The sequence below is a fragment of the Paenibacillus thalictri genome (assembly GCF_004307995.1).
GTDB classification, from domain to species: domain Bacteria; phylum Bacillota; class Bacilli; order Paenibacillales; family NBRC-103111; genus Paenibacillus_AF; species Paenibacillus_AF thalictri.
Genome location: NZ_SIRE01000002.1, coordinates 1 through 115,343, shown reverse-complemented (window position 1 = coordinate 115,343; position 115,343 = coordinate 1). Strand labels below are relative to the sequence as shown.

General features: G+C 50.3%; 93 protein-coding genes (1 of these 93 running past the window's edge). 75 read left to right on the top strand and 18 right to left on the bottom strand.

What is annotated here, in order from left to right:
- The 4 genes from mltG to EYB31_RS00775 all read left to right on the top strand — a co-directional run.
- Positions 1-856 carry the 3' portion of an endolytic transglycosylase MltG gene (mltG, locus tag EYB31_RS00790; protein WP_131011642.1) on the top strand. It extends 209 nt beyond the left edge of the window, so only the last 856 of its 1,065 coding nucleotides appear in the window; its start codon lies beyond the left edge, outside the window; the stop codon is at positions 854-856.
- An 11-nt stretch (positions 857-867) separates the two neighbouring features.
- Positions 868-1,797, top strand: a complete 930-nt coding sequence (locus tag EYB31_RS00785) for a peptidase U32 family protein (protein ID WP_240761984.1) — start codon at positions 868-870, stop codon at positions 1,795-1,797.
- 22 nt (positions 1,798-1,819) lie between these two features.
- Positions 1,820-3,100 (top strand): peptidase U32 family protein, encoded by a 1,281-nt coding sequence (locus EYB31_RS00780; RefSeq protein ID WP_131011363.1) that lies wholly within the window; start codon positions 1,820-1,822, stop codon positions 3,098-3,100.
- Positions 3,101-3,475: 375 nt separating this feature from the next.
- Complete coding sequence (locus EYB31_RS00775; protein WP_131011641.1) at positions 3,476-5,542, top strand: methyl-accepting chemotaxis protein; 2,067 nt, start codon at positions 3,476-3,478, stop codon at positions 5,540-5,542.
- 117 nt (positions 5,543-5,659) lie between these two features.
- On the opposite strand, the gene EYB31_RS00770 is transcribed toward EYB31_RS00775, so the two are convergent.
- Both EYB31_RS00770 and EYB31_RS00765 read right to left on the bottom strand, forming a co-directional pair.
- A complete protein-coding gene (locus EYB31_RS00770) occupies positions 5,660-6,043 on the bottom strand; it encodes a GIY-YIG nuclease family protein (protein ID WP_131011362.1) in 384 nt (127 codons plus the stop codon).
- Between the two features lie 42 nt (positions 6,044-6,085).
- Positions 6,086-6,565, bottom strand: coding sequence for a DUF6530 family protein (locus EYB31_RS00765; protein ID WP_131011361.1), 480 nt, complete (start codon positions 6,563-6,565; stop codon positions 6,086-6,088).
- Positions 6,566-6,735: 170 nt separating this feature from the next.
- Between EYB31_RS00765 and EYB31_RS00760 the strand changes: the two genes are divergently transcribed.
- Positions 6,736-8,601, top strand: coding sequence for a peptidoglycan D,D-transpeptidase FtsI family protein (locus tag EYB31_RS00760; protein WP_240761982.1), 1,866 nt, complete (start codon positions 6,736-6,738; stop codon positions 8,599-8,601).
- Here the strand turns inward: EYB31_RS00760 and EYB31_RS00755 are convergent.
- The 3 genes from EYB31_RS00755 to EYB31_RS00745 form a co-directional block, all read right to left on the bottom strand.
- Complete coding sequence (locus tag EYB31_RS00755) at positions 8,595-9,878, bottom strand: ATP-binding protein (RefSeq protein ID WP_165452133.1); 1,284 nt, start codon at positions 9,876-9,878, stop codon at positions 8,595-8,597. The two genes, EYB31_RS00760 and EYB31_RS00755, sit on opposite strands and share 7 nt — an antisense overlap.
- A 386-nt stretch (positions 9,879-10,264) precedes the next feature.
- A complete protein-coding gene (locus EYB31_RS00750) occupies positions 10,265-11,185 on the bottom strand; it encodes an NAD-dependent epimerase/dehydratase family protein (protein WP_131011359.1) in 921 nt (306 codons plus the stop codon).
- 111 nt (positions 11,186-11,296) lie between these two features.
- A complete protein-coding gene (locus tag EYB31_RS00745; RefSeq protein WP_131011358.1) occupies positions 11,297-12,346 on the bottom strand; it encodes a metallophosphoesterase family protein in 1,050 nt (349 codons plus the stop codon).
- 231 nt (positions 12,347-12,577) lie between these two features.
- On the opposite strand from EYB31_RS00745, the gene EYB31_RS00740 reads away from it, so the two are divergent.
- The 6 genes from EYB31_RS00740 to EYB31_RS00715 all read left to right on the top strand — a co-directional run bounded on the left by EYB31_RS00740 (position 12,578) and on the right by EYB31_RS00715 (position 19,730).
- A complete protein-coding gene (locus tag EYB31_RS00740; RefSeq protein WP_131011639.1) occupies positions 12,578-13,906 on the top strand; it encodes an extracellular solute-binding protein in 1,329 nt (442 codons plus the stop codon).
- Positions 13,907-13,975: 69 nt separating this feature from the next.
- Complete coding sequence (locus EYB31_RS00735) at positions 13,976-14,866, top strand: carbohydrate ABC transporter permease (protein ID WP_131011638.1); 891 nt, start codon at positions 13,976-13,978, stop codon at positions 14,864-14,866.
- 135 nt (positions 14,867-15,001) lie between these two features.
- Positions 15,002-15,766 carry a carbohydrate ABC transporter permease gene (locus tag EYB31_RS00730; protein WP_420819412.1) on the top strand — a complete coding sequence of 255 codons (765 nt, stop codon included), beginning with the start codon at positions 15,002-15,004 and terminating at the stop codon, positions 15,764-15,766.
- 253 nt (positions 15,767-16,019) lie between these two features.
- Positions 16,020-17,885, top strand: coding sequence for a cache domain-containing sensor histidine kinase (locus EYB31_RS00725; protein WP_131011356.1), 1,866 nt, complete (start codon positions 16,020-16,022; stop codon positions 17,883-17,885).
- Complete coding sequence (locus tag EYB31_RS00720) at positions 17,886-19,058, top strand: response regulator (RefSeq protein WP_131011355.1); 1,173 nt, start codon at positions 17,886-17,888, stop codon at positions 19,056-19,058.
- Between the two features lie 165 nt (positions 19,059-19,223).
- Positions 19,224-19,730 (top strand): hypothetical protein, encoded by a 507-nt coding sequence (locus EYB31_RS00715; protein ID WP_131011354.1) that lies wholly within the window; start codon positions 19,224-19,226, stop codon positions 19,728-19,730.
- 167 nt (positions 19,731-19,897) lie between these two features.
- On the opposite strand, the gene EYB31_RS00710 is transcribed toward EYB31_RS00715, so the two are convergent.
- Both EYB31_RS00710 and EYB31_RS00705 read right to left on the bottom strand, forming a co-directional pair.
- Positions 19,898-20,803 carry a cyclic di-GMP-binding domain-containing protein, MshE-related gene (locus EYB31_RS00710; protein WP_131011353.1) on the bottom strand — a complete coding sequence of 302 codons (906 nt, stop codon included), beginning with the start codon at positions 20,801-20,803 and terminating at the stop codon, positions 19,898-19,900.
- Complete coding sequence (locus EYB31_RS00705) at positions 20,803-21,183, bottom strand: response regulator transcription factor (RefSeq protein ID WP_131011352.1); 381 nt, start codon at positions 21,181-21,183, stop codon at positions 20,803-20,805. The genes EYB31_RS00710 and EYB31_RS00705 overlap by 1 nt, the downstream gene beginning before the upstream one ends.
- A gap of 273 nt (positions 21,184-21,456) precedes the next feature.
- Here EYB31_RS00705 and EYB31_RS00700 point away from each other — a divergent pair, with 273 nt between their 5' ends.
- The 3 genes from EYB31_RS00700 (at position 21,457) to EYB31_RS00690 (ending at position 24,404) form a co-directional block, all read left to right on the top strand.
- Positions 21,457-22,683: a DUF2157 domain-containing protein gene (locus EYB31_RS00700; RefSeq protein ID WP_420819411.1), complete on the top strand. Its 1,227-nt coding sequence runs from the start codon at positions 21,457-21,459 to the stop codon at positions 22,681-22,683.
- On the top strand, positions 22,683-23,204 hold the full coding sequence (locus EYB31_RS00695; RefSeq protein ID WP_131011350.1) for a GDYXXLXY domain-containing protein: 522 nt from the start codon (positions 22,683-22,685) through the stop codon (positions 23,202-23,204). Before EYB31_RS00700 ends, EYB31_RS00695 begins: the two co-directional genes overlap by 1 nt.
- Before the next feature lie 363 nt (positions 23,205-23,567).
- Positions 23,568-24,404, top strand: coding sequence for a lipoate--protein ligase family protein (locus tag EYB31_RS00690; RefSeq protein ID WP_240761981.1), 837 nt, complete (start codon positions 23,568-23,570; stop codon positions 24,402-24,404).
- Here EYB31_RS00690 and EYB31_RS00685 read toward each other — a convergent pair.
- On the bottom strand, positions 24,401-25,135 hold the full coding sequence (locus tag EYB31_RS00685; protein WP_131011349.1) for an alpha/beta hydrolase: 735 nt from the start codon (positions 25,133-25,135) through the stop codon (positions 24,401-24,403). The genes EYB31_RS00690 and EYB31_RS00685 overlap by 4 nt on opposite strands.
- A 207-nt stretch (positions 25,136-25,342) precedes the next feature.
- On the opposite strand from EYB31_RS00685, the gene pdhA reads away from it, so the two are divergent.
- Genes pdhA through lpdA form a run of 4 tightly spaced genes read left to right on the top strand, consistent with a single transcriptional unit; the run spans position 25,343 to position 30,232 of the window.
- Positions 25,343-26,425: a pyruvate dehydrogenase (acetyl-transferring) E1 component subunit alpha gene (pdhA, locus tag EYB31_RS00680; RefSeq protein ID WP_131011348.1), complete on the top strand. Its 1,083-nt coding sequence runs from the start codon at positions 25,343-25,345 to the stop codon at positions 26,423-26,425.
- A 3-nt stretch (positions 26,426-26,428) separates the two neighbouring features.
- The gene (locus tag EYB31_RS00675; protein WP_131011347.1) at positions 26,429-27,409 is read left to right on the top strand and encodes an alpha-ketoacid dehydrogenase subunit beta; all 981 of its coding nucleotides are present in this window, start codon (positions 26,429-26,431) and stop codon (positions 27,407-27,409) included.
- Positions 27,410-27,459: 50 nt separating this feature from the next.
- The gene (locus EYB31_RS00670; RefSeq protein ID WP_131011346.1) at positions 27,460-28,815 is read left to right on the top strand and encodes a dihydrolipoamide acetyltransferase family protein; all 1,356 of its coding nucleotides are present in this window, start codon (positions 27,460-27,462) and stop codon (positions 28,813-28,815) included.
- 4 nt (positions 28,816-28,819) lie between these two features.
- The gene (gene lpdA / locus EYB31_RS00665) at positions 28,820-30,232 is read left to right on the top strand and encodes a dihydrolipoyl dehydrogenase (RefSeq protein WP_131011345.1); all 1,413 of its coding nucleotides are present in this window, start codon (positions 28,820-28,822) and stop codon (positions 30,230-30,232) included.
- Positions 30,233-30,433: 201 nt separating this feature from the next.
- On the opposite strand, the gene EYB31_RS00660 is transcribed toward lpdA, so the two are convergent.
- Positions 30,434-30,817: a hypothetical protein gene (locus EYB31_RS00660; RefSeq protein ID WP_131011344.1), complete on the bottom strand. Its 384-nt coding sequence runs from the start codon at positions 30,815-30,817 to the stop codon at positions 30,434-30,436.
- Between the two features lie 117 nt (positions 30,818-30,934).
- Between EYB31_RS00660 and EYB31_RS00655 the strand changes: the two genes are divergently transcribed.
- The 10 genes from EYB31_RS00655 (at position 30,935) to EYB31_RS00610 (ending at position 40,573) form a co-directional block, all read left to right on the top strand.
- Complete coding sequence (locus EYB31_RS00655) at positions 30,935-31,900, top strand: D-2-hydroxyacid dehydrogenase (RefSeq protein WP_131011343.1); 966 nt, start codon at positions 30,935-30,937, stop codon at positions 31,898-31,900.
- Positions 31,901-32,062: 162 nt separating this feature from the next.
- Positions 32,063-32,164, top strand: a complete 102-nt coding sequence (locus EYB31_RS40770) for a sporulation protein YjcZ (protein WP_131011342.1) — start codon at positions 32,063-32,065, stop codon at positions 32,162-32,164.
- Between the two features lie 242 nt (positions 32,165-32,406).
- Positions 32,407-33,120, top strand: a complete 714-nt coding sequence (locus EYB31_RS00645; protein WP_131011341.1) for a class I SAM-dependent methyltransferase — start codon at positions 32,407-32,409, stop codon at positions 33,118-33,120.
- Positions 33,121-33,529: 409 nt separating this feature from the next.
- Complete coding sequence (locus tag EYB31_RS00640; RefSeq protein ID WP_131011340.1) at positions 33,530-33,730, top strand: 2-hydroxymuconate tautomerase family protein; 201 nt, start codon at positions 33,530-33,532, stop codon at positions 33,728-33,730.
- Positions 33,731-33,885: 155 nt separating this feature from the next.
- Positions 33,886-35,991 (top strand): sensor histidine kinase, encoded by a 2,106-nt coding sequence (locus EYB31_RS00635; RefSeq protein WP_131011339.1) that lies wholly within the window; start codon positions 33,886-33,888, stop codon positions 35,989-35,991.
- Positions 35,992-36,723 (top strand): response regulator transcription factor, encoded by a 732-nt coding sequence (locus EYB31_RS00630; RefSeq protein ID WP_131011338.1) that lies wholly within the window; start codon positions 35,992-35,994, stop codon positions 36,721-36,723. It begins immediately after the preceding gene.
- 104 nt (positions 36,724-36,827) lie between these two features.
- The gene (locus tag EYB31_RS00625) at positions 36,828-37,373 is read left to right on the top strand and encodes a SiaB family protein kinase (RefSeq protein ID WP_131011337.1); all 546 of its coding nucleotides are present in this window, start codon (positions 36,828-36,830) and stop codon (positions 37,371-37,373) included.
- 19 nt (positions 37,374-37,392) lie between these two features.
- Entirely contained in the window at positions 37,393-37,779 is a 387-nt protein-coding gene (locus EYB31_RS00620; protein WP_131011336.1) for a DUF1987 domain-containing protein, read from the top strand.
- Between the two features lie 5 nt (positions 37,780-37,784).
- Positions 37,785-38,771, top strand: coding sequence for a sensor histidine kinase (locus EYB31_RS00615; protein ID WP_131011335.1), 987 nt, complete (start codon positions 37,785-37,787; stop codon positions 38,769-38,771).
- A 23-nt stretch (positions 38,772-38,794) separates the two neighbouring features.
- Entirely contained in the window at positions 38,795-40,573 is a 1,779-nt protein-coding gene (locus EYB31_RS00610) for a SpoIIE family protein phosphatase (protein WP_206105415.1), read from the top strand.
- A gap of 123 nt (positions 40,574-40,696) precedes the next feature.
- Here EYB31_RS00610 and hrpB read toward each other — a convergent pair whose 3' ends face one another.
- Entirely contained in the window at positions 40,697-43,267 is a 2,571-nt protein-coding gene (gene hrpB / locus EYB31_RS00605; protein ID WP_131011333.1) for an ATP-dependent helicase HrpB, read from the bottom strand.
- Positions 43,268-43,692: 425 nt separating this feature from the next.
- Between hrpB and EYB31_RS00600 the strand changes: the two genes are divergently transcribed.
- Positions 43,693-44,838, top strand: coding sequence for a response regulator (locus EYB31_RS00600; protein WP_131011332.1), 1,146 nt, complete (start codon positions 43,693-43,695; stop codon positions 44,836-44,838).
- Positions 44,839-44,914: 76 nt separating this feature from the next.
- Here EYB31_RS00600 and EYB31_RS00595 read toward each other — a convergent pair whose 3' ends face one another.
- The gene (locus EYB31_RS00595) at positions 44,915-45,178 is read right to left on the bottom strand and encodes a hypothetical protein (RefSeq protein WP_131011331.1); all 264 of its coding nucleotides are present in this window, start codon (positions 45,176-45,178) and stop codon (positions 44,915-44,917) included.
- 374 nt (positions 45,179-45,552) lie between these two features.
- Here EYB31_RS00595 and EYB31_RS00590 point away from each other — a divergent pair, with 374 nt between their 5' ends.
- The 7 genes from EYB31_RS00590 (at position 45,553) to EYB31_RS00560 (ending at position 58,307) form a co-directional block, all read left to right on the top strand.
- Complete coding sequence (locus EYB31_RS00590; RefSeq protein ID WP_131011330.1) at positions 45,553-50,490, top strand: S-layer homology domain-containing protein; 4,938 nt, start codon at positions 45,553-45,555, stop codon at positions 50,488-50,490.
- Between the two features lie 916 nt (positions 50,491-51,406).
- Positions 51,407-52,135, top strand: coding sequence for a response regulator transcription factor (locus EYB31_RS00585; RefSeq protein WP_206105414.1), 729 nt, complete (start codon positions 51,407-51,409; stop codon positions 52,133-52,135).
- A 46-nt stretch (positions 52,136-52,181) separates the two neighbouring features.
- Complete coding sequence (locus tag EYB31_RS00580) at positions 52,182-53,885, top strand: sensor histidine kinase (protein ID WP_165452132.1); 1,704 nt, start codon at positions 52,182-52,184, stop codon at positions 53,883-53,885.
- A gap of 121 nt (positions 53,886-54,006) precedes the next feature.
- Positions 54,007-55,350, top strand: a complete 1,344-nt coding sequence (locus tag EYB31_RS00575; RefSeq protein WP_165452131.1) for an ABC transporter substrate-binding protein — start codon at positions 54,007-54,009, stop codon at positions 55,348-55,350.
- 25 nt (positions 55,351-55,375) lie between these two features.
- A complete protein-coding gene (locus EYB31_RS00570; RefSeq protein WP_131011327.1) occupies positions 55,376-56,272 on the top strand; it encodes a carbohydrate ABC transporter permease in 897 nt (298 codons plus the stop codon).
- On the top strand, positions 56,272-57,117 hold the full coding sequence (locus EYB31_RS00565; RefSeq protein ID WP_131011326.1) for a carbohydrate ABC transporter permease: 846 nt from the start codon (positions 56,272-56,274) through the stop codon (positions 57,115-57,117). Before EYB31_RS00570 ends, EYB31_RS00565 begins: the two co-directional genes overlap by 1 nt.
- Before the next feature lie 47 nt (positions 57,118-57,164).
- Positions 57,165-58,307, top strand: coding sequence for an enolase C-terminal domain-like protein (locus EYB31_RS00560; protein WP_131011325.1), 1,143 nt, complete (start codon positions 57,165-57,167; stop codon positions 58,305-58,307).
- An 81-nt stretch (positions 58,308-58,388) separates the two neighbouring features.
- Here EYB31_RS00560 and EYB31_RS00555 read toward each other — a convergent pair whose 3' ends face one another.
- Positions 58,389-60,638, bottom strand: coding sequence for a helix-turn-helix domain-containing protein (locus EYB31_RS00555; protein WP_165452130.1), 2,250 nt, complete (start codon positions 60,636-60,638; stop codon positions 58,389-58,391).
- A gap of 276 nt (positions 60,639-60,914) precedes the next feature.
- Between EYB31_RS00555 and EYB31_RS00550 the strand changes: the two genes are divergently transcribed.
- From EYB31_RS00550 to EYB31_RS40005, 5 genes are all read left to right on the top strand, one after another.
- Complete coding sequence (locus tag EYB31_RS00550; protein WP_240761980.1) at positions 60,915-61,892, top strand: ABC transporter permease; 978 nt, start codon at positions 60,915-60,917, stop codon at positions 61,890-61,892.
- 35 nt (positions 61,893-61,927) lie between these two features.
- A complete protein-coding gene (locus tag EYB31_RS00545) occupies positions 61,928-62,794 on the top strand; it encodes a carbohydrate ABC transporter permease (protein ID WP_240761979.1) in 867 nt (288 codons plus the stop codon).
- Positions 62,795-62,893: 99 nt separating this feature from the next.
- Positions 62,894-64,528: an extracellular solute-binding protein gene (locus tag EYB31_RS00540; protein WP_131011322.1), complete on the top strand. Its 1,635-nt coding sequence runs from the start codon at positions 62,894-62,896 to the stop codon at positions 64,526-64,528.
- 239 nt (positions 64,529-64,767) lie between these two features.
- Complete coding sequence (locus tag EYB31_RS00535; protein ID WP_131011321.1) at positions 64,768-66,462, top strand: hypothetical protein; 1,695 nt, start codon at positions 64,768-64,770, stop codon at positions 66,460-66,462.
- 16 nt (positions 66,463-66,478) lie between these two features.
- The gene (locus tag EYB31_RS40005) at positions 66,479-66,655 is read left to right on the top strand and encodes a hypothetical protein (protein ID WP_165452129.1); all 177 of its coding nucleotides are present in this window, start codon (positions 66,479-66,481) and stop codon (positions 66,653-66,655) included.
- A gap of 73 nt (positions 66,656-66,728) precedes the next feature.
- On the opposite strand, the gene EYB31_RS00530 is transcribed toward EYB31_RS40005, so the two are convergent.
- The gene (locus EYB31_RS00530) at positions 66,729-67,670 is read right to left on the bottom strand and encodes an aldo/keto reductase family protein (RefSeq protein WP_131011320.1); all 942 of its coding nucleotides are present in this window, start codon (positions 67,668-67,670) and stop codon (positions 66,729-66,731) included.
- 286 nt (positions 67,671-67,956) lie between these two features.
- Here EYB31_RS00530 and EYB31_RS40000 point away from each other — a divergent pair, with 286 nt between their 5' ends.
- From EYB31_RS40000 to EYB31_RS00500, 7 genes are all read left to right on the top strand, one after another.
- Positions 67,957-68,133 carry a hypothetical protein gene (locus EYB31_RS40000; RefSeq protein ID WP_165452128.1) on the top strand — a complete coding sequence of 59 codons (177 nt, stop codon included), beginning with the start codon at positions 67,957-67,959 and terminating at the stop codon, positions 68,131-68,133.
- Complete coding sequence (locus EYB31_RS00525) at positions 68,126-68,719, top strand: ATPase (RefSeq protein WP_131011319.1); 594 nt, start codon at positions 68,126-68,128, stop codon at positions 68,717-68,719. The genes EYB31_RS40000 and EYB31_RS00525 overlap by 8 nt, the downstream gene beginning before the upstream one ends.
- Positions 68,720-68,879: 160 nt before the next feature.
- Positions 68,880-69,581: an RNA polymerase sporulation sigma factor SigK gene (gene sigK / locus EYB31_RS00520; protein ID WP_131011635.1), complete on the top strand. Its 702-nt coding sequence runs from the start codon at positions 68,880-68,882 to the stop codon at positions 69,579-69,581.
- Positions 69,582-69,804: 223 nt separating this feature from the next.
- Entirely contained in the window at positions 69,805-70,392 is a 588-nt protein-coding gene (locus tag EYB31_RS00515) for a TetR/AcrR family transcriptional regulator (protein WP_131011634.1), read from the top strand.
- Between the two features lie 537 nt (positions 70,393-70,929).
- Positions 70,930-71,445, top strand: a complete 516-nt coding sequence (locus tag EYB31_RS00510; protein ID WP_131011318.1) for a hypothetical protein — start codon at positions 70,930-70,932, stop codon at positions 71,443-71,445.
- Between the two features lie 101 nt (positions 71,446-71,546).
- Positions 71,547-72,188, top strand: coding sequence for a peroxiredoxin-like family protein (locus tag EYB31_RS00505; RefSeq protein ID WP_131011317.1), 642 nt, complete (start codon positions 71,547-71,549; stop codon positions 72,186-72,188).
- 149 nt (positions 72,189-72,337) lie between these two features.
- Positions 72,338-73,306 carry an aldo/keto reductase gene (locus EYB31_RS00500; RefSeq protein WP_131011316.1) on the top strand — a complete coding sequence of 323 codons (969 nt, stop codon included), beginning with the start codon at positions 72,338-72,340 and terminating at the stop codon, positions 73,304-73,306.
- Here EYB31_RS00500 and EYB31_RS00495 read toward each other — a convergent pair.
- Together EYB31_RS00495 and EYB31_RS00490 are read right to left on the bottom strand one after the other, a co-directional pair.
- Entirely contained in the window at positions 73,285-75,216 is a 1,932-nt protein-coding gene (locus tag EYB31_RS00495) for a GAF domain-containing protein (RefSeq protein ID WP_131011315.1), read from the bottom strand. The genes EYB31_RS00500 and EYB31_RS00495 overlap by 22 nt on opposite strands.
- A 16-nt stretch (positions 75,217-75,232) precedes the next feature.
- Entirely contained in the window at positions 75,233-76,810 is a 1,578-nt protein-coding gene (locus tag EYB31_RS00490) for a DUF342 domain-containing protein (RefSeq protein WP_131011314.1), read from the bottom strand.
- A gap of 206 nt (positions 76,811-77,016) precedes the next feature.
- Here EYB31_RS00490 and EYB31_RS00485 point away from each other — a divergent pair, with 206 nt between their 5' ends.
- Entirely contained in the window at positions 77,017-77,409 is a 393-nt protein-coding gene (locus tag EYB31_RS00485) for a response regulator transcription factor (protein ID WP_131011313.1), read from the top strand.
- On the top strand, positions 77,402-78,331 hold the full coding sequence (locus tag EYB31_RS00480; protein WP_206105413.1) for a cyclic di-GMP-binding domain-containing protein, MshE-related: 930 nt from the start codon (positions 77,402-77,404) through the stop codon (positions 78,329-78,331). The genes EYB31_RS00485 and EYB31_RS00480 overlap by 8 nt, the downstream gene beginning before the upstream one ends.
- Positions 78,332-78,662: 331 nt before the next feature.
- Here the strand turns inward: EYB31_RS00480 and EYB31_RS00475 are convergent, their stop codons facing one another.
- On the bottom strand, positions 78,663-79,544 hold the full coding sequence (locus EYB31_RS00475; protein ID WP_165452127.1) for an AraC family transcriptional regulator: 882 nt from the start codon (positions 79,542-79,544) through the stop codon (positions 78,663-78,665).
- Between the two features lie 153 nt (positions 79,545-79,697).
- Here EYB31_RS00475 and EYB31_RS00470 point away from each other — a divergent pair, with 153 nt between their 5' ends.
- The 3 genes from EYB31_RS00470 (at position 79,698) to EYB31_RS00460 (ending at position 82,816) form a co-directional block, all read left to right on the top strand.
- On the top strand, positions 79,698-80,507 hold the full coding sequence (locus tag EYB31_RS00470; protein ID WP_131011311.1) for a sugar phosphate isomerase/epimerase family protein: 810 nt from the start codon (positions 79,698-79,700) through the stop codon (positions 80,505-80,507).
- Between the two features lie 10 nt (positions 80,508-80,517).
- Positions 80,518-81,690 carry a Gfo/Idh/MocA family protein gene (locus EYB31_RS00465; protein WP_131011310.1) on the top strand — a complete coding sequence of 391 codons (1,173 nt, stop codon included), beginning with the start codon at positions 80,518-80,520 and terminating at the stop codon, positions 81,688-81,690.
- 121 nt (positions 81,691-81,811) lie between these two features.
- Positions 81,812-82,816 (top strand): hydroxyacid dehydrogenase, encoded by a 1,005-nt coding sequence (locus tag EYB31_RS00460; RefSeq protein ID WP_131011309.1) that lies wholly within the window; start codon positions 81,812-81,814, stop codon positions 82,814-82,816.
- Positions 82,817-82,888: 72 nt separating this feature from the next.
- Here the strand turns inward: EYB31_RS00460 and EYB31_RS00455 are convergent, their stop codons facing one another.
- Positions 82,889-83,791, bottom strand: coding sequence for a LysR family transcriptional regulator (locus tag EYB31_RS00455; RefSeq protein ID WP_131011308.1), 903 nt, complete (start codon positions 83,789-83,791; stop codon positions 82,889-82,891).
- 258 nt (positions 83,792-84,049) lie between these two features.
- Between EYB31_RS00455 and EYB31_RS00450 the strand changes: the two genes are divergently transcribed.
- The 21 genes from EYB31_RS00450 (at position 84,050) to EYB31_RS00355 (ending at position 111,870) form a co-directional block, all read left to right on the top strand.
- Complete coding sequence (locus tag EYB31_RS00450; protein WP_165452126.1) at positions 84,050-84,754, top strand: isochorismatase family protein; 705 nt, start codon at positions 84,050-84,052, stop codon at positions 84,752-84,754.
- Positions 84,755-84,783: 29 nt separating this feature from the next.
- The gene (locus EYB31_RS00445; RefSeq protein WP_165452125.1) at positions 84,784-85,500 is read left to right on the top strand and encodes an isochorismatase family protein; all 717 of its coding nucleotides are present in this window, start codon (positions 84,784-84,786) and stop codon (positions 85,498-85,500) included.
- Between the two features lie 38 nt (positions 85,501-85,538).
- Positions 85,539-87,128, top strand: a complete 1,590-nt coding sequence (locus tag EYB31_RS00440; RefSeq protein ID WP_131011305.1) for an ABC transporter substrate-binding protein — start codon at positions 85,539-85,541, stop codon at positions 87,126-87,128.
- Positions 87,129-87,171: 43 nt separating this feature from the next.
- Entirely contained in the window at positions 87,172-88,119 is a 948-nt protein-coding gene (locus EYB31_RS00435) for an ABC transporter permease (protein ID WP_131011304.1), read from the top strand.
- Positions 88,120-88,158: 39 nt separating this feature from the next.
- The gene (locus tag EYB31_RS00430) at positions 88,159-89,049 is read left to right on the top strand and encodes an ABC transporter permease (RefSeq protein ID WP_131011303.1); all 891 of its coding nucleotides are present in this window, start codon (positions 88,159-88,161) and stop codon (positions 89,047-89,049) included.
- Between the two features lie 41 nt (positions 89,050-89,090).
- A complete protein-coding gene (locus tag EYB31_RS00425) occupies positions 89,091-91,223 on the top strand; it encodes an ABC transporter ATP-binding protein (protein ID WP_131011302.1) in 2,133 nt (710 codons plus the stop codon).
- On the top strand, positions 91,210-92,775 hold the full coding sequence (locus EYB31_RS00420) for an MFS transporter (RefSeq protein ID WP_131011301.1): 1,566 nt from the start codon (positions 91,210-91,212) through the stop codon (positions 92,773-92,775). The genes EYB31_RS00425 and EYB31_RS00420 overlap by 14 nt, the downstream gene beginning before the upstream one ends.
- 40 nt (positions 92,776-92,815) lie before the next feature.
- A complete protein-coding gene (locus EYB31_RS00415) occupies positions 92,816-93,502 on the top strand; it encodes an isochorismatase family protein (RefSeq protein WP_131011300.1) in 687 nt (228 codons plus the stop codon).
- Positions 93,503-93,707: 205 nt separating this feature from the next.
- On the top strand, positions 93,708-93,851 hold the full coding sequence (locus EYB31_RS39995; protein ID WP_165452124.1) for a hypothetical protein: 144 nt from the start codon (positions 93,708-93,710) through the stop codon (positions 93,849-93,851).
- 163 nt (positions 93,852-94,014) lie between these two features.
- A complete protein-coding gene (locus EYB31_RS00410) occupies positions 94,015-95,607 on the top strand; it encodes a response regulator transcription factor (protein WP_131011299.1) in 1,593 nt (530 codons plus the stop codon).
- Positions 95,591-97,339 (top strand): sensor histidine kinase, encoded by a 1,749-nt coding sequence (locus tag EYB31_RS00405; protein ID WP_131011298.1) that lies wholly within the window; start codon positions 95,591-95,593, stop codon positions 97,337-97,339. Before EYB31_RS00410 ends, EYB31_RS00405 begins: the two co-directional genes overlap by 17 nt.
- 121 nt (positions 97,340-97,460) lie before the next feature.
- Positions 97,461-98,810 carry an extracellular solute-binding protein gene (locus EYB31_RS00400; protein ID WP_131011297.1) on the top strand — a complete coding sequence of 450 codons (1,350 nt, stop codon included), beginning with the start codon at positions 97,461-97,463 and terminating at the stop codon, positions 98,808-98,810.
- A 79-nt stretch (positions 98,811-98,889) separates the two neighbouring features.
- Complete coding sequence (locus EYB31_RS00395; protein WP_131011296.1) at positions 98,890-99,786, top strand: carbohydrate ABC transporter permease; 897 nt, start codon at positions 98,890-98,892, stop codon at positions 99,784-99,786.
- Entirely contained in the window at positions 99,786-100,610 is an 825-nt protein-coding gene (locus EYB31_RS00390; protein ID WP_131011295.1) for a carbohydrate ABC transporter permease, read from the top strand. The genes EYB31_RS00395 and EYB31_RS00390 overlap by 1 nt, the downstream gene beginning before the upstream one ends.
- A gap of 48 nt (positions 100,611-100,658) precedes the next feature.
- Positions 100,659-101,846, top strand: a complete 1,188-nt coding sequence (locus EYB31_RS00385) for an amidohydrolase family protein (protein WP_165452123.1) — start codon at positions 100,659-100,661, stop codon at positions 101,844-101,846.
- 100 nt (positions 101,847-101,946) lie between these two features.
- Positions 101,947-102,903, top strand: a complete 957-nt coding sequence (locus tag EYB31_RS00380; RefSeq protein ID WP_420819406.1) for an ABC transporter permease — start codon at positions 101,947-101,949, stop codon at positions 102,901-102,903.
- 15 nt (positions 102,904-102,918) lie between these two features.
- Positions 102,919-103,806 (top strand): carbohydrate ABC transporter permease, encoded by an 888-nt coding sequence (locus EYB31_RS00375; protein ID WP_131011292.1) that lies wholly within the window; start codon positions 102,919-102,921, stop codon positions 103,804-103,806.
- A 64-nt stretch (positions 103,807-103,870) separates the two neighbouring features.
- Positions 103,871-105,451, top strand: a complete 1,581-nt coding sequence (locus tag EYB31_RS00370; protein ID WP_165452122.1) for a type 2 periplasmic-binding domain-containing protein — start codon at positions 103,871-103,873, stop codon at positions 105,449-105,451.
- A 17-nt stretch (positions 105,452-105,468) separates the two neighbouring features.
- Positions 105,469-108,138 carry a beta-galactosidase GalA gene (gene galA / locus EYB31_RS00365; RefSeq protein ID WP_131011290.1) on the top strand — a complete coding sequence of 890 codons (2,670 nt, stop codon included), beginning with the start codon at positions 105,469-105,471 and terminating at the stop codon, positions 108,136-108,138.
- 84 nt (positions 108,139-108,222) lie between these two features.
- Complete coding sequence (locus EYB31_RS00360; RefSeq protein WP_131011289.1) at positions 108,223-109,851, top strand: carboxylesterase/lipase family protein; 1,629 nt, start codon at positions 108,223-108,225, stop codon at positions 109,849-109,851.
- A 180-nt stretch (positions 109,852-110,031) separates the two neighbouring features.
- Complete coding sequence (locus EYB31_RS00355; RefSeq protein WP_131011288.1) at positions 110,032-111,870, top strand: UbiD family decarboxylase; 1,839 nt, start codon at positions 110,032-110,034, stop codon at positions 111,868-111,870.
- Positions 111,871-112,118: 248 nt separating this feature from the next.
- On the opposite strand, the gene EYB31_RS00350 is transcribed toward EYB31_RS00355, so the two are convergent.
- The gene (locus EYB31_RS00350) at positions 112,119-112,973 is read right to left on the bottom strand and encodes a helix-turn-helix transcriptional regulator (protein WP_131011287.1); all 855 of its coding nucleotides are present in this window, start codon (positions 112,971-112,973) and stop codon (positions 112,119-112,121) included.
- Between the two features lie 189 nt (positions 112,974-113,162).
- On the opposite strand from EYB31_RS00350, the gene EYB31_RS00345 reads away from it, so the two are divergent.
- The gene (locus EYB31_RS00345) at positions 113,163-115,121 is read left to right on the top strand and encodes a beta-L-arabinofuranosidase domain-containing protein (RefSeq protein ID WP_131011286.1); all 1,959 of its coding nucleotides are present in this window, start codon (positions 113,163-113,165) and stop codon (positions 115,119-115,121) included.
- Positions 115,122-115,343: the final 222 nt, after the last annotated feature.

The window sequence follows — 115,343 nt, the reverse complement described above, 5'->3', positions numbered from 1 at the left end:
CCGCAATGCCGCCGTTTTTACGTATTACTTGAAATATGTCGGAGAAGGCGCCAAGTTTCAGGCCGGCAAGTATGAGATGGCTTCCGGCATCACCGCCGCTCAAATTATCGATAAGCTGAATAAAGGGCAGACCGTAAAAGAAGAGACGTTCCGCTTAACCGTTCCCGAAGGGTTTACTTTGCAGCAAATTGCCGACAAGGTAAGCGCGCAAACCGGCATCGAAGCGAAGACGATTATGCAAGCAGCCGATCAACCTGACGCGTATGCCGCCAAATCGCTGCAGGGGATCCCCAATAACCCGGGAATCAAGCACCGGCTGGAAGGTTATCTGTTTCCCGACACCTACGAATGGAAGAAAGACGCCAGCGTGCAGGAAATGATAGATCGCATGACCGGTGAGCTCGATTCGAAGCTGGAGCAGCTTCCGCCGGATTGGCCGCAGGTTATGAAAGCGAAAGATTTGGACTTTCACCAATTGCTGACGGTCGCTTCCTTGATTGAAAAGGAAGTGGTTCTGGATGAAGAGCGGCCGCTGGTGGCCAGCGTCATCTATAACCGGCTCGGCAAAAAGATGAATTTGCAAATCGATGCGACGATTCAGTATATGCTCGATAAACCGAAGGAACGGCTGCTCGAGAAGGATCTGCAGCTCGAAAGCCCGTACAATACGTATTTGCATGCCGGTTTGCCGCCTGGGCCGATCGCTAGCCCAAGCCTGAATTCCATTCGCGCCGCGCTGTATCCGGACAACACGCCGTTTTTATTTTATGTGACCAAAAAAGACGGCAGCAAAGGCCATCTGTTCGCCAAAACGTTTGATGAGCATTTGAAAAATAACGCTGCAAGCAAAAAATAGGAGTGACCGTTTTGAAAAAATCCGAACTGCTAATACCCGCAGGATCTCCCGAGGAGATGCTGCGTTATATCGAAGCCGGAGCCGATGCGGTTCAAGTGGGAGAACATCGTTTTGGCATGCGTCTGCCGGGAGAAATCAAGCTGGACGAATTGGCCGTGGCGATTCCTGAAGCACATGCCAAAGGCGCCAAAGTGTACGTGGTCGTCAACAATATTATAGACAACGATACGGTGAGTTTGCTGCCGGAATATTTGCAGAAGCTGAAGGAACTGCAAGCCGACGCAATCGTGTTTGGCGATCCGGCCGTGCTGATGGCGGCAAGACAAGCTGCGCCCGGGATTGCCTTGCATTGGAATACGGAGATGACTTCTACCAACTATGCAACAGCCAACTATTGGGCCTCCAAAGGAGCGTCCCGGGTCATTTTGGCACGCGAGCTGAACATGGATCAGGTGCTGGAGATCAAACGTCATGCCAAGCTTGAAGTGCAGGTGCAAGTGCACGGAACGACCAATATATATCATTCCAAGCGTTCGCTGCTCGTTAATTATACGGAACACCAAGGCGCCGGCAAGAAAAAGTCGGAGCTGGGCGCAGATCAAGGGTTGTATCTTATCGAAGAAGAGCGCCGCGATGAGCGCTACCCGGTGTATGAAGACATCAATGGCACTCATATTATGAGCTCGGATGATATCTGCATGCTGGAAAGTGTGCATGAGCTGCTGGAAGGCGGCGTGGACAGCGTGAAGATCGAATCGTTGTTAAAATCGGTCCGTTATAACGAAACGGCGGTGCGCTGCTACCGTTCCGCCATCGATGCTTATTATGCGAATCCGCAGCAATATTCGTTTGACGAGGGGCTGCTGGAGGAAATTCAAGCGCTGCAGCCGAAAAACCGCGAGTTAAGTTTCGGCTTTTTCTATAAAGAGCAGGTTTATTAATCCAAGGGAGGAGTGAGAACAAGTGCAGACACTAACAAGGGATGAGCTGCTCGGCAAGCGAGTCAAGCTGGAGAAACCGGAGCTGCTTGCGCCGGCAGGGAGTTTGGAAAAACTGAAGTTCGCCGTTCATTACGGTGCGGACGCGGTATATATCGGCGGCCAACAATACGGACTACGCTCTAATGCGGACAACTTCTCATTTGAGGAAATGCGCGAAGGCGTAGAATTTGCCGCCAAATACGGAGCTAAAGTATTTGTCGCAACCAATATATACGCGCACAACGAAGATATCGAGGGGTTAGAGGACTACTTGCGCGGCATTCAGGATGCGGGAGTCGCCGCGATTATCGTGGCCGACCCGACGATTATTGAAACATGCAAAAGAGTCGCTCCCAAGCTTGAAATTCACCTCAGCACCCAACAGTCGACCATGAACTGGCAGGCCGTTCAATTCTGGAAAGAAGAGAACGTCGACCGTGTCGTTTTGGCGCGCGAAGCGACGATGCAGGAAATCGTCGATATCAAAAAACATGTGGATATCGAGATCGAAGTGTTTGTCCACGGCGCGATGTGCAGCTCTTATTCGGGACGCTGCGTGCTGTCGAACCATTTTACAGACCGCGATTCGAACCGCGGCGGATGCTGCCAATCGTGCCGCTGGAAATACGATTTGTTTACCGGGGAACCGGCAGGCGAAGATCAGACCGAAATTCAGGATATTCGTGTGTTTGATGAAGAAGAAGAAGCGTTTTCCATGAGCTCCAAAGATTTGAGCATGATCGAGCATGTGCCTGAATTGATCCGTTCCGGAGTAGACAGCTTCAAGATCGAAGGCCGGATGAAAAGCATTCATTATGTGGCTACGGTTGTGAATGCGTACCGGCAGGCCATTGACGCTTATTTTGCCGATCCGGAAGGTTATGAGCTGAAACGGGAATGGCTCGACGAAATTCATAAAGCGGCCAACCGTCCGTTGAACACCGGCTTTTTCTTCAAAGAACCGGGGCATGAGGAGCATATTTTCGGACCGGAAGACAAGCCGATCAATTACGATTTCACCGGTCTTGTCGTGGAATATGACGAACAGTCGGGTGAAGTGCTCGTCGAGCAGCGCAATCATTTCAAGCCGGGACAGGAAGTGGAGTTCTTCGGTCCGAACGGCACCTTCTTTAAGCAAAAGGTCGGAGAAATCCGCGATACCGAAGGCAATGTGCTTGACGCGGCCAGACATCCGCTGCAGCGGATTCGGATGAAGGTCGAGCAGCCGGTGAAACCTTACGACATGATGCGCAAGAAAAAATAGTTAATTTGAATTAGAAAGCTCTTTCCAAAGTCTTAGGAAGGAGCTTTTTTTACGCAAAAAAATGGGTCTAAAGATTGGAGGATATTTCGGTTGGTTGTCGAATCTATTGTATAATACATAATTTGCTAAAATATGTTGATTTCTGTTCTTCTTGCAAAAAAGATTTGGAGGAGTTTGCTACAATGTGTCGAATTTAGTAAATAAAGTGTTAATACTTTCGGCCTTGAGCGCATCCTTAAGTAAAAAACTGACATTAATACATACTGGGCGGTGACTTTTTTGAACGGAAAAGGCAATAACAAGTTGGATAAGTTGAAAGATGCTGTAAGCAAGGTGGGGTCTAAAACGAAGCTGAGCAAAAACGATTTGCAAACGATGGGACAGTCGATGAAGGGCATGCGCCTCGAAAATCCGATAAAGTCGGTTGGCATGAAGCTGTTTGTCACGTTTTTCGTCAGTATTTTGTTTTTCGTTTTGGCAGTCGGGATGATTTCCTACAACATTTCCAAAGGGGTTATCCAGAATAAAGTGGCGGAAGCATCGGAGCAGACGATCACGCAAGCCGGACAAAAGCTGGATTTGCTTTATGGCGTGTTCGAAGATCTGTCTTTGCAAATTATGCTGGACAATGATTTAAAAACGATGCTGTCACAGATGGATTCCGTAGACAGAACTTCGTATGACTTCTTGCAATTCAGACAAAAGCTTGGCGACAAGCTGAATGTGTTCATTTACTCCAATAAAGCGATCAAAGCCTTGCATTTATATAAGTCCAACGGGGAAACGATAACGATTTCGGGAGCCTCCGGATCTGCAACCGGCACAGTCGCTAATGAAGATTGGTTCAAGCGGACCGTTGAGGCGAACGGTAAAGCTACTTGGCTTGAAACCAGGGTAAAAGGCTTTAATGAAACCGCAGGCAACAGCGGCATGGTATTTGGTCTGGGCCGTGTGTTGAAATCGACAACTTCCAGCTCCGTTCAAGCCGTTATGCTGATGGAAATCGATCTGGACGCAATCGGCAAAGAGATCGAACAAATCAACATGGGCGACGGCGGTATGACGTCCATTGTCAACGGCAAAAATCAAGTCGTCTACCAGAAGGACAATACGCTGCTCGGAAAACCGTCTACAACGCCATTGCCCGAAAGCGTACTGACAAGCGACGACAATAAAAACAGTTATACGGACGATAAAAACGGGCTTCAGCTCGTGTATTATAAATCGGAGAAGACCGAATGGTATTTGCTGGGCGCGATGCGTGTAGAAGAACTGGTTAAAGACGCCAAGAAGATCAACTACATGACGTGGCTGCTTGCGTTTATCGCAGCGATCGTTGCGGTTATTATCGGCTTTTTCGTAGCGCGTATGATTGGGCGTCCGATCGTCACGATCCGGAACTTGATGAAAGAAGGCGAGCAGGGGAATTTGACCGTTCGCACGACAATTACGCGACAAGATGAGATTGGCCAGCTTGGAGCAAGCTTTAACGAGATGATGGAGAAAATTACGCAGTTGGTTAAACAAACCAACGATTCGGCGAAGGAAGTATTGACAACAGCGGTCGATTTGTCAGATGCTTCGAAGAAAACCGCTTCGTCCGCCAAGGAAATCGCTATCGCAACGGAAGAAATCGCTAACGGCGCATCCAGCTTGGCCGTCGAATCGGAACGCGGCAATGATCTGACCGCACAAATCGGTATGCAGATGCAAACGGTGGTGCAATCGAATGTGGATATGGGCAACGCTGCATCCGAAGTGCATAAATCAAGTGAGCAAGGTATTCAGTATATGTCCGAGCTCATCCAGAAAACAAACAAGACGGAACAGATGACACGCTCCATGGTGGAGAAGGTCGATAAGCTGAAAGAAAGCACACGGTCGATCCGCAAAATCCTGGAAGTGCTTAACAACATCACCAAACAAACGAACATTTTGTCGTTGAATGCTACCATCGAAGCAGCCCGCGCAGGCACCGCCGGCAAAGGATTTATGGTGGTTGCCGACGAGATTCGCAAGCTGGCTGACCAGTCCCGTCAATCGATTGCGGTTGTAGGCCAAATTACAGAGACGATTCAAACGGAAGTTGATGAGACGGTAAACGTATTGTCCGCGGCGTATCCGATCTTCAAAGAGCAAATTGATTCGGTGAAAGAAGCCGATGAAATATTCAAGCAAGTGCAGGGCCAAATGGGCGGATTTATTCACCAGTTGGAAGATGTAACGGAATCCATTCAAACGCTGGATAAATCGCAGCTCGTATTGTCCGAAGCCATGTCCAATGTCAGTGCAGTAGCGCAGCAATCTTCCGCTACATCGGAAGAAGTTGCTTCGCTCAGCAACGAGCAGACAAACATCAGTTCAGGGCTCGTCAGACTGTCGGAGAATCTGGAGTCGTTGTCCAATTCGCTGCAAGAGTCGTTATCGAAGTTTAAAGTGTAATAACCAAACGGCACGGTTCGAACATTGCAGCAGTGGGAAAACAAAAACGGGGTTGTCCGGAAAATCAGTTTTCACTGATTTCCGGAAGCCCCGTTTTTATGGAATTTTAAAAAGCTCCTATCGCTTAGGCCTGTTGTATCCATTGTCCCCATAAGGCTGGAGTTTATCCAGCCATAATTCCAGCAGCGTCTTGACCTCATCCCGGTATTGTTTTAACTCGGCTTTGTCGGTGATGATTTCCTCTTTGGGTTTGATCCGGTCCAATTCCTCAAATACGAAGCAATCGCCGCCGTACGTATTCCAATCGCGTTGCAGCTCAATGATCGTATTCAGTTTCGTTTGTTTCATGAATTCCAAACGGTTTCGTGCGCCATCCAGATCCATTGTGCCGTCTACGTATAGTTTTCCGTTTTCGGTATTGCGTATTTGATAGACGCCCATGGAGCGAAAGGTTTGGGCGTAAGCGGTGGAAAGCTCTTTCTTCTTCTGTTTGTCAAGCATTCTAAAAACCTCCTTGTTGCTTTACTTGGCTGGTTCGGTGAATTAATAACCAAGTTCTTTTAAGATTCCGGACAAGGTACGCAATCGTTCGCCGATCAACTCGTCGTCATCGCTGAGAGCTTGACTGAAGAGTTTGATATCTTCGTTAATTTTCTCATTATCCGTGCATACGGCAACGGTCATCGCGTCTCCCTGCAATCCGACACGGTCGATCACAGGGTTCTGAGGGTCGTATAAATGCTCGTATTGATAAGCTTCACGAAAATGCGCCAAACTCCGGGACACAAGAATGGCTAAATCAAGCACACGGTGAAGAGGAAGTTCTTCGGATTGCCGGGACCATTTCTCTCCGGTATATCTCCATACTTTGGCGGAAATATCGACCTTGCCCCTGTCATTCCATTGAGCGAGTCCTAGCGAAATGCCCTTGGCATCGGAGTGGCCGACGTATCTGCCGTCCACTTGGTCGTAATTTTCGGAAACAATAACAGGTTTATGTTTTAATGTAGTTGGTATTTTCATAAAAGCATCTCCCATTCGATTATTTATTACTAATTTACTAAATTACTAACGACACAAACAATCATACCTCGACGATGAAAGCAAGTCAATATGGATGAATGAGGGATTCGCTGACGATCACGTTTTGCCCATAGGCCAACAGGATATACTGACATGTAACAGGCGGTAGTGTGTCCATTATTGCTTATGGAAATGATAAAGGGGCGGCAACGGTGCGGATTGACCCTACAATACGGCAAAAACGAATATTTATCGGCCTGCTGTGCATTGCATTGCTGTTATTTGCCTTGGTTATTCGGCTTTTATATGTTCAGCTTGTGGCTTCCAGAAGTTTGACCGATCATAAAGTTGATTTGGTCGCAAACTCCGTGCTGCAGCGGGAGGGTGGAATGATTCTCGATAGCGGCAGAGGAGACTTCTACGACCGGAATGGCTATCCGCTGACAGGAAATCCATTAAAGGTGCTTGTTGTGTTTCCCGTTGAAAAAGATTTTCGAGGAAATCGTGAGCAGATCGCAAGTTTGTCCAACATTCTGCATATTCATTCCGAAGAATGGGAGCGTTTTGTCGCACAGCTGGACATTCCAAAAATATGGACAGGCCCCTCCGCCGATATCGGAGCATCGTCCCGTTCGCCACGCCTTCCCGTTCAGCTTACAGAGCCGCAAATGGCCCAGATCGAATCGCTCCACTTACCGAATTTGCGAATCGCCGAATATAAGCAGCGCTACACCGGCAATCAGCTGGCACGCCACGTCATCGGATTTATCGGGCAGAACCCCGATCGGATCACGCAACAATTTGTCGACCAATTCCATAAAGGAGAACTGCAGTTAACTAGCAAAATCGGCGGCGCGGGTTTGGAAAAAACGTTGGAGCCTTGGCTGCAAGGCATCGGGCCCACTTCGATTTCCTTATTTACGGACGCGCAGAAACGTCCCCTTGACGGGTTGGCTTCCCGCATGGTGTCCCCCAACAACGAGTATTATCCGGTTAAAGCATTCACGACGTTAAACGCCGATATTCAACAACGTATAGAAACAATGATGGACAAGCTGCATATAAAAGAAGGTTCGGTCGTCGTTCTGGATGCGGCTAATGCCGACGTTGTTGCGATGGCCAGCAGACCGCAATTCGATCCGCAGCAGATTGACCTGACTACAGGCGACTGGGCGAACAGAGCGTTAAAAGCGACGATTCCGGGATCTATTTTTAAAACGGTCGTTGCCGCGGCGGCGTTAGAGGAGAAAGCAGCTTCACCCGACGAAGTGTTTGACTGCGAAGGGGCGCTTGGCAAATACGGCTTTACTTGCTGGAAGAAAGATGGGCATGGGCTGATTACTTTCCGCGAGGCGTTTGCCGAGTCGTGCAATATCGTCTTTGGCAAGCTGATGGAACGTTTGAACGGCGAGCAGCTTGAGCAGTATGCCCGGAAGCTAGGGCTTGATGCGAGAGTGGGCTGGAGCGGGACCTTTGCCGGTCAAAGCGGAATTCAGCAGTGGGATGCGGAGGAGGGCGGGCAAATTTTTGCACAAAACACGCCGAAAAACGATCAGGGAGTGTTGATGCAATCTGCGATCGGACAACGGGATGTCCGCGTCACCCCGCTGCAAGCAGCTAATATGGTCGTTACGCTGTTGAACAAGGGGGAGGTCAAGTCGCCCCGGATCGTCGAAAGCTTGCGTTTTCAAAACGGCCGCTTGATGGATAACTTTGCTTTGCATACACTGGCATCCCGTTCCAACGGCATTTCAGCTGAAACGGCAGGCCGCCTCCTGGAGTGGATGAACGATGTGGTTGACCACGGGACGGCGACCGCTCTACAACAAGCGAAGTGGCATCTGGCCGGCAAATCGGGAACCGGGCAAGTGACGACCGGACCAGGCGAAACGGACAATCAATGGTTTATCGGTTACGGTCCGGTGGAACAGCCGAAATACGCGGTTGCCGTTGTTGCTGAAAATGTGCCGTTAGGAGCAGGCAACAAATCGCTTTCTTTGTTCAAAGAGGTGATGAACGTGCTTGCCGATCAGTGAAAGCTGGCCGAACCAGAGGCCGGAATGGAGATGGAGAAGCAGGTTCCTTTGCCGACCTCGCTGATTACTTCGATTTTCCCGCGCATCAAATGTATGATCCGGTATGCCATCATCATGCCAAGACCGGTGCCTTTTTGCGTTGTGGAATAATGGGGGGTGCCCAATCTGCCGATTTCCTCCTGGGTCATGCCGACACCATGATCGATCACGTCGATGCACACCCGCTGATTTTGAAGCGTTCCCACAATAATCAGCTTGCCGCCTTGCGGCATCGCTTCAATCCCGTTTTTGACGATGTGGCTGATGCTTTGGGCCAATTTCTCTCTGCTGGCAAAGACCGTCAGCTTTTCTTCGAGGAACATCTCTATAGCGACATGATGCAGCTGCGCATAACTTCGGAGCTGGGCTCCCGCCTCTTCCAGCAGCGTTTTGGCGTCGAAAGTCTCTTGAGTCTCGAATTGCGGTTTAGCGAAAGACAAGTAATCTTTCACGATGCTTTGCGCTTTATCCACTTCCTCTAAGGCAAGCCGATTAAACAGTTGTTTCTTTTCATCGGGAATGCCGGTTTGCTTCATCATTTGCAGAAAACCGCTTGTAACCGTAAGCGGGTTAAGAATTTCATGGGCAAACGAAGCGGCGAGTTCGCTGAGTACATTGATTTTTTCCGCTTGCAGCTGGGATTCGTGTTGTTTTACATTTTTTCGAATTTGCTCGATCACCCATACGGCGGTGCTTGCCGCTGCCATATGTAAAATCGAAAACAAACAAAAATAAGGAACGAAATAAGTATCGAAGGCTGCTCCGGTCCAAATGGTCCTGATTGTCGCCTGCAGCGGGACAAACAAACTTCCGACAAAACAGACAACCCCCGAATATAAAATGCGCCGGGACGGTTCCAGCCGCCTTAAGCCCCTGCTGAAGACAATGTACAACATAACGTTGATGCCCAGCGAAATCACCCAAGCGTAAGCGCCGGCGCCTCCAAGCAGGAGCCGGTATGCGACGAGAACGGCGGTCACAAGCAGCCCTGAACGGATACCTCCGAATAAAAAACTGATAAACAACGGGACAAATCTCAAGTCGTACATATACCCGGGTGTAAACGAAAAAGGACACAACATGCACAGGATAGCGGTTATTGTGCAGAGGATAGCGATTCCATAAGGACTCGACAGTTTGCCGGAAATCGTCTCTTTATCATTGCGCAATAAATGGTAAAGCATGATCGGGGTTATATTAATTAACAAATTGTAAACAAGCTGGTTTATAAAGGCCATAAGCGCTCCTGTCATTTCCGTTGTATACTTTTGTAATTAATAAATTCGACATAAATGCTAAAAATCCTACAATATACTCGTTTTTTAGGCAATAAGGCGCAGGCACCGTGTATTTTTGTGTCGTGACGGGGAGTTTAAGCTAATTAAAGCGCTAAAGCGCATGTGAAACTTTCTGTACGGATGAATGGCGGAAGAAAATAGGAGAAGGAGGGGACTGGCATTTCGGGAGAAAAAACGACCCTTTGATGTAGCAGAGGGTACGGGGGCGTACGCCCCGAGAGGGGCTGAATCACACAGTACGGTATGCCGCGCAAAGGCCGGCGGAAGTGCCGCTATCCTGTCGAAGAGGGCGTTGATTGCGCGCAGCTAATGTGGATGGATGGCTGCTATGGGGTGCCTCGCGTGATCTGATCGCATGTTTCTTTTAACCCTTCGCGTAAGCTGTAAACCGGCTTCCAACCGAGCTCTGCGACCGCTTTGCTGTTATCGAGTCTGCTGTGAATCACATCCCCCGGGCGTTCCGGCGCGTATTTGGGGGCAAAAGGCCGTTCCGTCAAATCGCAAAGCAAACGCAGCAGCGTGTTGATCGTCGTTTGCGTGTTGCTGCTGATGTTAAATGTCGCCCCGCCGCTGTGATGCAACGCGAGCAGATTGGCTTCCACAATGTCTTTCACGTACACGAAATCCCGCGTTTGTTCGCCGTCTCCGTAGATCAGCGGCGTTTCGCCTTGAAGCAGCTTGTCCACAAAGATGGAAATAACGCCGGCTTCGCCTTTGGAATCCTGCCGATAACCGTATACATTGGCATAACGAAGGATGGTGTAGTCTATTCCGTACAATCGGGCAAAAGCCTCCAAATAAAGCTCCGGGGTATGCTTCGAAATCCCATAGAAGGAAAGTGGATGAATCGGGTGCCGTTCATCGATTCCCGCATATTCGGGCGCGCCGTATACCGCGGCGGACGAGGCGTAAACGAATTTGCGCACTCCCTGGTCGCGGCATTGCTCCAGCAATCGGATCGTGCCGACAATATTGATCTCGGCATCCAGCGCCGGGGACTTCAGCGATGTTTGCACATCGATTTGCGCGGCATGATGAATAACGGCTTCGGCTCTTGCAGCGGCAAATACCCGGCTCAAATCGTCTTTTACAATATCGGCCTCAAGCATTGTCGCATGGGGATTGACGTACGCTTTCCGCCCTGTGCTGAGGTTGTCGATAACAAATACGGTATGCCCCAGGCCAATCAGCCTGTCTACGATATGCGAGGCGATAAAACCGGCACCTCCGGTTACAAGCACATTCATTTTTCTAAACGCCCCTTCCGTGGATAATACGATTCTTTCCTGATAGTATGCACAACAGGAAAGAGCCGCCCTGCTTGTAGAAGCTAGTCGCGGGCAGCCCTGCAGTTTGCGTTATGTCAGCGGAACCGTCCAGTTCGCATCGTTAATCCAAGTTTTATTGGAAAATTCACGGCCGCGGACGACAACGCGGTCTTCAAATACTTGAATATACATGCCTTGCGACATGCTAGTCGTGCCGCCTACGTCGTTAGAGCGGGCGCGGCCGACGGAAGAATTGATGAACCAATGGAACGAATTTTGCTCATTGTAATGCCTGCCAGGGTCGCCGACGAAGTTCAGATGGGTATGCCCGGAAATGACAAATACATTTTTGTAAGGTTTTAATATGCGGCGAAACTCGTTGGCCCGAATCAACTGATGCGTGCGGCCGTCCAATCCGGGATCGGGCAGCGGCTGATGGATGAATACGAGTACCGGTTTGCCGTCTTGGTGCGACTTCATTTTTTCCTCCAGCCAATTCAGCTGCTCATCGGAATACCAGGCGCCTTCGCCAACCTCCGGTTTTTCCTGGTAATAAAGCTCCTGCGACACGAGCAAAATATGAACGCCGTTGATATATGCCTCATTGTACGGCTTCGTATACCCGAAGAAGGTTTGAAACCTTGCCCGGGATTGGGCGTCGGTTTTTCCGTTGGGCACTGTTTCGGTGGAAAATGCGCCGTTTTTGTCCAGCCAAATATCATAATAATCATGATTGCCCATATTCCCGTACTGCTGGGGCAGCGTGTATTGGTCAAGCGTTCTGCGAAGCAGCGCATAATCGCTGGCGCGTCCGAAATCGGTCAAATCGCCGCCAAACACGATGCTGTCCACAGGCGATTCGAAATTCGTTACATCTTTGAGCGCCCAATGCAGCTTCTCGGTCATGGACGGCTCGCTGACGGAAATATGCATATCGCTGAACAAAAATATCGATGCGAGCGGCTCGGTGGATACCGCCTTGGGCTTCTGCTCAGCAGGCGTTTCCGCTTGCGGCGGAGCAGGTTCGGGTTTTGGTTTGGCCGGGGTACGGGAAAGCCAATCGAGAAATCCGGCTGCGCCAAGCGGGATAAACGAGAAGAAAACAGCCATCTTTTTAATGAAATTACGTCTTGTCATCATAATCAAGTAGCTCCTGTGTCAAATGTAAATTAAGAAGGATATTCATATATTATACAGTGAAACAAGTGCTGTACACCAGCGCTCAAGCCCTTGAAACACGGAAATACCTAAAAAAATCAAACATCACTCCTTAAGTTCGCACATTGTCCGCCACCTGCCTGTGTCTCATAATAAGGCTATACATCCGACAAGGGGGAAAACGAGTTGACGAAAAAACGCAGATTAGCCTATATGATGGTAACGGGAATGGTGGCGGCCAGCTTGACGGCCTGCGGAGCGGGGGCAGACAGCAAGACGCCGGCGGCAGGTTCCGGGAACGGCTCGGCAGCGGACGCATCCAAGGAAAAGGATAAGCAGGGAGCGGCAGTTACTATCACATTCCAGAACATTTACCCCGATCCGACAACGCCGACCTATAAAATATTAAGAAAAATTGTTTCGGACTACACGACAGCACACCCAAACATCAAAATTGAGCTGGATTCGCTCAATACCGACCAGCAAAAATTGAAGCTGAAAACGCAGGCGGCCTCCAAGGAAGTGCCGGACATTACGATCGTTAATCCCGCAGCGCAAATGAAGCCGTTTGTCGATGCGAACCTGTTGGCCCCGCTGAACGATATCCTGGATCAGAACGGGCTTAAGGCCACTTTCCAAAAAGGGCTTCTCGACGCGTATACGTTCAACAATAACGTGTATGCGCTTCCCGACGGCAACAACATTGCGGTGGTGTTCTACAACAAGGAGTTGTTCAGCCAAGCCGGCGTCGAAATTCCGAAGACATTCGACGAACTGCTTGATGTGACGAAAAAGCTGAAAGCGAAAAACATAACCCCGTTTGCGATCGGCGAAAAAGATACGTGGACCGGATCGTTCCTGTTCATGAATATGCTGCTTCGGACGAACGGCGGCCCCGGCTTCCTGAAAGATGTGCTCGACAAGAAAAAAACGTTCGGCGACCAGCCGTTTCTCGACGCCGTCGCGAAATTTCAAGATTTGGTGCAAGCGGGAGCGTTCCAGGAAGGCGCTACGTCGTTTGACTACAATGCCGGTGAAAGCTTGTTCAAATCCGGCAAAACGGCGATGTATTTCATGGGCACATGGGCGACCGGCGGCATCGACGATTCGTCGGTCAAAGATAAAGTTGGCGTATTCAAGTTCCCGACGATCGACGGCAAAGGCAATGTGGATCAATACATGCTTGCGCCGGGCAGCGCTTTTGCGGTGTCGGCAGGCAGCAAACATCTGAAGGAAACGAAGGAATTTCTGAGCTATTTTATGACCAATTTCCCGAAAGTCTCGTTTGAGATGAAAAACGCCGTTGGCTTGGGGCAAAATGTGGAAGGCGACTTCAAGGCGGCCGGATATTCGCAGCTGGCGATGGATGTGCTTGACTTGTTCAAAAATGTGCAAGGCGGAGATTTGGCCTTCGATAATACGATGAACCCGGGAACGGCGCAAGCGCATTTGACCAGCATTCAGAACTTGTTCATCCAGAAAAAAGATCCGAAAGACGTGGCGAAAGAACATCAAACCGCATTCGAATCAAACAACAAATAAGAGCGAACGTCCGGATTGCGACAGGGAACCCGCCGAGGTTCCCTTTTTTTAAGAAATGGAGGGCTGATGATGAACGGGATGAAAGTGACGGCGTGGACGATTGCTGTGTTTGTGCTTCCTTGTCTGCTGCTGTACGTCGCACTGGTATACGTGCCGATCGTCGTATCCTTTTATAGCGCCACGCTGGATTGGAACGGAATCGGCGAATCGAAGTTCGTCGGATTGGATAATTTTAAAGTTTTGTTTACGCAAGACCCTGTGTTTTGGCCGTCGGTTGGCCGGACGCTGATGTTTGCTTTGTTTTCTATGGCGGAAATTCCGTTTGCGTTGTTTATCGCCATATTGCTCAGCCGGTACGTGAGAAAGCCGAATTTTCTAGTATCAAGTTACTTTGTGCCGGTCATTTTGTCCGTTGTTGTCATCGGCCAGCTGTGGAAAACGATCTACAACCCCGCTTCACAAGGCGGGATGCTGAATCAATTGCTCATCTCCGCGGGCCTCGGGGAATTCGCCAAGACTTGGCTTTCCGATCCGCATATCGCCATATTTGCGCTTTATTTTGTCTCGTTGTGGCAGTATCTTGGCTACCATGTATTAATTCAATTCACCGGAGTTCAAAACATCCCTTCGGAAATATACGAGGCGGCGCGGATCGATGGTGCGGAAGGGTTGACGGCCGACCGGCACATTACGCTTCCGATGGTCGTGCCGATTTTTAAAATATCGATTGTGCTCTCCGTGATTGGGTCTCTGCAAGCTTTCGATATGATTATGGTGATGACCGGAGGCGGGCCAGCGCATGCCACCGACGTGATCTCCACGCATATGTACAACATGTCGTTTTTGTCGATGAAATACGGATATGGCAGCGCGATGGCGGCTTTTTTGGTTGTCGAATGTTTGGCGGCAACGCTGCTGCTTAACAAGGTATTCAACAAGTGGGAACAAAAATTCAGCTAACGAACAGGAGAAGCCCTCATGAGTCAACGTTCTAATGTGGCGCTGGAGAAGCCGGCGGGACGCTCCAGACGCGGCACATGGTCCGCCGCCAGGACGGCTGCGCTGGTTCTGCTGTCGGTGTTATATGTCACGCAAATGTATCCGCTGTTGTGGCTGTTGATCTACTCACTGAAGACCAATGAAGAAATTCTCAGTGGCAGCTTTTTCTCACTGCCGCATACGCCTCAGTGGGCCAATTATCAGTATGCTTATGAAGCGGGCAGCTACTTAAGATATTTGTTCAACAGTTTTTTTGTGACGGCGGTAACGCTGGTTGCGGTCATCATTCTCAGCTCGATGGTCGCTTACGCCATCTCCCGGTTCAGGTGGCGCTTCGGACAGGCAATTATGCTAGTTTTTCTGGTTGGCATCATGATTCCATTGCAAGCCACGCTGCTGCCGCTGATGATTATTTTTAAAAACCTTCATATTCTCAATACGCATTTGGCGCTCATTTTACCTTACATTACATTTTCCACGCCGATTGCTGTATTTATATTAAGCGGTTTTATGAAAAGTTTGCCGCATGAGCTTGAAGAGTCGGCGGTTATGGACGGGGCCGGCGTCTTCCGGACGTTCCTCAGCATCATTCTCCCGATTTCCAGGCCGCCGATCATGACGGTGTCGATATTGACCTGTATCTCGATTTGGAATGAGTATATTTTGGCCGCAACGTTTATCTCATCGGAGAAGCTGAAAACATTGCCCTTTGGCGTATACAGCTTCGTCAGCCAGTATTCGGCCAATTACGGCGCAATCGGCGCATTTCTAGTGCTTGGGGCGCTGCCGATCATTATCGTTTATTTTGCATTATCGGAGAAAATTTCTAAAGGCATGGTTGCCGGCGCGGTAAAAGGATAACTGCCGCCGGGGTCGGCATCACGCGTCGTAAAGGCTGATATGCGTGCCGCCAGAGCTGACATGTGTGCCGTCGTCTGGGCCGGCATGCGTGCTGCCAAAGCCATCGTAATGCGGCGTAAAGGCAAATTGTAGTGATTCAAGCGATTTCCGCTTTATGTTATGATGAAAGCACTTAAACAGCGGAAAAGCGGCCGGCCGAGCGTGTTGGGCGCTCCTTGGGATCAAGGCGCCGGCAAGAAAGGGGAGTTCTCGCGTGCGTCGGGGCATACACTCCATCCATAACCGGTTATTTGTGTTGTTCTTGGTCAGCATGCTCAGTCTGCTCCTGATTGTCAGCGCCTTATATTACAAACGGACTACCGATCAATTCCACGATAAAATCGGCGAAATTGCGCAAAAAAACTTTTCGCAAACGATGGTATTGTTCGATCTGTTATTGAAAGGTTATGACAGCTTGACGAAATCGCTGAACGGCAACCCGGACTTGCAGCGCCTGTTGGCCGAGCCGGCCAAAGATCCCGCTCTGAAAATGATCAACGAACGAACGATCACCAACATGATCGGCGCGATCTATTATTCCCGCGAGGATTTGATTGGCATACATGTTATCGCGTTGTCCGGGACGATCTACAGTTACGGCAATATGATGACGGTGATTGATCCGGGTTATGCGCAGTCGGATTGGTATGACCGGATTTCCCGCTCGACGGGAGAAATGATCTGGCTTGGGGCGCATCCGAAATCGCTGCTGGATCAGCAGGAGGCGCGGCCGGTGTTTGCATTCGGGAGATTGCTGTATGATCTTCATGAGCATAAGCCGATTGGTCTTGTACTGATCGAAACAGACCCGAAACCGATCTTGTCGGGGTTATCCAATTTGAGCCTCGGACCGCACAGCGAAGTGGCGGTTTTATCCAAGGAAGGGACTGTGGTCGCTTCCGCTTTGCCTTCTCCGGTCCATATTATGGCTCATAAAAGCGAATTTCCCGCCGCGGCGGACGGTCAGGTCGAGGTTGCTCCAAGATCCGGTCATCTGATGGTGTCTTCCAAACCTACCATGGCGGATTGGCAGGTAGTCAGCATGACGCCGGATAGCGATTTGAATGTAGAGCTGGATGCGATGAAGCATTTCCTGCTGGTTGTCGGGTCGGTGCTGGTTGTCGTATCCACCCTACTAGCGACATTCGTCTCGCGAACCATTTCCTCCCCGCTGAAACGGCTTATTCACCAAATGAGACAGGTCGAGAAGGGGAATTTTCACGGTGTGCTGAAAGTGAAATCGTACGAGGAGATCAACTTTTTGGTTGCCTCGTTTAATCATATGGTAAGCCGGATGGACGAATTGATCGAACGGGTCAAAGCGGTCTCGGCAAGCGAAAAGCACGCTCAGCTGCAAGCGCTGCAGTCGCAGGTCAATCCGCATTTTTTGTACAACACGCTGGATATGATCTATTGGATGCTCGACGAACGGGAAAATGAGCGGTTGTGCAAGGTGGTGCTGTCGCTTTCCCATATGTTTCACTACAGCAGCCGTTGGGACGGCAATTCGGAAGTGACGCTTGGCGAAGAGCTGGAGCAGATCGGCCATTACTTGACGATTATCGATACGCGGCTTGACGGGAGACTTGCAATTGAGCTTGACGTGCCACAGCAATGGCATCTGATCCGGCTGCCGAAAATGACGCTCCAGCCAATCATCGAAAATGCCGTGAAATACGGTCTGGAGCCGCTGAGCCGCCCCGGCCGGCTGCGCGTATATACAACACCCGTCCAAGGCCGGCTGCAGCTGTGCATTTCCGATGACGGAGCCGGCATCGAGCCGGTGACGCTTGAAGCGATAACCCGCGAGCTGGAGAAGGACGACACGGACTCGGGAGAAACGGGTGCGAAGCAAACGGAAACCCGCATAGACCGCATAGGGCCGCAAGAACGGCAGACATGGCTGGAGACGGCTGCCGCAGGCTCGAGTCAACGGGCAGGCATCGGGATTGGCAACGTTCACAGGAGGCTGCGCCTGATGTTCGGCGAAGAATACGGGTTGAAGGTCCGCAGCTCGGTCGGAAAAGGCACGATTGTTGTCATACCGCTGCCTATAACGGATTCGAAGGGGGAAGGGTAGATGCATATTTTGATTGCCGATGATGAGCGGGCCATTCGGGAAGGGGTTAGACGCACAATAAACAGCAGCTTTCCCGAGTACACAGTCCATCTGGCCGCTTCTCCCGAAGAAGCGGTGCAGGTGCTGAGCCAGCAGCCGGTCGACATCGTGCTGACCGATATTATTATGCCCGGCATGACGGGACTTGAGCTGATGCGCATTTCCAGACGCCGTCATCCGCATGTGAAATGGATCGTCATCTCCGCCCATTCCGAATTTGCTTATGCCCAGGAAGCGGTTCGGCTTGGCGCTAAGGATTATTTGCTCAAGCCGATCGGCAAGGAGAAGCTGATTGAGCTGATGAAGGCGGTGGCCGAAGAACGGCAGCACGAAAACGATTTGACACGGGAAAAAGCGCTGCTGAAATCAAATCTGAAATATTGGCGGGAGGCTGTCTTTCAGCGTTGGGCGGCGGGGCTTGACACCGGTCAGTTCGATATGGCTTCGCTGATGGACAATCGGCGCGAGTTTTATCTGGTGATGGTGAAGCTGGAGGGCGAAGCCAAGGCGCATTTGGAGCATTTTATTATCGAAAATGTGCTCTCCGAGCTGATCGATACGTATGGCAGCGGGTTTGTCGCCAGCTTTGACAGCCATAGTTTGCTGGGCATCCTTACCCTCGGACAAAATGGCTCCATCGAGCCTTTCATGAAGGAATTAAACGGCCATCTGCACCGTTATTTGAAGGTTCCCTTTCAAGCGGTCGCAAGCGGATTGCTGCGCGATCCGCAGGTTGTTCCGGCAGCCGTTCAGAGCATGCGCCAGCAAGACGGCAGGCAGCAGGGGGCGGACAACGAACGCCGCAGCGAAAGCGTCACCGATGTGGCGCTGCAGTATATTCACGCTCATTTTCAAGATGAGCTGTCGCTGGAGAAGGTGGCCTCCGTTGTCTTTTTGAACCCGGTTTATTTCAGCCAGTTGTTCAAGCAGAAGACGGGCCAAGGTTTTAAAGATTATGTGATCCGGCTGCGGCTGGAGCGGGCCAAGGTGCTGCTGCAGGATCCTACCCTCAAGCTGGCCGACGTAGCGGAAAAAATCGGCTACCAGGACATGCGCCATTTTACGCAGCTATTCCGCAAACGGTTCGAGCTGACTCCGACCGATTACCGGCAGCAATTGAAACAGCTAAAATAAATTTTCATCATTTTGACACCAAATGAAAAGTTACCCGTATTACAATTACATGACAGGGAGGCAAGCTGTTCCGCTGAAGGAGCAAGTGCCATAAGCTTCATGAAGCTAATCCGTGCCGTTGTCTATTTGTAGCAAAATAAACAGCAATGGGAGGAGAAATGTATCATGAAATATGCCGCTTTAATTGCTTTACTGTTGTTAGTTCTCTCGGGATGCAGCCAAAAGGACGCTGCCGCAGGAAATCCGGGCAACGCCGAATCGACGCCCCCAACGACCAATACGGAAACTCAGACTAATCCTGCTCCGGCAGGAACCGATTCGCAAAATCCGCCGAACGGATCGGCAAGCGCCACGCCGGCGCCACCGGCCGCGACGCCTCCCGTCACTGCTCCGCCGGCGAACACTCCGGCAGAGACACCGCTGCCGCCGAGACCCGAAGGTGCAAAGGAGACGCCGCAGGCATCGCCTCAGCAGTTCAATCAAGTCGATTTTGGCATGACATACGAGCAGGTGTCGAAATCGATGGGGCAAATGGGCAGGCTGATCAGTGAATCCCAAGATGACAATGGAATGAATCCTGTGCAAACATACGAATACAAAACCGGCGACGGTACTCTGAAGGTAACCTTCAGAAACGGCAAGGTTTCGAATAAGACCGAAAGCCATACTTAAGACGATATGACTGCACAGACAACGGCGAATACGGAAAAGACGCGTCCCTTAAACTGAAGGGGGCGCGTTTTTTTGTCGAATATAAACGGCATGCATCTAAAAGGAATTTAAACGATTGCAACTGCTGTTCGTTTTTCTAACTGCTGTTTCAGAGTGTTAGCACAATGTTATACAAGCGCGGCCAAATCCGAAACCATCAGTGTAACGCTCCAATGGTCGCCGATCACTCTAACCGCAGCCGTCGCCGGAAGCTCGCCGCTGAAACCTCCGCCGCGCGTAACGGATTGCGGCTCCATTTCCAGCTCCACATCGCGGACGGAAAGATTGACCAAATAAATTCCGTTATGAAGGTTAAGCAGTTCGCCGACCGAAGCTTCCATCATTTCTCCGGGTTGTTCGACAGGTTCTTGAGCGTACAAGGAAGCGAGTTTCAAAAAGGAAACCTCCGACCCTCCGATTGCAGTCATTCCCGCGGCCGGAAGAGCAGCATTCTTCAGCTTTTGTTCGGCTTTCCAGGCGAATTCCGCCGCATCGTCCGGGGACCCTAACTCCAAGCGGATGCCGCTGTCGACGAAACGAATGATATTTTTGGCGAACAAACGGATGTAATCGGAAATTGCTTGTCCATAGTCAGAGCTGTCTTTAAACAGTACAACTTCAAGCAGAGTTTCGATGCTCCCGTTAATGATGGATTCAAATTGCTCGTCGGAGAGGCTGTATTCCAGCTTGTATTGATGCAAAGCGTCGGCAAACGCCTCGTAACTGATCAGACCTTGATCGATTAACGCTTGGCCTAACGCCAGATGCGCATTTTGCTGCGTCGATAAAATCGCGTCGACAAGCTCGTTGTTCAAGTAGCCAAGCATCACGGCGATTTCCCCGAATTTCTTATCGATTTTCGTTTGTTGAAGATGAATTTCCTCCACTTGGGCGGCGGTGAGAAACCCGTGGTTAATCGCCATAACGCCAAGTCTGACCCGGGTTTGTTTCTGTACGGAAATGGCTTGCTCCAGCGCACTTGCGGAAATTAACCCGCGGTTCAGCAGAAACTGTCCAAAATATAACGCGAACATTAACGCTCACCCCGCTGTCCGGTAATTTTACCTATCATCTCGACAATGGCCTGAGCGGTGATCGGTTTCTGCAGAAAATTGTCCGCGCCAAGTTTAATTGCTTTAATCAGGTTGCTTTGGGTGCCAACGGAGGAAGCGATGACGACATGGATGTCCGGATGATTGTGCTTTATTTCTTGCAGCGCCTGGAGACCGTCTTTCTTGGGCATCACGATATCGAGAAGCACCAGGTCGGGCTGCTCGGTCTGGCATAACGCCACAGCTTCTTCGCCGTCAACCGCTTCAACGATTCGGGTAAAGCCTTGCTCCTCCAAAGCCCCTTTTAATTTTTTACGGACCAGCAGCGAATCGTCGCAAAGCAAGATTTTCATGTCGTACATGTTAGGCTCACTCCTTTGATTGGGATCAACCGGCATTTGTAATGTAAATAGTTATTTATGTTAGATAATATTACATATTTTCTCATTTAACAAGCGGATTTACAGAAAATTACGAATGTTTTACATGTTTACAGTCAGATTATACGGATTTACATTACGGAAACATAACTTAATATGAAAAGTTAATGTAATGTAAACAAGGAGTACTATAAAAAAATAGTACTTCTCGCTTTTTCCCATTTGGCTATACTTGAATTAATAACAAATGCAGAGGTGATTGCCTTGTCACGCAAATGGCTGGAACGCGAAGGGCTGCGTTGGGTGGAAGAACAAATCGTAAGCCGTGAGCAATACGATCAAATATTGGGCTTATATGACGAGAAGAAAAACGCAATAGGGCTGCTTCCGGTGCTTGGCAGCATATTGACCGGGCTTGGCATTATCAGTTTTATCGCCGCCAACTGGCAAGATATTCCTCAGTGGCTGCGGCTGCTGGCGATTATCATAGCCATGAGCGGATTTTACATCTCTGGAGATACACTTCTGCGCCGCGGACACGAGAAACTTGGGATCGGCCTTGTCGGTATCGGACTGATCACGTTCGGAGCGGGAATTGCACTGGTCGGCCAAATGTTTCATCTTGTCGCATACGATACGGCTTCGTTTATCGTGTGGGGTTCGGCAGGAGCGCTGCTTGCGTATTTGTACAGGAGCAGATATTTGTATCTCATCAGCATCGTCGTATTTGATGTGGCGCAAATATACGCCGTCGACAGTTTCCGGCATTTCAGCTATGCGGGATTTGCGCTCATGGCCGTGCTGCTGGGGGGATACGTATGGAAAAGACAACGCAGCAATCTGCTTGCCTGGATGTTTAATCTCAGCTTGTTTCTTCAAGTGTTGATGTTGTTCTCGCTGATGGATTGGAAGCTGAGCTGGATTATCCCTGCCGCGCTGCTGATGTACGCGGCAGGGGACTGGCTGCGGGACCGCAGCGAGCTTGGAGCCGTACAGGCGGTGCCGCTTCTGATCGTTTTTGCAATAGGGGTGGGCGTAGTGCTGTTTGGCGACAACCGTATTGCCGAAACGGAACAGTTTTTTGTCGGGGCGGCGTATTACCTGCCTGCACTGCTTGTGCCGCTGGCCTTGTCGGCATGGGGCAAGCTGCGCAACAAACGTGAAGTCAGCAGCGGAGACTGGCTGATGTTCCTGCCGGTCATGTACGTTCCCTCCGGAATCGACCTGTTGTATTTGGTTATGCTGTTTTTGTTTTCGCTGTTTGTGTTGTGGCGCGGTTACAGCGAAGAGTGGAGGATGAAGATTAATCTCGGCACGGTGCTGTTTATCTTTGTGACGATGGTTGCTTATGGGAAGCTGACATGGGACTTCATGGACAAATCGTTGTTTTTTGTACTCGGCGGCGGAATTTTACTTGTGCTCAGCTGGTTTCTGAATCGCCGCAAAAACAATTTTTTAGGCAGAGGGAAGGTGGATGAGTGATGGCTGCGAGCAGATGGTTCGGAAGCCGCTTTACCCGCCTGCTCTTGCTGACTGCCGCGCAAGCGTTGTTTTTGCTGGCGATTGCCGCTTCGTATATGGCGGTTGGCGCGTGGGGGCAGGAAATCCGGCTGAAAACGGAGCCGATTGACCCAAGGGATGCGATGTACGGCGACTATGTGATCTTAAATTACGAGATCAGCAGGCTTAAGATGCCGTTATGGAAAGAGGGAACCGCTAAGCCGGAGGACGGCCAAACCGTTTATGTCGTAGTCAAGCCGGAAGGCGATATCTATGAGCCGGTCGCCGTTTATGGGTCTAAACCAGCCGTAAGCGCAGATCAGGTTGCGCTTAAAGGCAGGGTGGATTATAGCGGATACGATCAATTTTCCGTAAAATACGGGCTGGAGCGGTATTATGTGCCCGAAGGCACGGGCGGTGAGCTGGAGAAGAAAGCGGGAAATACGGTCGTACGTGTAAAGGTGGCGTCTTGGGGACAGTCAAGGATCAGCGAGATCGAATAAGGGGTGGCTTAGGCGGAAGCGGGGATGATTGCTGTGGAAGCCGCCGTAGCTTGCTGTTCTGTGTAAGGCTGTGTTAGGCTGTGTAAGTCATCACAAGATGCATCATCACGCCGGAGTAGAGCACTGTGCGTAAAAGCCAAGCGCTAGCGACGGCAAGCGCACAAAGGTGCGGGCATGAGGCACAAAGCCGTGCCCCGCGTCATCGCGCCAAAAAGTAAAGCGCAGGTGTGCCGATACCAAGTTAAAGCGAAGGTAAGGCACACCAAGTGCGCGGGCCCGAGGTACAAAAGCCGCTCCACGGCTGGCGGGTCCAGGGCGCAGCGCCTGGGATCCCCCGGTGGGGGGACATAGGGGGGAGAAAGATTGGAGTCGCTAAAAAGTTTTATCGAAAACGGAACGCTGCCGAACCGGCTTGTATGTATAGATCGGATGAACGAGTGGAACCCGGACGCGCTGTATCCGTTCGCCTTGGACGAGCTTTTATGCGAGCGGGCTGCAGCTTGGCAAACGGGGTTTTTGCACATTTGGCGGCATCCGGGAGCGCTTATTATGGGGCTGCGCGACAGCCGGCTTCCCGGAGCGCGGCAGGCGATGGATATGCTGCGGGCCCGCGGGTTCTCCGCGGTCGTACGCAATTCAGGAGGGGCCGCGGTTCCGCTGGATCTCGGAGTCGTCAACATTTCGCTTGTTTTGCCGAAGCGGCAGGATGGCGCGCTTGATTTTCGCGGCGACTTTGAGCTGATGTACAGGCTGATTGCCGGCGCGCTTGCGCATTTTGACAGTGATGTGGATAAAGGGGAAATCGCTGGTTCTTATTGCCCAGGGGATTACGATGTCAGCATCGGCGGCCGCAAATTTTGCGGGCTTGCCCAGCGGCGGCGGCAGCATGCATATGCGGTACAAGCATTTGTCGTTGTGGAAGGCGGCGGCGCCGAACGGGCCGCGCTGGCCCGCGATTTTTACCGGATTGCGGCCGATGGGGCAAGCGCCGATCGTTTTCCGGCCGTGGAGCAAGGGCGGATGGCTTCGCTTTCGGAGCTGCTTGCGCCTATGACGGCGCTGCAATTTGCCGATTCGTTTGCGGCATTGCTGCAAAGAGGGGGCGTTTCTCTGGAACCGGCAGAAGCCGGTGCGCTTGCTGCGGAAGCGGAAGTATCGAGCATTATGGCGGCTTTGAAGGAGCGGTATCCGGTGCTTTAGTTTTTCATCATCAGCTTGATTGCTGCGGGAAGCTCGTTTTGCCAGAATCCCCACAGATGTTTTCCGGGTTTTTCCTCATATAGAAGACGGGAGCTTCTCTCCAAGAGGAGCTCTTTTGTTTTGCGGTTTTCTGCCAAAAAATCGAATGTTCCCCGCTCTGTTTTCACCTCTTGCTCATCAAGTCCGATCAGCATGTACATATACAGACGCGATAAGTCGCGTTCCCGCTGCAGCCTATCCCTTGTTGATTGCAGAAAAGCCCCGGACAAGGATAACACTTTATAAAATAGGTCAGGATAATCTAGAGCGAGATGCAAGGAAACGGTCCCGCCCAGCGAGTCTCCCGCAGCGATCCGTTCGGCAGCCTCCGGCCTGGCGGGATAATTTCGTTCAATAAAAGGAACCAATTCCTCGGCGAAAAAACGGCAGTATGCCGTAAATCGTTCGCCTTCCGGCGCGTATTCCGAGGTGCGGGTCGCTGTATCCACATCGACGCCGACGATAAGGGCGGGTTCGACGCCTTCGTCGTAGATCAGCCGGTTCATATGAGTGGCGATACGTCCAAAATTGAAAAACTGCTCGCCATCCTGGCAATAGATGACAGGGTAAGAAAGGAGCTCGTTGTAACCGGGAGGCAAATAGACACGCAACGGCCTGTTTTGCTGCAAAAAGGAAGAAAATAATTCGTTCTTGACGATCGTCCGTTTGTAATAAATCGAGTTGTCCGACAAGCAAAATCCCCCATTGTATTATAATAGTTTGTGAATTTTATTAATCTGTATTATATATTTTTGCAAACTGTTATATACATATGTATAAAAATGGTGCTGATAAAACAAGAGTTTATATGTACATTTCAATAAAACAGAGTTATTATAATACTATAACAGAGATCTGCCTGTTTATGGGCACTTAATTTTAATATGAGGTGAAAAAGAATGAGCAAGCCTTATGAGGTGCAAGTCAGCAAGATACAGCCATTATCGGTTCTTGCAGCCGACGGCACGATTGTCAATCAGGAAGAGATGCCGAATTTATCCGACGATCAGCTCCGCGAGCTGATGAGAAGAATGGTTTTTACACGTACATGGGACCAACGCGCCGTTAACTTGACTCGTCAAGGACGTCTGGGTTTCTTTGCTCCGGTTTCCGGACAAGAAGCAACGATGATTGGCAGCGAGTTCGTTTTAAATAAAAATGACTTTATTTGCCCGGGTTACCGCGATATGCCGCAAATCGTATGGCACGGCCTGCCGCTGTACCAAGCTTTCTTATATTCCCGCGGACACCAGCACGGCGGACAAATTCCGCAGGACGTGCATGTGCTTATGCCGCAAATCATCATCGGCGCGCAATATCTTCATGCGATGGGCGTAGCTATGGCGTTCAAGAAACGCGGCGAACAACGTGTGGCTATCACCTATACCGGTGACGGCGGCTCGTCCGAAGGCGACTTCTACGAAGCAATGAACTTTGCGGGCGCCTTTAAACTGCCGGCTATTTTCATGGTGCAAAACAACGGTTATGCAATTACGACTCCGTTCGCCAAGCAAACGGCTGCCGAATCGGTTGCGCACAAAGCGGTTGCCGCAGGTATCCGCGGCGTGCAAGTCGACGGTATGGACGTGTTGGCTGTGACAAAGGCAGTTCAAGACGCTGCTGAAAGAGCGCGTAATGGAGAAGGCGCTACGCTGATCGAAGCGCTGACTTACCGGTTCCTGCCGCACTCCATGTCGGGAGACGATCCTTCCAAATACCGTACGAAAGAAGAAACGGCAGAGTGGGAGCTTAAAGATCCGCTTCACCGCTTGCGTGTGCTGCTGACCTCCAAAGGTCTGTGGACGGAAGAAGAAGAGAACCAAGTGATCGAAGAAGCGAAAGCAACGGTTGCCGAGCATATCAAAAAAGCCGAGGAAATCGAAAAAATGACTGTCCCTGGTCTGATCGACAGCATGTTTGAAACGACACCTCAGCATTTGGAAGAGCAAAAAGCCGAGTTCTTGGGTAAAGGGGAGAAGTAAGTCATGGCTCAAATGACAATGATTCAAGCGATAAAGGATGCTATGCGCGTAGAGCTGCAGCGCGATCCAAACGTGCTTTTATTTGGGGAAGACGTAGGTAAAGTCGGCGGCGTATTCCGTGCGACGGAAGGACTGCAAGGCGAATTCGGGGAAGAGCGCGTATTCGATACGCCGCTGGCTGAATCGGCGATCGGCGGTATGGCGGTTGGTTTGGCTACTCAAGGTTTCAGACCGATTGCGGAAATTCAGTTTGTCGGTTTTATTTATGAAGCAATGGACCAAATTTGCGTGCAGGCTGCACGTTTGCGTTACCGTTCCGGCGGCCGCTATCAAGCTCCGATCGTATTCCGCACCCCGTTTGGCGGCGGAGTAAAAGCGGCAGAGCTGCATACCGACCCGCTTGAAGGATTGCTTGTGCAAACGCCGGGTATCAAGGTTGTTGTGCCTTCCAACCCGTACGATGCAAAAGGACTGCTCATTTCCGCGATCCGCGATAATGATCCGGTATTTTTCATGGAGCACCTGAACTTGTACCGTTCGTTCCGCGCCGAAGTGCCGGAAGGCGAATACACAGTGCCGATCGGCAAAGCAAACGTTGTCCGCGAAGGCAAAGACGCTACCATCATCACGTACGGCGCAATGGTGCACACTTCGCTGAAAGCGGCTGAAGAGATCGAAAAACAACGTGGCGTGAAGGTAGAAGTGATTGACCTGCGCACGCTGATGCCGCTGGATATCGATACAATTGTCGAATCGATTAAGAAAACAAACCGCGCGATCGTTGTGCAGGAAGCGCAAAAAACATCCGGCGTCGCTGCGGAAGTGATCGCCCAAATCAACGAAAAAGCGATTCTGCATCTGGAAGCGCCGGTGCTTCGTGTTGCTCCGCCGGATACGATATATCCGTTCTCGCAAATCGAAGATCAATGGCTGCCAAGCCCAACGTCGATTATCGCCGGTTTAAATAAAGTTCTTGATTTTTAATTTTCACATTCGGGCCGATCAGGCATTTCAGTAATAGGAGGTAATGAACCGTGGCGATCTTTGAATACCGGTTCCCCGAGCTCGGCGAGGGCATTCATGAAGGGGAAATCGTCAAGTGGCTGGTTAAACCGGGCGACAAGGTTGACGATGAAACGATCATAATGGAAGTACAAAACGACAAATCGGTAGTCGAGGTGCCATCCCCCGTCGCCGGCAAAATTGTCGACATCAAGGTAAGCGAAGGCACCGTCTGCACGATCGGCGACGTGATTGCCGTGATTGACGCCGAAGGCGAAATCCCTGTGCAAGCGCATGGCGGCGGACACGCCGAACCGGCGGCCGCTCCTGCGGCTCCGGCACCATCGGCCGTGGAGCCGGTGGGCAGCGCGGTGGCGGCAAATGTGGCCGCCAGCAAGATCGACACGCCGCTGGCGTCAAGCGCCCCGGCAGCAGATAGCGCGGGCACGGCGCAGCAAGTGCTCGCAACGCCAAGCGTGCGCAAGTTCGCACGCGAGCAAGGCGTGCCGCTGGCGCAAGTGCGCGCAACCGGCAAAAACGGCCGCGTGACACGCGAGGACGTGCTTGCGTTTGCGGCAGGCGGCGGCGCAGCGGCTGTGGCCGATGCAGCGGCGGAAACGCCGGCAGCAAGCACAGCAGCAGCGGGTGCAGCGACTGCACCGGCAGTGCAGGCCGCTCCGGGAGAGCGCATCGAAGAGCGCGTGCCGTTGAAGGGCATGCGCAAGGCGATTGCCAATGCGATGGTCAAATCGGCTTACACGGCTCCGCACGTAACATTGATGGACGAGGTCGACGTGACCTTGCTTGTCAAGCTGCGTGAAAAAGCGAAACCGACCGCCGAGAAAAAAGGCGTCAAGCTGACTTATTTGCCGTTTATCGTGAAGGCGCTCGTAGCCGCGGCACGCCAGTTCCCGGCGCTTAACGCTACGCTTGACGAGCAAGCAAACGAAATCGTTTATAAAAAATACTACAACATCGGTATTGCCACGGACACCGAGGCAGGTTTGATCGTTCCGGTTGTAGCCGACGCCGACCGCAAAAACATTTGGACCATCGCAGCGCAAATCAAAGATTTGGCAGCTCGCGGCCGCGAAGGCAAGCTGGCTCCAAACGAAATTAAAGGTTCGACGATCTCGATTACGAACATCGGCTCCGCCGGCGGCATGTTCTTTACGCCGATCATCAATTTCCCGGAAGTGGCGATTCTTGGCACAGGCCGTATCAGTGAAAAACCGGTTGTGAAAAACGGCGAAATCGTGATTGCACCTGTAATGGCGCTCAGCCTTAGCTTCGATCACCGCATTATCGACGGAGCAACGGCGCAAAACTTCTTGAACTATATTAAACAGCTGCTCGCAGATCCGGAGCTGCTTGTGATGGAGGTATAAAGCAATGGTTGTAGGCGACGCTTCTGTAGAAATCGACGTGCTGGTGATTGGCGGCGGACCTGGCGGCTATGTTGCTGCCATCAAGGCTGCACAGCTTGGCAAAAGCGTGCTGCTGGTAGAGAAGGATCGGCTCGGCGGCGTTTGTCTGAACCGCGGCTGCATTCCGTCCAAAGCACTGATCAGCGCAGCTCATAAATATGAAACAGCCCAGCATTCTTCGGATATCGGCATTACCGCCGAAGGCGTAAAGATTGATTTTACGAAGGTGCAGGAATGGAAAAACGGCATCATCGAACAAATGACCGGCAGCCGCGGCATCGGCGCTTTGATGAAAAAAAATAAAATCGAAGTGTTCTACGGCGAAGCGATGTTTATCAATGAAAACGAAGCGCGTGTATTTAACGACAACGTTACGGCGCGTTACAAGTTTAATCATTGCATCATCGCTACCGGCTCCAGACCGATCGAACTTAAGGCATTCCCTTACGGCGGACGGATCTTGTCCTCCACCGAAGCGCTTTCCTTAAACGAAATTCCGAAAAGCATGGTTGTCATCGGCGGCGGCTATATCGGCATCGAGCTGGGTCAAACGTATGCTAAATTCGGCACAAAGGTAACCGTGCTGGAAGGTTCCGCTACGATCCTGCCAGGCTTCGAAAAAGAGTTTTCCCAGCTGGTAGCGAAAAACCTGAAAAACGCCGGCGTCGAAGTATTCACCGAGGCGCTTGCGCAAGGTTGCGAGAAGACGGCTGACGACGTCACTGTCACGTTCACCGTGAAAGGCGAAGAGAAGAAAGTAACGGCCGATTACGTGCTGGTTACTGTCGGACGCCGCCCGAACACCGACGGCGACTTCGGACTCGACCTGATCAAGGTGGAGATGGCCGACCGCGGTTTGATCAAAATCAACGACAAATGCCAAACCAGCATCCCGCACATCTATGCGATCGGCGACATTGTTCCGGGTCCTGCGCTGGCGCATAAAGCGTCTTACGAAGGCAAGGTAGCGGCGGAAGTGATCGCCGGACTGACCAGCGTGATCGATTACAAGTGTATCCCGGCGGTTGTTTTCTCCGATCCGGAAATCGCCAGCGTTGGCTTAAGCGAAACTGAAGCGAAAGCTGCAGGCCACACGGTGGCGGTCGGCAAGTTCCCTTACGTGGCGAACGGCCGCGCCTTGTCCGTCGGATCGCCGGAAGGTTTCGTCAAGCTGGTCGGCGACAAAGAGACGGGCCTGCTGCTTGGCGCGCAAATCGTCGGCACCGAAAGCTCGAACCTGATTGCGGAAATGGCGCTGGCTATTGAAATGGGCGCAACGCTGGAAGATGTGGCGCTGACGATTCATGCGCATCCGACATTAGGCGAAATGGTGATGGAAGCGGCGGAAGTCGCTCTTGGCCACCCGATGCATATTTAAGCTGCGGCCTACGTTTCATAAATGACATAAAACCGGCTATTCTGCCCGAGCTGCATGACCCGGAAGGAGGACACCCTGGTGCCCCTTTTCCGGGAAGTAGCGGCCTCGGCAGGAAAGCCGGTTTTTTTCGTTAAGTTGCGGCTTGATGACGGGAGTTGGGGACTGGATATTTGCGAAGCGGCCGCGGCGCTTTTGCTGCTTTTACCGGTTAAGGTTTTGAAAAAAAGATTTCATATTGTCGGGGACCTTGATGACATCTTGAATTTGAAATGTATTGTCTGGGGTATGGTTTACCAGCAGCATCTCCCCGTTTTCCATCGTAACTAAGGTGTAAGACTTAAAGTCGGCTTTGGCGCCATTTGTGGCTTTTAGCTGTTCGAATAATTCCCGGGAAGCTTGCGATTTTCTTTGTTCCATAAAAAGCGCTTGAAACCGGTCATATTCGTTAAACGTCACGGCTTGTTTCATCCGGATGGCGGTTTCGGTCGGACTGCCGGGCGGCTTTTCTTTCGAGCAGGAGGAAATCGCCGCGGCGCAGGCTAGCAACATTGTGGCTTTGGCAAGCAGAGTTTTGGTTTTCAGCATATTCACCTCGAATTTATGATCGTCACCATTATACCAAAAAATGCTATGGAAGCCGCCGGCCTTGTGGCATAATAGAGTTGATTCCTTGTACCATCATGCCGGAGGGAGTAGCTAATCTTGAAAATTGTCGTGTTGGACGGTTATACGCTGAATCCGGGCGATCTCGACTGGAACGTGTTTGAGGGGTTCGGCGAGCTTGAAGTGTACGAGCGCACTTCTCCCGATCAGTTGCTTGACCGCGCAAGAGGCGCGGAGATTCTGCTAAGCAACAAAACAGTGATTGGAGAAAACGCGCTGGACCAATTGCCGGGATTACAATACATTGGCGTTCTGGCGACCGGCTATAACGTGATCGATGTGAATGCGGCCGCAAAGCGGGGTATCGTCGTGTCGAATATCCCCAGCTACGGCACGTCTTCGGTAGCCCAGTTTACCTTTGCGCTGCTGCTGGAGTTATGCCACAGGGCAGGGCTGCACAGCGACGCGGTCAGAGACGGCGAGTGGGGCCGCAGCGCCGATTGGTGTTTCACCAAGTCGTCGCTGATTGAGTTGTCTGGAAAAACGCTGGGCATTATCGGCTTTGGTTTGATCGGCCAGCAAACGGCGCGGATTGCGCAGGCGTTTGGCATGCGCATTGCCGTTCCCGACCGCGGCAAACCGCTGCCCGCCGAATTCGGCGACGCCCGGGCTTTAAGTATGGAGCGGTTATTTGCGGAATCCGACGTGCTCAGCTTGCATTGTCCGCTTACAGCGGATACAAAAGGAATTGTGAACCGCGATACGCTCCGGCTGATGAAGAAATCGGCGCTGTTGGTGAATACGGCGCGCGGACCGCTCATCAACGACCAGGATCTGGCCGACGCCTTAAACGAAGGGATCATCGCCGGCGCCGCTTTGGATGTGCTCAGCGAGGAGCCTCCGCGAACGGCAAATCCGTTGATCGGAGCCCGCAATTGCTTGATTACGCCGCATATCGCCTGGTCGACCCGCGAGGCGCGAACCCGCCTCATGGAGACGGCCGCGGATAATGTGAACTGCTTTTTGCAAGGCAAACCGCAAAATGTCGTCAGTCCGGCCTTATAGAATCGCACTTAAGCATCCGTTTGCGGGTGCTTTTTGTTTTGTCCGAAGCCGCCTTACAGGCGTTTATTTAATTTTGTGCGCATACCCTAGGGACATTAGCCCTACACAAACATAATGTCATGGCATATAGTGCAGTATCCTGAAATGAGGGAGGTTTTGAACATGGGAGCATGCGGATATGGCGGCGGATTTACAAGCACAGGGGTAATCTTGGTTCTTTTCATCCTGCTGGTTATCGTTCTTTCTGCTGGTTTCTTGATCTAATTCCGGATTTACTTCCACATGGCGTTCATTAAGCCATGGAACATAAGCCTCCGCGAAACGAGGAAGTCTCCATCTCCTCTGCTCCCGGGGGCTTTCTTCATATTTCGGCCGGTCCGGCGGGGAATTTCCCGTTTTGTCAAAAACAATTGCCCGGGACATCCTTCATAGGGGCTCTTACCCATATCGGAACCCATTTTTTTTCATATGATAATTTGTCACTATTCAGGAGAGGGGTAAGCAAGATGGAATATCTCGACATGCTGTCGGCGCTGGGCATTGGCAGCGCGCATCCCGGAGGTTTTGCGGCCACGTTGTCGCAGCTGGAGCAATTTCCTATTCCTGCAGGCGCCCGCGTGCTTGAAGTGGGCTGCGGTACAGGCAGGACTACATGTTATTTGGCAAAAATGGGCTGCCGGATGGTCGGTCTCGATATACGTCAGGATATGTTGAAAAAAGCGGCGCTGCGGGCGAATGCGGAAGGACTCGACGTTCAATTCGTTCATGGCGATGCGGCCGCGCTTCCTTTTGAGAACGAGACATTTGACGTCGTTTTTGCCGAATCGGTTACCAATTTTGTCAATGCGGAAAAAGCGCTGAGCGAATATTACCGCGTGCTCGCTCCGGGAGGGGTGCTCTACGACAGAGAAGTGATGATCACCAGGCCCCTTGATGAGGAAAGCCTTACCGCTGTGTACCGTTTCTTCGGCATGGAGTCCGCTTATTCGGAGGCGGAGTGGCTTCGTTTGCTTGGCTCCACAGGTTTTAAAAGCAGCGAGGTATCGGGATTAATCCGCTTTGCGGAAAACATGACCGATGAAATTCCGGATCATTTTCAATTTCCCGATGCCGGAACGATTACCGACTTTCGCATATGGCAAACTGTGCTGAAACACGACGATTTGATCGTGGAGCACCGCGAGAATCTCGGCAGCGGTATTCTGATCGCCCGCAAATAAGCTGGCGGGGACAGGCCGGTTCATGGAACAGGAAGAGATCGTTCACCCGCATGTTGAAGGGGCCTTTACGACGGCCCCTCCGGCCCCTTCCGCCGGCAGCGACAGCGAAATGTCTGGCCGGTTATACATAAGCCGAAGCAGGCTGCTTGGACATAAGCAGCACCGGTGTCAAAATTAACTGTGATTGATGGGAGAGAAACCGCGATTATCGGCAGATTGCCCGCTTCCGCAAGCTTTCATACGGGAAATGAGAGAGAACCATCCACTTATCCCGCGGCAAGGCCGGTTATGAGGATTACCGCCCCTGAATTGCATTATATTGGGATTGCTCTTTAGGTGAACGCTGCGTTACAATTAAGCCTTGAGCAAGACCTATGGTCCAACAACCGGATGGAGGTAGAGAAGAAACATGCCGTACGTCAACATTAAAATTACTAAAGAAGGTGCAACCGCCGACCAGAAAGAACAACTGATCCGCGGGGTAACGGAACTGCTTGCCAATGTGCTGGGCAAAAATCCACAGTCGACATTTGTCATTATCGATGAAGTGGATACGGACAACTGGGGAATTGGCGGCGAATCCGTAACAATAAGAAGAAGCCGGGTATAAAACCCGATAACGTATTGGAGCTTCCGTCTGTATAGGCGGGAGCTCTTTTTTAACGGCTGCAGCCGAATTGAGCGTTGTAAAATAATTGCTTCACGACTTTAGGCCGATTTGTTATTATTTAGAGTAAGCTATTAAAAATATAAGGATTTTTGTCGATGAAAAAGTGGATATGGCTGACAGTGGGATTATGTTTGCTAATGTTGTCTGCATGTTTGCCGGTTTTCGCCGCGGAAACAAGAACGATGCCTATGGCGGCGGAAGGCGTGCTGAATGCGTCATATTGGGACTTCAAAGAGCAAGGAACGATCCATTTAAACGGGGATTGGCAATTTTATTGGAATGCGTTTTTGGAACCGGCCGATTTTAAAGAAGATTCTTCCAAAGTGCTGCCCCAAGGAAGTATGATGAGCGTCCCCCGTGTATGGGGCGGCACGAACAATCCGGCCAGCAACCAGGAAGGTTACGCGACCTACCGCTTGCGCATCATGCTTGATGCCGCGGAGCAGGATACCATTAAAGCGCTGTATATTCCTGCCGCGGCCTCCGCATATAAGCTGTGGATCAACGGAAAACAGCTCGACGGAAACGGCGTTGTCGGAACCGACCGCGACAGCATGAAGCCGAAAAATTATGCCAAAGTCGTCTATTTCGAGGCGAATGGCGGGATGAATGAGATTGTTATTCAAGTATCCAACTTCGTTCAGCGCAAAGGCGGGCTGTGGTCGCCCTTGACCTTTGGCAACAGCGCCGATATCATGCTGCTGCGCGAGAAAAATATGGCCGTTCAAGGATTCGTGGCTATAGCTATGCTCACCTTGGGTTTCTATCACCTCAGTCTGGTCTCCTTTCGAAAATATAATACGCTGGATCTAGCTGTAGGCGTGACCTGTATATTGCTCGCCTTGCGCACGCTGCTGCTCGGCGACACGCTGCTCGTGCGGTTCTGGCCGGAATTTGACTGGGAATTAGCGGTCAAAATTGAATATTTGGCTCCTTATTTCGGTATTCCCTACTTTTCATGGTACGTTCTGAACCTTTACCCGCGCGATGTCAACCGTCGCCTCATTTATTGTTTCTTGGCGGTTGGAGGTCTGTTTTCACTTTCGGTTATTGTGCTGCCCGTACACTTTTTCACCCAAACCTTATTTGCTTTTCAATTGTTCACGATCTTCGAATTCGTGTACTTGTGTTACGTGTTCCTGAAAGCTACGGTGCTCGGGCGCGAGGGCGCATGGCTTAACGGCATCGGGGGCATTGTGATGAATATCGCAATCATGAATGATGTTTTGTATTACAATAACTACATCCAGTCGATCGATTTTTCGGCTTACGGCGTCATGGTGTTTTTATTTACACAAACGGTTGTTGTCGCTTTGAAATACTCCAATGCCTACTATAAGGTGGAAAGTGTTTCCAGGGAACTGGTGGAAGTGAACCTGACGCTGGAGGATAAAATCCGCGAACGGACGGAAGCGCTGGAGCAGATGAACAGGCAGCTGCGCGATGCCAACAGCCATATGAAACAAATTGAATCGTCCCGGAGGCAGATTATCGCCAATATTTCGCACGAGCTGGGCACTCCGATGACAGCCGTTCAAGGTTATTTAAAGGCGCTGCTCGACGGAATTATCAGGCCACAGGACGATAAATATATCGGCATGATTTATGATAAAGTTATTATGGTCAACAGGCTTATTCAGGATTTATTCGATTTGAGCAAGCTGGAGACAGGCAAAGCCAGTTTTCAGATGGCGGAGGTTGCCGCGGAGGAGTTGTTCGAGCGCTATTTTCGGGAATTTCAATACGATGTCGAGAAAAAGGACATCCAGTTCGAGATGACGCACATTTCCGGCCTGCCGGATAACCGTCTGGTGCTGCTGCTTATTGACCCATTGCGAATTCAGCAAGTTGTCGGCAACCTTGTATATAACGCCATTAAATTTACGATGGCCGGCGGTCTGATCCGCATTACCGGCGAATTTTCGATGGAAAATAGCGCGGAAAAAGGAGAACTGACGGTCAGCGTCTCCGATACGGGAGTTGGCATGGAACAAGATGAACTGCCGCATGTATTCGACCGTTTTTATAAAAATGCCAGCACATCGCATTACAACGCTGGCGGAAGCGGATTAGGGCTGGCCATTGCCAAGGAAATCATCGCTTACCACGGGGGACAACTGACCGTCGAAAGCGAGCCGCTCAAGGGAAGCACGTTTCGGTTTACGCTCCCTGCCGAGCTGTTAAAATTGGAGGTGGATTAAGTGGCAGATGAACGTATATTGTTGGTGGAAGACGATCAGGAAATCCGCGAGTTGATCAGATTGTATTTGCGAAGCGGCGGATTTCAGGTGATTTCGGCTGTAAGCGGAGAAGAAGGCTTGCGGCTGTTGGAAGAGGAAAAGCCGGAGCTGGTGCTGCTGGATATTTATTTGCCCGGGATCGACGGTTTTGAGGTGTGCAAGGCGATTCGGAAAATGTCGAATGTGCCGATTATTTTTATTAGCTGCCGCAAAGATTCCGACGATATCGTCCAAGGACTTGAGCTGGGCGGGGATGATTACATTGTCAAGCCGTTTGATCCGGTCGTTGTTGTTGCGCGGGTTCAGGCGAACCTGAGGCGGGCGCCGATTTTCCACCGTGCTTGGCAGGCGGAGAAAAAAGCCGAGCACAAAAGAAAGCTGATTTCTTTCGAAGGTCTCGAAATCGATCTGACGCAATTTTGCGTTTTTGTGAATAAAGATCAAGTGACTTTGTCCGCCAAGGAAATGCAGCTGCTTGTCTTTTTGGCGCAAAATCCGAATCAAGTGTTCACCGCAGAGGAGCTTTACCGCGCCATCTGGGGAGTGGAGAGCAATTCGGACACGCGGACCGTACTGGTTCATATTAGCAGCATACGCCGGAAAATCGAGGCCAATCCGCAGTTCCCGCGGTATATTCAAAACATCCGGGGGATCGGTTATAAGTTTAATTCATCCGGAGCCGCAGAAAACTAGTCTCTAAATTTATTTAATCTACTTGACGTTATTTTTACTATGATAAACTGTGAGAAATGATACAATTTACATCATATTAATTTATTTACCGGGAGGACGAGGCGATGCACAATCAATTGCTCGAGCTGCAGACCTTACTGGAGCGCCAGGGGCTGCTGATATGCTTTTCTGGGAAATTAACCCAAGGCATCATCGAAGAGCTTGGCGAGGCAGTTAAGCAATATATGGAAACGGAAAATCATCTGAAATCCAACGTTTATGATATATTTTCCATTTTTGTGGAGCAGACGCAAAATATTAAAAACTACTGCAATACCAAGCTTGGCGGCGAATTCTACGAACATGTCGTGCATTCGAGCATCGTGGCCATCGGCAAAACGGATATCGGCAATTATGTCTGTTCCGGCAACCGGGTATGCAACAGCGATGTAGAGCAGCTGCAGTCCCTGCTGCTGCAAATACAGCCTCTAAATAAAGCGGAGCTGAAGGCGCTGTATAAAAGCAAGATTAGACAGCCGCAGCCGGAGGATAGCTTGGGCGCGGGGATCGGATTGATCGAAATCGCCAGAAAGTCGACGCAGCCATTAAAGTACACAATTACCGGCATTGACGCTCAATATTCTTTTTTCACACTAGAAGCCGTCGTTTAATGGCAAGGAGGGTTCATCGATGGAATCGCTGTTTATTGAACAAACCAAAAGCACGCCGGAGGTGCGCTTTGATATAAGCAAGCATGTGCTTGCCCTTCAGGGACAATCTTATCCGGAGAATGCTTTTAAATTCTACGAGCCTATATTTGCCTGGGTGGACCGGTATTTATCCGTATCGGGAGCTGAAGAAACGGGTATTTTGCTGAATTTGCCTTACATCAACACAAGCAGCGCGAAATGCGTCATGATGCTGCTGGACCGTTTCAACGATGCGTTCCTGCAAGGGAAGCGCATTTACATCCAATGGTACTGCCGTGAAGACAACGAAAGCGAAATCGAATGCGCGGAAGAATTTAAGGAAGATCTCGAGCTTCCGTTTGATATTATTTTTCTTCCTGAGGATTGATTCAGATGACAAAATCGAACCGTGGGTTGTTCGAACTCGAAATCAATGCGCTAAGATCGGCTAAGCAGTCATTAGAGGATAACCGGCAAGAGGGCAATGAGCTGCAGGAGCCCTTTCAGGAGTTGATCGGGCATTACGAGCGGCTGCTGAAGTTATCCATGAAAATTTTTAATATCAGCGATATACAAGGCAAAAGCCTGAAGCGGCAAGAAAGCGAAATGTCGCGGATTAACGAGCAGCTCCGCCAGATGGAGAAGGCCCGCAGGCAGCTCATCACGGACATATCGCATGAGCTGGGCACGCCGATGACCTCCGTTCAAGGGTATGTCAAGGCGATGCTTGACGGCATCATCGAGCCAAGCTCGCATTATTTGCAGCTGGTCTACGATAAGTCTACTTATGTGAATCACTTGATCGACGATTTGTTTGAAATTTCCAAGCTGGAATCTAGCCAGACACGGCTGACGCTGATGGATTGCTCGCTTCATCAATTGCAGGATTTGCTGCAAAAAGCGGAGTCCGATGTGTCGGGTGAAGGGTTTCGTTTGACCTTAACCCGCCAGCCCGATCTGTCCGAATTTGAAGGATTGCGCCTGAGCTACGATCCTACAAGGCTGGGGCAGGCTGTCCATCACTTGATCGCTTACGCGATGAAACGGACTCCGGACCACGGAAACATCCATATTCAGGTGGATGTGAAGGAAGGCGCGTTGACCGATCAGGACGAGCGGGATGAGCCGGGACATACGGTGACGGTGTCCATTACGGATGGCGGTGGGGGGTTCGAGGAAACGCCTCTGCCGTCGATGCAGCTTGACCGTTTCAGGCGAACCGAGCTGGGTCTGGCGATTGCCAAAATTATCGTGCTCCGGCACGAAGGGAATATCGGGATAATTCCGGCACCGGATGGCATCGAGGGAAGCAGTACGGTTTATTTTACCCTTCCGGCCAAACGACTGCAAAACGGGAGATTCAAAGGGAGCGGAAAATGATGATTTCCCGTGATCGGGGCGTAATGCGAGTTGTTATGTTAGCCAGCATCATTATCGTCATGTCGATTCTGCTTGCAGGTTCGATTGTGTACGTGCTGACGGAAAATGAGGTCGTCAAAAAGCTGAAGCAGAAGGATTTGCTATATATAGCCGAATCGGTTGCTTCAAAGGTCGACGGGCGCATGCAGCGGGCTATGGAATCTTCTCTGCTGCTGGCTCAGGACCCCGAAATTATCGCCTGGCTGCAAAACGGGGAAACCGACGAGCAGATGGGCAAACATTCGATAGAGAAGCTGGCCAGATTGGCCAAAGGGTTCGATTACAGCAATGCTTTTATTGTCAGTACGCTGACGCGGCATTATTGGACAGAAGAAGGACGTATTGTCGATACGATGGATCCCGCAAATCCGCTGAACCGCTGGTTTTTTGATTTTCTGGGGAAGCAGCGTCAGCTGGAGATGTTTATTGATTATAATGATAAACGTGAAGATACGTTTGCCTTTATCAATGTGATGATGGGCGATCCGAAACATCCGTCCGGCGTTGCCGGCGTCGGGATGAACCTGAAGAGCTTGTCCGATGAATTTGCAAAGTACAAATACGGTCAGAGCAGCCACTTATGGCTAGTCGACAATACCGGAAAAATCAGCCTTTCCGACAATGTTGCGCATGACGGGAAAATGATCTCCGGGTTTATTCCGGATTCCGTGGTAAAAGGAATCGGGATTGGGACCGGCAGCATTGCAGCAGGTCCGCAGGTGCTGGAGTATACCAACGATCGCGGCGAGATTGTTGATCTGATCGGTTATCCGCTCAAATCGACTAATTGGGAGCTGCTGTTCCAAATCGACAGGAGCGAGACGGTATCGTTTCTGGAGAAGGTAAAGCTGCATACCTGGCTTGCGACAGGCATCTGTATTGTGGTGATGACGTTCCTGTTTTTTGTGATTTCGCGTTATTTGGCCAATCCGTACAAACGGGCGTTGGAGCTTAACGAACAGCTTGAGCGGCTTGTCAGCGAACGAACAAGGCAGCTGAAGGAGCAGACACTGAAGCTGACCGATAGCATCGATTACGCTCAGCGAATACAGGAAGCGATTCTGCCTTCCAAGCAGATTTTGGACGGATTCTTGAAGGAGCACTTCTTGTTGTGGAAGCCGCGTGACGTCGTCGGCGGGGATTTCTACTGGGCCAAGCAGGCCCGCAGCGGGTATTTTATTGCTGTCGGCGACTGTACCGGCCATGGAGTGCCCGGAGCGCTGATGACGATGCTGGCCGTATCGATCTTGAATCTGATTGTGGAATCGGAAAATGATGACGACCCGGCGCTAATTATCGGCAAGTTAAATGCCGTGATCAAACAGATGATGAAACGGGATCAGGGCGATCCGTTCTCGGACGACGGGCTGGATATCGGGATCTGCCTGGTACGCAATGACCATCTCGTGTTTGCGGGAGCCAAATGTTCGCTGTTTGCAAAATACGGAACTGAACTGAAGACGGTAAGCGGCGACCGGAAGAGTGTAGGCAGCCGCAAAACGACAAGTGCGTTCCAGTTCACGAATACAAGGCTGCAATTGGAGAACGGCACCTCGTTTTATATGACTACCGACGGATATTTGGACCAGAATGGCGGCGAGAAAAACTACTCCTTCGGAAAGCAGCGTTTTGCGGAGCTGATTCGGTCGTGCGGGGAAAAACCGCTCACCGAACAAGAGGTAGAGTTCCGGTCGCAGCTTAAGCATTATATGGGCGATGAGCCGCAGCGCGACGATATTACGCTGCTTGGTTTCAAGGCGTAAGACCGCGGGAGACGTATTTACATTCAAGGTACAAAATCAAAGCAAAAAAAGCTTCCGGCCCCGCATGCAGCGGCGGTTCGGGAAGCTTTTTTGCATATAACGGCAGCCCGCAGGCAAGCGGGTTTACTGAGGTTTCGGACGAACCCGGTTTGTCGGTTGGGCGGCAGTCGGGTCATCCGGCCAATAATGCTTCGGATAACGGCCCTTGAGATCTTTTTTAATCTCAAAATATGTATTTTTCCAAAAATTGGATAAATCTTGCGTCACTTGTACGGGCCGCATCGCCGGAGAAAGCAAATGCAGCGTAAGCGGAACATGGCCGCGGCCGATTCTGGGCGTTTGGGCGAGACCAAACATTTCCTGCAGTCGAACGGCCAGCACCGGCGAGCACGGATCGGTATAATCGATGGCGACCCGCGAGCCGCTGGGGACGGCCATATGCGTTGGCGCGTATTCGTCAAGTTCTCTGCGCTGCTTCCAATCCAGCATGTCCGCGAGCGCATCGGAAAGGTGGAGCCGCGTCAGGTCGGCGAAGCTTTTCATGCCGGATAGATGAGGGGCAAGCCAATCAGCTAAACCGGCTATCAGCGCTTCGTCGGATGCGTTGGGCCACTCGCGGTCCACTTCGTGCATGAATTGGAGCCGCTGCTGCAACTGCCTCGCCGCTTTGGACCAAGGCAGCACACGCAGCCCTTCTTCCGCGATACCTTGCAGCAAGGCGCCGGCGACCGCTTCCGGATCCGGCTTGGCCAACGGTGTTTCCTTCAACAGCAGCGCGCCGAACCGCAGCCGTTTGCGGGCGCGCACCGCTTGCGCGGCGCGGTCCCAAACGACAAGCTCCTCTTGCTCGATGTGCGAGGAGAAGTGCTGCTCCAGCTCGGCCAGCGTGACAGGGGCGGCCAGATGGATGCGGCTTTCCGCGCCTTGATCGTCGAGCTCGGCGGCGACCAGATACGGCTCGGCGGCCAGCGGCTGCAGCGTAGCGAACATCGCCCCGCGTCCGCTGCTGAGCAGGAACCGGCCGGTGGACCGGCTCTGGGCGATGCGGTCGGGATACGCAAACGCAAGCAGCAGCCCGCAGGCGTCCACGCCGGAGGCATCGGCGCGAAGCGGCAGCTGGAGCGCCTGCTTCCAGCGGTCGGCTTCCTGCCGCACGCGGCGGCAAGCGGCTGTGTCGACGCTGAAGCCGCCGGCGAAGTGCGCGGCGGCCGCCGCTTCCGCAGGCGCTGGCGCCGAGCCGGCCCCTTGCCGGGGCGGACGGCCGCTGCCGGCGGCTTTGCGCAGCGCCTCCAGCCGCAGGCGCACATCGGCGTCCGGCGTTGCGCCGGCGCCCTTGAGCACGTCGCGCTCGCCGAGCAGCGCGGCGATCTCGCAGGCCATTCCGCCGAGTCCGAGCGGAATGGCCTGCACCATCATGTGGGCGAGGCGGGGATGCAGCCCCAGCCCGGCCATGCGGCGGCCGTGCGCGGTGAGCGCGCCGCGGCCGTCCAAGGCGCCGAGCCGGCGCAGCAGCTCGCGCGCTTGCCCGCAGGCGGCTGCGGGAGGCGGATCCAGCCAGCGCAGCTCGGTCGGATCCGCCGTGCCCCAAGCCGCCAGCTCAAGCATCAGCGGCGCGAGGTCGGCCTCCAGCATTTCCGGGCTGCTCCGCTCGGCGAGGCGGCGGTCCTCCTGTTCGCTCCACAGCCGCCAGCAGACGCCGGGGCCGAGACGTCCCGCCCGGCCGCGCCGCTGGTCGGCCGAAGCTCTGGAGACCGGTACGGTCTCCAGCCGCGTCATTCCGGTTCTCGGCGAGAACCGGGGGATACGGCTGAGCCCGCAGTCGACCACGATACGCACGCCTTCCACGGTCAAGCTGGTCTCCGCAATGGAGGTGGCCAGCACGATTTTACGGTGTCCCGCCGGCGCGGGCGATATCGCTTCATCTTGTTCCTCCGAGGTCAAGCTGCCGTGCAGCGGATGCACCTGAACGGATGCGTCGAGCCGCAGCTCGGAGAGCCGTTCCTGTACGCGGCGGATTTCTCCCGTGCCGGGCAAAAACACAAGCATATCGCCGGACGGTTCTTGGCGCATCGCTTCAGCGATGGTGCGAACCGCGGCGGATTCGAGGCGCTCGTCGGGGCGCCTGCTTATATAATGTGTCTCAACGGGGTAAGCGCGCCCTTCGCTTCGGATGATGGGCGCATCGTTCATCAGCGCGGCAACCGGCTCGGCTTCCAAGGTCGCCGACATGACAAGCAGCTTCAAATCCCCGGACAGCAGCTCTTGCGATTGCAGGCACAACGCCAAGCCCAAGTCGGCGTGAAGGCTGCGCTCATGGAATTCGTCAAAAATGACGATGCCCGCCTGCTCCAGCGCCGGATCCTCCTGCAGCATTCGGGTCAACACCCCTTCGGTAATTACCTCGATGCGTGTGTTCGGCCCGGTTTTGCTGTCTTGACGAACGCGGTACCCTACGGTTTCGCCGACTTGCTCTCCCAATAGCGATGCCATATAACGCGCCGCCGTTCTGGCGGCCAATCTGCGCGGCTCCAGCATCAAGATGCGGCGCCCGGCGAGCCACGGCTCGTTCAGCAGCGCCAGCGGGACACGTGTTGTTTTGCCTGCCCCGGGAGCCGCTACGAGCACGGCGTTAGCGTTTTTTGCGAGATGATGCTGCAGCTCGGGCAGCACCTGTTCGATCGGAAGGTTATTCATTTGGCAATGCCACTCCATAGCAAGTTGATGTTATTCAATCATCATACTGCAAACGCGGAGTGGTTGTCATCTTAGGCCGGCATGCATCATACGAAGACGCGTAGATCGCTGATCCATGCAGAAGCCGGTGCGATGCGCTGGCTTTTACATATTTTAGAAGCCGTTGGTTAATAACGTAATACAATGCAAGCGAAATTCCGATATAAGATTAAGAAGGTTTGTTTACGTCCCAATCGAAGCCGGTGGGGAGATCGGACAGCGGCAATTTGCCATCGTCAGCGAATACGATGGAACTGAAGGTGCCGGCGAAAGAGCGCGATCGATAGAGGCTGTTCCATTTTGCGTATGCCTATCCAATATCAGCTGCTATAATGAACCATATTGGGATGAATCGGTGAATCAAGGAAATTAAAGGATGTGCGTACATGAGAATTGTGTTGGTGGATGACGAACGTTTGGCTTTGATCAAACTGGAGAAGCAGCTTCTGGAACTGGATGATTGTGAAGTGATCGGCCGGTTTATGAATGCCGAAGAGGCCGTCAGCCAAATTGCAATACAACGGCCGGATGTAGTTTTTATCGATATACATATGCCTGAAATGAACGGGTTGCAAGCAACGGAGCGAATACGCATGTGTTCTCCATTGACGGAAATCGTCTTTGTGACGGCGCATAATGAATATGCGCTGAAGGCGTTTGGCTTGGAAGCATTGGACTACGTTATGAAGCCCGTCAGCCGTGAACGGTTGAACAAGACGATTGACCGCCTTCAGAGGCGCCTCGGTTCTACACCTAAGCCCAAACCGCCGGCACACATGCTTATTCGCTGCATGGGTATGCTGCATATCCAGAAGCATAACGGCGAACGCGAACGGTTAAAATGGAGAACCGCGAAAATTAAGGAATTGTTCGCTTATTTATTCCATTACCGCCAGCGGATGGTCAGTAAAGAATCGCTGCTGGAGCTGTTATGGCCCGATCTGGATGAGCAGAAGGGAAGCGCCAATCTGCATACCAGCATTCACCGGATACGCAGTATGTTTAAAGAGGCGAATCTGGAAGGAATCATTACCATCAACTATTCAAGTTATGGTTATATTATGGAAACCCATCAGGTTCGCATCGATACCGTGGAATGGGAGGAGCAGCTTCGCCAATTGCCGCGTGTTTCGTTTGAACACGTTTCCGAACACCAAAAAGTGCTTGACCTGTATGAAGGAGCCTATTACGAAGAAGAGAATTATGTATGGGCCGAGGTGGAACGCCAGCGTCTGAAGGCGCTTTGGATGCAGCATGCCCGCCAGCTAGGGCGGTTTTATTATGAGCATGGCATGGACTCGGAAGCGCTGGCGGTATATCACCGCATCCAAAAGCTGGACCCGCTGGAGGAGGACAACGCTTTGGCACTGATGAATATTTATGCGCGGATGAAAGATACGGAATCGGTAGAGACGCAATACCAATATTTGGTAAATATTTTACAGCAAGAAGCGGGAGTCAGTCCCGGCCCGGAAATCGCAAACTGGTATATGCAGTGGAAACGAAGCGAGAAAAAAACTTTGGCACAATAAGAAGAAACGACGGGCAGCCTCGCTAGTATGGGCTGCCTTTTCACATTATCACCAAGGAGCTTCGCTTAGAAGGTTCTTATTTTTTGGCAAGGGGTTCGCGGATCCAGAAGACAACGGTGTCTTCTTCTTGATCGCCGAAATTCAAGACAGTCTCCCATCCATAAGGCTGGTTGCTTATCGTGATGTGTTTTAAACACTCGCGAATGCGGCCGTCCTTTTTTTGTATGTAGCCGACCTTCTCCTTTACTGTTTGGATCAACTCTTCAGAAAACCCGCCTGTCTGGACAACTTCCGGCAGAATGACCGGTACGGATTTATCGCCTAACTGAATGCGTATCAAGATTCTCAACCTCCCCGTAATGTAACGCTGCTTATTGTAGTATATACCGCTTGACTGACCAAACGATAACCAGCCTCGTGCAGTCGAACAGCTTGGTCAGAGTTTGGTCAGCCCGGTTGTATATACTGACATGTGTGCAAGTCCCACGATATGTATGAATATGCAGTTGCTGTGTCCGCCTTACGAAAATTGCAGAAGCAGATGTGTTCTGAGGAACTGGAGGAGGGCATGGAATCATGTTGAGGTGAAGGAGGAGATTTGTGCAGGAGCATACGGGGAATAGTGCTTCGCCATATGCGGCTTGCGTGCGGAGTTGGCTAGGCAGCTAGCGGTGATAGGAAGGTTTGTTTTGCTGATGAAGGGAGAGAAAGTAAGTGAGGATTTTTAAAAAAAGCAAGTGGTTATCCGCGTTTATGGCATCGGTCATTGCTGTTTCTTCAGTGATTGGCGCAGGTTCTGCTCCTGTTCCGGCTGCAGCCGCAGCAGCGGGTGCTTCTTACCTTACGGATCGTGATAATGTGGGAACTAATGGCACAGGCTCCGCGGACGGCGATATGGATATTGCCGTAGGAAATCCGCTGGGAGGCGCCCAAAATAACGCGAAATGGCCCATTGAGTTTAATATCAATGTCCCGGATGACAGCCCGCCTCTCGACAGTGTTGCGCTGTTGATCCGTGCCAATGACGTGGACGAAGAGCAAGGCGAGTGGGACCGCGTCTTTTTCGGGCAAAAGCTTCCGGGCAGCACACTGCCAACAATAAGGGAAATCGGCAACCTGTCAGGCAATAACGACACTTGGAATACGACCATCCTTTATTTGGATCCCGATATGGTCAAACACGGCGATAATTACGTGGAGATCCGGGTAGACGACAAGCAGAATCCCAAAAAATACAATTGGGTGGTCACCGTGGATTGGGGGCAGTTTGTACTGAACAACGGCCCAAGAGATATGGCTACGATCAAACCGGCGACTGTGCTGAACGGCAACGGCGGCGGCACAACAACAAGGACGGTTAATACCGGAGTGATCGCCACCCCTGGCGGAGCCGGAAAGTCTTATCTTGTCGAGGTCAATTTGCTTGATTCCACAGGCAATAACGTGGGGACGATCACTCAAGTCGTCAGCACGCCAACGGCAGGTATTGAAGTTCCGGTAACGGCAACGTTTAACACCGGCAATACGGAACCTGACATTAAAGCTGCTGAAAATTATACGGCGAATGTCATTTTATACGAATATGTTGTGGAAAGCGGTAAAAATTCGCCTAAAAAAGCTCAGGATATTTGGGCATCCAACAAGCCGGCTATCGTGAAGGATATCGAAATCTCCACAAACAGAACCGATACGGTGGCTTTGAATCAAAGCATGTTTGCAGGTAAATTTTTCGATTTGGATACCACTCCTGACCCGCTTGCTAAGGTGAAGCTGACTTCACTGCCGACCGGGGGCACGTTGAAACTGAACGGAACTCCTGTCACACTGTCAAACGGCGAAAGGGAGCTGACGCTTGCGCAGCTTGATCAGCTAACATTCACCCCGGCACCCGGCTGGAACGGGGATGAGATCTCGTTTGATTGGAACGGCTTTGACGGCACGATCTATGCATTGGCTTCGGCGAAGGTTAAGTTTACCGCCAAGTCACCGGTGATTAAGTCGGCTAAGGTGGAATCCGATCCGGTGGAAGATCCGTTCAAATTGAGAGTCGCTTATGATAAACCGATCACACTAACGGATAGCTTAACACCGCAAGGCTACAGCGTAACGTTCAGCACCTATGGTCCAGTGACGGTAACGGGTGTGACTTACGACAAAGGCGAGGCTGTTCTGACGATCGACAGACCCGTCGCAGGCGAAGATGTGTACATTTCTTACACACCTGCGGGAGGCACGACCACCGACTTGCTCGGAAATCCGGCTGCACCATTCTCCAATTACTTGATCGACCGGGTGAAGCCGGAAATTGTTAGCGGAGTTGTCAAGGACGGCGCACCAAAGACGGTTGAGCTTACTTATAACGAACCCGTCGAATTGCTTAACATAAGCGGACTTACCGTCAATGTGCAGGGTGTCCCGGCAACGGTAACCGGCATCACCTACAACGGCCCGGTTGTTGTTCTGACTTTGGCCGATCCGGTCAGCATCGGTGACGTCGTAACCGTATCGTATGATCCGGGTACCGGCAATCTGCACGATATCGCAGGCAATTCAGGCAAATCTCAAGTCAACGTACCTGTTGACAATCAATTACGGGCACCACTCGACGGGTGGGTCGGAAGCCGCAATTATACGGACACGGATCCTGTGATTGTAGCCCCGGGTGATCCGCTCAAATTGTCTGCGCTCAGCACACCGGATGCAGACAAAGTCATCGCCATCTTGTTTTATGGACAAGAAGGTATGGAAAAGCAGGTTGAATTAACTTTAAAAGAAACAAACGCCGGTTATAAGCGGTGGGAATACGTCACTTACCGGCTGCCTGACCAAGTTACGACAGGTCAATATACACCTGAGTTCAAGGCGTTCAAAGGTGCCACAGAGCTGCTTGCAGAAGCCGACTCCCGTCTCGCCAACAACGTATTTAATGTGGTTTCCTCGGTAAACTTAAAAGGAACCGTGACGGATCAAGCCGGCAGCAATCCTCCAATTGAGGGAGCTACCGTAACGTTGTACGATCCGACAGGCACTAAAGTCATTACAATCAAAGACGGCGGCGGCATCGAGCAGCCTGTGAAGGCGGTAACCGGCGCTGACGGTGCGTATCTGTTCCCTAACGTTCCGGCTAAAAATTATTTGATGGTTGTTGAAAAATCGGGATACGGCACGCAAAAGAAAATCATCCGTGCGCTGCCCGCTGCCGTCGGGCAGACCGACATCGTGGAAAATTTTGTTCTTGCTCCATTCAGCATCAAGCTGACAGCCAATCCGACATCGATTGTCGGCGATGGGACGTCGCAATCCGAGCTGACCGCCGTTGTGCTGGATCAGCAGGGCAACCCTGTTGCGGACACCGAAGTTGTATTTAGTGCAGCGGTAGGAACTTTCGCTAACGGCTACACCGAAGGCGGCTTGAATAAAGGCAAAGCCAGAACCGATGCGCAAGGCAAAGCAACGATTTTGTACAAATCGGAAGCGATTGAAGGCATCATATCGCGTGAAATTCCTGTAAAAGCGACAGTGAACGACCCGACAAAAGGACTTCAAGGCGAAGAACAAATTATGATTTCGTTCCAGCCGGCAAAAATTTACGGTGTCATTACGAATACGGTCAACGGACAAACGATTCCGGCTCCAGGCTCCGTTGTGAAGGTGACGAATGATTTTGACGGGGACGGAGTTATCGATTTCGCCGGCGAAGCCATTACCGATGCCAACGGGAATTATTCTATCGCCGTACCACGTGGCGGAGCGGGAGTCGTTTATAACCTGGAGATTACGAAGCCGGTTCAAACGAAAGATGGCGAAACTCTTGTAACGTATACGCAAAAAGCACCCGTAACCCAAGAAGTGACAGGCGGCGGGCAATCATTTGATTCCTCGAAAACGATTACCGGTATCGTCGGCCTGCAAACGCCTGACCAGAAAATCGAACTGCTGGGCGCGGATTTGCTCGGCAAAATGAAAGTATACTTGAAGGCTAAAGGCGGCGGCTATATTGAGGATGGAGCCGGCCACCCGAAAGCTTTCACACTGGGAGCTAACGGTGTATTTAGTGCAGACATTGCGGATAACATTGCTGCTAATACCGAATACGAAATAGAAATCAAGTATGTTATGTCCGAAGCCGGGAAGCAGGATAAGGAAGTTGTGATGAACCGCAAAGCGGACGGCTCGCTCCCTGTCGTTAAAGTTTCGAGCAACGGCGAAATGAACATCACGGAAGCGTTGATCGACCCATACGGAACGATTACCAACGCTTATACCGGAGCGGTAATTGAGGGTGCCAACGTGGAACTGCGTTATGCCAATACGCAAAGAAATATTGACAATGGGCGTACGCCGGGGACTTTGGTTAATCTGACTGTACTGCCTGAATTCGAGCCCAATAAGAACGCGAACCCGCAAACAAGCAGCGCGCTTGGCAAATATGCGTACATGGTCTATCCGGAAGCGGATTATACGGTTGTAGTTACTAAGCCGGGTTATTACCCGTATACAAGCCCAACCATTCCGGTGGAGTGGGACATTGTCAAACACGACGTGAAGATGAACCCGATACTCAGCAGCAGTTCATCCGGCGGCGGTGGCGGCGGATATATTGCGCCAACGGAGTCTACCCCGGTAGATAACGGCAATACGGCACCCAAGCTGGCGCTGAACTTGTCGGTCAAAAATAATATGTACGAAGAAGGTACCGAAGCGCTTGTTACAGCCACTTTTGCGAATAATGGCAACGCCGTATTAAAATCCGGAGAAGTCTCCATTGCGATTCCGGACAATGCAATTGTCGTTGACGCTGACGGAGGCGTTGTAACCGGCAATGCAATCACATGGACAGTTGCCGATTTGGCTCCAGGCCAAACGGGCAGCCATACCGTGAAGCTGCGTTTCCCGCAAATCAATGCTGCCGAAAGCGTTGTTGAGCTCAAAGGTCAATTCGCAGGCAGCGATGCAGCAGCCGTGGAATCCGACTCTTCGAAATCGTCGCTGAAAGTGCTGTTATTCTCCAAGCGTTTCGAGAATATCCAGCATCAACGCTACATTCTGGGTTATCCAGACGGCGAATTTAAGCCGCAAAGAACGCTGACCCGCGCTGAGCTGTCGGCGATCATCGCCAGATTGCTGAACGGCGGAGCGGCCACGGAAGGTGCAAGCGTATATACCGATGTGCCTACCACACATTGGGCTGCCGGTTATATCGGCACGGTGACGGATAGCGGTATTTTCAACGGCTTCGAAGACGGCAGCTTCCAGCCGGATAAGCCGATTTCCCGCGAGGAATTGGCAGTTGTTCTGGCAAGGTTCCTGAAGCTGGATATGTCTGCGGCGATAACACCGCATTTTGCAGATGCACAGGGACGCTGGTCGAGCGATGCGATTGAAGCGTTGTACCGCAACAGCTTGGCAGGCGGTTATCCGGATGGAACGTTTAAACCGGCCGATAACATCATTCGCGTCGAAGCGGTCACGCTGATCAATAACATCTTGTTCCGCGGTCCGTTGACGGATGCCGAAGTTACGTTCCCGGATGTGACCAAAGCTCATTGGGGTTTTGGTGCGGTAGAAGAAGCAAGCGTAACACACGAAGCGTCCAGAAGCTCTGACGGCAGTGAAGTATTGGCCAAAAAACTTCAGGACCAAGTCAAGTAATTTGGCGCTACATCATCATGGTTGTTCCATCAGCGGCACCGCTTGCCGGTATGCTGATGTGTTTCTAGAGAAAGAGAGGCAGGCTGCCGGTGCAGCCTGCCTTATTTAACGAATTTGGGATTGCTGTATAAATTGAACCCATGTTTTGGTAGTCCGCACTCTGCTCTTGCTATATAAGTTGAACCAATGATTTGAAGTCCGTTTCATTCCGAAAGGGATCGTCTTGCCCGCTTCAGACAGCTTGTTTTGAATTCCTTTGATGAAATGGGCCTGCGGTTTGTAGGAATTCAAAGCCAAAACTCGCTGGCAAGACCATTCCCTTTCTCCATTTCACTTTGCCATTCCCGGCAGTTCTTTGGTTCAACTTATATAGAATTATTTGCTTCGATTTATGCATTTGTAAATATATGGTAAATCGCTTCATTAGAACATGCTGAGAGACACCCCATGGATTCAAATTACTGGTTTGCGAAGGTTGCCACGATCGCGTCTCACCTCCTATTGTTGTAAAGGCCGGTGAGATGAATGAGCACGTAGAAGAACGAAGGGATGAGTATGGAGTGGAGCAGCGGAGCGGCCGCCTTTAACATCGTGCCCTAACCACAACATCTAATCCTGAGGGCGCGATGTTAACGAGCGGGTGGAACTCCATATTCATCCCCGCCCCAACGCGCGACAGTAACTCATAACACCAAGGACCGTCCGGCGATTTTTCACCGGACGGTTTTTCATCCTTGAAGGGCTTCGATCAGAAGTTTTTCTTACATTAAATGTAAAATTTAATTCGATCTCAACGCAGATATATGAAAAACGCAATATGCATTGAACAACTGGTATATCAATGCTAAAATGATTGAAAACGCAACCAGCCGGATGGTCTGAAGCGATGTGTTGATGCGGCAGCGAGGTGGTCGGAGTGTACAAACTGATTTTGGTGGAAGACGATTATCAGATTCGCGCAGGGCTGTCCACTTATTTTCCATGGGCGGACATTGGGTACGAGATGTTAGGCAGCTTTGAGAACGGGAAGTTGGCTTTGGATTATATAAGCGCGAATCCGGTCGATATTATTCTCAGCGATATCCGCATGCCGGTGATGAACGGGCTGGAGCTGGCGGATGAGCTGGAGAAGCTGAAGCTAAAAGTGACGGTGGTGTTCCTCAGCGCTTATGAGGATTTTAAATACGCCCAGCAGGCGATTAATCTCGGCGTGAAAAATTACATCGTCAAATCAACCAAATTTGACGATCTTGTCACCGTATTCCGTAAAATCAAAAAAGAGCTGGATGAGCGGCGCGAGGAATCAAGCGAGCCGGTACAAGCTCACGCGGACCACTATAAGGTCCGCAAGATGAAGGCGTATATCGAGGAAAATTACAAAGACGTCACGCTGCAGTCAACCGCCTCCGAGATGAACATGAACCAGAACTATGTCAGCCGGCTGTTCAAAGAGAAAACGGGAGTTAATTTTATCGATTATGTGACTGAAGTGAAGATGAAGAAAGCGGCGGCTTACATCCTGCAGACGGATATCAAGTTATACCAAATCAGCGAAATGGTAGGCTACAGCAATGCTAAAAATTTCTCACGAGCGTTCAAAAACTATTTCGGCGTTAGTCCGCAGCAATATAAAAATTACCAGTAAGAAGTTCTTTTGGCGCAATTTGCTTATTTTGCTCGCCTGTTTCACCTTGCCTGTCTTGCTGCTCAGCATCTCGGCTTATTACATCATGCAAAGCAACATCAAAGACATGATGAACAAAAACAACCGAAACCTGCTTTCCCAGGTGCAAAATCATCTCGAGCGGATTACCGACGATATTTATTCGGTGAATCTGACGTTCAGCTCCAACCCCGAAATGATCGGCATGCTGAATCAGGTGCTGCAGTATAATCCGAATACGAACCCCAACTTTACGAATTATTCCACGTTTATTAGAAGTGTCCTTGTTACCTCGGTCGCCTCCAGGCCTTATTTATACTCCATCTATATTTATTCCGACAACCCGAATAAAAGCTTTATGTCCAGCATCGGCGGCATGGTTACGCTGGACAGCTATTTTGACCGTTCCTGGTTCGACAGCTTCCTTCAGCATCAGCAGGACAAGGTGCAGGCATGGAACAATGTGAGGAGTTTTAAGCCTTACGAGTTCGAGAAAAAACCGACCCAGGTCATCACGTTTTATATGCGCTTTTTTTACGATCAGGGATTGGTTGTGCTGAACGTCTCCAAGGATTATATGGAGAAAAAAATAAAGGAGCTGAACCTGTTTCCCAACCAGGCGATTTTTGTGCTGAATGAAGACAACCAGCCTATATTGCAAAGCGATGCCGACTATTTGCTGAGCGAAGCCGATTTGAAAACGATTTTTAATCAGAACGACTCCTCCGGGACGGTCGAAATCAACAAAGAGCTTTATTACGTAACGGCGGTTACTTCACCCCAGAACAACTGGAAATATGTTTCCATGACGCCGCTTTCCGCGCTGTACAAAGACTGGATCCGATTGGGCCAAATTATGATTTTGCTGCTGTCCGTGTCGATCCTGATCTGTATTGTTTTGGCGCTGATTATGACAAGGCGTACCTATAACAAAGTGTCGACGATCATGAATGTCGTCAAGCTGGCCGAATCCGGCCTTCCGATTCCGCAACTCCCTTACGGGGTGAAAGACGAATACGACTTGATCATCCAAAATATTTTAAAATCCTACATTGAGCATAATAATTTGAAAACCGAAATGATGGAGAAGCAATACCAGATGAAGATCATGGAGCTGCTTTCGCTTCAAGGGCAGATGAACCCGCATTTTTTGTTCAACACGCTGAAATCGATTTTCTGGATGAGCTTTCAGCTGACCCATTCGAAAAACGAAGTGAGTCTGATGATCGAAAATTTGTCCAATATGCTGTATTACATGATCGGCAAGCAGCAAAACCATCTTGTTTCTTTCGCCGAAGAAATTCAAATGACCAAAAACTATATCGAAATCGAACAAATCCGCTATAAAGATAAATTCGAGGTGATCTGGGAGTATCCGGACCATGTCGAGAAGTATTACACGATGAAGCTGCTGCTTCAGCCGATTGTGGAAAACTGCATTTTTCACGGATTAGCGGAACGGAAGGGCTGCATTAAAATCAAATTGATCGAAGGCAAGGACGATTTGCTGCTGCATATTACCGACAACGGCGCGGGGATGAGCCGTGCGTACGTGAATGAAATCAACAACAAGCTGCGGCAGAAGCAGGAATTTACCGGGCATGTGGGCATGTACAACAGCAACCGCCGCCTTGCGCTGGCGTTTGGCGACTCTTATGGTATGACGGTCAGAAGCAAGCTGGGGAAAGGAACCAGCGTTACGGTTCGTCTGCCGTATAAGCTGACAACATAAATTGATACCTCCAACGTGAAGTATTGACACCTTAAGTCAAGCCAGCTACCTTACCCTTCCATGGGGCTGCGGATATACTTGTGTAAGCGATACCAATTTGCTTCATATGGGGGATGAAAAGATGAGAAAGGTATTATCCGCAGCAGTTTTTACAATGGTGTTAGGTTCATTGGTGTTATCCGCTTGCAGCGGGGGAGATGGCCCTTCGGCCAAGCCGCCGGAAGCTGGCAAAGGCGGTTCGTCAGCCAAGCCGGTGACGCTGAGAATGTCGTGGTGGGGAGGCGAAACGCGGCACAAGGCGACGCTGAAGGCAATTGAGCTGTACCAGTCGCAGCATCCGAATGTGAAAATTGAAGGTGAATACGGCGGTTTTGACGGTTACCTGGAGAAGCTGACGACCCAGCTTGCCGGACGTACGGCCCCGGACATCATCCAGATCGACATCGCTTATTTGGGACCGTTTTTTAAGCAGACCGACTTGTTTGTCGACTTTTATACGAATAAACTGGTCGATCTTAACGGTTTTGACCCGAATTTCCTTAAGAGCTTGTCGTCGCCAAACGGGAAGCTGATCGGGCTGCCGACCGGCATGAATGCCAGCTCGTTTTACATTAACAAGACGCTTGCCGATCAAGCCGGAGTTGATTACTCCAAGCAGCTGACCTGGGACCGTCTGATCGAAGAAGGCAGGAAGCTGCAAAGCAAAGACAAAAACATGTATTTGCTGAACGCGCCGACCGGCGATATTGCGCCGTTTATTTTTGAACCGTATTTGTTTAACTTGACCGGCAAAGGGCTGATTAACGACGATTACACGATTGGCTTCGATAAAGATTCGCTGGTGAAGGCGTTTCAATATGTAAGCAGCTTGTATGAAAACAACGTCATCCAGCCGGTGGCGGATATGGTTACCGTCAAGAGCATCTGGGAAAATCCGAAGTGGATTAACAACCAAGCGGTGGGCGCGCTCAACTGGAGCACCAACTACAGCCCGATCAAGACGGCCGTGCCGGGCAAAGAACTGATTACCGTGGAATACCCTTCTACCAAAGGCGTGAAAAACACGGGTATTAACGTCCGCCCGACCAATATGCTGGCGGTCAATGCCAATTCGAAAAGCGTAGAGGAGTCGGCGAAATTCGTCAACTGGTTCCTGAACGATCCCGAAGCTGTGAAAATCCTGGGACTCGAAAGATCGATACCGGCCGTGGAATCGGCGAGGAAAGTGCTGCTTGACACCAATGCGATCGACAAGCCGTTTGACAATGCGGTGCAATATGCTTTGAAAAACCAGGGCATTTTGCAAAACGCGATTTCGCAAAACGGCGAAATTGTCAAGATCGAAACGGACACGTTGTCCAAAGTTGCCTATAAAGCGCTGACCCCGGACAAGGCGGCCGAGGAAATGATTAAAGCGACAAATGCCAAACTCGAAGAATTAAAGAAAAAAGACAACGTAAAATAGGTGCAGAAGGGGATTGATTTTGCTTATGGTGCTTCATAAGTGGAGGAAAAACGTCGGGCTGCTGTATATTTTGCCGTGGATCATAGGGTTTCTCGGCTTTCAGCTGTATCCGCTGATCTCTTCGTTAATATACTCCTTTACCGACCTGTCCACCTTCGGCGCAAAGACGTTTATCGGCCTTGACAACTATATCTACATGTTCACGAAAGACCCGGACTTTTACCAGTCGCTTAAGGTTACTTTGCTGTATGCGATTATGGCTGTGCCCGGACGTGTCGCTTTCGCCTTGTTTATCGCCCTGCTGCTTCATGTGCAATTAAAAGGGATTAGCGTCTTCAGGACGTTGTATTACTTGCCGTCGATCTTCGGCGGCAGCGTAGCAATTTCGGTGTTGTGGCGGTTTCTGTTTCAAAAAGAAGGCGGAGCGATCAACAGCGTGCTCGGCCTGGCGAATCTCGGCCCGCTCGATTGGTTCAGCCCGACATCGGCTTTGATTACGCTGGCGATTATTCCGGTGTGGCAGTTCGGCTCGTCGATGGTATTGTTTCTTGCGGCTTTGAAGCAGGTGCCAAAGGAGCTGTACGAAGCGGCAAAAATGGACGGCGCTGCGCCGGTGCGGGTGTTTTTTAACATTACCGTGCCGATCATTTCACCGATCATCTTGTTTAATCTGATCATCCAGTCCGTATCCTGCCTGCAGGAGTTTACTTCCGCTTTTGCGGTGACGGGCGGAGGCCCGAACAAGGCAACTTATGTGTATGCAATCAAGATTTACCAGGAAGGGTTTTCCTTCTTTAAAATGGGTTATGCCAGCGCGCTTTCCTGGTTTTTGTTTTTTGTGATCATGGCGTTTACGTATTTGATCTTCAAAAGCTCCACGTATTGGACTTATTACGAAGACGGAGAGGGGGGAGGCGTATAATGCCGTCTGCAAGCTTACGCATCCGGAACGTCTTGTATTACATGTTTCTTGTCGCTTTCGGGTTGGTGATGCTGTACCCGCTGCTGTGGCTGCTGCTCGCCTCCGTCAAACCAAGCAATGAGATTTTTGCCTCCGCCAAGCTGTGGCCGTCGCAATTTGTGTTCAGTTCCTATGTCAAAGGCTGGGTTGGCACGGGGCAGATGGGTTTTGCCGATTTTACGCTGAATTCGTTTATGCTGGTTGTTCCGGTTGTCGTGTTTACGCTGATCTCCAGCCTGCTTGTCGCTTACGGTTTTGCCCGCTTTACGTTTCCGCTGAAAAAACTGTTTTTTTACGCGATGATTTCGGTACTGATGCTGCCCGGCTCGGTCGTTATTATCCCGCGTTACTTGTTGTTCCGCGATTTGGGCTGGATCAATACGTACCTGCCGTTTATCGTTCCGGCGCTGTTTGCGACATCTTCGTTTTTTGTATTTATGTTTATTCAGTTTTTCAGGGGGCTGCCCAAGGAATTGGATGAATCGGCGATTATTGACGGCTGCGGTTCTTTGAAAATATTGCTGTATATTTTGATGCCGCTGTGCAAGCCGGCGATTATATCGGCCACGATTTTTCAATTTATATGGACGTGGAACGACTTCTTCGACCAGTTGATTTATATTAACTCGGTGACGAAATATACGGTTTCGCTGGGCTTGCGGATGTCGCTGGACACCTCGACCCATGTGGAATGGAACCAGCTGCTGGCCATGTCGATTATCGCTATATTGCCTTGTGTGATCGTATTTTTCGTGTCGCAAAAATATTTCGTCGAAGGCATCGCCACGACCGGCCTGAAGGGGTAGACGAACCAAACCGCACCATACTAAGACTATGACGGAGGTTTTCACAAATGAATGCTGCAAACTTGGAAGCAAGCTGGACCATTGAGAGCATCGAATGGGCGGCTTTGCCCGGAGAGCGGGCAAGATCGGCCGGGAGCAACGCCAGGCTGGGGGTACATGGGAAAAACGTGCCGCTGCACACGGCGCGAATTACGATTGCCGGGCAAACCGGCTACGGCTGGTCCCGTATTTCCCGGGAGGCGGCAGCCGCGTTGATCGGCACACCGGTAAGGGATTTGTTTACCGCAAACGGGGCGGTGCAACAGGCTTACCGCGGCATCGAATTTCCGCTGCTGGACTGGCTTGGCCATATCAGTGGAAAGCCGGTGTGCGCGCTGATTGCCAAAGATCAGGCAAGTGGTGGGAAGCAGCAGGTTCCGTGTTACGACACGTCGTTATATTTCGACGATCTGCATTTGTCCGACGATGCGGCCGCCGTGGCACTTATGCAGGCCGAAGCGCAGGAAGGAAAGCTGAGGGGACATCACAATTTTAAAATCAAAGTAGGCCGCGGTGCGCTGCACATGCCGCTGGAGGCAGGCACACGCCGCGATATCGCCGTCATTCACGGCATCCGGGAAATTGCCGGCCCGCAGGGCAACATCATGATTGACGCCAATAACGGCTACAATCTGAACATCACCAAGCGGGTGCTGTCGGAAACGGCGGAAGACCGGTTATATTGGCTGGAGGAAGCGTTTCACGAGGATGCCGTGTTGTACGGCCTTTTACGCGAATGGATGGATAAGGAACGGCTGAACGTGCTGATTGCCGACGGGGAAGGACTGGCCGCCCCGCCGCTTGTCGAGTGGGCGAAGAAGGGGATTGTCGATGTAGTGCAATACGATGTGCTTTCGCCGGGCTTCAGCTTTTGGCTGGAGCTGGGGCAGGAGCTTGACGCAGCGGGCGTAAAATCGGCGCCACACAGCTACGGCAGCCCTTACGGCAATTACGCATTATCGCACCTGGCGTCGGCCATCGACGGATTCCAGTTCGTCGAGTGGGATCAGATTGATGTGCCCGGTATGGATGCATCGGGATACCGGATCGGCGAAGGGTATGTTACCTTACCCACGTCGCCGGGGTTTGGCCTGAACTTCGATGACGGTTATTTTACAAGGCTGGTTAAAGAAAACGGCTGGTCGGTATAACGGATAGGGAGAACAAAACAATTTAAATTGCTAATAGCCCGGCGGGGGTAAAGCCCTGCCGGGCTGACGCCATATTCGCCGTTATACGGAAGATTCTTCCGTTAACGTTTGGTGCTGCTTGCGGTAATGCCCCGGAGGCAGGCCGACATACTTTTTAAACGCCCGGGAGAAGTTTTGCGCATTGCTGTAAAACAAGAAATTGGAAATTTCGTCCAGACTCATCTGTGTTTCCCTGAGCCATTTCTTGCTTAATTCAATGCGGCGCTGGAGCAAATATTCGGCAAAGGTCACTCCGTGCACTTCTTTCAGCGCCAGGTTGGCGAGATGAAGCGGGATGCCGAGCTGCTTGCACACCTCGTTAAGCCGCAAGTCCTGCTCCAGGTGATTCTCCATATGCTGCACCAATTTTTCGGAAATTTGTTCATATTGTTTCCGTTCGCTTTGAATCATATCGTCGATTAAACTGTCGATACAATGAGTCCGAATCCACTCCGTCCACTCTTCCAGCGTTGCTAATTGAACCATCTCGCTGATCGAGATTTGACTGATGAGCCGGTGGTCTGCAGTAAACTCCTGGAATAAGAAAAGCGTCATATTGACCAAATAGTTTTGCAAGCTGCGGTAATCGATATTTTCCGCTTTTTTGATCCCGATTAAACGGTCCAAGGCGGTATAAGCGAACTCGCGGTTTTTTTCGCGGATTTGCCGGACAATATCGTGTTCGATCTCATAAACATCGGGGCTAAACGGCGTTTCTTTTCTGGTGAAATCGTTAAAATAAATCACTTGGTTCGAACCGGCGATCAATTTCTGCTTCAGACTTTCTAACGCTTCATGGTAGGACAGATGAATATGCGAGATGTCGCTGCGGGCTTGACTCACGCCGATGGAAACCGAAAACGGGAAATACTCCGATATAAAACTTTTGATTTTTGCCAACCCGTCATCCAATGTGGTATCGTCGGTTTTTTTGTCCAATTCATAAATGCCCACAAACCGCGTCTGATTCTCAGCGATGACAAATCCCGATATATTCGCTTCGCCCATCACTTCCCGGATCACGCAAATGATACCATATTCAAAACGGCTCATATCGGTTTCGGTGTATAGTTCTTTCAGCGCTTTATAATCGTCCGCTTCGACACAGAAACAGCGGTAAGGGTTGCTGCCAAGCGAAATATTGTATTGCTTCATCTTAACGAGATCTTGTTTGCCGCAGCCTTTCTCCAGAATGTTCCTCAGGAAAGCTTCCTTGGCCTCCGGAAGAATGACATTCATGCGATGCTCCAATTGATTATGGTTTTGCATCAGACCTTGGATTTTATGAAACAGCAGATCAAAATCGTCCTTGGAGCGCATATCCCGGGAGTCTGCGATCAATTCGGATATCTTATTCCAGCCTCGCCACGACAAATTAATTGAGAGCGCATACATAACCAACGAAAACACAATCAGGATTACCGTCGACAGCAGCACAATGTTGCGGAGTTCTATGATCGGCGCCAGGGCCAACGATTCTTTGACAAAATAAATGTAACTCCATTTCTGGTTGACGGGATGGTGCAAAATGTAAAAATTGCCCTGCGCGCTTAAGGAGTGCAAATTGCTGTCCGCAGTCGACTCCGAATGCTGCCACAATGTTTCCGGGAGCTGCATGGAGCGTGTGGGCGTGCCGTCGATACTGTAGCTGTCCACGATCTGATGTTCTTCGTTAACGATTAAATAATTGCTGTCGACCTGCTCGTTTTGCAGCAGCCCTCTGAGAAAGTGGGCGTTGTAATGAAAGATCAAGTAGCCCTGGGGTTTCGGTTGAAACAAAGGGAGCGCTTGAATGTAGACAACCGAAGGAGAACCGTTATTGTAAGTATCAAACAGCGCCTGAGAAGCGCCAAGCGTTTCGAATTTGGCGATTTCGTCCCGGAACTCTTGGAATTGGGCGTTCATGACCCCGTTGGTCGCATATTCTTTGCCGTTCTCTACGTTATAAAAAGTAATATTGTCGACGTAGTCGAGCGATGCGGTCATTGTCCGCAGCTGATTGACGAAGTTCAAAATAACCAGCGCCGAGCTTTCGTAATCCTTGAAGGGCAGCGATTTGATAAAAAGCTGGTATTCCTGTGTGTTCTGCAAATCGATGACGGATTGGCTGATCCGGTCCTGGAGATTGGAAACCCGGCTGCTGAGATTGATCAATGAGGATCTGGTTTGCTGTTCAATCTGATGCTTAATAATTTCCGTGGAGATGTTGTACAATACCAAACTTAACAGGGAGGTTCCGACAACGGATATGAGGAAGATCATCAGAATGCTTCGGATTTTACGGGAAGACACCGGCATCACCCCCATAGTTAAAGTGCGGGTATAAGGTTCATTTATTATAACACCATATAAGAAGCACATGCATTAGTCATTTTTCTTGATTGGAAAAAAGGCGTAAATGACAAAAGTATCTTTGCTCATACGAATTGCAATTGGCGTCATTCATTATTGTAGACCCGGAACGTCTTGTGTCAAAATAAGTTAAGCGCTGCATAACAACATACATGCCGCCGTTTATCAAAAGCGCGGACGGAAGGAAAAAGCGCGGACGGAAGGAGGACGTTGGATTTGGAAGGAAACCGTAATATTGAAAGCGCTGTCGCCGGCGGGATTCATGGCCGGGGCGCCATTCAGGTCAATAAGCATTGGAAGCTCAAAAAAATGTGGCGTGACCGGTACCTCTATGTGCTGCTGCTGCCGGTGATCGCTTTTTATCTCATTTTCCATTATGCGCCGATGTATGGCGTGGTCATTTCATTTCAAGACTACAATATATTCGCGGGGGTTTTTGGCAGCGAATGGATTGGTCTGGATAACTTTCGCGACATTTTTTCCAACAGCGATTTTTACGTGGTGCTGCGTAATACCTTGGTGCTTAACTTTCTGTCGCTGCTGTTCGGGTTTCCGGGGCCGATACTATTGGCGTTATTGCTCAACGAGCTGACCAGCGTCAAATTCAAGCGGGCGATTCAGACGATCGTTTATTTGCCGCATTTCATCTCTTGGGTTGTGGTGGCAAGCCTCATCATCCCGATGCTTTCGCCTCGCGACGGCATCATAAACGAACTGATCGTCCTGCTTGGCGGACAGCCGATTTATTTCATGGGAGAGTCGTCCTGGTGGATTGTCGTTTATGTCCTCTCGGGTATCTGGAAAAGCATCGGTTGGGGAGCGATCATTTATTTGGCTGCGCTGACCAGCATCGACCCTACGTTGTATGAAGCCGCGGTAATCGATGGCGCCGGAAGATGGAAGCAAACTTTGTATGTGACCTTGCCGGGTATCCTGCCGACGATTGTGGTACTGCTGATTCTGAACATCGGACGCCTGATGTCGGTCGGGTTCGACCAGCCCTTCCTGATGGGCAACGGCGCGGTCATTCAAGTCAGCGATGTGCTCAGCACCTACGTGTACCGGCTGGGATTGCTGAATGCCGACGTAGCCCATTCGACGGCGGTCGGGTTGTTCCAGGCGCTGGTGAATTTTATCATGCTGATCGGGGCCAATTCTTTATCCAAGCGGGCGACCGGCGAAAGCATTTATTAAATTGAATGTATTACATCCGAAGGGAGAGATGGGACTTGGGCAAAACCAAAGGGCGCTACATGTTTCAAGCGATTAATGTTCTGATCATGGTGGTGCTGGCGGCTGCGGCAATTTTCCCCTTTATTCATGTGCTCGCCAGATCCCTAAGCGACGAAGCGGCGATTACGTCCGGCAAGGTCGTCATGCTCCCGGTGGATATGACGTGGCTGGCTTACGAGGCTGTCATTCACAATGCTGGCATGAATCAGGCTTTTCTGTTTACGGCGTACCTGACCGTGGTCGGCACTCTGGTGAACTTGCTGCTGACCGTGTTTGGCGCATACCCGTTGTCTAAGCCGGGATTGATCGGCCGCAAAGGCATATGGATGTTTATTTTGTTCACGATGTTTTTTAGCGGCGGCATCGTCCCCACTTATTTGGTGGTGAAAGCTCTGGGGCTGCTGGATAGCGTCTGGGCGCTGATTTTCCCGATAGCGATCAGCACGTTTAATTTGATTATAATGAAAACTTTTTTTCAAGGGATGCCGGTTGAGCTTGATGAAGCGGCCAAATTGGACGGGGCGACGGATATCGGCATTTTGTTCCGAATTATGCTGCCGCTGTCGCTGCCGATTATCGCCACGCTTACGTTGTTTTACGCCGTGGACCACTGGAATGAGTTTTACCATGCTTTGCTGTACAACAGCGACAGCAGTAAATTTACGCTGCAATTGAAGCTCAGAGAGCTTGTGCTGCAAGGGCAGACGGCCCAATTGATGGAAGGCAGCTCGCAGCAAAACATTCCGAAGGAATCGCTGAAAGCCGCGTCGATTATGTATGCCACTTTGCCAATTTTGGTCGTGTACCCATGGCTGCAGAAATATTTTGTAAAAGGAGCCTTGATCGGTTCGCTCAAATCGTAGAAACGGCAGGATTGCAAGAAAAGCTTCCTTTCGGGCGCATATGCGTCTTTCTCGAAAGAGCTTTCTTTTAATAAATGATGGATAACGAAGGGAGCCGGAATGATGAAAAAAACAAAAATGGTTGTTTCTCTGGTTACTTTAACCGCCTTCTTAACCGCGTGCAGCGGAGGTGGGGGCGGGGCAAGCGCGCCGAGCAAAGATAGCGGCAGCGCCGCCAGCAGCACGGGTCAGACGCAAAATGCCAATGCCAATGCAACTGCTAATAAACCGCAGGAAATTGAAGATTTGACGGTGGAGCTGTTCGACAGAAACAACACGCCGGAAGGGCAAGGCACGTTGAAGGATAATCAGTGGACCAAATGGATTCAGCAGGAAATGCTGAAAGAAGGGGTACGGGTCAACTTTGTCACCGTTCCCAGAAGCCAGGAGGAAGACAAGCTGAATGTAATGCTTGCGGCAGGCAATGCGCCCGACATCGTATTTACGTATAACCGGCTGCTGTTCACTAAGTATGCGTTGTCCGGCGGCCTCGCCGATTTGACGGATTCGTTGAACAAATACGGCGCCGACTTGAAGAAGGTGCTGGGCGATCCCGTGCTGGCGGCCGGTGTGATCGACGGCAAGCAATATGCAATCCCGGCCAGAAGAACCAATACGAACCATTACGGCGCTTTTATCCGTCAGGATTGGCTGGATAAATTGGGCTTAAGCGTGCCGACCACGACGGATCAATTGGTCGAGGTGCTGAAGACGTTTAAAGCGAAAGACCCGGCCGGCGTAGGAGCGAACAAATTGACTCCGTGGGGAAGAATCCCGCAGGACCCGAAAAAATTCAGCACTGAATTTATGCTCTATGATTTGATGACTTCTTTCTTTAAGGATAACTCGGTGAAAACGCGCTTTACGACACCCGAGCCTGCCCGCGAAGGCTTTAAAGAGTTTATGCAGTTTATGAATACGCTGTATAAAAACGGTTTGATCAGCAAGGAATTTGCTACAACGGACGACACGGTCCAGCTTCAGAACATTAACAAAGGCGAGGTCGGCTTCTTTACGGAAGGCGCTTGGGTCCCATACAACAACGTGCCCAGCTTGTATTCTACGCTGCAAAAAAATGTGCCGGATGCCAAGCTGACGCCAATCGAAGCATTCAAAAATGCGGACGGCCATTATTACAAGACGAACTACGCTCCACTTGGACTTTATTTGTTCACGCCGAAAACCTCCAAGCATAAAGATGCCGTCGTCAAGTACTTAAACTGGATGGCGAAACCGGATGTAGTCAAAACGATGGCCTTCGGCATCGAAGGCAAAAACTATAAAATGGACAACGGCGTGCCAACGCCGATCAACGCGGATGAAAACAATAAAACGATGAACTGGATTATGCCCGATTTGAAGCTGATCTTCAACGGGGTTCCGCCGATGTCACAAGCTGAAGTCGATGCGCTGTTGAAGCTGACCGCTGCGCCTTATGGGGACTTTGCCGTCAAATCCAACCAAATCGCGGCGAAAGAAGCCGTGCCGGATATTTTATACAACGAGCCGATCGACGCCGAGCTGAAAAACAACCCGCAGATCGTCAAGATTGAGCAGGAATATTGGATCAAAATGGTCACCGCCGACGATTTCAACGCCGCGTACAATCAATTCCAGAATGAATTGAAATCCAGAGGCATGGATCAAATTATTAAGGAAAAAACAGACCTGTACAACAAGACGTTTAAGCAATAAGAGGTATGGCGAAAGCGGGGGAAGGGTCTTGGTGAGCTCGATATATATCGCGCTTGCGCCGCGTTTGCAGGCGAATATGACAGCTGAACTTAAGGCACGTATTGCGCATGTGCAGCCCCGGATATGGCAGTTGCGGAGATGGCGCTCCTGAGCGCCATCTCTTGTATGTATGCATATTAGCCGAATGACCTTCGGTCACAGTTTTTTACCTAATAATTTTGATGAAAGGGTGAATCTGCATGTTTACCAATCATTATTCGCGTATTGTACGCATTACGGAGCAATTTGTGCCGTTTATCCTGAAATACCAATGTCTTGACGCTCATTCCCGCGAATATGGAGGCAACGTGTCACCGCCCAAAGCGTTCAGCGAGCCGAATACATCGGCCCATTGTGCCGATGTGCTGCTCAGCTTGTATTACAACACCGATTCCGTCTATTGCGGTAAGCCGGAGCTGCTGGCAAGCGCCCGGCTCTACCTGGACAACTTGCTGCGTGAGCAGCATGAGGACGGAACGATTGATTTGAAAGAAACGAATTTTCACGATGCGACGTCGGTTGCTTTTTCCGTACAAGTGCTTGGGTATACGTACAAGCTGGTGGAGAAGTATTCGCGGCATAACGAGCAGGAGCAGGACATTCGCGGCATGCTGCTGCAATTTTTCCGCCAATCCGCCAAGGGTATGGTGGAAGGGGGTTTTCATACCCCGAATCACCGCTGGGTGATGGCTTCGGCTTTATCGCTGTTGACCAACATATTAGGTGAGGACCAACTGAAGGACGAGATTCAGCTGTACCTAAATGAAGGCATCGATTGCGACGAACAAGGCGAATACACCGAGCGCTCCGTCGGGATTTACAATGTGATCAACAACAGATCGCTGCTTATCATGGCGGAAGAATTGGCGATGCCGGAGCTGCTTGCGCATGTAGAGCGGAATTTAAACATGGTGCTGAACTATATCGAACCCGACGATACGTTGTTTACGCTGAACTCGACCAGACAGGATAACGGGAAAGAGTCGTATCCGGTCAATTATTTTGAGAATTATTTCCTGATGGCTTACCGGACAAACAACAAGGTGTATGCGCATATGTCCGAATATTTACTTGAGCTCACGGACCGCCTGGTTAAGAAGGCGGATTCTCTGAGGGATATGGCGGCAACGGTGCCTATGCCCCATTATTTGACCTTGTGTATGCTGGATGAGGGGCTGGCCCGTTATGAGTCGGACACCGAAAAGCCGGCTCGGGATTATGAGGTTTGGTTCGCCGATTCCGGTGTCGTGCGGAGGCGTGCGGATCAGACCACAATGACGATTGTTGGAAACAACAGCACGTTTCTGAAGTTTCAGTACGGCACCAATAAAGTGTACGTCAAGTTTGCGGGCACTTTTTTCAGCAAAGGTCAATTCAAGGGGGAGCGTATTGAGCAGACGGAGCGCGGCTACAGCCTGCATTACCGGCGCGAGTGGGGGTACGTCAGACCGTTTGCAGACGGTTCGCCGACAAATGTATGGCGCGAGATGGATCACGCGGCAAGAGAGAAGATTCAGATGCAGACCTACGATATGACAGTTCATATTACGGCGGAGGAGCAAGGAATTTGCCTGGAGGTCGTATCTGAAGGCATCGAACGGCTGCCCTGCAAGCTGGAGCTGATTTTTGAGCCAGGGGGAGAATGGGAAACCGGAGACAGCATCATTCCCGGGGAAGCGGGCCGCAGCGTTATTTTAAAAAGCGGCGCAGCCACCTACCGGCGGGACGGGGACGATATTCGCCTGCAGGGCGGATTTGGCGAGCATACCTATACGACGGTGATGAGGGGAAGCGAAACTCATAGCAGAGAGAAATTTACGGTGTATATGACGGATTTCACGCCAATCGACCGGCGGATTATCATTACCGCGGCGGGGCAAGGGGAAGGGGTATAAGGAGCGGCTGATTAAGATGAACCGGACTGTTGGGGTGTTTCCGGCAGTCCGTTTTTTTGCTGCTGCGGGAGGGCGAGTGGGGTTTAACAGCCGCCATGTGACGCTGGAACGGACGCGCGGGACTTGTGTGCGTTGGGAAATTGTGGTTGAATACAGCACTCCCGAGGCAAAGATCGGCAGGCACTTTTGGTAAACATCACTTCCGTTAAACGGCAAGAAGCCGGGTTTGTGCCCGGCTTGTTTGCTTCGTTTGCTTTTGAAAATGCTCAGCTGTTTAAGATGGCTTCGATTTTCTCCAGCGTGCCGGCATCCAAAGAAATGCCGGAAGCGGCGCAGTTCTCGGTTACCTGTTCCGGCCGGCTTGCGCCGACCAAAGCGCTGGCGACATTTGGCTGCCTTAAAATCCAGGCCAACGCTAGCTGCGATACTTTGATCCCAAGCTCGCCGGCAATGTCCTCCAACTGGGCGACTTTGACCAGCTGAGCTTCCGCCAGCCTGTTTTCCCCCCAGTTTTTGCTTGCCGCGCGACTGCCTTCCGGAATGGCTGCGCCCGCGCGGTATTTGCCGGTCAATATGCCTTGCGCGAGCGGCGAAAACACAACTTGTCCAATGCCGTTTTTCGTGCCCAGCGGAATAATTTCTTTTTCGATGTAACGGTTAAACATGTTATAGACAGGCTGGTTGACGATAATTTTGTCGAGCAAATACTTGTCGGCGATCGTCAGCGCTTCCTGCATTTGAGCCGCCGTCCATTCGCTGATGCCGGCATACAGCACTTTGCCTTGGGAGATCAGATCGTCGATGGCGCGCAGCGTTTCTTCAACCGGTGTTTCCGGGTCGTAGCGGTGGCAATAATAAATGTCGACATAGTCGGTACCGAGCCGCTTCAAGCTGGCATGGCACTGCTCCATCACATGCTTGCGGGACAAGCCGCGATCATTTGGACCTTCGCCCATCGGCCAAAATACTTTGGTCGCCAGCACGTAAGATTCGCGCGAATAAGCGTTCAGCACTTTGCCGACCACTTTTTCCGCTTCGCCTTGTTCATATACGTTAGCCGTATCGAAAAAATTGACTCCAAGGTCGTAGGCCTGCTCGATCGATGTGACGGCCTTTTCATTTTCCACGTAACCCCCGTAGGTCATCCAGCTGCCAAGACTGATTTCACTAACCTTCAAGCCACTGCCGCCAAGTCTGCGATATTTCACTAGTTCATACCTCCGTGGTTAAGTTTTTATTACGTCTCCCATTGTAAAAGAAAGTTCGCCTTTCGGTAAGTACTGAAAATTTGTTCTATTAGTAACGTTGAAGTAACTGGTTACAATGGAAAATCGCAAGTTCTGCAAACATGGAACCAAGCAAAGTTAGATTCAAGAGGCGGAACAAGCGATATCAGAGTCGGCAGCTTCAAACACGCAGAATTCGTATGAAAACTAACCAGTGTGTTATACTGTTGTCAAACGATGAATTAGAAATTGGACGGTGAAAACTGCCATGGACCGTATTCAAGATTTATCAAAGTTCATTAAGCTGACCGGGGAACGGGCTAAGCTGGATGCAAAAGCAAACGGGACTTACATTGTGTATAAAACCGGTAAGGGGGAAATTGTAAAGGAACACACCAACGGTGAAATCGAAGTGATCGCCAAGCCAGGAACGTCTCATGAATGAACCTTCCGCAATCATGTACGTGTTTGCCGGTAATAATGGTAGCGGAAAAAGTACAATTCGAAATTTGATTGTGGACATGCTTGGCATCAGTGTAAATATTGATCCCGATGCATTGGCCCGAAGTCTTAATGCAGATCAGCCCGACCGGCGTAAAATAACTGCCGGTAAAGAGGCAATCAAACTGGCTCGCGAATGCATAATTCATAGACGCGATTTTTCGGTGGAAACAACATTGGCTGGTGGCAACGTATTAAGGCTTATGCGGGATGCAAGAGCAAAAGGGTTCGAGGTTACGATGTTTTATGTGGGTCTTGGCGATTATCGCCTTAATATCGAACGAGTTGCCGTTAGGGTGCGAAATGGCGGTCATGATATTCCAACTGAAGATATTATTAGGAGACACACGACTTCCACACAAAATTTACTCTCTCACTTGGATCTCATTGACCATTTAGTTGTTATAGATAATAGTGAAGCATTCGGGGAAATTGTCTTGCGAGCAGAGCGCGGTGTATTATCATTTCTGATTAATCCTGTTCCATTTTGGGTTCTTAGTATTAAAGATAGGTTGGTTGAACCTGTATAATTTCAAGGAATCAATATATAAATCAGTAAGCTCCTTGTCGGCTAATGCCCTGTATTAAAGGCTGATTCCTCTGTGGAGAGTTATATTTTTACACAGTACATGCACTTCTAGGCATCCGCCCTCATAAAATAGCAGTAATTTCATCGTGGGGGTGGCAGCTGTGCCGGGCTTATTCAGCGCAATCGCTTTGTTTATTAAGGAATTAATGCTTCTTGTCTCTTACGTGAAAAACAACGCTTTTCCCCAGCCTCTTGCCGAGGACGAAGAAGAAAAGCATCTGCGGCTTATGGCGCAAGGCAACCAGCATTCACGCAATTTGCTGATCGAGCACAATCTCCGTTTGGTGGCCCATATCGTCAAAAAATTCGATAATACCGGGGAGGATCTCGAAGACCTCATTTCCATCGGAACGATTGGATTGATCAAGGCAATTGAATCTTTTTCCCCGGATAAAGGGACAAAACTGGCAACATTTGCGGCTCGATGTATCGAAAACGAAATTTTGATGCACCTGCGGTCTTTAAAAAAGACCCGCAAGGACGTATCGTTGCATGACCCGATCGGCACGGACAAAGAGGGAAATGAAATTACGCTGATTGATATTCTAGGTACAGAGGCTGACGATGTGGTCGATAAAGTGCAGTTGAAAATCGAGAAAAGTAAAATATATAAAAATTTGGACATATTGGATGATCGGGAAAAAGAGGTTGTAGTCGGCCGCTTCGGTCTGGAGCATGGCGGAGAAGAACGGACACAACGGGAGATCGCGAAGGAACTGGGGATTTCCCGGAGTTATGTGTCGAGAATAGAGAAGCGCGCGTTGATGAAGCTGTATCATGAGTTTTATAAGGCGAAACGATGAATAAATGGGACCGATGCAGCTTGATTAATGCTGCATCGGTCATTTTTTTATGGAGGGGAACATGAGAAATGAGCTGACCTCGTGTCAACCCAGGCAGGGGTTCTACATCGGAGACTCGCTTATTCCACGGATGTATTTGACGTGGTCAATCAAGTTTAAAAGTCAAAACCACTCCACAACTATGTTATTTGACAAACTACCTACCAGAAGGTAGAATGTGGACATGACAAATATATCTACCACTTTTGACGACATCTTGTCTTGTGCGCGTTCTCTGATCGTCGCTGGCGGCTACAACGGTTTCAGTTATGCCGACATCGCTGATGTGGTTGGAATTCGTAAGGCGAGCATCCATCACCATTTCCCAAGCAAAGTCGATCTGGTCCGAACGCTAGTTGCGCGGTATCGGAAAGAAGCTGAAGCGGGGATGGCGAATCTCGAACTTCAGATATCCGATCCGCTCGAACTGCTTCGGTGCTACGCCGGTTATTGGGAAGCCTGTATCGCGGACGCCAGCGCCCCGTTTTGTATCAGCGCTCTACTGGCAAGCCAGCTACCCGTCCTGCCCGAGGAAGTTGGCCTGGAGGTCCGGGCGCATTTCCGCTCCTTGTCGGCGTGGTTGACATCCGTGTTAGAACGCGGCGCGCGGCAGGGGCAACTTCAACTGATAAGTACCCCTCGTGCCGAGGCCGAAGCGTTCATGGCGACGGTTCACGGCGCGATGCTTTCGGCGCGGGCTTATGGTGATCCGAAGATATTCGGCGTGGTGACTGGCCCGCTCTTAGAGCGACTCGCTTCGCGTACCTTGTGATGAAAGCCGCGACGGCGATGGTTCAAGATCGAGATGAAAGGAGGTACCCCTTTTCGCTTAACCAATCTAAAGAGCGGGCTCCATACTATTACGGATAAGCTCGCTATTTACGAAATTATCGCATTTCATCCGCCAAATGCCGATACGGGGCATGAACTCGAACGGCATCATGGTCACTGGATGATGGCAAAACGCCCCCTGCTGCCCGTCGATGGATGGACGACATACATCAAGAACTCTGCGTATGGGATATCGGTTGTGGTCAGCCCAGTCGAGTGGTTCGGGTGTGATGTTAGTTCATGATTGGCACGGGGGCGACGTTTGAAGTAGTCGGCGGAGTTCGCCGTTTTATCTACCTACTAGTAGGTAGTATATCCGATGACTAACGACCACACGAATTTCTACCGAGCTGGCCAAGAGTAGTGGTTGAAGCTCAGCTATAATGCAGTCAGCCTCTAGTATCGGCTTGCGCCAATCTATCGACAGAACAGAACAAAACAAAACACCCTTGTCCATAAGGACTGGAAGGAGACAATTATGTTTGGAATTTCACTACTTGGCTGGGTGCATACACTCGGCAGCTTGCCCGCTATTCCGCTGGCTATATATATGTTTGCTCGCTACGGACGGATCGTGCCACGCTCAAGATCCGGTGTCGTCTATTTCATTTCGATGCTGCTCGGCGCTACCACTGTATTTCTCGTTGCACATCAGTCGGCCAGCTATGGCATTGGCGCGGCAACGATCCTGCTGCTGCTCACCGGATACGGCATCGGGCGTATTTCGAGTTTGGGGCGTGCGGGCAAGTATCTCGAAACGATCTGCCTCAGTCTGACGGCGTTTCTGCTGATGGTGCCGGCCGTTTCCGAAACGCTGCGCCGTGTTCCAGACGGCCACCCCTTTGTCACCGATCTGAAATCGCCGCTTCTCCTCGGTTGTCAAGGCATTCTCCTCGTCATTCTTATCGTTGGCTTGACAGCCCAAATCATCCATTTGCGCAGGCAAGACAGGATCGCGGCATTCGCTTCGCCAGCCAAGATGTCTGCCGAATGAAGCATCATTAACAGAGATTTAGCCTGACAATGAACCAGCAAGTCCATCTAATTTTTAGCGGTTCAATGGAGAAAGTTTTAATTACAAAGGAGGAGCAAAACATGTCATTAACTCAAGCTTTAGCGGAAGCCAAACGGGAATTTATCGCGCATACCCCTTTGGAGATTCAAATGGAGATGTTCCGTCAGATCCAGGAGCAGCAGGAATCCGGTATGGCTTACGGCCGGCAGGAGGGGCAGAAGGCAAAGGATTTTACACTCAAAAATGCATTGGGAGAAATGGTTAACCTTTATGATGAACTGTCCAAAGGACCTGTTGTTCTGACTTTCTACCGGGGCGGATGGTGCCCGTTCTGCAACAGTCAGCTTAAGGCCTATCAGAAGCTACTGCCGGAGATCGAAGCCCTTGGGGGGCAGTTGGTCGCGGTCAGCCCGCAAAGTCCGGACAACACGCTTTCCCAGCAGGAGAAAGAAGAGCTGACCTTCCAAGTGCTTAGCGACACGCACGGTCTCGTGGCCGCTTTCTATAACATCCTTTATGACGTTCCGGATTACATCCAGGACATTATGAAACAAGTGGGCATGGACCTGGCGGAATACAACGCGACGAACCGCTGGATCCTGCCGATTCCTTCCACCTTTATGATCGACGAATCCGGCATGATCCGTTCCGCCTACGTGAATCCGGACTTTATGCAGCGGTTGGATCCGGACAATATTTTGCGTGAATTGAGAAAGCTGTAATTATCGATTGTGCTGAATGGCGGGCAAAAACCGGATCAAAAAAAGTAGACATTGTTATTTGAAATCGCTCTCTATTACAATGGACTTGACGGGTAACCCGGGACCTGTTGAATAAATGGAAAAATCATAAAAAATAGAGGCGATAAACTATGAAACGGAAAACCATTGCCGGAACGGAATTGGTCAGCTCGTCTCTGGCACTTGGCGGTGTGCCGATTGGCAGCAAGCTGAATGAAAATGACTCGTTTAAGCTGATGGATGATTACGTGGAGCTTGGCGGAAATATGGTCGACACGGCTGAGGTATACAACAATTGGCTGCCGCTCGAAGCGAATATCAGTGAAAAAATTATCGGCAGATGGATGAAGGCGAGAAACAATCGGAGTCAATTGATTGTGGCGACGAAAGGTGCGCATCCCCACCTCAGTACCATGCATATTCCGAGAATGTCACCGGAGGAAATCACGTATGATTTGGAAGGAAGCCTGCAGCGGCTCCAGGTGGAAACCATCGATCTGTATTGGCTGCACCGCGACGATCCTGGGCGGAGCGTTGGGGAAATCTTGGAGACACTAAACAGACATGTCCGAGAGGGGAAAATCCGCTACTTCGGCTGCTCCAACTGGACGGTCGCGCGGATTCAGGAAGCTCAGGCATACGCTGCGGCTCAAGGGCTGCAGGGATTTTCCGGCAATCAGATGTCGTGGAGTCTGGCCGCAGTAGATCCGGCGAAAATATCAGACCCGACGACTGTGGCCATGAGCGACGATATGCAACGGTATCATGTGGAGAGCGGATTAACTGCGATTCCTTATTCGTCACAGGCGCAGGGTTTGTTTACCAAGTTGGGTTCGGGCAAGTATTCGTTTGACGGAGATCAGGTAAAGCCGGCCTATCGTTCGGAATTGAACCGTGGCCGACTGGATCGGATAAGGCAGCTTGCGGCGGAATCATCTCTGACGATCTCCCAGATCGTCCTTGGATATTTAATGTCACAGCCGTTTCCAACCATTCCGATTATCGGTTGTTATTCGCGTGAGCAGTTGGACGATTGCCTGCTGGCGGATCGTGTCCAGCTAACGCAGGAGCAACTTCGTTATTTGGAAAAGGGCAGCTGAACCGGATACGTCATCACAGTGTCCATATCGTACTGATGCGGGAGCTCGGTCCAGCCGGCCGCCATCAGCGGCTCATAACTGAAAGCAAACAGATGACCGTCGAAGCAAAATAGCTCAATGTCGGCACCGTTGCCCCCATCCCCATCGTTAAGCCGCTTAAGCTCGGCTTTTGCAGGGTCGGTCTTATCAAAGGGATGGGACCGATACGGCTTATAATAAAGGTGGAACTCAAGCCTATATTCGTGCCAGTCGTTTATTTTTTGCTGCAGCGCGGCGAGGAAAAGCATCCTGCCGTCCGGCTTGTATTTTTCCTGAATGGAGCGGGTCACGCTCATCTGATACAGTATCGGCGAGATGTTTTTGGCGATTGTGTCGACGAGCAGCGTCTCGTCCTCCTCCAAGCCGCCCTCTGTTTCAAGCACGATAATGAAGCCGAGGGGGTAGGGATCTTCCATTAACACGAGCCGGTTGGCTACCGTTAAGGGCGCGATGACACAGCAGTTTGTCGATCCGATTAAACTTACGAAAGCCGAAGGCAATAAAAGCGCGGCTCCTTCCGCCGTATAATCGCTGAGCAAGCTGCCCTCCAGCAGTGTGCCGCCGATTTCGTCGATTCCTATAACGGGCAGGCTGCGGATGGAAGATGAAGCCGTTTCGTCTTCGTCCCTCCCCGTTGCTTGCGAATCATCGACATGGAAGCCGCGGTCGTTGACAACGACATATTGGTCGCCTTGCCTCAGGCAAATCAGCACCTTGCGAATGTGGAACGTCATCTGCAGTGTCCTGACGGTAAAATAACATAACTCCTCGCGGGTGCCGCATTCGCTCACATTTTTGACAAGCCGGTTTAACGTTTGCAGCAGCTTGAGTTTGGTTTCCGCGCTTTTCCGTTGGCGGTTGGCTTCTTCAAACAGCATGGCGTTGGAGATCGCAATAAACGCGGAGTTGGCGAGCGACTCGATCAGCTCGAAGGTCGGTTCGTCGTATTTGCGCTCGTCGTTTACCGGTTTGCTGAGTGTAATCATGCCAACGATGCGCTCCTGCACGATCAGAATGACATACTCCGCTTCCAAGGCGCGGAAAAGCCCGGTATCGACGAACAGTCTCTGGAGACGATCGCGGTCGCGGCCCGTGTGAAGCACGATTGGCCCGCCGTCATATGTTAGCGTGACCAGCTCGAATTGCCCGAAAAATTTCGTATAAGCAAGGACGTTGCGGTAACCGGTAATCGTTAATTTTCGGGTGAGCGGATCCACAATGCCAAACGAGGTAATCTGGCTTGCCGTCACCTCGCTGAATACGTCTGTCGTAATTTCGTGAAGGCTGGCCAGCGACATTTCCGACATCAGCACCTTGGTGCTTTGGTTGATGGCGAACAGATTGAAGTTCTTCTGGTCCAGCTTGGCGTTGGACATTTGCAGCTCGGCATAATGGAGGCTGTTTTCGAGCGAATTGTTGATCAGCCTCATCAAAGTATTGGCCATCACCATGTCGTCTTCGGTGAATTCCTCGGAGATATTGCCGTTCGATACAATAAATCCGTGCAGCGTATCGCCGATCATCAGCGGCATAAGCCACTTGATATGCAAAGCTCGAATGTCGTCCTCTTCCAGAAACTGCTCCAGTCCGCTAACCATCGTATGGCCACGGAACAACACAAGCTGCTTCAGCTTCTCCGTGTTTCCAATCTCATAAGACGGAATGTGGTTGTACAGCCGCTTTTGCTTCATAACGAAACGGTTGTTTTCCTTCATAAACAGGGCGGATGCATGTAAGGTGAGAATTTCATTGACGAATTCGAAGGAAGCCGCGGAAAGCTGCTCCGTGTCGAATCGCTGGGTAAAAAAATCGATAGCCAGGAGGAGTCCCTCGAAGCGGTAATACATATGCTTATGGGCTGGTGCCGCCAATGTCGGATACACTCCTTTAAGAATGAAAAAACGTATTTTTATCGACGTAAAAGCTGCCTGTCGTAATCTGCTCGATCCGCTTTTCGATCTCTTTAATTTGCAGCAGCGTGCGCGGAAACGCCTTCTGCAGGACGGTGACTTCCCCGTCCCCCTTGGTGTTCAAATTCGTCATCAGCCGCTTGCGCCGCTCCTCCAGATTAGCCACCTTCATCGTGGCCTCCTCGAATTTCGCCATATGCGTCATGTAGGCTTTCATTTCCGAATTTTTCAGCATGTCGACATATTCCTCGTACAGATCGACTTCCTTGCGCAAATGCTCCAGCTCGGCCAGCACCTTCTTGTATTCCTGCAGCACCAGTTCCAGATCTTTCATCACTTCTCTGCGGTCAAAACCTTCTACATGCACCTTGGTCGGCCGCTCCGATTCGTTGCCGATGAACGCCGTGACGATCTGTACCTTCGCTTGGACATGGCCGCCGATAATTTTGCCCCGCCGCTTGTCGAGCAAAATATATTTTGCCTGCAGGTTGCAGCCAATCGCGTACAGGCCGATGTGGATGTTGTCCCCGGCAGTAATCGAGCAGTCTTGGGCGTTTTTTACAAATACGTTGCGCCCGGCTTGTATTGTCGCCCGTCCTTTGCCGAATATGCCGCCCTTGATAAAAATATCTCCCGTTTTCGATACGATGCTTTCGACCGCGCCAAGCCCCATTTCGTCCTGAATGGAGATGTCCTTGGTTGCCGTTACCGAATAGCCGTCGTGAATCGTGCCTTTGATTTTAATGGAACCGTCATAGTCGATGTTGCCGGTTTTCGGACCGACGTCGCCATTAATCACAAGCAGCTCCTGCACGCTGATTTTATTTTGCAGCTTTTGAACCGCTCCGGTGATCTTGGAACGAAGCACGATGCTGCCGTTTTCCTCGTGTTCGGATATCGACTGTTTATCGTAAATGAGCGGCTTATCCCGGCCTTTTTGCGGCGGGATCGGGACACCCTTCAGGTTCCTTCCGGGGGTTCCCGGAGTGGCCGGCACTTTCTCGCCCAGCCAATCGCCGGCCTGCACCTCGTCAATAAAACTGATCTCGTAGTAGTCCGCTCTGCCGTCCTCGCGGATCGTCGGTTTTCGTTCCGACAAGCTGAAATATGTCACGGATGCGTCTTCTCCCGGGAGCGGCGGGATGCCGCGGGCGACAACAACGCTTTTTTGCACCGGAAAATCGCTGGAGATCACTTCATATAAGATGCCGTCAACGACACCGGCCAGCTTTAGCTGGTCCATAATACGGTTCACGATAGCCGCTTTATGTGTCTGCAGCTCTTCCGCCGGAAGATTCAGTTTGAAGCTGGCCTGCATATCATCTTTACTGACTTCGATTTCAATGTCCGGTTTCATGATCCCGATTTCTACGGGCGTATTTGTTTTTTGGAGAACGGCGCTGCGCAGAGCGGAGAAGTTCGTCACTTGCACGCGCGGAACCTGCCTCAGGACCAATTCGAAATCCTTGAGAGGAAACTGCTGAGCAAATACGGTGATATAAACGGTTTCCCCTTCCGCAGTCAAACAAAAATAGCCGTTCCTGAATAGTTCCATCCCCGACACCTCCGAAATACATTACATAAATATTTGACGAAATTTGTCAAATTCCTCTCGAATGAAATGAATTTACATAACCTTTGGAAAAAAATAAACTGTATAAATTTAGAAAAACTTAAAATTGCTTTAAAAAAACGATGAATTTCATTCAATATAATGGAAATGCAACAATAATGTCGAGAAGGGGCAGGTGTATTAACGTGATGATGAGTTCCAAATTCCAAGTTCTGGTGTGTGACGATTCTTTACTGATCCGTAAAAAGCTAAGAGAGATGTTAGAGAAAAAAGACGGAATTGAAGTATTGGAAGCCGCCAACGGTAAAGAGGCTGTTCACATTTGTAAAACCAATCGCATTTCGATTGTATTTCTGGACATTGTGATGCCCGAACAAGACGGACTTGAAGCGCTTATCGACATCAAGCAGATCGATCCTTCGATTATTGTCATTATGGTTTCATCGGTAGGTACGGAAGGCAATTTAAGAAAAGCGATTAAAACCGGGGTCAGCGATTTTATTCAGAAGCCGGTTACTCCCGAAAATGTAGAGCTGATTTTGTCCAAATACTTGTACAGGGGGGAGGAGCAGCATGTTTAGTCAATATTTCGGATACTACTTGCTGGAAAAAGGGTATATTAACTTCGCCCAATTGGAAGAGGTATGGGAGCACCAAAAGAAAACACATGTCAAGCTGGGGTTGTTAGCGGTCAGTGATGGGTTATTAAGCGTGGAGCAGGCGGAACAAGTTCATGCTCAACAGATGCAAAAAGATAAAAAATTCGGAGAAATTGCCGTCGAAGCCGGCTTTTTAACGGAGGAACAATTAAACGGGCTGCTGTCTTCGCACAAAAACAATCACCTGCTTTTAGCGCAAGCCCTTGTCGAGAAAAAGTATATGAACTTATATCAAATTGCTATGACTTTGTTTCAATACAAAAAAGAGCACGGCTTGTCGGACGAGCAGTTTGCTTCCATTAAGAATGGCGATATCCGCACGCTTGTCGACGCGATGTTGAAGATGAGGGAAGGGATGTACCCCGCGGTGATCGTAGATTATTTATCGCTGCTGGTCAAAAACGTGATCCGGTTTATTGATCCGCATGTTTGGCTGGAATTTAAGGAATGGAATGCCCCGATAGCTTATGAATGGATGTCCTTCCAGCAGATCCAAGGGGAACTGACCATGTATACCTATATCGTTTCGGACCGTGTCAATTGGATAAAAACAGCTTCCCGTTACGCCGGGGAGCCACTTTCCGAGGCGGATGAAATGGCCGAGGCCTCGGTTGGGGAATTTTTGAATCTTCAGAACGGAATCTTCCTCGTCAATATGTCCGACCGCGGACAAGAATTAAGCTTAACGCCGCAATATGCCGAGTCGCCGGTATCGATGAATCAATGCCCCTCATCCATTTTGGTTACCGTCCATTATACGGAAGGGTCATTTGATTTTATAACCAGCACCGAGCCTGCGCATATAAAACAATACGCGCTGGTTAACAACGCAGCTTCGCTGTAACTCTGTTATATAGCCGGATCAATGTGTGACAGGTTGTTCAGATTTTATTAGTTCAAGACTATGCAGATTAGGGCCGTCCGATGATCGGATGACCCTATTAAACTTTATATGACCGCTATATGCCCGCTTAATCGGGTTGCATGGGGATGGATGATATCGTGAAAATATACCAGGATGCATGCGAACGTTATCAGAAAAGCGTTCAATAATGAAACGCCGTAACGGGCGGGCAGCGGGACGAAACCTACGCTTATCTGGGATTCGTCCGACTGCCGTGCAGCGCCGCAACCTACGCCTTCAGATTCGCGTGCGCGGGCAATTCACCCCAAGCTTAATTTCGGCGGAATTGGGCCGGGGGTATGCCCAGCTTTCTTTTAAACATCCGGTAGAAATGGGTAACGTGATTAAAGCCGGATAACTCGGCGATTCGCTCTATGCTCAGCTCCGGGTGACCTTTCAGCAGTCTGACCGCTTCGTTCAACCGGATCTCGTTTACATAATCGATAAACGTCATTCCCTTGATCAGCTTGAAAATGGAAGTAAAGTAGGATGGGGACATGGCCGCTTTGGCGGCTACATCTTGAAGTTTTAAATTGTCGGTGTAATGTTGTTCGATATACGACAGGGCTTGTTCCAAATGATCGCGATGCAGGTGAATGATGCGGTGTTCTTCGGCTTTTTCCGTATAATTCAAAAATTCGCGGCCTGCCAAAACAAGCAGCTTCTGCAGGCCGGATTTGATAATCAGCTCGTAACCCGCGGATTTATAGGCGAATTCCTCCAGCATCTCGTTAATTAATTCTTCTATGATCCGTTGTCTGGCATACGATACGTTCAGCTTTGGAAGAAGCGTGTCATTAAGCTGTACGAACGGCTGAATGAAAGCAAAATCGATAAAGCTGTCCATATCAAACAAGTCCGCCATATGACGATCCATGAGTGTGGGCAGAAAATCAATATGAACGATTTCGATGTCGTGCCCGGGTAGGGTTTCAAGCTTATGCTCGTACATCGGGGGAATCGAGAACAGGTCTCCTTTTACCAGAACAACTGTTTTGCCGCGAAGATGATGAATGCAGCTGCCTTTCTGGACATAGCAGATTTGAAAATATTCATGGGCGTGAATGGGCGAATTTAACGTCGTATGATCCTTAATTTGAATGGTGAACGGGAACGATTCCTGCATAATGTTCTTGTAGGCGATCAGTCTCATCACGGTACCTCCATTCCCTAACATTTACGTTTATTATTTTATCATGAAATAGGTTAAATAAATCAGCGAATAATGCAAGGTAGACTAGGGTTCGTCTTGGTAGAATGAGATGAGTATTGAAATTCAGTTTAAATGAACAACCGGGAGGGTGTTATGAAAATAGCTTTTCAAACTTTGGCATGCCCCTTATGGGATTGGGATACGATCGTGTCCGAAGCCCATCGTCTGGGGTACGACGGAATCGAAATTCGCGGTATAGAAGGCGAGATGTATCTCCCGAAGGCCCGTCCGTTTCTGCCGCAAAACATCGAGCGGACCAAAGTCCAATTAAAGGAACTAGGCCTGGAAATTTGCTGCCTCGATACGGGATGCTCATTTCACGATAACGAACAATTCGATAAGGCCATTACGGAGGGGCAAGAGACGATTCTTTTGGCTGAAAAGCTTGGAGTGCCCTACATCCGTGTGTTCGGAGACAAAATCCCCGATCAGGCTAAGCAAGCCGATACGATCCGGCAGGTGGCGAGGGGACTTGAGCAGCTCGGCCAATATGCGGAAGGCAAAGGCGTGACAGTGCTGCTTGAAACACACGGCGACTTCAACAATCAGGAAATTGTCTCGGAAGTATTCCGTTTGACGCAGAGCGCGGCAATTGGGTTGTTGTGGGATTTCGAGCATCCATTTATGCACGGGGAGCAGCCGGAAGTGACTTATAAGAACCTTTCCTCATGGATTCGGCACACGCATGTCAAAGACGCCATAAGGGAAGGCGGCGAAAAACGATTAACTTTGATCGGAGACGGCGAAGTGCCGGTTCCCCAAATCGTCCGTCTGCTTAAGGAAGGCGGTTATACGGGGTGGTTGTCGTTGGAATATGAAAAAAAATGGGTGCCGACGTTAGACGAGCCTGAAACATCATTGCCCGCTTATATTCAATATATAAAAAAAGTGCTTGCAGAATAGGAGAGATCACATGGAACGATTAAACGTAGCTCTTGTTGGTTTGGGGAATATCGGGAAAACCCACTTAATGTATTTGCGCGATATGCCCTACGTGCATTTGGCCGCAGTATGCGACATCGACCGTAAAAAAGCTGAATATTTCGCCAAGGAAACGGGTGCCGCGGCTTACTTCGATGTGAATGAGATGTTTAATGAAATCAAACCGGACGCGGTTATTATCGGGGTCCCGCATTACGATCATCCGTCCATTGCTATTGAAGCGTTTGCCCGCGGGATTCACGTCTTGTGCGAAAAGCCGATATCGGTTCATGTGAACGATGCCAAGCGGATGCTGCAAGCCTACGAAGAGGCGAAACGGACCTATCCGAACCTGGAATTCGGGCTGATGTTCCAAGAGCGCTTATACCCCCATTACCGCAAAATAAAAGACATTCTTCAGGGAGGGGAACTGGGCAAGCTGGTGCGGGTGACCTGGATCAATACGACGATGTTCCGCTCACAGGCCTATTATAACAGCGGCGGCTGGCGTGCGACCTGGGCGGGAGAAGGCGGAGGCATCCTTGTCAATCAATGCCCGCACACACTTGACATGTATCAGTGGCTCTTCGGACTGCCGGAGAAAATCAGCGCACACGCGCATATCGGCAAATATCACGATATTGAAGTGGAAGACGAAGTCACGGCTTATTTCGAGCATCCGGAAGGCATGATCGGCCACTTGGTGGTATCCACAGCGGAATCCCCCGGAACGAACCGGCTGGAAATTGTCGGGGATAACGGCAAGCTGGTGTACGAGGACGACAAGCTGGTCATGTGCCGCAATCGCCAGCCTATGCTCACCTTCTTGAAGGAAACCGATTTAAGTTTTGGCCGTGTCGAAAATTGGTATACCGAAATCCCGATTCCAAGCACGAAGACGGGGCATCATGTGGTGGCTGAGGCATTTTTCCGCCGGATCATGCAGGGGAGCGGGGAACTGATCGCTTATGGGTATGAAGGCTTAAACTCCGTGACGATTGCCAATGGGATTATGCTCTCATCTTTTAACAAAACGATCGTCAACGTGCCCATCGATGCGGACGCATACGAAACCAAGCTGAATGAGCTTATCGCGTCATCCAAGTTTGTCAAGACGGTCCAAACCGAAGTGAAGATTGATATGGAAAATTCCTTTGGACGGTAAATAAAAAAGCGTTGCATGCTACGGCTTTACATGGAGTTTTTGCGGGTACATTGGCTCGCCGCTCCCTGTTTAGCCGTTTTATCGTACCCACATACCAATTGAAATAAAGGGGAGCTGGCTGATGAAAGGCTGTTTTGTAAGCAAAAACGGTATCAAAATCGACTATGTATTTGGAGGGGGGAGAAAAGCCCAGCTCTCATCCGAACTGGATATGCTTGATGAAATCATAAGCAGGGCCAACATGGACACGTTTAAGGAGAAATTGCAAGATATCGATGTCATTTTTGCGACCTGGGATATGGAGGACTTTACGCAAGCGGAAGTTCGCGATTACTTTCCGAATTTGAAGGCTGTATTTTACGCGGCAGGATCTGTCCGGTATTTTGCCGGACCGTTTCTTGAAAGCGGAGTCAAGGTGATCAGCGCGTGGGGAGCGATGGCCATTCCGGTGGCCGAATTTACGGTTTCGCAAATCGTTCAAGCCAATAAGGGTTATTACTTGGCTATGTCCCTATTCAGAGAAAAGGGCTATGCAGATGCCAACGCTTTGGCAACAAGAGCATTTCCGGGCACCTACCATACCAAGGTAGGGATATTGGGGGCCGGCATGATTGGCAAACTGGTTATCCATATGCTGAAAAGTTATTCCGTCGATATTTTTGTCTACGATCCGTTTATGAGTGAGGAACAAGCGATTTCTCTTGGGGTAAAAAAGAGCTCTCTGGAGGAAATATTCTCGGAGTGTCAAACCATTTCCAATCATATAGCCAATAATCCGCAAACGGTGGGCATGCTGGACTACAAGCTTTTTACATTAATGAAAAACAACGCGGCCTTTATCAATACGGGAAGAGGGGCTCAGGTGGTTGAAGCGGACCTCGCCAGGGCACTAAGAGAGAAGCCGGAGCGATGCGCTATACTGGATGTTACCTATCCGGAGCCTTGCCCGCCGGAGCATGAATTTTGGCAATTGCCCAACTTATTTCTTACCCCCCATATTGCCGGTCTCGCCGCGGCTGAGGTTTGGCGAATGGCGGATTACATGATGGCAGAGTTCAGGCGCTTTAAGCAAGGACAGAGGCTGGAGTATGAGGTTACGCTTTCCATGCTTTCCACCATGGCCTGACCATGCAGCTTTCATCAAGTGGTGCCCGGGCAGGAGCAAGCGCTCCAAAGCCCGGCTTCCATGGCTTCGGTTTCAGCCGATCCCGGTCAAATTCCAATAATGCTCCTTCAAGTGGCGAATGAGCAGCTGATCCAAGCTGTTAAGGGGATCCTCGTAATACATGAGATATGTCTGACTGCGCGGGAACGGATCGTCCTGCAGCGGGACGGCAATCAGCTCGCCGCGCTCGATTTCCTGCTGCATATAGGAAGGAGAATAGAAAAATACGCCTGCATTTCTTGCTACTAACCATTTGATCAGCTGAAGATTGTTGGTTTCGAACCGTGTCGTAAATTTCACGTTCTGTTGGTTGAGCGAAGCTTCCAGCTCTTTACTGTATTGGGTCTCGCGGGGGTAAGAGATGACGGGCTCGCGAAGCGCCTCCTCAAGATTTACTTTTCCCGCCTTGGCCATCGGGTGGGAGGTGGAGACGATCAGCATGGTCGGCTCGCTGTGGAGCAGATGATACGACAGGTGGGGATCGTTGGAGGTGTACCGGGTGATCGCTACCTGAAACTCCTTGTTTTTAATCAGCCGCACAAGCTCATTGGCGGCGTAAGTATGCACTTGGACCGAAATATCCGGATATCTCGATAGAAAGGAGGCTATAATTCGAGGCAGGACGCAAGCCGCATACGAATTGTTGCAGCCGATGGTCAGCTTCCCTATGGCCCCTTTTTTTACAAGCTCGATGGCGTCCCGGCCATCAATGACTGCCGCCAAAGCCTTTAATGCAAAAGGCAGAAACGCTTCCCCCTCCGGCGTCAGCTTAATTTCCCGTTTTCCCCTCATGAATAAGGACTTTCCCAGCTCTTTTTCCAATTGATTGATTCGATGCGATACAGTCGGTTGGGGAATATAAAGTTTCTCCGAGGCTTTCTGAAAGCTTCCCGATCGATAGATCGCTACGAAAGTTTCCATTTGTTCAAGAGTCATGATGTTCCCTCCATCCACTATATTTTGTTATATATTATAACATTAAAGTTACATAATTTTATGTTTTATTTAATATTATGTAATAATAACTAACATATATGTAGGGTATGCATTCATTTTATGAATGTAATCATGAAAAATAGATTATTTACATTAGAAAAATCTCGCTTTATATTTATGTCAAGGGAAACAATGTTATATAAAATAACATAAACCTTACGAAAGTGACGCTAAACCAAACAAATGGAGGGAAACCGCATGAAAGCAAATTGGCAAGCATTCTTAAGCGAACGCGACAAGGAGCATGACAAGCTGTGGGGGAAGAAGGCGCTGGCAGGCTTTGGAGAGAAGCCGGCGCTTGTCCTGATCGACATTTATTACAGCGTCCTTGGTTTACGGCGCGAACCGATCTTCGAATCGATGAAGTTGTGGCCATCCAGCACAGGGCTTGAAGGATGGGCGGCCGTTGACCGTACGGCCATACTGCTGGCGGCGGCGCGCGATAGCGGAATTCCGGTCATTCATGTGAAAGGGATGGAGGGAATCACGCCATGGATGCGCAGCAGGAGGAAAAAGAACCCGGCTATGACGGAGGAACTGCGCAAGAAAGGCATGGAGATTGTGGAAGAAGTGAAGCCGCTGCCCGGCGAGCTGGTCATTGAGAAGTCGGCTCCCAGCGCCTTTCATGGCACGCCGCTGCTGTTCCAACTGATCGCTCTGGGCGTCGATACGGTCATTTGCGCCGGAGAAACGACCAGCGGTTGCGTCAGAGCGTCCGTGGTGGACGGGGCGACTTACCGGTTTAAGATGGGCGTTGTTGACGAATGCTGCTTCGATCGGACGGAAGCGTCCCATCATATGAACTTATACGACATGCACCAGAAATACGCCGATGTTGTGGATCTTGATTATGCCGTCGATTATTTCGGGAAAGTCGCCGCGAGGCGCGCGGTTACTATATAAAATAAAACTAAATGAAGGAGGAATTGGATATGTACGGATGGGAGCCATTTTTAAGCGAGCGGGATAAGGAACACGACAAACTGTGGGGGAAAAAGGAGCCGGCAGGCTTCGGGAAAAATCCGGCCTTGGTGCTGATCGATATTTACTACAGCGTACTGGGACTTGCAAGGGAGCCGATCATGCAATCCGTGAAAAAGTGGCCGATGAGTACGGGGCTGGAGGGCTGGCAGGCCGTCGACGAAACCGTCGGGCTGCTCGCCGCCGCCCGGGACAACGGCATTCCCGTCATTCATGTGAAGGGCCTCCATACGGGAGTGCTTCCCTGGAGCCGGGGAGGCGGCCGCAAGGGCGAAATTCCGCTCACGGAGGAGGAGAAGCGGCTTGGCACGCAGATTGTGGAGGAAGTAAAACCGCTGCCCGGCGAGCTTGTTATCGAGAAGGCGGCGGCCAGCGCCTTCCACGGCACGCCGCTGCTGTTTCAACTGAATGCGCTGGGGATTGATACGGTCATCTGCGCCGGGGAAACGACCAGCGGTTGTGTCCGCGCTACGGTGGTGGATGGAGCGACCTTCCGGTTTAAGATGGGAGCTGTGGCGGAATGCTGTTTTGACCGGACTGAGGCCTCCCATTATATGAATCTGTACGACATGCATCAGAAATACGCCGATGTTGTCGCCAAGGAGATGGCCATCGCTTATTTCCAGAGCATATCGGCAGAACGTAAAGTCGTTTCCCAAGCGATCTAAACCGATCATCTAATCCGATACAAGAGGGGGGAGTCCGGATGGAAAAAGCAAAACGACGCAGCATGCCGTTGATTGGACTCTTGTTAACCGGCGCGCTGCTGCTTGCCGGCTGCGGAGGCGAAAGCGCCGCACCGAAAGCGGAAGAAAGCGGAGCCGGTGGAACCGGAGGAGCCGCCGTAGAGCAAAAAGCGCTGAAGGTTCGTTTTTACGACGATCCCGCGGGATTCGACCCCGCTTCCATTTTCCGTATCGAAAACGAAAATATCGCCTTCAACATCTTTAGCGGCCTCACCACCTACGATTCGCAGACCGGCAAAATTATTCCCGATCTCGCGGAGAAATGGGAAAGTCCCGACAATAAAACCTGGACATTCCATTTGCGCAAAGGCGTGCAGTGGCAGGGCGGATTGGGAGAATTCAAAGCCAAAGACGTGGTCTACAGCTACAAACGCATCCTTGATCCGAAGACCGCATCGCCTTATCAAGCCGAATTTAACAATGTGGCGTCCATCGAGTCGCCGGACGATTACACCGTCGTTATTACGCTGAAGAAACCGGACGGCAATTTCCTGCATCAGGTGGCCAACTACCACCAAGGGCAAATTGTCAAACAGGAGGCGGTGGAAAAATACGGCGACCAGTTCAAATGGCATCCCGTCGGCACGGGGCCTTATGCGCTGGAGAGCATTGATCCCAATTCCCATATTGTGCTGACCCGGAATGAGGGTTACTACGGCGGTCCGGCGCCGATTCCGCGCATCGATTTCAGCATCATCAAGGATGATCAGACGGCTACGATTGCGCTGCAGAATGGGGAAGTGGATCTGGCGATGCGGATCAGCCGCCAAGAATCGCTCGACCAGTTGGAGGCCGCAGGCTTCAAGATGAACCATGTGGACAATTATGCGGCGTCGCTGAAGGTGTTTAACCTTTCCAACAAATACTTGAAGGACATTCGAGTACGGCAAGCGTACGCGTATGCGGTTGATTACGGCTCAATCGTCAATTCCATCTCGCCTAAGCTGCAAGCTCCGGCAAACAGCCTGCTGATGGATTGGATGGACGGTTACACCGAAGATACGGTTCATTACAAATACGATCCCGAGAAAGCCAAGGCATTGATGAAGGAGTCGGGTTATGACAGCGGCATTACGATCAAGCAATTGACCACATCGGCAACCGGAGTCACCGATACGATGCAGCTGGAGAAGGAATATTTATCAAAGGTCGGCATCAACCTCGAATTCGATCTTGTGGATACGCCCACCTTCAACAAGCGGCGGAACGACGGCGATTTCGACACGACCTCGAGACTGCTCCCGGCCGTAAACCCGGACACACTGCTCTTCAGCTTCTTCCACCCGGATAATCTGGCTCCCAAAGGATTAAACGGCGCCCGTTACGACAACAAGGATTTGACGTCAAAGCTGGAATCGGCACGCGCCGAGGTCGACAAAGGCAAACGCACGGAGCTTTACAAAGAAGTGCAGCAGATTGCGATGAAGGATGTGCCGTACCTTCCGCAATATACAAGCAATGTGTATTGGCCCGGCAAAAAGGAAATCGGCGGCGTTGTAATCAACAAGCTGGCCCAAGTTAATTTCCGCGACGTCTCCTGGACCAAATAACGATTTGCCCTGCTAGTGCCATTTTATTGGGAGGTGACGTTCCATGGTGCTCTATTCCGTCAAAAAGCTTGCTCAAATGCTGCTCACACTCCTCGGGGTGATCACGCTTGTCTTTTTTGCCCTCAGGCTGATTCCCGGCGATGCCGCCTCGGCGCTCGCCGGAGATCACCTCTCGGCAGCGGCGATGGCCGAGCTGCGCGAGAAATTGGGGCTGAATCAGCCGTTATGGCAGCAGTATTTGCAGTATCTCGGGCATCTGTTCCAGCTTGATTTCGGCAATACCATTACGACTTCTTTGTCGATTAAGGGTTTACTCTCCAAATCGCTGCCGATTACGGTGCTCATTGCGATATGCACAGTGGTATTCAGCGTGGCCATCGCGATTCCATTGGGGACTCTTGCGGCTTATTTGGCGAATCGAGGCAAAAAAATGCTCGACAATGCGCTGATGTGGCTGGCGATGGTCGTCGATTTGATGCCTTCCTTCTGGATGGCGCTGCTGCTGATGCTTTTGTTGTCCTTGAGTTTGCATCTGCTGCCGGCAACGGGTCCGATTTCATTTGACCGGCCCGAGTTCATGCTCCGCCGGATGGCGCTGCCGATCGCCGTATTGTCGATCAGCCAGATTGCCAGCCTGGCCCGGATTACGCGAACCAGCGTGCTTGAGGTGCTGAACGAGGATTACGTCAAGACCGCCCGGGCGCTTGGCACGCCTTCGCTTGCCGTCGTTTTCCGGCATGCGCTGCGCAATGCGGCGCTGCCCATCGTTACCGTCGTCGGTTTAAATTTCGGACACTTGCTGAACGGAACCGTCATTACCGAGTTCATTTTCTCCATACCGGGAGTTGGGACTCTGCTGGTGAACGGGATCAACAGCCGGGACTATCCGCTGGTGCAAAATGTCATTCTGGTGTACGCCGCCTTGTTTATTCTGGTTAATATACTGACCGATTTGGTATACAAAAAGCTTGATCCCCGCGTTCAATTCTAGCTTCACTTACCGGTAACCGGGGATAATAGGAGGGTTAACATGGAAACGGGAACATCTACAGTCGTTACTCAGCAGCCCCTATTCGAACCGTCTCGCTTGCGCTTGCCGTATCTGAATGCACTTATCCGCAATAAACAGGCTCGCTGGGCCATACTGCTGCTTATTCCGCTGCTGCTGCTGGCGTGGCTTGCGCCTATTCTGCCCCTCTCTCCGCCTCTGGAGTCGAATGTGCGGGCCAGCCTGCATGCGCCTTCGCTGCAGCATCCGTTTGGCACGGATAAGCTGGGGCGCGATGTATTAAGCCGCACCTTGGCGGGTATCCGCGTATCCCTCTTGGTCGGCATAACCGTATCCGTGCTGGCGATGGCCGGCGGTATGCTGGTCGGCACGTTGTCCGGCTTCTTCGGCCGCCGGGTAGACCGGACGGTTATGGCCGTCGTGGACATATTTCTATCGTTTCCGTCGCTGCTGCTGGCCATCGGGCTGGTAGCGACGCTGGGAGCGGGCACGCTGCCGGTCATCATCGCCATCACGATCGCCGATCTGCCAAGAATGATCCGGCTGCAGCGTTCCGTGGTGCTCAGCCTGAAGTCGCGGGCGTTCATCGATGCGGCGCGCATCGTATCCGCGCCCAAGAGCTGGCTGATGCGGAAGCACATCATGCCCAATACGCTGGCGCCTATGCTTGTTGCAGGCAGCATTACGGCAGCGAACGCCATCCTGACGGAAGCGGCGCTCAGCTTTCTTGGGCTTGGCATCACTCCGCCCGCGCCGTCGCTGGGCAACATTATTCACGACGGGCAGATGTACCTGCAGCAGGCATGGTGGATATCCGTATTGCCCGGCATGGTCATCCTCTTGATCACTATCTCGCTGCATTTTTTCAGTGACGGCATTCGTATCGTATTGGATCCGAAATCCCGGCAATAAATCCGGCATGCATCCCGGCAATCAAGAGAGGAGGAACTTCTATGGATAAGACGGTTCCACGGCATGACTTTGCGGTATTCCGCGAGCCTGGCGATGTTCTGGCGGCGGCTTCGCCTGAAGCGGTGCTTGAGGTCGAAGGATTGCATACGCATTTTGAGACCGAAGGAGGTACGGTCAGAGCGGTCAACGGCGTTTCGTTTACGCTGGCTCCTGGCGAACGGATGGCGATTGTCGGGGAAAGCGGTTCGGGCAAAAGCGCGATGGCGATGTCCTTGATTCGTCTTGTCTCTTATCCCGGCAACATTGTTTCCGGCAGTATCCGCTTTGCGGGCAAAGATTTGCTGAAGGCGGGGGAACGGGAGATGAACCGGCTGCGTGGCGGCGATATCGGCACCGTTTTTCAGGATCCGATGACCTCGCTGGACCCTGTTATGAAGATCGAAGACCAGATGGTTTTGCCGATTCGTCGGCATTTGGGCTTAAGCGCCAAGGAAGCTTCCGTCAGGGCGGCGGAGCTTCTGGCGAAGGTCGGCATTCCCGATCCGCAGGCCAGGCTGCGCCAATATCCGTTTGAGCTGAGCGGCGGGATGCGCCAGCGGGTGCTTATAGCGATGGCGATTGCCTGCAATCCAAAGCTGATTATCGCCGACGAGCCTACTACGGCGCTTGACGTGACAATACAAGCTCAAATCGTAGAGCTGCTGAAGCAGCTAACATCGTCTACAGGGAGCGCCATGCTGTTTATTACCCACGATTTGGGCCTGGTAGCCCGGTTTGCCCACCGTGTGGCGGTGATGTACGCAGGGAAGATCGTGGAGACGGGCCAGGTCGAAGACGTATTTCTCCGTCCGCAGCATCCGTACACGCAAAGCCTGCTGCGGACGATTCCCAGCATGACCGGTCCCAAGCCGGCCCGGCTGCTGCAGATTGAAGGATTGCCGCCCGACATGCGGCATCCGGTCAGCGGGTGCGCCTTCAAGGAGCGGTGCGCCGCAGCGCAGGGCCGCTGTTCGGTGGAAGCGCCGGAGTTGCTCGCTTCAAGCGGCGAGCCAAGCTCGGGGCAGGGACACCTCGCTGCCTGCTGGGTAGAAGGCGGCTTAAGCAGCGTGTTGGAATCCAGAGAGGAGGATGAGTTGTTCACGCGGTTCAAGGCGGATGCGGCAAGCGACACGGGAAGGCCTGATCTTCCCGATTTTGAAGAAGGTGAGGATGTGTTGTCCGTACAAGGGCTGCGCAAACAGTTCCTGCGCAAGCCGGGCCTGCCTTGGAAACCCGCGGTGAAGGTGCAGGCCGTAAACGGGATCGATCTCCGCTTGCGCCGGGGGGAGACGATCGGTCTGGTCGGCGAAAGCGGCTGCGGCAAAAGCACGACCGCCAGGCTGCTGCTGCATTTGGAGGAACCGACCGGCGGCACGATTGCGGTCAACGGCGAGCCGCTCACGAGTTTGCAGGATGAGAGTTGGATATCGTACCGCAAGCGGGTGCAGATGGTGTTCCAAGACCCTTACGCGTCCTTTAATCCGAAAATGACGGTTTCCGAAATCATTTGTGAGCCGCTTGATGTGATGAAAATCGGCACCCGCCCCGAGCGGCAGCGCAAAGCCTATGATTTAATCCAAAAGGTAGGACTGGATCCGGCGTATCTCAGCCGGTTTCCGAGCCAGCTCAGCGGAGGCCAGCGGCAGCGGGTGGGCATCGCCCGGGCGCTTGCGCTTTCTCCCGACGTGATTGTGGCCGATGAACCGACTAGCGCGCTTGACGTATCCGTCCGCGCGCAAGTAATCAATCTGCTCAGCGATTTGAAAAACGAGCTGGGCATCAGCTTTATTTTCATCTCGCACGATCTGTCTACGGTACGCTACATTTCCGACAAGATCGCCGTGATGTATTTGGGAGAAATTGTGGAGATCGGTCCGTCGGAGGATGTGTTTCAAGCTCCGATGCATCCGTACACAAGCGCCTTACTGGCAGCTGTGCCGATCCCGGATCCGGTCAAAGAGCGCAGCCGCTCCGTCGAATTGCTGACGGGCGACCTGCCCAGCCCCGCGAACCCGCCTGCCGGATGCGCCTTCAGCAGCCGCTGCCCGATGGCTTCGATTCGCTGCCGGGAGGAGAAACCCGCGCTTGTGCAGTTTGGGGAACGGAAGGCGGCATGCCATTATGCCCATGCGTAAATGGAAGATGCGCGCGGCTGCGGCAGCACACGATTTGACCCCGCAGGAAAGGCTGTACGCAAAGGTGGGGATTTGGGCGGGACTTGTGTTTTTTACAGTGACGTCCGTTGCGCAGCCTTTCTTTTCTTTGTATGCGGAATCGCTTGGCGCTTCCACGGCGGAAATCGGGCTGCTCGTCATGCTCCGTTCGCTGCTGCCGCTGTTTATTGCGATGCCGGTCGGACAGCTGATCGATTCGCTTGGCGCCATGACAATGTCGCGGGTCGGTTTTCTGAGTCTCGTGTTGTCGCTGCTGCTGATGGCGGGGAGTGTCTCGCCGTTGTGGCTCGGATTGTCTCAGGTATTGATGGGAGCTTCCATTATTATTAGTTCCTCCTCCCTGCAGGTGCTCGTATCGGGGGGAGGGGTCGCTTCCCGCAACCGGAGCATTAACAATTATTCGATGGCGATGTCGGCCGGAGGTATGCTTGGCCCGCTGCTCGGCGGGGCCGTTGTTTCCATGGCGGGCGGCGGCACGGATGCGTACAGGGAGGCATTTTGGCTGGCGCTCGCATGTTCGATCGCCGCTGCACTTCTGTTAATTATAGCTTCGACGCTTAGACGCGAAAAAGTGAAAAAGGCTGATCATACCGCCCGAGAAGCCGTGGATGCGGCCGCAGGAGCGGGCGGGGGACTGGAGACGGCCCCGGAAGCCGCAGGATCGGCAGCGGAAACGGAAGCGCCAGCGACGACAGGATCGAAGCCAGGGGCCGGTCGAGCCTCGGATCCCGTGTACAGCGGCTCGGCCGCCTCTGCGGCGTCGACCGTACGCGATGCGTTCCGGCTGAGCCGCATGCTGGACAGCTATGCGAGCGGGTTCCGGTTGTCGCGTCTGCGGGGCGTCAGATTCGGCTTGGCCGGAACCTTCCTGATCATGTTTATTCAGGCGTTGTCCATGAGTTTTATGCCGCTGTTTTTAAATTCGGCGGGGTATGCCGCTTGGCAAATTTCACTGATCGTATCGCTAAATGGCTTAGCGGGACTGCTGTCCCGGTTCTGTCTGGATTCTTTGATCCGGCGCGCCGGACTGGAGAAGCTGCTGCTGGCCGCAGGAGGTTTGGCGGCTGCATGTTTGGTCGTGATTCCTCCGGCTTCCTTGCACGGAATCACGTTTGCGGTGCTGACGATTGTGCTTGGAGGCGCCGTCGGTCTCAACCTGCCTGTGAGCATCATGATTATGGTCAACGATACAGGGGACGGCGACCGGGGCAAGGTGATGGGTTTGAGGCTGCTTGCCAACCGCGTGTCCCAGCTTATGAGTCCGGCGATGTTTGGTTTTCTGGGGCAGACGCTGGGATTGTCGGCGGCGTTTTATACCGGCGGGGCCGTTCTGCTAGCTGCTGTAGCGGGGTTCACGGTCGCAAGCGGCTATCGGCCGCGGTGGAAGAACAGCGAAGCGGCGTCAGCCAGGCGAGCTGGATCAGTCGCTCCTCGCTTGCCGGATATGGGCGATACCCCGGCGGGGGCTGTTTCTTCGCAGGTGAAGCAGGTTCAATATTCAGAGGTAAAATAGGCGTGCCATTCAATAATAAAAACCGAGGAGGCGAAGACGGATGGATGCATTTGAAGATCATTGCTGGGAGGACGTTGTCGACCAAGAGGTGTTGGACATTTATAAGGCATACCGGCGGGAAACCTATATCGGCCGCAAGCCGGCGCTGCTTGTCATCGATTTGTACAATCTAGCCTTTCAAGGCGGCGCCAAACTGCCTATAGAACTGCAGGATACTTTTCCGAGTTCTTGCGGCAAGTACGCCTGGGAAGCCGTTGAACCGACCCGCCGATTACTGGCCCGCTGCAGGGAGTTGGATATTCCCGTCGTTTATTCGACTGCGGATACGAGAATGCGCAAGAAAAGCAGCATTTCCGCTACGAACCGCAAAGGGGCTGCGCCAACGGAGGATGCTTTCGAGATTTTTGAGGCATACCATCCCGAACCCCAAGATTTGATTATTTACAAATCCCGCGCCAGCGCATTTTATGGCACGACGCTTGCCGCTCAATTAACGATGATGGGCATCGACAGCTTAATTGTCGTTGGCGAGTCGACCAGCGGCTGCGTACGCGCCAGCGCAGTGGACGGTTATTCGTACGGCTTCCACGTGTCGCTTGTTGAGGAATGCTGTTTTGACCGAAGCCCGCTATCCCACAAGATCAGCTTGTTTGATCTGCATCATAAGTATGCGGATGTAATGCACATCGAAGAAGCTTTGGATCATTTGGCCGTAAAGGAAACCTGAGGCGGATGAAATAGTAGAGCGGAGGGAGTTCTATGCCAACTCTTCATCGGTCCAGTTGCGTACAACAGCAGCATTAATAGGCGAAATCGGCAGGTTGACTTCGCCTGACGGTTGTGCGGAAGATACCTGAACATGCACAACTTAACGAGCTTCAATCCCTGTGGCGTTATGCTGCGGGGTTTTTTGGCGTACCCGGTGAATAAACTTGATGGGACATCAAAAGATGCAAAACACATCATTTACTGCTACAGGAGTAAGAGCAAGTGACGATGGGCAAGCGATTGCAAAGAAAAGTAAGGATACTGCAAATATCCCGTGGTTTGTCATGCTTGGGGCCGCTGTGCTCTAACAATGGATTTCTGCCTTGGCCAGTTACATCATGGGTTGTCTTCCATTTATTTGCTGCGAAAGATGTCTTATTTGATTATAATAGTTATAGCTGATTTTAGTTGATTTTAGCTGAGTTTTTTGCGTGTACAAGGCTCCAATATGGCGGTATATAGGAGGGAAAGATGAATTTATTAAAAGTAATGCTAATAGATGACGAAATTCTGGCGATCAATCATTTAAAGGAGTTAATAGCCTGGGAGGCATCTGGCTATGAGATTGTGGCAGCATGCACAAGCTCTGTGAAAGCGTTTCATATATTTGAGGAAATGTCTCCTGATATTGTAATTGTAGATATACGTATGCCTACAGTCGATGGTCTGGAGCTTAGCAGGAAAATGCTTGCTTCGGGGCGTCAGGTGAAAATTATGCTATTGACCTCCTATAAGGAGTTCGAATATGCAAAGCAAGCTCTTGAACTGGGAATCTCCAGTTATTTGTTAAAACATGATATCCATGAAGCCAGCTTGATTCATGAACTGGACAAGCTCAGGAATCAGCTGAATCAGCAAAAGAATCGGGATAACCTCATGCAAGGCCAATATTTTAAAGGTATTATAGAAGGCAGAAATCGAGACTTAAAAATCGAGCAGGAAATGAAAATTAGCGATTTTAATAAAAATTCAAGCTTGTATTTTTTGCTTTTCGAGTTGGTTATGCCGTATCCTGTCATTCCCTATAACCCTAAACAGTTTTTGAAATTACCAGCCCCTAGGTTTTATGATGATTTGAATTTCAAGCAATTGAGGCATATATATGCATATAAAGTACCTCTTGGAGACTACACGTGGGGATTGCTGCTGAAAATAGTCGATCATACAAGCGAATACCAATTGTATGGAGAAGTTCATGAAGCGGCCCAAGTCATACTGCAGCAGTTCAAGGAGCAGTACGATCATCCCATGACGGTTGGCATGTCCAACCGGTTTGACAATCTCGAGGAGCTCTCCGCTATATATGAGCGGGCAAAAAGTACAGTCCAGTACTCCATCTACGTGGGCAGGGGAGGGATCATAAGCTTTCAAGATTTCGACAGCAAGCCGCTCGAGGATTCTTCAAAACTTAAGCTAGAGCTGAAGAGAATCGCAGATTCGCTTCAGACAATGGATATTGAGCAATCATGCAGGCTCATAGACCAGCTATTTCATGACATCATCTTGAAGCGCTATGAGTTCGCCGTCTTTCAAATGGTCTGCAGTGAATTGGTGAACAGTTTAAATCGTTTCCGCCAAAAACATTATCTAGGTCATTTATCGGACATAGAAGATGGGGATATGGATTTGCAGCAATGGTGGTACACTGTATCCGATATCAAACGATGGTTTCAGGAGGAATTTCGGAGAACGGCTATGCGTATTAAGCATAGTGGCACAGGGCAGTATTCCAGAAGAGTCCAGCAGATCATTGCCTACATTTATGAGCATTATATGGAGGCTATTTGCGTAACGGATATAGGTGAAACCTTCAATTTAAGCGGAGACTATGTAAGGCGTCTATTTAAAGAGGAAACGGGACAAACCGTGTCGGATTTCATTGTTTTCGTGAAGATGGAGAAGGCCAGGCAATTTCTGGAGAGCGGGCATTATAAAGTTTATGAAGTATCCCAAATGGTCGGCTATACGAGCCAGTATTTCAGTCAAATTTTCCGTAAAACATATGGCAGGAGTCCTCTAGAGTATGTGAAAAAAGGAGCGGAGGAGCATGAATCTGTCGATTAAGTTGAAAATTATTTTAAGCACCTTTCTGGTTGTGGCCATGTCTTTATCGGCCTCTTCTTTTTTTATTTATAACTATGTGACAGGCATCATTAAAGAGCAGTCGATTGAAGAGAATACGATCAAGCTTAATCAAGTCACACAGCAATTGACGAAGATGCAGGAGCAGGTGAAAAAAACAACGGCTTACATCATTTTGGATGAAAAACTAAACAAGCTGACAAATCAAAACTTTCAAGACGATTATGATCTTTCATTTTACGCAATTTATGAGACGGAATTAGAACTTAGACGTTATGTAGCCTTTAGTGATAATATCATCGATATTATTTTATTGCGCGACGATGGCATGTTGTTTTCCAGCAATCGAACTTTTGAAAGCTATTACCAGGAGAAGATTAAAGAGAGCTGGTTTACCGATTATATTGATCGAGGCTACAATGCGGGATTTTCCGGTGTCCATGATATATTCGTCAATTCGACCCGAACGGAACAAGTCATTAGCTATATTACGAGTTTTAAAAATACGGAAATTGACTCTGCCCACAAATTTACCCTGATCCTTAATGTAAACCGGGCCAATATTGAAAATATTTTCGAGAAGAGTGTGAGCGATTTTGAAAATTTGATTCTGCTGAATAGAGACAATCAAATTATTGCTAGCAGCTATGCATCCGAGGAATTCAGCAATATGGATATTGTTGAAAAGTCCATGGATAAGAGCAAAAGTTATGTGGAGGACAGGGAAAATATAGCCATTTCGAATATCCTCGGTTATGATGGCTGGAAGCAAATTGCGGTCATCGCCAAAGACAAGCTGCTCGGTAAAATAAACTGGATATTTGTATATTTCATTGTCATTGTGGCAGCAAGTCTGTTGCTGGCATTATTGATTATGATTCCAACCATCCTAAATATAACGAAACCCATCTCGAAGCTGGTAGCTGCTATGAAAAAAGTGTCCAGAGGCAATCTGGATACTAGTCTGACTATCCAAAGCAGAGACGAATTGGAGATCATGGGCAAGGTATTCAATAGGATGGTCAGCGATTTGAATGAATATATGACGACTTCCATTAATGATGAGAAAGTCAAGCGCCGTATGCAGTTGGACCTGCTTATTTCCCAGATTAATCCCCATTTTATTTATAACACGCTAAATACGATCATTTATTTAACCAGAGCGAATAGGAATCAAGATGTTATTGTCATTACGGATTCGTTCATTCGTATCCTGCAGGATACGATAAAGACGGGAGAGGAAGCCATATTTGCAACGGTAGCTGAGGAATTGGCTATAATTCAAAATTACTTGACTATTCAGAACTATCGTTATCCGGATATGTTTGACGTGGAGTTTCTAGTAAATGAAGATGTACTGAATATGCAGATTCCTCGCATGGTCATTCAGCCGATCGTTGAGAATGCTTTATTCCATGGCATTCATCCGGCGGAACATCGGGGGAATTTGAAAATCGAAATCAAGCTGCACTCTGACTATATATCGGTAGCGATTACTGATAATGGAATAGGAATGGATGGGACAACGATGAACCAGATTTTCAAAGGAAGCAAGAAGTTGTCCACAAATCATCAGACAAGAAGTATTGGCTTGAATAATATTAAGGAACGACTGGCTGCCCTTTATGGACCCAATGAATATAACATCAATATAGTGAGTCATGTGGGACAAGGAACAAAAGTAGAGTTTTCATTTTACCCAAAAGCCATATAGCGGTTTCAGATGTATCCAGAATTCGAACAAAATAACCGGATTGTAATCTATGTGGTTGATCTCATTGCATGCTACGATTATTTTTGTAAGCGAATCCATTTTATAAAAGGGGACAGGTTCAATGAACAAGAAAGTTGTTAGTAAGTCGTCATTTGTTGTTTTATCTATGATGCTGCTTGCTGCTTGTAACACTCAACCGGCACCGCCCGCCCCGCCGGCAGCGCCGTCTCCGCCAGTTGCAAAAATGGATTTGAAGTCTGAGGATGTCAAAGGAACGGTTACCGAATGGAATTGGAATGCGCAATTTCCTGCGTATGAAAAGGAGACGCTAGGGAAGAAGTTTCCCAATCTAAAGTTCGAAGCGACAGTTGTCGCTACGGGTGATTACTTGCAGAAACTTCAAAGCAGTATTGCTTCCGGGACCGATGTGCCCGACATTATTCTGGCGGAGATAGGCACTAGAGGGAAGCTCTACAATATGGATATCCTGGAGAATTTGGAAGCTCCGCCATACAATTTCGATCGCAAAACATTTTTTCCCTACGAGGTGCCTTTGCACATGAATGAGAAGGGCCAGATCGTAGGGGTGGAGCAGCAACTGACTACATCGGGATTTGCTTTTCGAAGAGATTTAACCAAGCAATTTTTTGGTGTGGACGATCCTGACAAAGTTGAAGAAGTAGTGAAGGACTGGGATGCTTTTATTAAAGCAGGACAGCTTGTGAAAGAGAAGAGTGGCGGCCAGGTTTATATGATGGCAAGCCTTACCGATGCATTAACCGCACTTAGAGGGCAAACTGCTCAAGAGTATATCAAAGGCGATGAAATTGATATAACCAAACGTCTTAAGAACGCGTTTGAAATCGCCTTCAAGCTGAGAGATACAGGAATCTTGGGTAAATATGAGCAGGGCTCGCCGGCATGGAATGCAGCATATGCCAAAGGGGATGTTATTTTCTGGAATAGTGCTACATTCTCGCCAAAGTCGGGCATGTACGCCAACGACAAAGAGAAAGGCACTGGAAGATGGGGCTTGGTTAAAGCGCCGGGTGGCGGCTTTACAATGGGGGGCACATCTGTCGGTATCTATAAGAACAGCAAAAACAAAGAAGCGGCTTGGGAGGTTATTAAATACCTTTACCTTTCCAAAGAAGGCTTCTCCAATACGTATCGGGAATTCGGTTATATACCGGGTGTGCAATCGTTCTTCGAAGGGGCGGACACACCGATTGACCAACCGGGCAGATACGATGAATTTTTTGGCGGACAAAATCTTGCCAAATATCATATTACAAAAATACTCCCAGGGGTTAAAGGACAACCTCAATCCAAATACGAAACCATCGTAAATGAGGCGATCGGTAAACTCCAACCGCAGTTTATCCAACAAGCCAATATGACACCACAGCAGGCGCTTGACAAGATTAAAGATGAGATCAAGCTTAAGGCGCCCAACGCAATTGTTAAATAAATCAGTAAGCGTGGCGGAAACGGGGAGCCATAGCGGCTGCGCGGCATAACCGATGTGATTGGATATGAGGTGGTTATGATTGAATGTTAAAGCAGCTCCATACTTATTTTGCGCGCCATTTATTATCGGTTATACGGTATTAAGTCTTTTCCCTATCTTGTATACGTTTTTCATCAGCTTGCATGATTGGAACGGTATTGCCCCGAAAGTATTTATAGGCTTTAAAAATTATATCTCCATATTGACACAAGATAAGTTGTTTTATAAATCCTTGGTGAATACGATCGTTATGATGCTTATGGCCATGCCGTTTCAGTTGTTGTTTGGGTTAATTCTGGCGCAAATTGTGTTTAATTTGAAAAAAGGCAGAAGCTTTTTTCAAATAACCAGCTTTTTGCCCTTTATCACCGCACCGGTTGCAGTTGGCTTCATCTTTGCTTATCTGTTTGACTGGAACCTAGGGTATATCAACGTTGCGCTGAAAAGTCTAGGGATGATTAACGAAGGCGTATATTGGCTGCAAATCCCGCTTGCTTCCAAACTTGTCGTGGCTTTAATGAAAATATGGAAGCTGACTGGGTATTGCATGATCATCTATATCGCCGGTATGACGGCTATATCTCCGGAGATTTATGAGGCCGCCAGTGTGGACGGATCCTCACGATTGAATACCTTTATTAAAATAACGATTCCGATGCTGAAACATATTACCCTGTTCCTTTTTGTAACCTCCGTTATTAGTTCTCTGCAGTTGTTCGATGAAGCGGCACTGCTGTATTCCGGTTGGGGGGCGGCTCAATCCGTTGGCGGGCCTGAATACGCGGTACTGACGGTCGTGTGGAAATTTTATGACGATGCCTTTAAGACCAATTCGATGCTCGGTTACGGCGCTGCAGAATCCTACCTGCTATTCATTACGATCATTGCGATGTCTTTGGCAAGTTATCGGATTTTCAACGGCAAGGAGAAAACGTAATGGAAAAACTGTCTAAAAGTTTTCTGTTCATCTTTATGATCTTCGTAACGCTTATATCGATCTTTCCTTTTTACATCGTGTTTGTCATGTCTACTTATTATAATGAGGACCTGTTCCTAGGCTTACCCATAATTCCGAGCGATTATTTATTCGAAAATATTAAAACGATCTTCGGGCAAAATGGGCAAAACTTCTTCAGGATTTATGGCAACAGCTTGCTGGCTTCATCTTCTTCCATCATTCTGGCTTGTACGGTAAGCACGTTTGCAGGTTATGCGGTTGCCAAATATGATTTTGCGTTAAAAAAATTCGTTCATTATTTCATTATCATTACCATGATGCTTCCCGGACAAATCGCGATCATTGGCTATATCATTGAAATGAAAAATATGGGCCTTACGAATACGTTATTTCCTTTGATTCTGCATTATTTCGCCTATCCCTTCGGAGCCTTTTTTATGACCCAGTTTATTAAAGATTCGGTGCCTACGGAAATCATTGAATGCGCCAGATTGGACGGATGCTCGGAATTTAGAATTTTTGGCTCCATTGTAGTTCCTTTTATCAAGCCGGCACTGGCTACACTGGCTATTCTGGTGTTCTTGTCATCCTGGAACAGCTACATGTTGCCATTGATCTCGATTAATAAAACAAGCTGGTATACCATCCCGCTGTATGTAACGACGATTGGAACGGAAAACCGCTATGACTTTGCCGCGAGGATGTGTGCGCTGGCGCTTGCCATATTCCCGGTGCTTTTTGTATTCATTGCAGGATCGAAATCATTTATTAAAGGCATTACTGCGGGCGCTGTAAAGGGATAATCCTAAGTGTTAATCCCATAGATGATAATTAAAGAGGAGAGAATAACAATGAACTTTTCCAATGTACCTGTATTTGACAATCACACCCATACGCTGGACCCGAGATCGATCCAGCTGACGCCGCTGGAATTAGCGCTAAACTTTTTACATGGCTATCGTGATGTTCTTCCTAAGACACCGGGCGGTCCAAACGGAATTTCCGAAGAATTACAGCTTCACATTGAGAATATGGGCGTTGTCCATACGATGGTCAACCACTTGTCCAAGCTCTTTGCTTGCGAGCCTACACTCCAGGCTGTCACGGAGGAAAGGAACCGGCGTACGACGGAGGGGATGGTCGACTACACCAAGCTGCTGTACAAGGACGCCGGGATCATGGGAACTGTCGTAGAAAGCGTGTTACCGATGAATGACCCCATTGTCGGCTTATTTCCTTGCCGGATATTCAGGCTTTTCAAATTGGATAACCGTCTCTTCGAATTATTTAATCAATATGATTCCTATTTGGAATTCAAACAGGCGTTGCAAGGCAAAATCGAATATGCCGTAAAGACGGAAGGATATATCGGCATCAAATGCCATATCGCAGAAGTCTACACTTTAGATGCGCGCCCAGTCTATGATAAAGAAGCGATCCAAGCCTATGCAGCTGCGAAAGCAAAGGATAGGGAAGCGATGTTAACTGTTTACTTTGCTATCTTCACGGCAACTATGCTTCAGTGCCAGGAGCTGGACATTCCGCTGCACATTCATACGGGGGTTACCGGACAATCGGCGATAACCGGGCAACCCGCCTTCTCCGGCGAAATTAAGCAGGGGCATGTGCATGATACGGATCCGTTCTTATTATCCAATTTCTTGACAGAACCGCAGCTATTAAATACAAAGCTGGTCTTGCTTCATGCCGCCTATCCATGGATTCGCAACGCCGCGATGATGGCGCACAATTTCCCGCATGTCTGGGTGGACGTTTCCTGGACGCTGCCATGGACTTCCATAGGCTTTAACCCGATCATTGAGGAAATTCTGGCTATAGCCCCGCATTCCAAAATCATGACGGGCAGCGGGCAGCATGGCATTCCGGAAATTGCTTGGTTAACGGCCAAGGTCATGAAGGCATCGTTACATGCGGTGCTGACTAAAGCCGTCGAATGTGACTATCTCGCGGAGCAGCAAGCGCAAAAAACTGGCGAGATGGTGCTGTATCGGAACGCTCAAAGATTATATAAATTCTAAAAAAACTCAAACGGCAAAAGTGAGATCGGTCAGATGGCAATCATCTCCTGCATAACCGTCTTGACTCTTTTAGATATTTCGAAATGGAAGGATGGGTTCGATGGATTCCGTTCAAGCGCAGAGCAGACAAGCTGAAGTGACGGGACGACTCCGCAGCAAACGATGGGCCAAAGTGAAAGTAAATTATGAGCTTTACCTGTTTCTCTTGCCTACAGTCCTTTATTTCGGAATCTTTCATTATGTTCCTATGTATGGGGTGCAAATTGCCTTTAAAAATTTTCTGGCCGTTAAAGGCATATGGGATAGTCCGTGGGTCGGTTTTCAACATTTTGAACGCTTCTTTAATTCTTATCAGGCTGTGGCCGTTATCAAAAATACAGTAGTTCTTGGCTTGTACGATCTGGCCGTCAAATTCCCTGTACCGATTGTATTAGCGCTTTTACTAAATCAAATAGTAAGTACACGCTACAAAAAATTCATCCAAACGGTCACCTATGCTCCACATTTTATATCTACCGTTGTTCTCGTCGGCATGGTTTATTTATTTTTATCCCCGCGGACAGGCTTAGTAAACCGGCTATTAGGATTGTTTGGATTGGATTCCATATTTTTTATGGGGGAAGCGGTATACGTCAAATCGGTGTATGTATTCTCCGGGCTTTGGCAGGAAGCAGGCTGGGCGATGATTATTTATTTGGCTGCGCTTACATCGATCAACTCGGAGCTCCATGAAGCGGCTGTGGTGGATGGGGCAAGTAAGTTCAAGCGGATTGTGCATATTGATTTGCCGGGTATCATGCCAACTATTATGATCCTGCTTATCTTGAATTTGGGTAATTTCATGTCCATCGGCTTTGAAAAAATATTTTTACTGCAAAATCCTTTAAATGTGGAATCCGCCGAAATCATTCAAACTTACGTGTACAAAGTGGGTTTTCTGGGAGCCGATTTCAGCTACTCTGCAGCAATAGGTTTATTCAATTCAGTAATCAATTGTTTCCTGTTAGTTATGGCCAATTACATGGCGAAAAAATTCAGTGAGACCAGCCTATGGTAAAAGGAGGGAGAATCCATGGATACTTTCGCCAAAAGTAGAGGAGACAGGTTGTTCGATTTTTTGAATTATTGCTTGTTTTCGGTCATTTTATTGGTTGTGCTGTATCCCTTGTATTTTATTATTATAGCTTCCTTCAGCGATCCGAATGCAATTTCGGAGGGAGAAGTGTGGCTTATCCCGCAGCATATAACGTTCGAAGGATACCAACGGATTATGAATGATCCAACGATATGGTCCGGTTACACCAACTCCATCCTGTATACCCTAGTCGGAACCGGGGTCAATATTGTGTTGACACTTCCTGCAGCCTATGCCCTATCAAGGTCCGATTTGGTAGGCAGAAAAATAGTTCTCGGTTTGATTCTATTCACCATGTTTTTCAGCGGAGGGCTCATTCCTTCTTATTTGCTTGTCAAAAGCCTCGGGCTGCTGAATACGATCTGGGCGCTTGTGCTGCCGAATGGTGTTGTTGTGTATTACTTGATTATTGCCCGAACTTTTTTTCAAGTGTCGATTCCCGATACGCTGCTTGAGGCTGCCCAAATGGACGGCTGCAGCAACACGCGTTTTTTTGCACAGGTTGTATTCCCGCTATCGCTTCCGATTATTGCGGTTATGGTGCTCTTCCACGCTGTGATGCATTGGAATTCCTATTTCGCTGCTATGATTTACATCAAGGACAAGAATATGCTGCCGTTGCAGTTAATCTTAAGAGACATTCTGATTTCCAGCCAGCAGGGCGCGATTGTTGGCGATGTAGAGGACATGGTGATGCGTCAGCGGGTAGCGGAGCTTGTGAAGTATGGGGTCGTTATTGTCGGGAGTCTTCCGGTGCTGATCTTGTATCCGTTCTTGCAAAAATATTTTGTGAAAGGAATTATGATCGGTGCTATCAAAGGGTAGCCCTGAATGTAATATTTTAATCAAAAAGGGATGTGTTGTAATGAGACTGAGGAGTAGAAAAAAATTGATAGCGGGTATGGCTGGCGTAATCACGCTTGTTCCGCTTTTGGCCGGGTGCAGCTCATCAGCTAATCCTACTGCCGGGAACAAGGAAACAAGCACGACGGTTAGCGATTTAAGTGCTGCGGGCGCGTTTCCGATTGTCAAGGATAAAATCACCTTCAAGGCGGTAGGACTCACCAGCGGAGCTCAGGTCACCGACTTCAACAATCTTCCGATTTTTCAAGACTTGGAAAAAAAGACAAACATACATGTGGATTGGACCTTATCGAACCGGGGAGACGAATGGAAGCAAAAGAAAAATCTGATTTTTGCCGGCGGAGATCTACCCGATATGTTTCTGGGGGAGACTGTGCTGGAAGCCGATGAAATCGTCCAGTATGGAAGCCAGGGATTGCTGATGCCGCTGAATGATTTAATCGATAAACATATGCCTAATTTAAAGGCGATTTATGAGAAATATCCGAATTTCAAGAAAATGATGACGACACCTGACGGGAAGATGTATTCATTGCCGAGATTGGCCTATGACCCTGCTTATGGTGCAAATCATGTATTGTATGTAAATAAAAAATGGCTGGATAAATTGAATCTGAAGATCCCTACTACAACAGAGGAATACAGGGAAGTGCTTAAAGCCTTCAAAGCAAATGGGTACGCTGAGAATGGGAATATACCTGCTTCCTTTGTTTTCCCTCTTGGCATCGATGCGTTGTCCGGTTCCTTCGGTATCGTAAACGGGCCTAATAACATTTATATGGATAAAGACAAGGTTAAACATTACTACTCACAGCCTGAATACAGGAAATATCTTGAATTTATGAATTCGCTGTATAAAGAAGGTTTGATCGATCCGGAATCGTTTACGCATAATGACGCTACATACTTAGCAAAAGTAAGAACGGAAAAAATCGGATTTGCCACCTACTGGTCGAATACGGTAGTTTTTGGCCAACCGGAGAGCGCTTTTGTTCCCGTTCCGCCTTTAAAGGGGCCTGACGGTAAACAATTATGGAGATCCAACAATATCCCCATCTCTTCCGTAGGTGCTGCGGCGATCGCTAAAAGCAATAAGCATCCTGAAGTTGCTGCACAATGGCTGGATGTTTTTTATGACCAAGACACAGGTTTCCAATTCAACGAAGGATATTTCGGCGTTCAATATACTATGAACCCGGATAATACGATCCACACGGTTCCTACTCCACCGGGGATGTCAAGCAATGATTGGAAGATTCAATATATTCCCAAGCAATGGCTGGGATACGAATCTCCAGAAATATTGGATAGGTTGAAGGACGCCATCAACCGGAATGAAAAGCAGCTGACTACCAATATGATTGCACCTGTCGTAGATCCGAACCCGTATCCGAGCCTGTTCTTCGCCCCTGAAGAAGTGGCAAGATTAAAAGTGATTAAGACAGATATTGACAGTTACGTTATTAAATCCGTACCTCAATTTATTATTAACGGTGTCACTGATCAAAGCTGGAGTGATTATCTTGGTCAGTTGAAGAAGATGGGGCTTGATGATTGGCAGAAAATTTATCAAGTTGGATACGACAAATATAAAGCCGGCAAATAGTTTAGGAGGAGAAGGCAATGAGAGAACAATTGCTGCTTGATTTTGGCTGGAAATTTCATAAGGGCGACTTGGTGCCTGCGCCCTGGCGCACGCTTTCTAAGGTATATCCTCAGAGCAAAAGTGAAAATGCCCAAGGTGCAGCCACAGCTACTTATTATGACGAAGATTGGAAACAAGTTGATTTGCCACATGATTATATGATTGAAAATGAGGTTGCTGAGCGTGATCAAACCGATTGTCACGGGTATTTGCCACGCGGTATTGGGTGGTATCGGCGTGCCTTCAGATTGGAGGAGCCGGACCGGCAAAGACGGATCGCGCTTCGTTTTGACGGAGTGGCCACTCAATGCACGGTATGGGTAAACAATCATTTGCTCAAACGATCATTCAGCGGTTATTCCACTTTTGAAATTGATCTTACTGATTATGTAGAGTTCGGCGATAACCTCAATCATATTGCCGTTCGTGTAGACTCCATTCCGTTTGAAGGTTGGTGGTATGAAGGCGGGGGCATGTACCGCCATGATTGGCTCATTAAAACCGATAAGGTTGCGGTTGATACATGGGGAACCTGGGTCAAACCGGAGAAACAGCCTGACGGCAGTTGGCTGGTATCTGTGGAGACAACGGTGAGGAATGACCGGAATGAAGAAACCGACATCACCATTGTATCGGAAATATGGGATGAAGCGGGACGGAGCCATGGACAGGACGATGTCAGCCTGAAAGTACCGGCTCGAGAAAAGACGGTCATCCCTCAACAATTAACGATGCATGACCCGGAATTATGGTCGGTTGACAATCCGCACCTGTATTGTTTGCGAACTACTCTTACCGAGATTGACCAAGAGATGGATCATTACGATACTTCATTCGGCTTTCGAACTCTCGACTTTATACCAAACAAGGGATTTTTCCTGAACGGAACTGCGGTCAAGCTGAAGGGTGTGAACATGCATCAGGATCATGCTGGAATCGGTGTTGCTGTACCCGAACGTGTGCATGAATTCCGGCTTCGGCGTCTGAAGGAAATGGGCTGCAACGCATATCGTTCTTCCCATCATCCCCCAACTCCCGAGTTGCTTGATCTCTGTGATCGCCTGGGCATCCTGGTCATGGATGAGACGAGGTCGTTCCGAAGCACGGAGGACGGCTTTACCGAACTGAGGGATATGATCATCCGTGATCGGAATCATCCCTGCGTGTTTCTGTGGTCTATTGCGAACGAAGAACCATTGCAAGGCAAGGATCGCGGGCGGCGCATTGCAGAAACGATGCGGTTTCATGTAAAGAAGCTGGACAATACACGGCCTGTCACGATAGCTTTGAACGGAGGTTTTCTGGAACGGCAAACGACAGAGGTTGTAGATATAATTGGTATAAATTACCATATGTTTGCGTATGATCCGGTTTATGAACAGTATCCCGAAAAGCTGCAGATCGCATCGGAGGGCGGAGCGACCCGATTAACCCGCGGCGTTTATATAGACAATCCGGAAAAGGGACATTTTGCGGCCTATGATTTGAAGCGCAGAAGCCTCGGAACCACTTTCCGTGACTTATGGAAGCAGGTCAATACCCGCGATTTTATGGCAGGCCTCTTTATATGGAGCGGCATGGATTATCGGGGGGAGACGGTTTGGCCGAGCCTGATCTATCAAGGGGCCCCGATTGACATTTGCGGTTTCCCTAAAGATTCGTTTTATTTATTCCAATCCTTCTGGTCCGATCAACCGATGATTCATATAGTTCCGCATTGGAACTGGAGCAATCATGACGGAGATCCGGTTGTGGTTTGGGTTTACGCAAATTCGGAAGAAGCCGAGTTATTTCATAACGGCGAATCGCTTGGAGTTCATAAACTAGAACCCTATGAACCGGGTAAATGGATCGTTCCATATGCAGCTGGGGAACTGGTTGCCGTTGCCCGCAGCGGCGGTAAGGCGGTTGCTGAGAAGAGGGTCAAGACGACGGGCGAGCCGGTACGGATCAAGCTAAAGCTGGAGCAGACAGAGCTGCGGGCGGATGGGCAGGATGTAGCTGTCATTACGGTGTCGGCAGTCGATGCGGAAGGATTGGAAGTGCCAACCTGCAATGCTGAGGTGGAATGCGAGGTTATTGAACATGGACGTTATCTTGGCGGGGCCAACGGCGACCCAAGCGATCATACGCCCGCTTTCTCTTCACGATGGAAGATGTTTAACGGCCTTTGCCAATTCATTGTTCGCTCCGACAACAGCCCGGGTGATCTTCACGTGCGTGTGAAAAACGACGCGTTGGGAACGGCCGAGCTGCATATCAAACGGGAGATAGATCAACTACACCCGTATGTGCCTCTTCAGCAATCCGAGTGGAAGATAACGGGATGGGGGATTAGCGATACGAATGAATACTTGAAGGTGAATACACGCATTCCTGAATTCGATCAATCCGCAAGGGAAGCCTCTATTGTATTTGAGCATATTGCAGGTAAAGCCAAGGTATGGATCGGACACTATTCATGGCCTCATGATCATGCAATCAAGGAATTCCGCGCAGTTAAGGAAACCAGCGAACCCGGGGCTTTGAAGATAGAGCTTCCGGATATGGATGGTAAAGACATGCTTGAAATCAAGGTGTGGCTTGAAATCGGCACCTCATTGGATGAACTGGGGAAAGTGCGTTGGCAATTTGATTCAAAAATATAGATCATTGTGCATAAAGATTGCTAAATAAGGATGGACATTATACCCATCCTTATTTTTGCATGTATAGGAAAAAGGAGAATCTAAATGGGTACTTCAAATATTAATCACAGTAATGGAGAGGACTTTATTATCGCTGAGACCCGCTTTGGCAAGATTCGGGGCATTCATCATCGTGGAATTAACATTTTCAAGGGGATTCCTTACGGTGCAAGTACGGAAGGAGTGAACCGATTCATGCCGCCGGTTGATCCGGCGGGCTGGACGGGTATTCGCGATGCGTTGGAATATGGCCCTAGCGCCCCGCAGAGTGAGCCAAACAAGGCTTCGAACCTGGCTTCCGATGTCCGGAATTCCGCCGAAGAAGCTATCCAGACGGCATCCGGACCTTCCATCTTTGCTGCATTAAGCGTGCCTGGAGGAAACCCGGCTGAAGAAAGCGAAGACTGCCTCGTGCTGAATGTCTGGACGCCAGCTATTAATGATGGGCGTAAGCGACCCGTGATGTTTTGGTTACATGGCGGAGGGTTTCGCGGAGGCTCCGGGTCCAACCCCGGTTGGGATGGAACCAATCTGGCGTTACGCGGCGACGTCGTGGTAATCACTGTCAATCATCGTCTTAACGTGATGGGCTTTGCCGATTTCAGCGAATTTAGCGAGGACTTCAAGGCATCCGGGCAAGTTGGGATGCTGGACATCGTTCACGCTCTCAAATGGGTGCAGGTCAATATCTCACAATTTGGCGGTGACCCGAATACGGTTATGATCTTCGGGCAGTCGGGCGGTGGACGAAAATGCGAGACACTGCTCGCCATGCCCTCAGCCAAAGGGCTGTTTCAAAGAGTGGCAATCGAATCCGGGATTGCTATTAAGATTGTTGACCGGTCTTTTGCGATCCGGAACGCGGAGAATTTGCTCAACAAGCTAGGTATTCGTCAGGCAAATGTTCATGCGATCCGGAAGACTCCCCTCAAACAAATTATGGCTGCCCATTTCGCAGTCAACCGTGAATTGGGTGATGTTGATCTCGATACACTGGGGTTTTCTCCATCGGTCGACGGCGTCATCATCCCGCAGCATCCTTTTCACCCGATGGCATCACCCGTATCACCCGACATTCCCGTTATGATCGGATCTACACGCACAGAGTACACCGGCCTGACAACGGACGCAAGGCTATGGCAATTGGACGAGGAAGGGTTGCGGACACGAATCAAGGAACTGTTAGGCGACCAGTCGGACGCAATGATCCGTTTGTATCGCAAACACAATCAAGGCGCCACGCCATCTGACCTATTCTTTTTGATTCAAAGTGACTATCGCTATAATGCAGCTACGATGAAAGTAGCGGAGCGGCGCACCGCGCTTGGAAAGGGTCCGGTGTATCTATATTATTTCACTTGGGAAAGCCCTGTACAAGGCGGCCAATTAAAATCACCTCATAACATAGAGTGGCCCTTTGCTTTTGACAATGTCCAACTTTGCGCGAATTTAACGGGCGGAGGACCAGAAGCAATATCGTTAGCTGATAAGGTGAGCGAAGCCTGGATCGCATTTGCAAGGACCGGTAATCCGAATACGCCCAAGCTGCCGTATTGGCCGCGGTTTAATCTAGAAGATCGCCCCACCATGGTGATTGACAACGTAAGCAAGGTAGTTAACGACCCCTTGTGTGAGCAGCGCATCGCCATGTTTCGCGCTTTGAATTTGGAATAACATGTAAAAGGTTCAATGAATGAAAAGGAGGTGACAGTTTGCGTGTTTTGTTATTCAATTGTAGAATCAGATTAGCGCGGCAGCTTGTGTTTGTAGGGAAAGGGCTTATTTTGCCCGGGACCGTGCAATACTTTAAATATACATCGCTAATTTGACTATAACCGGAGATGGGGCAGTGCAATGTACCGCAGTTTAGAAGAATGTGTTGTTGATCTGGAGAAGCATGGGCATTTGGTGCGGATTCGGGAAGAAGTCGATCCTTACCTGGAAATGGCCGCGATTCACTATCGGGTATATGAAGCGGGGGGCCCGGCTTTGTTGTTTGAGAATGTTAAAGGATCGAAGTTCCGGGTGGCGTCCAATCTGTTCGGAACGATAGACCGCTGCAAGTTTATATTCCGACATACTTGGAAATCCGTTCAGGATGTCGTAACTTTGCGCAACGACCCCATGCAGGCATTAAAAAATCCGTTTAAGCAAGTTAAAACCGGACTATCGGCTTTAAAGGCCCTTCCCTTAAAGCAATCCGGCAGCCGGCCCGTCGCCGCGCAGGAGGTTCCCGTTTCGGCTCTGCCGCAAATCCACCATTGGCCGATGGACGGGGGCGCTTTTATTACCTTGCCGCAAGTATACACCGAAGACCCGGACAAGCCGGGGATTATGAATTCCAATCTGGGCATGTACCGTGTGCAGCTAAGCGGCAACGACTATGTGAAGGATCAAGAAATCGGATTGCATTATCAGATTCACCGCGGGATCGGGATTCATCAAGCCAAAGCAAACAAGCTGGGGGTTCCGCTGAAAGCAAGCATTTTCGTGGGGGGCCCCCCGGCGCATACGTTGTCGGCCGTTATGCCTCTGCCCGAAGGTTTGAGCGAGATGACATTCGCCGGTCTGCTTGCGGGACGGCGTTTTCGATACAGCTATTTAGACGGGTACTGTATAAGCAACGATGCGGATTTTGTCATCACGGGGGAAATTCACCCGGGCGAAACGAAGCCGGAAGGCCCGTTTGGGGACCATCTAGGATATTACAGCCTGGTTCATCCGTTCCCTTATATGAAAGTGCACAAGGTGTACGCGAAACCCAATGCGATCTGGCCGTTTACCGTTGTAGGCAGGCCGCCGCAGGAAGACACCTCTTTCGGCGAACTCATTCACGAGCTGACCGGCGGCGCGATGAAATATGAAATTCCCGGCGTCAAAGAGGTTCATGCCGTGGATGCCGCCGGCGTTCATCCTTTGTTATTTGCCATTGGCAGCGAACGCTACACTCCTTACCAGGATGCGAAGGCGAAGCAGCCAGCCGAGATTTTGACTATCGCCAATCGGATTTTGGGGACAAATCAGCTTAGCCTGGCGAAGTATGTATTTATTACGGCGGAAGAGGAGAAGCCGTTGGATACGCATCGGGAAGCCGAGTTCCTGATGTACATTTTGGAGAGAATGGATTTCCGCAGGGATATTCACTTTTATACCCGTACGACGATCGATACCCTCGATTATTCGGGCAGCGGATTAAATCAAGGAAGCAAGGTTGTCTTTGCGGCGTATGGGGAGAAGAAGCGGGAGCTGTGCAAGGAAATCCCGGACGAACTAAAAGAGTTGCGGGAATTTGTTAACCCGCGTTTGGTTATGCCGGGGATTGCGGCGCTTGAGGGGCCGTCATTCACAAGTTATGAGCAGGCGGGTCAAGAGCTGCAGTCGTTAAGCGATGCGGTTCGCGCCAAAGGAGCGATTCCTTCGTGCCCAATGATCGTATTGTGCGATGACAGCCGTTTTCTCAGCGGTACCGTTACGAATTTCTTATGGGCCACTTTTACGCGCAGCAATCCTTCGCACGACATTTATGGTGTAAACAGTTATACCGAGCATAAGCACTGGGGCTGCGACAATGTTATCATTGACGCGCGGACGAAATCGCATCATGCGCCGCCGCTGCTGCCGGACCCGGCCGTACAGAAAAATATTGACCGATTGTTCGTCAAAGGAGCAATTTTGGGCGGGTTGAAGGGCTAGCATGGAAACTACCGGATGGCAGAGAGGTCAAGTGGCGGACTAGCAAATAGCTGAACAAAGAGATGGGACGGGGCGGAAAAGCGATAGCGGCCGCTTTTAACATGTTGTCCCGACCGCTCTTATCTGTTCATAGGGACACCATGTTAATTGGCGCTTGGAGTCCCGTGCCCCTCCCCATTCCACGCGCAAGAGTAACTTATCTCACCAAGGAGCGTCCGGCGATTTTACCGGACGTTTTTTTAGAAAACCTATTTCCGGTAGCGCATTCTGAATTGCTTGGGCGTGCAATCCGTGTGCCGGGTGAAGCAGCGGATGAAGTAAGGAAAGGATCCGAATCCGGTGGATTCGGCGATGAGGCTGACCGGTTCGTTTGTGTGGATTAATAAATGTTTGGCTTGTTCGATCCGGTGCCGGGTCAAATACTCCAAAGGGGTACAGCCGTATATGTTCTTCATGCACAAGCTGATATAGTTTTCGTGAAAATGAAGTTGTTCAGCGAGTCGTGTGTAGCTGAGCGGCTCTGCATAATGACTTCGAAGGAAAGCGATGACGCGGTTCGCCAAAACAAGCTGGGGACTGCTTTGGGCAGCCGAGCTTTCTTCCTGGATTTTCCGCAGCAGCGTCAGGAACAACTGTTGGCACTCCCATTTGGTCGGAGTCCCTCCGTCAGCTTGCAGCCGGATCATTTCCGTGAATGCTTCATATACGATTTCTTTGTGCTGCAGATGGCCTGTGCGGTTCAACTCGAAAGCAAACGTTTCAATCTGCGCATAAGGAGACTCTAATCCCGCAGCAACAAAAGGCAGCAAATCAGGCTCTGCGCTCCAAGTGCCCAACGTTTGAAAATGAAGCCAATAAAAATGTGTCTCCTCTTCGCAGCCCTTCTCCGTCTTATGGGACAGGTCCGGTCGAATGACCGCGTAATGTCCGGCGGGAACGGGGAGTGGCATGCCGTTTTCCTCCAAGTGCAAACAGCCGCGGGTCACCACCAGCAAGTCGAATACGCCGATATTGGACCGGTCGGGGTGTTTTCTGCCCGCGGTGTATGTATCTTCGCCGCAAACAATGAAATGGGGCATAGGCGGAGAAACGAATCGGAACATTTAGGGCATCTCCATTCGGTTGTTATATACACTATATACTAGAGAGAGCGGCGCTATAATGCAACGATAAAGAAATTCAATGATGTTGTAATAAGATAAAAACAGGTTGTATTCCGCTATCGGACGCAAAGACCGTATATGGTAAGCTCAAATCGGTTGCAATCGAATCGATGGAGGGATTTATCAATCATGACATTACCGGTTACGGCATTTGAAGCTCTGCCGCTTGGACGTATCAAACCCGAAGGATGGCTTAAGCACCAACTGCGCATTCAAGCGGATGGCTTCACAGGACATCTGGAGGAGCATTGGCCGGATGTCGGTCCCGACAACGGCTGGATCGGCGGCGGCGGCGAGAGTTGGGAGCGCGGTCCGTATTATTTGGACGGCTTGCTGCCGCTGGCTTATCTTCTGGAAGACGAGACGCTGATCGGCAAAGCACGCAAGTGGATTGAATGGTCCTTAGCGAGCCAGCGGGAGGACGGTTTTTTTGGCCCTGCCGCCATTCGTACCGTCAACAGAGAAATCAATAAAAGCAATGACTGGTGGCATTACATGATTATGCTGAAGGTTATGATCCAATATGAGGAGGCGACCGGTGACGAGCGGGTTCAGCCTTTTCTTGCCAAGTTTTTCAGCTATGTGCACCGCCATATTGAGGAGCAGCCGCTGGAGCAGTGGGCCAAAGCGCGTGGCGCCGACATGATGTATTGCGTTTTGTGGCTGTATAAAAGAAACCCGGAGCCATTTCTGCTCGAGCTGATCCGCATATTGGCCAAACAAACGACAAATTGGACGGATATTTTTCACGATTTTCCGTTCTGGCGCAAGGTCGAACATATGGATATGAGAACACATGTCGTAAATGTGGCGATGGGATTAAAAACGCCGGCCATCCGTTACGAGTTTGGCGGGTCCGAAACGGAGCTTCGTGCGGTTTACCGCGGGATTCAAAGTCTTATGACGTACCACGGTCAAGCCCATGGCATGTTCTCCGGCGACGAATGGCTGTCCGGAACCCATCCCAGTCAAGGTGTCGAGCTCTGTGCCGTTGTGGAATATATGTATTCCTTGGAGCATCTTATCCGCGTATTTGGCGACGGCATGTTCGGGGACATTCTGGAAAAAGTTGCGTTTAATGCGCTTCCGGCCGCAATCTCGGCGGATTGGACATCACATCAGTACGACCAGCAGGTGAATCAGATCGTCTGCAACATAGCGCCGCGCAACTGGAGCAATCATTCGGACGCAAATGTGTTTGGTCTGGAGCCGAACTTCGGCTGCTGTACCGCTAACATGCATCAGGGCTGGCCCAAGCTGGTCTCTCACTTATGGATGTCGGACGGAGCCGGCGGTTTGTCGGCCGTCTCTTATGCGCCGTGTACAGTGACCGCTCGGGTTGGCCGGGATACCGAAGCTAAGCTGAAGGTTGGTGGAGAATATCCGTTTACGGAGCAGGTAAGCATGGAGTTTGAACTTAGTCAAAGCGACGTATTTGCGCTGCATTTAAGAATCCCCGCTTGGTGCGACAGCCCGTCGCTGCAAATCAACGGCCAGAGCGTGCAGTTGGAGATTAAAAAAGGTTACGCCGCCGTCAGCAGGGAATGGCATCACGGCGATAAGCTCCTGCTGGAGCTGCCGATGAAGGTGCGTACGGAATCGCGCAATTTATATGCGGTCAGCGTCGAACGGGGCCCGTTGGTATACGCGCTTCCGATTCAAGAGAATTGGCAGCTGCTGCTGAAGAGGGAGCGGTTTCACGATTGGGAGATTTACCCGGGTTCCCCTTGGAAATACGGGCTGCTTGCGGATTCGAGCTTTCAAGTGATTAGCCGGAAGGACGTCCCGCACCAGCCGTTTGCAGCGCAGCATGCCCCGGTGCGGCTTGTCGCAAGCGGCCAGTTGGTGCGCAACTGGCAAATGGAAGGGAACAATGCCGGAACCCCGCCGCTAAATCCTGATGTACAAGGGCAGCCTGTAGTAGCATTAGAGCTTGTCCCTTACGCAAGCGCCAAGTTGCGTATCGCCGAATTCCCGTTAATCGGCAGCAGGGCCGGCGTCACGGAAACTCTTAATTCGGAGGCGCTGTATAGCAATTCGTATGCCACGACAGGAGGGGCCCGCCGGGAACATGCTCGAAAAGGGTGATTCGTCGGCGCTCCGTCGGGAACATGCTCGAAAAGGATGATTTGTCGGCGCTCCGCCGGAAACATGCTCGAAAGGGTGACTCGTCGGCGCTCCGTCGGGAACATGCTCGAAAAGGGTGATTCGTCGGCGCTCCGTCGGGAACATGCTCGAAAAGGATGATTTGTCGGCGCTCCGCCGGAAACATGCTCGAAAGGGTGACTCGTCGGCGCTCCGTCGGGAACA

What these genes read in the sequence shown, in the direction of transcription:
- EYB31_RS00610 (WP_206105415.1), top strand. Translation starts at nt 38,795, where the DNA reads ATGCGAGTTGTTATGTTAGCCAGCATCATTATCGTCATGTCGATTCTG.
- pdhA (WP_131011348.1), top strand. Translation starts at nt 25,343, where the DNA reads ATGAGCAAGCCTTATGAGGTGCAAGTCAGCAAGATACAGCCATTATCG.
- EYB31_RS00540 (WP_131011322.1), top strand. Translation starts at nt 62,894, where the DNA reads ATGATGAAAAAAACAAAAATGGTTGTTTCTCTGGTTACTTTAACCGCC.
- EYB31_RS00625 (WP_131011337.1), top strand. Translation starts at nt 36,828, where the DNA reads ATGCACAATCAATTGCTCGAGCTGCAGACCTTACTGGAGCGCCAGGGG.
- EYB31_RS00675 (WP_131011347.1), top strand. Translation starts at nt 26,429, where the DNA reads ATGGCTCAAATGACAATGATTCAAGCGATAAAGGATGCTATGCGCGTA.
- EYB31_RS00710 (WP_131011353.1), bottom strand. Translation starts at nt 20,803, where the DNA reads ATGTTCGCGTTATATTTTGGACAGTTTCTGCTGAACCGCGGGTTAATT.
- EYB31_RS00730 (WP_420819412.1), top strand. Translation starts at nt 15,002, where the DNA reads ATGTATCCGCTGTTGTGGCTGTTGATCTACTCACTGAAGACCAATGAA.
- EYB31_RS00770 (WP_131011362.1), bottom strand. Translation starts at nt 6,043, where the DNA reads ATGCTTGACAAACAGAAGAAGAAAGAGCTTTCCACCGCTTACGCCCAA.
- EYB31_RS00480 (WP_206105413.1), top strand. Translation starts at nt 77,402, where the DNA reads ATGTTTAGTCAATATTTCGGATACTACTTGCTGGAAAAAGGGTATATT.
- EYB31_RS00765 (WP_131011361.1), bottom strand. Translation starts at nt 6,565, where the DNA reads ATGAAAATACCAACTACATTAAAACATAAACCTGTTATTGTTTCCGAA.
- EYB31_RS00775 (WP_131011641.1), top strand. Translation starts at nt 3,476, where the DNA reads ATGGGACAGTCGATGAAGGGCATGCGCCTCGAAAATCCGATAAAGTCG.
- EYB31_RS00345 (WP_131011286.1), top strand. Translation starts at nt 113,163, where the DNA reads ATGACATTACCGGTTACGGCATTTGAAGCTCTGCCGCTTGGACGTATC.
- EYB31_RS00510 (WP_131011318.1), top strand. Translation starts at nt 70,930, where the DNA reads ATGTTTGGAATTTCACTACTTGGCTGGGTGCATACACTCGGCAGCTTG.
- EYB31_RS00415 (WP_131011300.1), top strand. Translation starts at nt 92,816, where the DNA reads ATGGATGCATTTGAAGATCATTGCTGGGAGGACGTTGTCGACCAAGAG.
- EYB31_RS00515 (WP_131011634.1), top strand. Translation starts at nt 69,805, where the DNA reads ATGACAAATATATCTACCACTTTTGACGACATCTTGTCTTGTGCGCGT.
- EYB31_RS00430 (WP_131011303.1), top strand. Translation starts at nt 88,159, where the DNA reads ATGGAAACGGGAACATCTACAGTCGTTACTCAGCAGCCCCTATTCGAA.
- EYB31_RS00735 (WP_131011638.1), top strand. Translation starts at nt 13,976, where the DNA reads ATGAACGGGATGAAAGTGACGGCGTGGACGATTGCTGTGTTTGTGCTT.
- EYB31_RS00445 (WP_165452125.1), top strand. Translation starts at nt 84,784, where the DNA reads ATGTACGGATGGGAGCCATTTTTAAGCGAGCGGGATAAGGAACACGAC.
- EYB31_RS00720 (WP_131011355.1), top strand. Translation starts at nt 17,886, where the DNA reads ATGCATATTTTGATTGCCGATGATGAGCGGGCCATTCGGGAAGGGGTT.
- EYB31_RS00740 (WP_131011639.1), top strand. Translation starts at nt 12,578, where the DNA reads ATGATGGTAACGGGAATGGTGGCGGCCAGCTTGACGGCCTGCGGAGCG.
- EYB31_RS00645 (WP_131011341.1), top strand. Translation starts at nt 32,407, where the DNA reads ATGGAATATCTCGACATGCTGTCGGCGCTGGGCATTGGCAGCGCGCAT.
- EYB31_RS00505 (WP_131011317.1), top strand. Translation starts at nt 71,547, where the DNA reads ATGTCATTAACTCAAGCTTTAGCGGAAGCCAAACGGGAATTTATCGCG.
- hrpB (WP_131011333.1), bottom strand. Translation starts at nt 43,267, where the DNA reads ATGAATAACCTTCCGATCGAACAGGTGCTGCCCGAGCTGCAGCATCAT.
- EYB31_RS00485 (WP_131011313.1), top strand. Translation starts at nt 77,017, where the DNA reads ATGATGAGTTCCAAATTCCAAGTTCTGGTGTGTGACGATTCTTTACTG.
- EYB31_RS00360 (WP_131011289.1), top strand. Translation starts at nt 108,223, where the DNA reads ATGGGTACTTCAAATATTAATCACAGTAATGGAGAGGACTTTATTATC.
- galA (WP_131011290.1), top strand. Translation starts at nt 105,469, where the DNA reads ATGAGAGAACAATTGCTGCTTGATTTTGGCTGGAAATTTCATAAGGGC.
- EYB31_RS00470 (WP_131011311.1), top strand. Translation starts at nt 79,698, where the DNA reads ATGAAAATAGCTTTTCAAACTTTGGCATGCCCCTTATGGGATTGGGAT.
- EYB31_RS00405 (WP_131011298.1), top strand. Translation starts at nt 95,591, where the DNA reads ATGAATCTGTCGATTAAGTTGAAAATTATTTTAAGCACCTTTCTGGTT.
- EYB31_RS00705 (WP_131011352.1), bottom strand. Translation starts at nt 21,183, where the DNA reads ATGTACGACATGAAAATCTTGCTTTGCGACGATTCGCTGCTGGTCCGT.
- EYB31_RS00450 (WP_165452126.1), top strand. Translation starts at nt 84,050, where the DNA reads ATGAAAGCAAATTGGCAAGCATTCTTAAGCGAACGCGACAAGGAGCAT.
- EYB31_RS00750 (WP_131011359.1), bottom strand. Translation starts at nt 11,185, where the DNA reads ATGAATGTGCTTGTAACCGGAGGTGCCGGTTTTATCGCCTCGCATATC.
- EYB31_RS00570 (WP_131011327.1), top strand. Translation starts at nt 55,376, where the DNA reads ATGGTGCTTCATAAGTGGAGGAAAAACGTCGGGCTGCTGTATATTTTG.
- EYB31_RS00475 (WP_165452127.1), bottom strand. Translation starts at nt 79,544, where the DNA reads ATGAGACTGATCGCCTACAAGAACATTATGCAGGAATCGTTCCCGTTC.
- EYB31_RS00755 (WP_165452133.1), bottom strand. Translation starts at nt 9,878, where the DNA reads ATGGCCTTTATAAACCAGCTTGTTTACAATTTGTTAATTAATATAACC.
- EYB31_RS40000 (WP_165452128.1), top strand. Translation starts at nt 67,957, where the DNA reads ATGGACCGTATTCAAGATTTATCAAAGTTCATTAAGCTGACCGGGGAA.
- EYB31_RS00695 (WP_131011350.1), top strand. Translation starts at nt 22,683, where the DNA reads ATGGCTGCGAGCAGATGGTTCGGAAGCCGCTTTACCCGCCTGCTCTTG.
- EYB31_RS00400 (WP_131011297.1), top strand. Translation starts at nt 97,461, where the DNA reads ATGAACAAGAAAGTTGTTAGTAAGTCGTCATTTGTTGTTTTATCTATG.
- EYB31_RS00525 (WP_131011319.1), top strand. Translation starts at nt 68,126, where the DNA reads ATGAATGAACCTTCCGCAATCATGTACGTGTTTGCCGGTAATAATGGT.
- EYB31_RS00380 (WP_420819406.1), top strand. Translation starts at nt 101,947, where the DNA reads ATGGATTCCGTTCAAGCGCAGAGCAGACAAGCTGAAGTGACGGGACGA.
- EYB31_RS00560 (WP_131011325.1), top strand. Translation starts at nt 57,165, where the DNA reads ATGAATGCTGCAAACTTGGAAGCAAGCTGGACCATTGAGAGCATCGAA.
- EYB31_RS00565 (WP_131011326.1), top strand. Translation starts at nt 56,272, where the DNA reads ATGCCGTCTGCAAGCTTACGCATCCGGAACGTCTTGTATTACATGTTT.
- EYB31_RS00385 (WP_165452123.1), top strand. Translation starts at nt 100,659, where the DNA reads ATGAACTTTTCCAATGTACCTGTATTTGACAATCACACCCATACGCTG.
- EYB31_RS00535 (WP_131011321.1), top strand. Translation starts at nt 64,768, where the DNA reads ATGTTTACCAATCATTATTCGCGTATTGTACGCATTACGGAGCAATTT.
- EYB31_RS00465 (WP_131011310.1), top strand. Translation starts at nt 80,518, where the DNA reads ATGGAACGATTAAACGTAGCTCTTGTTGGTTTGGGGAATATCGGGAAA.
- EYB31_RS00715 (WP_131011354.1), top strand. Translation starts at nt 19,224, where the DNA reads ATGAAATATGCCGCTTTAATTGCTTTACTGTTGTTAGTTCTCTCGGGA.
- EYB31_RS00420 (WP_131011301.1), top strand. Translation starts at nt 91,210, where the DNA reads ATGCCCATGCGTAAATGGAAGATGCGCGCGGCTGCGGCAGCACACGAT.
- EYB31_RS00660 (WP_131011344.1), bottom strand. Translation starts at nt 30,817, where the DNA reads ATGCTGAAAACCAAAACTCTGCTTGCCAAAGCCACAATGTTGCTAGCC.
- EYB31_RS00460 (WP_131011309.1), top strand. Translation starts at nt 81,812, where the DNA reads ATGAAAGGCTGTTTTGTAAGCAAAAACGGTATCAAAATCGACTATGTA.
- EYB31_RS00490 (WP_131011314.1), bottom strand. Translation starts at nt 76,810, where the DNA reads ATGGAACTATTCAGGAACGGCTATTTTTGTTTGACTGCGGAAGGGGAA.
- EYB31_RS40005 (WP_165452129.1), top strand. Translation starts at nt 66,479, where the DNA reads ATGAACCGGACTGTTGGGGTGTTTCCGGCAGTCCGTTTTTTTGCTGCT.
- EYB31_RS00745 (WP_131011358.1), bottom strand. Translation starts at nt 12,346, where the DNA reads ATGATGACAAGACGTAATTTCATTAAAAAGATGGCTGTTTTCTTCTCG.
- EYB31_RS00615 (WP_131011335.1), top strand. Translation starts at nt 37,785, where the DNA reads ATGACAAAATCGAACCGTGGGTTGTTCGAACTCGAAATCAATGCGCTA.
- EYB31_RS00425 (WP_131011302.1), top strand. Translation starts at nt 89,091, where the DNA reads ATGGATAAGACGGTTCCACGGCATGACTTTGCGGTATTCCGCGAGCCT.
- EYB31_RS00390 (WP_131011295.1), top strand. Translation starts at nt 99,786, where the DNA reads ATGGAAAAACTGTCTAAAAGTTTTCTGTTCATCTTTATGATCTTCGTA.
- EYB31_RS00575 (WP_165452131.1), top strand. Translation starts at nt 54,007, where the DNA reads ATGAGAAAGGTATTATCCGCAGCAGTTTTTACAATGGTGTTAGGTTCA.
- EYB31_RS00640 (WP_131011340.1), top strand. Translation starts at nt 33,530, where the DNA reads ATGCCGTACGTCAACATTAAAATTACTAAAGAAGGTGCAACCGCCGAC.
- EYB31_RS00635 (WP_131011339.1), top strand. Translation starts at nt 33,886, where the DNA reads ATGAAAAAGTGGATATGGCTGACAGTGGGATTATGTTTGCTAATGTTG.
- EYB31_RS40770 (WP_131011342.1), top strand. Translation starts at nt 32,063, where the DNA reads ATGGGAGCATGCGGATATGGCGGCGGATTTACAAGCACAGGGGTAATC.
- EYB31_RS00600 (WP_131011332.1), top strand. Translation starts at nt 43,693, where the DNA reads ATGAGAATTGTGTTGGTGGATGACGAACGTTTGGCTTTGATCAAACTG.
- EYB31_RS00455 (WP_131011308.1), bottom strand. Translation starts at nt 83,791, where the DNA reads ATGACTCTTGAACAAATGGAAACTTTCGTAGCGATCTATCGATCGGGA.
- EYB31_RS00440 (WP_131011305.1), top strand. Translation starts at nt 85,539, where the DNA reads ATGGAAAAAGCAAAACGACGCAGCATGCCGTTGATTGGACTCTTGTTA.
- EYB31_RS00375 (WP_131011292.1), top strand. Translation starts at nt 102,919, where the DNA reads ATGGATACTTTCGCCAAAAGTAGAGGAGACAGGTTGTTCGATTTTTTG.
- EYB31_RS00620 (WP_131011336.1), top strand. Translation starts at nt 37,393, where the DNA reads ATGGAATCGCTGTTTATTGAACAAACCAAAAGCACGCCGGAGGTGCGC.
- lpdA (WP_131011345.1), top strand. Translation starts at nt 28,820, where the DNA reads ATGGTTGTAGGCGACGCTTCTGTAGAAATCGACGTGCTGGTGATTGGC.
- EYB31_RS00355 (WP_131011288.1), top strand. Translation starts at nt 110,032, where the DNA reads ATGTACCGCAGTTTAGAAGAATGTGTTGTTGATCTGGAGAAGCATGGG.
- EYB31_RS00350 (WP_131011287.1), bottom strand. Translation starts at nt 112,973, where the DNA reads ATGTTCCGATTCGTTTCTCCGCCTATGCCCCATTTCATTGTTTGCGGC.
- EYB31_RS00410 (WP_131011299.1), top strand. Translation starts at nt 94,015, where the DNA reads ATGAATTTATTAAAAGTAATGCTAATAGATGACGAAATTCTGGCGATC.
- EYB31_RS00435 (WP_131011304.1), top strand. Translation starts at nt 87,172, where the DNA reads ATGGTGCTCTATTCCGTCAAAAAGCTTGCTCAAATGCTGCTCACACTC.
- EYB31_RS00500 (WP_131011316.1), top strand. Translation starts at nt 72,338, where the DNA reads ATGAAACGGAAAACCATTGCCGGAACGGAATTGGTCAGCTCGTCTCTG.